The organism is Bradyrhizobium sp. cir1, assembly GCF_014198245.1.
GTDB lineage: Bacteria > Pseudomonadota > Alphaproteobacteria > Rhizobiales > Xanthobacteraceae > Bradyrhizobium.
Genome location: NZ_JACIHE010000004.1, coordinates 284,753 through 395,994, shown reverse-complemented (window position 1 = coordinate 395,994; position 111,242 = coordinate 284,753). Strand labels below are relative to the sequence as shown.

Genomic DNA, 111,242 nt, shown 5'->3' with positions numbered 1-111,242 from the left:
CGGGTCCGACAGCGGAACGTTCCGCTCTGCGTAATATCGGGCGACGCTGAAGCGAAGCTCGTAGCGGCCGATCGGCAGTGGGCGGCCGCCGATCAACGGCTGGTCGGTGCGACCATCTGCGTTCGTCGCGGTCCGCGCAATGACGCGGTTTTCGCCGAGCGCGGAGAGCTCGACGAGCTCCACCGGGATACCGGGTGCGGGCTTGCCGGCGTGGTTGTCCAGCACATGCGTCGAGAGCCGCCCGTGCACCTTCAGCCTGTCGTCGGCGACGACGAGCTGATCGAGCCGCAGCGCCGAGATGCGGCCGATCTCCTCGATCGCACGCCGCGTCTCGGTCTTGGCGATGTTGAGCAGCCGCACCTCGAAGTCCCGCAGTACGGAATCCTTGGTGTGACGGCGGACGCAGACGATATAGGGGAAGCCAAATTTCTCGCGATACGCATTGTTGACGCGCTCGAACGCGGCATATTCGGCATCGGACAGCCGGTCGAGGCCGGCGCTGTTCTGCTCGTCGGTCGATTCCGCCGTGAGCCCCGCGGCGCGCTGGGTCTTGTTGGCGAGATCGGGATGCGCCCGGATCAGCGCCAGCTGCACGTCGGGCTCGGCACTCTGGATCGCCGCCATCAGCGCGGCGTGCAACTGATTGATGCCGGTGAACGGCCGCTGTGCCGCGATTTTCTCGGCGATCCACGGCGAGTATTCGACGACGTTGGCAAGCGCGGCAACGAAGTCGGCCTTGCTGGCAGCATTGAGATCGGCGAGCGAAATTTGCGACATCACGGCTTCATCCGATCTCGAACGCGTCGGCGGCAAGATGCGCGTGCTTGTCGTGCCAATGCTGCGCGATCTGCAGCCGGGTTGGCACCCAGACGCGCTCATGCTTGCCGATGTAATCGAGGAAGCGGATCAGCCCGGCGGCGCGGCCGGGCCGGCCGGCGAGGCGGCAGTGCAGGCCGACCGACATCATCTTCGGCGCAGTCTGCCCTTCCGCATAGAGCACGTCGAAGGCGTCCTTCAGATAGGTGAAGAACTGCTCGCCTTCGGCAAAGCCCTGCGGGTTGATGAACCGCATATCGTTGGCATCCAGCGTATAGGGGATGATGAGCTGCTTGCCGTTGCCGCCCTTGACCCAATAGGGCAGATCGTCGGCATAGGAGTCGCAGAGATAGAGGAAGCCACCCTCCTCCATCAACAGCCGGTTGGTATTGATCGAGGAGCGCCCGGTGTACCAGCCGAGCGGCCGCGCGCCGGTCGCCTCAAGGTGAACGCGAATGGACTCGGCGATCTCGGCGCGCTCCTGCGCCTCCGTCATGTCCTTGTGCTCGATCCATTTCAGGCTGTGGCTTGCGATATCCCAGCCCGCCTCCTTCATGGCAGCGACGATTTCCGGATTGCGCTTGAGCGCAGTAGCGACGCCGAACACGGTGGTCGGCCATTTGCGCTCGGTGAACATCCGCCACAGCCGCCAGAAGCCGGCGCGCGAGCCATATTCGAACATGGATTCGATATTGGCGTGGCGTTGGCCCGGCCAGGGTTGTGCGCCGAGCACGTCGGACAGGAACGCTTCCGAGGCACGGTCGCCGTGCAGGATGTTGTTCTCGCCGCCTTCCTCGAAATTGACGACGAACTGCACCGCGACCCGCGCGTCACCGGGCCACTGCGGATGCGGCGGGTTGCGGCCGTAACCGCGGAGATCGCGCGGGTAGCGGGCGTCAGTCACTCAGACTTCCTCGAAGCGGATCGGCAGCGCGCCCTTCCACAGCACGCTCTTGCCCAGCGTCGCCAGATTCTCCAGGCCCGAGGTCAGCGTGATGAAATGGTTGCCGGCGAGCTGACCCATCTTGCTGGCAAAGTGCACGCCGCCATAGGCCAACAGGATCTCGGTTTCGCTGATGCCACCGGGATAGAGGATGATCTGACCGGGGGCGGGATAGCTGGTGTGGTTCTCGTAGCCCACGCCGAAGTCGAGATCGCCGAGCGGCATCCACACCGCCTCACCGCTCCAGCGCACATGGATGATGTGGCTTTCGAACGGCAGAGCCTTGCGGAACGCGGCAACGGTCTTGGGCGCCGCTTGCTCCTCGAAACGGGCATCGAAGGTGAAATCGCCGGCGCGGATAACGAGTTTGCTCATCTCATCTCTCTGGATCGGGGGCGATGCGCCCCGCGGGGAACTTTCAGCAAAAAGCACTCCGTCGGGCTTCGCGCAAGGGGCGACGCCGCATCACCTGCGGTCGTAGGACCAGCCGAAAATGCCGCTCCGCCGCACCTCCGGCTCCGGCTCGGCGGCTGCCGCAGGCGGCGCCTCTTTCAGTTCCGCCTGCGGCGGCGGTGCGGGCGGTGCCGGCAGGTTCTCGCACTTCATGGAATAGACCAGCTTGCCGTCCGCGGTCCGCCCGATCGGCGCGCAGGGGTCCGGATGCGCCGCAGAACTCTTCGGGGTGGGCTTGACCTGCGCCGCCGCCGGCGCCGCGATCAGGAGAAGGACCAGCAGATATTTCGACATCGTTGTCGCCTGGAAAGCCAATTCACCCCATTGAACCGGATTGCGGCGGGCAAGTCCACCGGCGCCGTGGGCGGGCTGCCGAATATTTAGCCGAGACCAAAAAATTTGCTCGCTCCAACGTGATGGCGGCGCCGCTGATATTCGGCAGGCCACATCGCCATGTCAGCCGAGACGACGACGACAACATCTCTCATAGCCGGAGCGTCGTCACGGGAGAAACAACGATGCAAAAGACATTCGCCTTTCTCGGCGCCATGCTGATGGCCGCCGTCACCATCCAGACCGCCGCCGCAAACGACCGCCACCACGCCCGCAAGGCGCAACGCGCTCCAATCACTCAATCGGTGCGCGACTCCAATGCCGCCATGTGGCCGTCGCAGCCGACCGCGCCCGACTGGTCTCGCTATGCCAACGGCGCGATGTCGGCGCCGGCGGGACGGTGATGTTGGAAGCGTAGAGCGGTCGAAGCGCAACTGCTTCCGCACCGTCATTGCGAGGAGCCCTTGCGACGAAGCAATCCAGACTGCCGCCGCGGCAAGACTCTGGATTGCTTCCGCCTTCGCCAAGGCTTCGGCGGACACGTCGCTGCGCTCGCAATGACGGAGTATGAGGCATCGGCTGCGTCCTCCAAGTACCACTGTCATTCCCCGCGACCCGGCTACGCCAAGGCTTCGCCGGGGTTGAGGTCCAGGGGCGCCGAAGCTTTAGCGTAGGCGGCAGGCGGGGAATCCAGTACGCCGCGGCTTCTCGGCTTAACCACAACGGCCTCTGGAATACTGGATCGCCCGCCCCAGTGCGCAAATGCGCACAAGGCGGGCGATGACAGTGAGTGTGTGTCGCAGACATGCCTTCGCATCCTCGCGGCTCAATTCACCCGAGTTTTGCTTGATCTCTTCGCCCTCTTGTCCAAGAGGGCGCAGGGAAGGCCGGGTGCTGACCTCGCACCCGCGGTCCGCTGCGCGAAAAGCACACGCAAGGGAACCGCACAGCAGCATACAGGTGGTGCCAATCACTCGGCCTTCCCTGCGCGATGGTTGGACGGCTTGTGCCGTGCTCTTCCGGGAGCCGAGTTCGTTCTGGCCTCCCTCGCCCCAGCGAAATTCACCAGCGCCGCGCCGGTTGACGCGATCACCGCCTCCGCAAGAGCTTGACCGCAGCAACGACGGCCAGAACCACACGGTTTTGCCGTACGCGCGGTCCGCCATTTCGCCGCAGTTTTCCCAGCCCTGTCGACGGAGCCGGAAACTTACAGACGAGACAAACCTGACAGCGCCGTTCGTCCGCACGAAGCCTCAGGACTCACGGAGAGCAATCCGCCCTGCCCTTGGCCATCGCGCCCGACGCTGCCGCGTCCACCGCAAGCCCGGCTCGCGAAAATGACGACCTCATGATCGCCCCTCAAGGATGAGCCGGGATGGGCGACACGTACGACAAATCCGAATTTCGGTAAAGCGGAATATTTTTGCACGGGCGGATTGACAGCGGGGCGACACACCCGGGCTATCGGAGCTACAGCACACCGGCCAGTAAGAAGGGCGACGCAAAGCGCCGCCCTTCTGCAAAATCCGGAAGTGGATCTGACCAACGAACTACGGCCGCCCGAAACGACCGGTATCAGTAGCCCGGATCGTAATAAAAGGGACTGCCGCCGTAGTAGCCCTGGCCGCCATAATAGCCCGGGCCGCCGTAGTAAGGACGCGGGCCGTAATAATAGCGGTTCTCGTAATAGTCGCGGCGCCGCTGCTCAGCGATCACCCCGCCGATGATGCCCGCCGCCGCGCCCATGAAGGCGAGACCTGCGGCGTTCGGTCCGCGCCTGTAGTAGTGGCGACGATGGGCTGCGCTGAAATCAGTGACGTCGGAGGAGGCCTGACCTGCAACGGCGGCCTTCGGCGCCGGCGTGGTCGAAGTGGCAGCCGACGGCGACACGGAGGCCGCGGCCAGGGCGAGGGTTGCGAACGCAGCCAGCACCGTCTTGCGGCCGGCTGCGGAAATCATGCGTCCAGCACTCATTTTGACCTTCCTGTGTTCTCGCCCGATGTCACGCGTGCAAACGATATATAATGCGCAAACCACTGAATTGGTTTCGGGATCGCGGCAATCTGCCACGCTTTGAACGATTGTAAACCGAACGACCAGATCCAGCTTGAACCACTCAACCTGAGCGGATAATGAACAGCCGCGCCGTTTTTCGGTCGCCGTAAGCGTTTCACGTGAACCAACGCATCAACCGACGCCGTCGGAATCGATGCCAATTTCCAGGGTTCAACGTGACTGACGCGTCCTTTTCCTCAAGGGAAATCAGATGATTGCGGTTCGCAAACTGCCGGCGCGCTATGCGCCGATCGTAATGCCATTCGTGCTGTCCATCCTCATGACGGCCGTGGTGTCGGTCATTTCGACGCTGCGGAGCCTCGGCGCAACGCCGGCGTTCCTGGCCACCTGGCCCGGTGCCTGGCGGCTGTCATGGCTCGTCGCCTTCCCAACGCTGCTCGTGGTGCTGCCACTGGTCCGCCGGATCGTGGCCTGCCTCGTTGCTTCGCCGACTCAACCAGGCCGGTAGAAGGCGCGGACGGCGGCGCATGCACGCCGTCCCGCCTCAACGCTTTACGACAACGCCCCCAGCACGCCGCGCGTGGCCTTGTCGATCTCCTCGACATAGCGGCGGCGGGCGAAGTTCTCGGTGAGGAAGCCGACCACCTTGCGGCTGTCGGTGGAATCGACCACCGCCAGCATCTCCGCTTCGGCCTCGTCGAACACCGCCATCGCCGACTTCACGTTCATTTCCGGGATCAGCACGATGTCGATCAGGCGGGCGAGCTCGATCACCTGGATGTCGTCTGCGATGGTGTCGAGATCGCTGGAGTACAGGTCGGGCAGCAGGACGAGGCCGACATATTCGTCCGCGTTGTTGACGATGACTATACCGGGCCGCGACCCCAGCGCGAATTCGCGGCGCACAGCCGCGATCGTCGTGGTCGACGGCACCTTGCCGACGTCGGAGCGCATCAGCCGCTCGACGGTGAGATTGCGCAGCCAGCCGACGTCGTTGGCGCTGCGGATGGTCTCGCCGCGCAGATGCAGGCGCCAGGTCGAGAAGGAGTGGCCGAACATGAAGCGCACGCAGATCGAGGTGACGATGCAGCCGGCCAGCACCACGGCGGTGACGTCGACATTGCGGGTCATCTCGAGCACGAGGAACGACATCGTCAGGGGGCCGCCGACGATGGCGACGCCGAGCGTCGCCATGCCCGTCAGCATCGCCACCAGAGGATCGATCACGAAGTTCGGACTGATCAGTTCCAACAGCTCGGCGAAGAACTTCCCGATCAGGCTGCCGACGAACAGCGAGGCGAAGAACAGGCCACCGCGGAAGCCCGAGGCGAGCGAGATCAGGCAGGCCGTCACTTTCAGGGCGATGACCAGCGCGATCAGGCCGATCGTCATGTCGTGAAACAGATCGAGCACCATGGCGCCGTGGCCGGCCGCCAGCACCTGCGGCGTGACAATTGCAAAGGCGCCGACGATGAGGCCGCCAAACACGGGACGAAGCCAGACCGGCAGCCAGGCGAACAGGCGCTCGAACATCGGCGAGGAACGCATCACGGCGATACCGACGCCGCTGGTGATGAGGGCGAGTCCGATCAGCGCCAGATATTGCTCGACGCCGACGGAGCTGACCTTGGGTATCTCCAATGAATACGGTGCGCCGCCGAGCCATTGCGCCGTCAGCGCGCCGGCGAGTGAGGCGGCCAGGATCGGCGCGGCGCTGCCGACCGAATAGACGCCGACGATCAGCTCGCAGGCGTAGAAGGCGCCGGTGATCGGTGCACCGAACGCCGCCGCAATCGCGGCGGCCGCGCCGCAGCCGACCATCAGACGCAGATCGTTGCGGCGCAGATTGAAGAACTTCCCGAGCAGCGAGGCGATGCCGGAGCCGATCTGGGTATAGCCGGCCTCGAGGCCGACCGAGGCGCCGCAGCCGTTGGAGATCAGGGTCTGGCTCGACACCACCACGCTGTCGCGCATCGAGAGATTGCCGCCGCGCAGCGCGTTGGCCTCGATCGGATCGACGGCGCTCGAGATCTTCATCCGCCGCCGCGACCATTCCATGATGCCGAGCGCCAGTCCGCCGAGCGCAGGCGCGAGCAGCGCGGCCCACGGGCTCACGCGCGCATTGGCCGACAGGCGAACGTCGACGGGAATGCCGTAGATCACCACATGGGCGATCTGCGCGATCTCGGCCATCAGCGTCACGATCGCGCCGGCAAGCGTGCCGATCACGAGCGCCAGCGGGATCAGGTAGAACTCGTTGCTGCGCAAGAGCGCGCGCAGCCGAACCATGGTGCGGTTGGTTCCCTTGCGATCGACGAGGCGCCTGATCCGTACGAACACCTTTTGCTCGCCCTACCCTTCCGACAGGCCGTAGCCGGCCATGCGCTGGCGGACCCGTTCGATCTCGTCACTGGACAGCAGCGGCGGTTCTCCGATCTGAAGGCAGCCGTGATATTGCCGCGCCAGCGTCTCGACCTCGACGGCGAGCCACATCGCCTTGTCCAGCGTCTTGCCGATCGCGATCATGCCGTGATGGTCGAGCAAACAGGCGAGTCGTCCCTCCAGCGCCCGGACCGCGTGCTCGGACAGTTCCTCCGTTCCGAAGGTGGCATAGGGCGCGCAGCGGATGCTGTCGCCGCCCGCAGCCGCGATCATGTAGTGCACGGGCGGGATCTCCATGCCCATGATCGCGAGGATGGTGCAATAGGTCGGATGGGCGTGGACCACGGCGTTGACGTCGGGCCGCGACTTCAGGATGTCGCGATGGAAGCGCCATTCGCTGGACGGCTTTTGATGGCGCGCATGCGAGCCGTCCATCGCCATGAACACGATCTGGTCCGGCGTCATGGCGTCGTAGGGCACGCTGGTCGGCGTGACCAGCAGCCCGTCCGCATGCCGGACGCTGATATTCCCTGATGTGCCCTGGTTGATGCCGAGCGCGTTCATGCGGCGGCAGGCGTCGATGATGGCCTGTCTCTTGGCGAGTTCGTCCGCTGTCATCGACATCCCGATTTCCTGGCGCTGGTGAAAGGGGAAGTACGTCAAAGCAACATGGCAGTGCAAGCGAAAGCGACCGGCGCGGCCGCGATCTGGACGGCGCGCGCGACCCTTCTCGAAATAGACCGTAAAATCAATGAATTAACAGATTGTCGCAGGCCTACGCCAGACTCGCCCGGACGGCCGCAACGCCATTGATCACGAACTGCACCGAATAGGCCGCGAGCAACATGCCGAGCACGCGCGAGAGCACCGCATTTCCGGTGCGCCCGAGGGTGCGGGCGATCAGGCTTGCGGAGACAAAGCAGAGCATGCAGAGCAGGCACACCGCGAGCACGATCGCGATGATGATCGCGAGCCGCGGTCCATAGCCGGCGTCGCCCGACAGGAGCAGCGTGGTCGCGATCGCGCCGGGGCCGGCCATCATGGGGATGGCCAGGGGAAATACCGCGACGTCTGACGCATGCTCCGAGGTCGCCTTGTCGGCCTCGCGCGCCTCGCGATGCGGGCGGTCGCCGAAGATCATCTGGTAGGAGACGCCGAACAGCAGCAGCCCGCCGGCGATCTGGAAGGCGGGGATGCCGATCCCGAGTTGGCGCAGCAGCCAGTTTCCGGCCAGCGCGATCACGACCAGGATCGAGGCCGCGATCAGCGGTGCGCGCAGCGCGATCGTCCGCTTGACCTTGTCGGGCATGCCGGGGGTCGCGGCCAGGAAGGCCGGCGCAAGGCCGACCGGATCGACCACCAGCAGCAGCGTCACGAAGGCGGACAGGGCGAAGTCGAGCATCGGAAGGCGTCTCGGGCAGGCTTTTCTCAAGAGAGCTTGGCTCAGACGGCAAGCCATAGCGGCTCGCGGTCCGCTTCGCGAGGAACATTTGCTCATCCCGATTCTTGATCGCGTGACGATCGAGGAAGGGCATGCCTTCCCGTGTCATCTCGAGAGGAGGACCAATGGCCAAACGAGCGAAGAAACGCACAACCAGGAAGACGGTGGCGCGCCGGACGCGTCAGGCGCCGAAGATGCTCAGCGACCTGTTCCTGGCAACGCTGAAGGACATCTATTTCGCCGAGAACAAGATCATCAAGACCCTGCCCAAGATGGCAAAGGCCGCGCAGTCGAAGGACCTCGCGGCTGCCTTCAACAAGCATCTGCGCGAGACCCAGGGTCAGGTCAGGCGTCTCGACCAGATCTTCAAGATGCTGGGCAAGCCCGCACGCGGCAAGCCTTGCGAGGCCATCAACGGCATCGCGGACGAGGGCGCGGAGATCATGAAGGAGTTCAAGGGTGCCCCCGCCCTCGACGCCGGACTGCTCGCGGCGGCGCAATCGGTCGAGCATTACGAGATCTCCCGCTACGGCACGCTGCGCACCTGGGCCGAGGAGCTCGGCATGCAGGACGCAGCAAGGCTACTCCAGGAGACCTTGGACGAGGAAGCGGCGACCGATCGCACGCTGACCGAGCTCGCCACCTCCGTCATCAATCTCGAAGCGGAAGACGAGTATCGCGCCGCGGCCTGATGCCCGCCGCGCTATCAAGACAGAACGCCGCGGCCGAGCCGCGGCGTTTGCTTTTTGGATCGCACGATGGCGCATGGCACGTCAGCGCCACAGCACTGGAATTCCCGGGAACCAGCCCCATATGCAGGCTTTCCCAGCCCCCGAGTCCGCATCATGCAACCCAAAAATCCCCTCGACTGGATGCTGTCCGAAGCCCTGGACTCGCTGACCCGCGCCGAACGGCTGCGGCACCAGTTCGGCCGCCAGGACGCCTGCTGGGAGCCGCCGATCGACGTGCTCGAGACCGAGCATGAGCTTTTGATCCTGGTCGCGCTTCCCGGCGTCAATCCGGACAATGTCGAGACTGTCATCCATGACGGCGTGCTCGTGATCTCCGGCCAGCGCACGCTGCCGCCGGAGCTTCGCAACGCCCGCATCCACCGGCTCGAGCTGCCGCAGGGGCGTTTTGAGCGCCGCATTGCATTGCCCCTTGGCCGCTATGCCATCAGCCGCTTCGTGATGGACGGCTGCGTCGCACTGCGCCTCGCCAAATCCTGAGGTCGATCATGGCCACCGAACAGATGAACAACGCACAGACCAATTCCCAAAACGGCTCCGACGTGAAGATCCCCGAAGACGCACTGATCATCATCCCCGTGCGCGAGATGGTGCTGTTCCCCGGCGCCATCGCGCCGATTGCGATCGGCCGGGCGAAGTCCATCGCCGCCGCACAGCAGGCGCTGCGCGAGCAGCGGCCGGTCGGCATCGTCCTGCAGCGCAGCCCCGAGATCGAGGAGCCCGGGCCGGACGATCTCTTCCGGGTCGCGACCATCGCCAACATCGTGCGCTACATCACCGCGCCGGACGGCACGCATCATATCGTCTGCCAGGGCGTGCAGCGCGCCCGCATCCTCGACTTCCTGCCGGGCACGCCGTTCCCGGCCGCGCGCATTCAGCAGATTCCGGAGCCGGCCACCAGCTCACCCGAGATCGAGGCGCGCGCGCTGAACCTGCAGCGCCAGGCCATCGAGGCGATCGAGCTGCTGCCGCAGGCGCCGCCCGAGCTGACCGCGATGTTCCAGGGCACCACCGCGCCCGGCGCGCTGGCCGATCTGGCGACCTCGTTCATGGACATCAAGCCGCAGGACAAGCAGGAGGTGCTGGAGACCATCGACCTCGCCCTGCGCGTCGAGAAGGTGTCGAAGCATCTGGCCGAGCGGCTGGAGGTGCTGCGCATCAGCAACGAGATCGGCCAGAAGACCAAGGCCTCGTTCGACGAGCGCCAGCGCGAGGCGATCCTGCGCGAGCAGATGGCGACGATCCAGCGCCAGCTGGGCGAAGGCGACGGCAAGGCTGCCGAGGTCGCCGAGCTGACGGCTGCGATCGCCAAGGCCAACATGCCGCCGGAAGCCGAGGCCCACGCCAAGAAGGAGCTGCGCCGTTACGAGCGCATGCCGGAGGCGGCCGGCGAAGCCGGCATGGTCCGCACCTATCTCGACTGGCTGATCGAGCTGCCCTGGGCCTTGCCCGCGGAGAAGCCGATCGACATCAAGGAAGCGCGGCGCATCCTCGATGCCGATCATTTTGGCCTGGAGAAGATCAAGAGCCGGATCATCGAATATCTGGCGGTGCGCAAGCTGGCGCCGCAGGGCAAGGCCCCGATCCTGTGCTTCGTCGGCCCGCCCGGCGTCGGCAAGACCTCGCTCGGCCAGTCCATCGCACGCGCGATGGATCGCCCCTTCGTGCGCGTCAGCTTGGGCGGCGTGCATGACGAGGCCGAGATCCGCGGCCACCGGCGGACCTATATCGGCGCGCTGCCCGGCAACATCATCCAGGGCATCAAGAAGGCGGGCGCACGCAACTGCGTCATGATGCTGGACGAGATCGACAAGATGGGCCGCGGCGTGCAGGGCGATCCCTCCGCAGCGATGCTGGAGGTGCTCGACCCCGAGCAGAACGGGACGTTCCGGGACAATTACCTGGGCGTGCCCTTCGACCTCTCGCGCGTGGTGTTCATCGCGACCGCCAACATGCTGGACCAGATTCCGGGTCCGCTGCTGGACCGCATGGAGCTGATCAGCCTCGCCGGCTACACCGAGGACGAGAAGCTGGAGATCGCGCGGCGCTATCTGGTGCGGCGGCAGCTGGAGGCCAATGGCCTCTCGGCCGAGCAGGCCGAGATCGAGCCGGAGGCGCTGAAGCTGATCGTCAAGGGCTACACCCGCGAGGCCGGCGTGCGTAACCTCGAGCGCGAGATCGGCAAGGTGTTCCGCCATGCCGCAGTGCAGGTCGCCGAAGGTACGGCTGCGAAGGTCGTGGTGTCGCCGAAGGACATCGCCACCGTGCTCGGCCAGCCGCGCTTCGAGGGCGAGATCGCGCAGCGCACCAGCATTCCGGGCGTGGCCACGGGCCTTGCCTGGACGCCGGTCGGCGGCGACATCCTGTTCATCGAGGCCTCGCGCGTGGCCGGCCGCGGCGGCATGATCCTGACCGGCCAGCTCGGCGAGGTCATGCGCGAGAGCGTGCAGGCTGCGCTGACGCTGGTGAAGAGCCGGGCCTCGCAGCTCGGCATCGATCCCCAGCTGTTCGAGAAGAGCGACATCCACGTTCACGTCCCGGCGGGCGCAACCCCGAAGGACGGGCCGAGCGCGGGCGTCGCCATGTTCACGGCGCTGACGTCCCTGCTCACCAATCGCACGGTGCGCAGCGACACCGCGATGACCGGCGAGATCTCGCTGCGCGGCCTGGTGCTGCCGGTCGGCGGCATCAAGGAGAAGGTGGTGGCTGCGGCTGCCGCCGGCCTGAAGCGGGTGATGCTGCCGGCGCGCAACAAGCGGGACTATGACGATATCCCGAAGAGCGCGCGGGACAACCTCGAATTCATCTGGCTGGAGCGCGTCGACGAGGCCATCGCCGCGGCGCTCGAGCCGGCGGAAGCCCAACCTGAAGCCCAAGCCGATGCGAAGGTCGAAGCGGCGGAGTGATGCGATGAAGAAACTGCTGGAAAAAGCGAAGAGATCGCGCAAGACGCAGCGGCTGCGCCAATTACTCGATCGCGCCATCGACCGGGTTCGCGATGCGCTCGCAGGCCCCGGGCCGCGGCTTCAGCCGGTCCCGGTCCGGGTGAAGCGCCGCAAGGGTTGAGCCCTCCGTCTCAAGCCCTCGCGGCTGCCCCATCAAAAGGCCCCCTCCTATCCGAGGGGGCCTTTGCGTTATCAGGCCACGGCGTCCTTGGCAGCCTTGACCGGGCGGGCGCGGACGATCTTCCGGGCCGGCTTGGCCTTGAACATCATCTCTTCACCCGTGAACGGGTTGGTGCCCTTGCGCGCCTTGGTCGCGGGCTTCTTGATGACCACGAACTTGGCGAAGCCCGGCACCAGGAACAGGCCGTTCTTCTTGAGCTCCTTGTGGCCGACGTCGGTCAGCGTCTCCATGACGCTCTTGACGTCGCGCTTGGAAAGCTCTGTGGCGGTCGCAATCTTTTCGATCAACTGCGATTTGGACATTTGGGTTGCCATCGTGTCTCCTCTGATTCGTGACGGCTGCATATTAGACCAACCGGCGAAGGCCTATAGCCTTCTGCACAGTTTTGTCGCGATTTTACGGGCTTTTTGCCCCGCTGTGGCAAAAAACCCTGCATTTTAGCCACTTCCAGTGCGGAAGGAGCCTTGAGCAGCGGATTTTGCCTTGTTTCAAAGGCCCGCACGCAACCTTGCTAAAGCTGATTCGCGGCTTTCGACAAGCGACGACCGGCCTCTTTGTGCAAGGAGGGGTGCGTTTCACCCTAGAAAATAAGGGGTAGATCGCACCGCAGCCGCATTTGCAAGTGCTCTCCCTCTCCCCGTTCTTACGGGGAGAGGGTTGGGGTGAGGGGCTGCTTCAGCAAAGACGGTGAGAGTTCGGCACGCCGAGAGCCCCCCTCACCCGGATTGCATCTTCGATGCAATCCGACCTCTCCCCGCAAGTGGGGCGAGGTGAACAAGCTACACGCGCTCGATGATGATGGCGGGCGCCATGCCGCCGGCGGCGCACATGGTGACGAGACCACGCCTCAGGTCGCGCCGCTCGAGCTCGTCGAGCACGGTGCCGATCAGGATCGAGCCGGTCGCACCGATGGGATGGCCGAGCGCGATCGAGCCGCCATTGACGTTGACCCTGGCGCGGTCGAGCTTGAGGTCTCGGATGTATTTTTCCGCCACCACCGCAAAGGCCTCGTTGATCTCGAACAGGTCGATGTCGTCGATGGAGAGGCCCGCCTTTGCCAGCACCTTGCGCGTCGCCGGCACCGGCGCGTTCAGCATGAGGGTCGGCGAGTCCCCCATGTTCGCCATCGCGACGACACGGGCGCGGGCTTTAAGGCCATGCGCCTTGGCATAGGCGGGCGAGGCCAGCAGGATCGCGGCGGCGCCGTCGACGACGCCGGACGAGTTGCCGGCGTGATGCACGAAGTCGATCTTCAGGTCCGGATATTTCTGCAGGATCAGGCCTCGATAGGTCGTGCCCTTGTCGTCGAGCGCGTAATCGGCGATGGCGGGGAAGGCCGGCTTCAGGCTGCTGAGCCCCTCCATCGTGGTCTGCGGCCGCGGATATTCTTCGTGGTCGAGCGCGAGGCTGCCGTCCTCGCCGTGCACGGGCACGAGACTCTTCTTGAAGTGGCCGTTCGCGATCGCATGCGCGGCGCGCTTCTGGCTTTCGAGGCCGAGCGCATCGACGTCACGCCGCGTGATGCCTTCCATGGTCGCGATCGCGTCCGCACAGACGCCCTGATGCGACTGCGGATGCCGCGCGCGCAGGCGCAGATTGCCGGCGTCCATCATCATCGGGCCACCGCCGCGCCGGCCTTCCATCGACATCATCTCGCAGCCGCCGGCGATGACGAGGTCTTCGGCGCCCGCCATGATCGAGGATGCCGCCATGTTGACGCTGGTGATGCCGCTTCCGCAGAAGCGGTCGAGCGTCACCGCGCTGGCGCGCACGTCATAGCCGGCATCGAGTGCCGACATGCGGCCGAGATCGCCGCTTTGCGTTGCAACCTGCGCACTGCAGCCCCAGACGATGTCGTCGACGTCGGCGGTATTGATGCCGGTGCGATCGGCGAGCGCACGCAGCACGGTTGCACCCAGCTGCTGCGGATGAATGCCCGACAGTGCTCCCTTGCCGGCCTTGCCGATGCCTCGCGGGGTGCGGCAGGCATCGATGATCAGCGCGTCAGCCATTGGCGTTGTCCTCTTGTTGTTGGTGTTGAAGACGTTTTGAATAAGGGGAAGAAGGGAGTCAATGTGGCGCGGCTTTCCTTCGCCTCTCCCCGCCTGCGGGGAGAGGCCGGATTTTACGCGCAGCGGAAAATTCGGGTGAGGGGGAGCTTCAGCAAGGACGGCGACAGATGGACTCGCCGAGAGTCCCCCTCACCCGGAATTTGCTATCGCAAATTCCGGCCTCTCCCCGCACGCGGGGAGAGGCGAAGACATCACACCCCCGCGGCGTTCTTCGCGATGACGTTGCGGTAGTAGCTGGCGCTGAGCTTTGCGGTGCGGACCTGGGTGTCGAAGTTGACGTGATAGAGGCCGAAGCGCTTGCTGAGCCCGAACACCCATTCGAAATTGTCCATCAGGCTCCAGAGGAAATAGCCGCGCACCGGCACGCCCTCGGCGGTGGCGCGCTGCAGCTGGGCGAGATAGTTGCGCAGGTACATGACGCGGTCGGTGTCGTGGATCTTGCCGTCGGGCGTCACCACATCGTCGCCGGAGGCGCCGTTCTCGCTGATATAGATCGCATCCGTCTTCCAGATCTTGGCCGCGAGCTTCGGCACCCAGTAGATCGTCTCCGGCGCGACGCGGAGCCAGTTCGAATTCATGTGCGGGAACGATTTCGGGATCGGCAGCGGCATGAAGCCCGCGCCCTCCTCGGACGGCACCACATAGTTCTGCGGCGCGTAGATGTTGAGACCGAGGAAATCGACCGGCGAGGAGATGATCTTCAGCTCGGCCTCGGTGTATTTCGGCGCGTCGGCGCCGGCATATTTCAGGAAGGCGTCGGTGTAGCGTCCCTCCATGATGACGTTGAGATAGCCGGCGTTCATCTCGCGTAGCGCGATCTCGGCGGCCTGGACATGCTCGGGCGTGTCGATCGCGGGAACGCAGACGTCGATGTTCTCGGCAGGTCCCACCCTGGTGCCGCGGCGACCATGGGCCCGCACCGCCTGCACCGCGAGCCCATGCGCGAGCGCGCTGTTGTGCCTGACCTGGTTGACCTCTCTCTGCGACAGCGTCACGCCGGGCGCGTCGATGCCGAGGCCATAGCCGAACTGCACGAAGCGGCCGCTCTCGTTCAGCGTGAACACGTTCTTGACGCGATCGGTCAGGTGCTCGGCGACGTAGGCCGCATAGTCGCCGAAGATCTTGCAGGTCTCGGTCGAGCGCCAGCCGCCGAAGCGGTCCTGCAGCGATTGCGGCAGGTCCCAATGATAGAGCGTCGCCCACGGCTCGATGCCGTTCTTGAGAAGCTCGTCAATGAGCCGATTGTAGAAATCGAGCCCTTTGGCGTTCGGCTTGCCGTCCCCATCCGGAAACACCCGCGGCCAGGCGATCGAGAAGCGATAGGCCTTGCAGCCGAGTTCCTTGATGAGCGCGATGTCCTCCTTGTAGCGGTGGTAATGCTCGTTGGCGCGGTCGCCGGTCGAGCCGTCCTCGATCTTGCCGGGGATGCGCACGAACTTGTCCCAGATCGAGACCCCTCGCCCGCCCTCGTTGACCGCACCCTCGACCTGATAGGACGAGGTCGCCGTACCCCAGAGGAAGCCTTGCGGGAAACCGCGCGAGCTGCCCGGCGCGGCGTCGGCCTTTGCCTCGACGGATTGCCCCGGCGCCGTCATCGCCGCTGCGGAAAGCCCCGCGATCTTCGCGAACTGGCGACGCGAGAACTTGTCCGACATTGATGCTGCTCCGGCTAGGGTTGTTCCGGGCCGCACAATGGCGAGTCTCGGCCGATTTGAGAAGCCGGGTTCCCACATTGTCTTTGCTGCAACACTGCCCTCTCCGACGGAGCGCCGCTAACGCGGTTTATCTGACCAAACCATTGTTTAGCTTGAACAGAACCGGGTTCCTAAGGTCTCATCCACGCGCTTGCCCCGAGGCGGATCGGAGTCCCGTGTGGATACCGGGACTTTTCTGTGTCCAAGGCATGAAACTCGCATGACAAGGCACCAGGAGATCCGTAGCTTTTCTTTGAACGCGCACGAGGGGACAAGGGTGATTCACGCTGGCGTAAGCCCGATGCCGTTTCGTGGTGATCGGCACGGCCAAGATGTCGGTGCCGGCCTCGCGCCAGGCGTCTCGTTCGCTCTGGTGCGACATGCGCCGCGAGAGATGCTGCGCGTTTTACGGTACGGCCCCACCGTCACCGTGGAGATGCATTGGCCGTCCGGAGAGATGGGCCTCTTCCTGCGATGCCGAATCGAGCTGAGCCCGAGAGACTCGTCACGGTTGCGGCATCGGCGGCACGCCCATCAGGCTGCGAACCATCAATCATCCCAATTGGCGATCCTTGCAATGACATTGCTGCTCGGTGTCTGCGGCTGGATCGTCGGCGGAGCCGCGGGCATGCAGCGGGCGCTGTCGGGAAGCGCGCCCCGTCCCGACGACATGATCATCTCGCGCGAGAACGTTTATCGCTGGTTCGGCGCCCACCTGCTGTCCCCTGCCGAGGCGCCGGACCTGTTCGCCATTCTGACAAAAGTTTGCAGCCGGGCCGGCCTGGTGCGATTGCCGGATCTCTATTGCCTGCCGGCACCACGCGACATGAATGCCTATGCGCTCGGCGGACCGGATCGCAGTGCCATCGTGTTGACCGAGGGCCTGCTGCGCGGCATGACGCGCGACGAGATCGCCGGGATATTGGCCCATGAAGTCGCGCATATCCGCAACAATGACGCCTGGACGATGGGCTGGGCGACAGCGTTGCGACGCGCGATCGATTGGACCTCACTCGCTGGCCTCGCACTGCTGCGAACCAGCCATCATCACGGTGGCATGACGTCAAGCCGGCCATTGACAATGCTGCTGAGCGCAGCACCGACTCTTGGCCAGCTCCTTGGACTTGCTCTGTCGCGCGTGCGCGAAATGGATGCAGACGCAACGGCACTCGAACTGACCGGCGACTCGCGAGCGCTCATCGCCGCGCTCGACAAGCTGGAGCGCCATCACACCGGCTCTGCACCAAGCCGCACCTCCGCATTCGCGCATGATCCGGCGCGTTTGCTTCGCAGCCATCCCGCCACCTCCGAGCGCGTCGGCACATTGCTCAACCTCGCCTATTAGCATTCGCTGAAGTTTTCACCGATGCACATAGGAAGGCTCGCTGACCAGGCAAAGCGTGCTGACGAAAATCCGCGCGCTTGAAATTTTTGCGGAGCTGGATCGTCGCCAAAATATCGCCGCGCTTGCGCGAAACTATTTCGCCGTGAGTACGTTTTTCGCGTCTCTGCTCATAAGAATTGGAGAGAAGTCAGCGCAATTGCAGAGCGTCTGAGCGGACGTAGGACATAGGTGAAAAATGGCTGGCCACGTCGCCAGCGAGGAAAATCCGCTCCCACATCTCTCGACGGCTGTCATTTTGCCGCTTTGAAACACCTTACCGTCGGCTTGCCACCTTGAGACGCGCCCCGCGCCTCTGGGTGACATTGCTTACGGCTAAAGCTTCTGTGCCAAGCATTTGAACTTGAAGGTCCAACGCCGTCGCACCGGCGTGAGGGACGGCTATTGCCACCGAAGGGGTCGCGCATGCGAACTGCCTTCGCAGAATTTTGGGCTGAGGGCACCAACCATCGCAAGGAGACAAGCGATGACCTACTATGACACCCTGCAACAACACCTCGCGCATGGTTCGCCATTCGGACAGTTCGGTCCGCAACAATGGGGGTCGGGAACATTCGGTTCGCAAGGCGGCCAACAGTTTGGAGGAGGCGGTCTTGGATTGGGCCAAGCGGCCTACGGACAGCAATATGGACAGTTCGGCGGTCAGCCGACCTTCGGCGCGTTTGGATATGGCCCCGGCTGGGGCGGGCAAACGGGCTGGGGTCAGCAGCACTGGGGCGGCCAACAGCGCCAGCTTTCGCCACAGGACGTGAATGAGGTCGTGCGGCAATTGGTACCGGCGCTGCCCCAAATTCTCGCGCAAGCTCAGAACCCATTCGCAGGAATGGGCTATGCGGCTTACGGCCAGGCGCCACGGCAGCTAAGTCCGCAAGACGTGAGCGAGGTCGTGCGGCAGATCCTGCCCATCGTGCCGCAGATCGTGGGAATGCTGCAGGGCCAGCCCCAAATGCAGCATTCGGCCATGCACGGCGGTCTCGGCCAGGGTCAATTCGGTCTCGGCTATCCCGCGCAGACTCAGCCAGCGCAGATGTGGGGTACGCAGTTCGGCGCGCCGCAGTTCCAGGCGGCATTCGGCGGTGCGACGGGCTTCGGCCAGCAGCGACAACTGACGCAGCAGGATGTCGCCGACATCACCCGCCAGCTGATCGGCGTCATTCCCCAGGTCATCGGTAATCTTCAGGCCTATGGCCAGCAGCGGATGATCTGACCGCGCGGTAAGGCGCGACCGGCGCCAAAAGCGGCGGTCGCGCCCGCCCTTGCGCATGCTTCTTCCGAAGGAGAACCCTCATGTCGGATTCCAATCCCTCCGCCGCATCGTCACAGCGCCACTCCTCAGACATTCAGCAGCTCGTCGGCCTGCTTGGCAATTTGATGCCGCTGCTCTTGCGCCTGCAATCGCAAGGGTTCGAGCAGCCGTTCCGAACCGCGCCCGGCAGCTTCCCAATGCCGAACCCGGCGCTCGATTATCAGGCTGCGGAAAACATGATCGGAGACATGATTGCAGAAACGCTGCGTTCGCTCTCCGCCTATCTCGAGGCCAACGCGGCACAGCATGCGGGCCTGGAAAACTGCGTCGCGATCGTCACCCAGGCGGCCAACAAGTTTACCGAGCGGGATTTTGCGCAGGCCTTCAACCTGATCTATTTCGCCTATCGCGCGATCGAAGCCGCCCGCGCAGCCGATCCCCGCATTCCATTGCCGCGACAGTCTTCGATTGATCGGACGCAATCTTCCATCCACTAGGGCCCGTTCCAATGGAATCGGAACGGGCTCCAGATTCTTGTCTTGACGCGTTTTCTTTTCGCGAACCGGTTATCCACTTCGCTCAAAAACGCTCTAAATCAACGGAGGCGACGCCATGGCAGCAAGTCCAGATGATGCGCGACCGACCTCGAACGGCAATCGAAGCAAACCCGTGCGCAACACCCAATACATGATCGCGCCAGCGGGTCCCGGCATCAGCGCACAGACACTGGCCGAACAACTGAGCCAGCTCGGCAACATCCTGTGGACCCATGACCAGCGCGGCGTCAGTGGCCCGCCCATTGCGATCGTGCGCATGCCTGACGAAGCCGCGGCCGCGTTGCGCCGCTCCACGGCCGGCAGCTTGATCATCGAGCCGGACAGCCATCTGCGAGCTGCGTCCTTTGCCGGCCCGGGCGCTGCTTTCATCCCGGCGGCCGCGACAATGACAGCACTGGGGCCGGACTTGAAGGTGACGATCCGGATCGTCAGCGAGACAGGCGCGCCTGTGGAACAGGCAAATGTGCGGCTCATCGGCGAGCAGGCGTCAACTCAAGGGCAGACGGACCGTGACGGCAACGTCGATCTGACGCTGCGGGACGAAGTGCCGGAGACAATCGCCGCCATTTTCGTCAACGCGTGCTCCGGCCATTGGGGCTTGTGGCAACAGCAGCCCAATATCGAGGCCAATGCGGTGAACACCCTCACCCTGAGACCGTTGCCGCTACCTGACCGACTGGATTGGGGCGGCGAGGCGATGCGCTTCGATCAGATTCCCGACCACTGCCGTGGAGCCGACATCAAGATCGCGCTCATCGATAGCGGCGTGGCGACCAGCCACAGGCAATTGGCAGGCATCAAGCACGGTATCGATGCCCGAAGTGGCGAGGATCGCTCATGGTCGAAGGACATCACCGGCCACGGCACGCCTTGCGCAGGCATCATCAATGCGGCTGCGCGGGCAGATCACGGCATCCGCGGCTACGCCCCGGAGAGCGAACTGCATGTTTACAAGCTTCCCCTCGATGCCCGTTGCAGCGACCTGATCGCAGCGCTCGATGATTGCCTGCAAAACGGCATCGACGTGGCCTGCGTCGGGGTCGGTTGCGAGCGCGGCTCCGCACTGGTCGAGCAGCACATGGCCATGGCCAAGCAGCAGGGCGTCAGCATCATTGCCGCCGCCGGCAACTCGGGACAGGGCGTATTGTTTCCGGCCTGCTCGCCGCATGTCATGGCCGTCGGCGCGATCGGACGGATGGGAAGCTTCCCGGACGACAGTCCGCAGGCGGCACAGGCCGCAGCCGCGACTGCGGCGGCAGGCGGGTTGTTCGTACCGCCGTTTTCCTGCCGCGGGTCCGAACTCGACCTGTGCGCGCCCGGCGTCGCGATTATGACCTGCCAGTCGCCGGACGGCTACGCCGTCTGCGACGGCACCTCGCTCGCAGCGGCTCACGTTGCCGCGCTTGCGGCGTTGATCCTCGCCGATCACGGCGACTTCAAGGGCAGCTTCATCGCCAAGGATGCCCACCGGGTCGAACGTCTCTTTCAAATTCTGAAGGATACGGCGCAACCCATCGGACATCCATGGCAGACCGGAGTCGGGTTGCCGGATGCAGCTCGCGCGCTCGGCATCTGGTCCGATCAGCGCCCCCTTGCCATGCCGCTGAATGCGGGATTGCGCCAGATGCGCAGCGCCATTCGGCAGCTCGATCGGATTCCATTCGGCGCAAGCCGGGCGATGATGTTCGAGCCGCCGCGCGGCCCGGCCAACGTGACGCGGCTTCCGCTGAATCCGGCCCCTCTCGCGTTCCGGACCGCCGGCGCGGGAACAGCGACGGTGCATGAACTCAGGGCAGCGATGGCGCTCGCAGGTCTGGCGGAAGGACCTTAGGCGATGATCGGGACTCCGCTGTCGCAGAGCGCCGCGCAAACCTGCATGACCTGATCCATTGCAGCGCAATGCGCGGCGTTGGCCACTAACCCTTTTTATCCGTGGCTTTCTCACCGCAAAGGCTCAGAGTTGTCAGCACCAAGCAAAGCCAACTCTGAACCGGCGAGGACCCATGAGTCGCTCACCCTCTATCGTGCCGCATGCACCGGTCAGCCATGATGTCTATCTTGTGCTCGAGGACTTCGGCGGCCGGCTGGGGTGCGCCTGGTGTGAGACTGCCGAAGAGGACGCAAATCGTGCCACGCTGGTGCGGCATCTGGTCGAAGGGCAATACGAACGTCCCGTCCGCATCATTGCCTTCAATCCAACAGAGGGGTGGTCGCGTGATGTCACCGCGGATATCGCCGATGAGATTCGCCGCCGCTTCGTCGAACTCGACAACGTGGCGCCATCCCTGCTGGCATTTCTGGACAGAGTGGCGGGCCACTAAATGCGGGAGTCCACGTCGCGCGCTTGCCACGCGCACGAGCTCGTCACGGTTTTGGCGAGCTTCCTCAAGAACCACGCGTCACTGATCTGATTGCAATAGGCCGCTATTCAGGCTCGATGCCGAGCCCCTGGATGATCTTGCCGGACGAGGCGAGCTGCTCGTCGAGGAAGCGCTTTGCGCCTGCCGTCGTCACGGCATCGCCGACATGGACATCGAAGCCGAGGGTGGGCGCGCGCTCGCGCACATCGGACGATTCCAGCGCGCGTGCAATCTCGGCACTCAGTTTTTCGACGATGTCGGCGGGCGTGCCAACCGGCGCCATGAACATGAACCAGCCCTGGAGATCGACGCTTTGCAGCGTCTCCGCGATCGCGGGAACGTCCGGCAGGGAGTCGATCCGCTTGGCTCCGGCAACGGCAACCGGTCGAAGCGTACCCGCCTTGATGAAGGCCTCGGCGATCGATGCCGCCTGGATCGTCACCTGGATGCGACCCGAGATGGCGTCCTGCACCGCATTCGTGGTCGTGTTGTAGGGGATGAGGACGAAGCTGGTTCCGGCGTTCTTGTTGATCGCTTGAGCGATCAGACCCGAAAGGTTGCGCGCACCGTCGACGGCGAGGCTCAACGAACCCGGCGCCGATTTTTCCAGCTTGATCAGTTCCGGCAGCGACTTGGCCTTCACCTCGGGATTGACGAGAAGGACGTGGTTGCTCTTGGCCACCATCGCGACCGGCACGAAGTCTTTCACGGGATCATAGGGGAGCTTCTTGAATGTGTAGGGGTTGGTGACGAGCGCGGCAGACGTGGCGAACAGGAACGTGTAGCCGTCCGGAGCCGCACGGGCGACCGCCTGCGTGCCGACGAGGTTTGCGGCCCCCGGACGATTCTCGACGATGAACTGCTGCCCGAACGTCCGGGAGAGTTTCTCGGTGATGAGGCGACACATCACGTCGGGGCTATTGCCCGCCGGCTGCGGCACGACGACGGTCACAGGCCTCTGCGGCCACGACTGCGCGAAGGCCGGAAGACAGAAGCAAAGCGCAGCGCCGGCGAGCAGCAGACGACGTGATAGTCCGACCATGGTGTTCCTCCAGGAAGATGCCGCTTTGCGAGCTTTTTTTGTTCGTTCGCAGCCGTCGCCGGCTGCGGCCGTCCGATCAGGTTTCGTCTGCGACGACATTCCTGAGCACGCCGAAGCGTTCGACCTCGATCTCAACGACGTCGCCGGGCTTCATCCAGAGTGGCGGCTCGCGCCGTGCACCGACGCCCCCCGGCGTCCCGCTGACGATGACGTCGCCGGGCTCGAGCCGCGTAAACGTGGAGCAGTATTCGATCTGGCGCGGGATATCGAAGATCATCTGCTTGATCCGCGCTTCCTGCATGACCTGCCCGTTGAGGCGGGTCTGGAGCTTGAGCTCGCCGAGCGGACCGAGCTCGTCAGGCGTCATCATCCAGGGCCCGAATGCGCCGGTGTCCGGAAAATTCTTTCCCGGCGTGAACTGATGCGTGTGACGCTGGAAATCGCGGATGCTGCCGTCATTGTAGCAGGAATAGCCCACGACATGGTCCATGGCATCCGCGCGGGAGATGTAGCGGCCGGCCTTGCCGATGATGACCGCAAGTTCGCCTTCGAAATCGAGATCGGTCGAGACGCGCGGCCGCACGATCGGCTGCAAGTGTCCGGTCTGGCTGTTGGCATAGCGCGAGAAGATGGTGGGGTGATCGACCTCGGCGCGGCCGGTTTCCTTGCGGTGGGTCTCGTAATTCAGGCCCACGCACAGGATCTTGTCCGGGTTCGGGATGACCGGCAGCCAGACGACTTTCGAGATCGGAACCGCAGCGGCGGCAGCTCTTGCCTCCGCAACACCTGATAGCCCAGAGCCTATGGCCGCTTTCAGATCGGCATAGCGCGACGCCAGCACGGCGCCGACATCGAAGAAGGTCTCGCCTTCGATAATGCCCCAGGTGGTGCGGCCGTCGATTGCTACGGTGCTCAGTTTCACGGCGTTCTCTCCATTTTCAGATCGGGAATATTGTCTGGCCCGGACGGGACGTCTCGAAGACGCATGTCGATCTCGGCTAAGAGATCGCCGAGCTCGGTGGCATTGCGCGCGGTGCCGAAGACGTAATGATCGGGCCGCACGATCGCGGCGACGACACCGTGGCGATCGAACCAGCTCGCCAGCACGCCCTCGGTCTCTTCGAGCACATTCGGACGACCAGCGCCGGCAGGCGCGATTGCGGTGACAGATATGTCGGCGCACGCGGCGCAGAGGGAAAGCATGGAAACAGCGTCATTGCTGCGGCCGTCGATGAACAGCCGCCAGCCGGGACCGGTCACTTCGTCCAGCAGGCCCGTCGTTGCGCCGCGTGGAATGCGCGGCTGCGGAAACAGAGTGCCGCGCGCCGGCGTCTCGTGATGCGCCAGACATCCGGCGCGGAGCGGCGGGATGATTTCCTGCCGCGTCAGGAGCAGCGGCTTGCCGCCGCCATCCGCCAGGATCTGCGCATCGCGCCGCCGGGCGGCTGCCGGATCGCGCTCGCAGATCGACTCGCCGATCGTCTTGATCTTGCCGGTCAGCTCGATGACGTGCTGCTTGCGTTCAATTGTGTAGCTATCGAGCAGACTGTCGGAGGAAACGCCCTTGAGCACACGATCCAGCTTCCAGACGAGGTTCGTGGCGTCACGCAGGCCCTGGCACATGCCCTGGCCGATGAAGGGAGGCTGCTGATGCGCGGCATCGCCGGCGATCAGGATCCTGCCGTTGCGCCAATCGGCGGCAACGAGGGCGTGGAAGCGATAGGAGGCCGCCCGCCACAATTCCCCGTCATTTGGCGTGAGCCAGGGCGCGAGCAGCTTCCAGACATTGTCGGGCCGCTCCATCTGCCGCGCGTCTTCACCCGGCAGCAGCATGATCTCCCAGCGGCGATGGTTCTTCGGGCCGATGAGGAAGCTCACGGGACGCGACGGATTGCAGAATTGCGCGGAGCATTGCGGCACGCGCGCAAGCGCGTCTTCGTTCACGCGGACGTCGACCACCAGCCAGGGTTCATCGAAGATGAGGTCCTCGAGCGCAATACCTGCGATCTGACGCACGGTGCTCGATGCGCCATCGCAGCCGAGCACATAGCGCGCCGTCACGGAACGGTGCCGTCCATCCCTGTCCTTCAGACGTGCCTCGACGCGATCGGGCGCTTGAACGAGATCGAGCAGCTCGACGCCGAGCTCTGCCCGCACAGTGGAGAATCCGGTCGCGTGGCGGCGCAGCTCGGCCTCGACCGCGGGCTGGCTGAACACCATGCTCGGCGTGTAGCCGAGCGGATAAGGTTTTGCGACCATGTCGATGCGCCGGATCAACTGGCCGTCGACGCCAAAATGCTCCGATGCGGTGAAGGGCTCGATATAGGGCGAGATCGCATCGGCGAGGCCCATATTGTCGAAGTGACGGAAAATCTCGTGATCGAGCGCGATTGCACGCGGCTTGTCGTAGACATCAGTGAGCCGGTCGATGACCAGCGTGCGATGACCGAGGCGGCCGAGCTGGCCTGCGGCAACGGCGCCGGTCGGCCCGAAGCCAACGACGAGCACGTCATAGTCGATGGCGCCAGCCGTACCCGTCATGCGCGCGCCGTCGTAAAGGGAATGGCGAGCTGCGCCGTCTTACAGGCCTCCGACTTTGGCGGGGCGATGCCCCACTGATCGGTTCGTCCCGGAGGCCAGACCCAATCGCTCGGCCCCTTCGCGACGTAGCTGTCGTCGATCTGCAAGACCTCGGCTGTGTATTCGATCACGCTACCGGCCGGATCGACGAAATAGGCGAACACGTTGTCGCCCGGTCCGTGACGGCCGACGCCCCATCCGATCGGATAACCGTGGTCCACCATGCGGCCGGAGCCGCGCATGACGGACTCGAGATCAGGCATGAGGAAGGCCACGTGGTTAAGGCCGTTGCGAGAAGCCTCCGCAAGCACGATCGCGTGGTGATCGCTGTTGCAGCACAGGAACGCCATCAGCTTGGACCGATCCGACAGCCGGAATCCCAAGGTGTCCTGGTAGAATGCGGAGAGCTTTTCGATGTCGGCGCTGTTGATGTTGACATGCGCCAGCCGCTCGGGGCGATCGGCGATCACGCGCGCCGGCTTGGTGCGATCGCCATGAACGAACTCGATGACGCATCCCTGCGCTTCGCGAACCACGAAACTTGTCCCGCCTGACGGCGCAGGCGACGGTGCCGGTGAGCTGATCACCTCACAGCCGGCTTGCCGCGCACGCGCGAACAGGCGGTGCAGATCCTCCTGCGAGCGGGCGCGGAAGCTGATCTTGCGGAGTGATGTCGCCTCCCCCGGCGTGAGCTCGAGGACGTGGAAGTCGCTGCCCGTCGCGGCAAGGTACACCGTGCCGCCCGCTTCCGCCGCGACGTCGAGGCCCCAGACCTTGCTGTAGAACTCGACCGAGCCGGCAAGCTGCGGCGTCGTGATCTCGACGCTGCGCAGGGCCATCACCGGAAAGTCGGACATCGGGTCTCCTTATCGGGGGATGCGAACGCCACCCTATTAATATGTACAAAATTACACGTAAAGCAAAAATTTATAAATAATATGCGGAAGCCCTGCTAATGTACATAAATGCTGGAGATTCTGATGGATGCCCATGAGCACTGACATGAGCACTGACCTGCCAAGCCCGAGGATCGACCAACCGGCAACGCTGGCGACCACGATCTACGCGCGCCTCAAGGCCGACATCCTGACGACGCGGCTCGAGCCCGGTCGCAAGCTCCAGTCGCGCTTCCTGATGGAGCAGTACAATGTCGGACAGACCCCGTTGCGCGAGGCGCTCAATCGCCTGACCACCGAAGGGTTCGTCGTCGGCATGGAGCAGCGCGGCTTCTATGTGAAGGAGGTCAGCAAGGAGGAGCTCCAGGAGCTGACCAAGACGCGGTGCTGGGTCGAGGGTCTGGCGCTTCGCGAGTCCATGCAGAAAGCGACCCAGACCTGGGAAGAGGCGCTGCTGGTTGCGCATCACCGGCTCGATCGTACGCCGCGCTCGCTCAAGCCCGACACATTCGTGGACAATCCGGATTGGGAGAAGGTGCACCGCGCCTTCCACGCGACGCTGATCGGTCTTTGCGGCTCACGGCCGCTGCTCGGCTTCTGCGAGCAGCTCGCCGACCGGCTCTATCGGTATCGCATGATGTCGATTGCGAAGGCCTATCCGGCGCGCAAGGTCGGTGCGGAGCACAGCGACATCCTTCAGGCGGTTCTCGCCAGGGACAGCGAGCAGGCCGTGCGTCTGCTTCAGCAGCACTATCAGCGCACGGCCGACGTCATCTATTCCGATCTCGACGGATTGCTGGCGTAGCTTCGCCTCGGAGACATGGAGCACTGCGGTCAGCGCGGGCGCTTCGGCAGCTTTGGAAGCTTGCCGGGATTGAACGCCGGTAGCCCGGTTTGTTCAGGTGCCGGCGGTGGCTGTTCCGTCAAGATAAGCGTCCCCTGGAGGACGATTCCCGGCGCCTGTCCCGCCGTCGCCGTGTAAGTCGCGATCTTGCCGGGGCACGTCCCCTCGATCTCCAGCGTGAGCTCATCCTCCACGCCGAACACCGTCGCGCGTCCATCGGTATGGCGCCTGGTCAACACGGTTGCGGTGAAGCGATCTCCGTCCACCTTGCAGGAGCCGTGATAGGTCATCAGGCTGTCGCGGCCCCAGATCCGGCCGTCTGCAACATGGACGATCCCGGTGCCCTGATCGATTGGCGTCTTGTACCACGCCGCGTAGGTACCGTCCTTCAGCATGGGAGCAGTCTCCCCTGGTAGTTCCCCGCGGATAATCCGCATGATCGGCGCTAAGAAAGCGTTAATCACGCGGCCCGTGACAATCCGGGGCGTCCCTGCGCAGCTCCGCTTCAAGCTCCTCGATGATGCTGTGAAGCAGACCCGCCGCAAGCGGATCGGTGACTTCCCGCTCCAGGCGCCGGTAACGCGCGATCTGGAATTGCCGCTCTCTCAACTGGTGCTCTGTCATCGGACGACCCCTCCGCCGAACTGACGCAGAGACCGCCGAGTAGTTTCGTTAAAGTTTTCGGATCATTTGACATGGTTTCCGATCGGTAAAGACCGATGGCACGCCAAATGATACGGGCCCGCGCGTCGCATTCCGCGACGCCGGTTCGCCACCTCAGGAGCGGTTCTTACCGCCGCACGCCGACGCGATTGACGCCGCCGTTCCAATTGGTTGAGCTCGCCGTGCCGGCGCGGACTGCAGCGCGAGCGACGGGACGCGGCCGGAGCACGACGCCGGCCCTGGCGACGCAGCTCGGCGGATAATCGATGTACTGACAATAGACCACCGCCCCAGCCGGGGTCGGACTAAGCGTGAGGCTTGCCAATCCCAACAAAGCGCTGGCGGCGAAGCCTGCAACTGCCGGGGACTTGATCGAACGGTTCTTGCTGCGATGCATGATGGTCCTCCCCATGGCACGTGCGAACCGATGAGTGACGGGAGCCACCTCGAGCACGCCCAAGCATGGGGCCGGCATCAATGAACTGATGGCCTTGACATAGATCAACGGTGACACGGCGTCGGGCCAATGCACCGACAGCAATTCGCCGAACGGGGGAGTTAGGTGCCGCCCCCACTCGACTTCACGGCACCTCGCCGCTCCTGCGACTCTCGCCGATGCTGTGCGGCTTGTTGAGGAAGAACTCCCGATTGCCGAGAGCTGCTTCCGCATATTGATCGATCGCGACCTGGATGGCCTCGACATGCATGCGGCACCAGCCTTCGAGGCAGGACAGGCGCCGCGCGTGCTCGAGAGCCTTCAAGAACTCAGGTGGCTCCCGCATGTCGGAGAAGTAGGTCGGCCTCTCTCCCTTCATGCCCGCGCCACCTCTCCTGGCGGTACAAGGCTTGGCGGAACGAGGCGGCGCTTCTCGACGCCGATGCGCGGTGCCGTCGGCCGTCGGCGGGGAACGAAGAGGCTGGCGACGACGATCGGGTCGGTGTCCCCGAGAGCAGCCCGCTCCTGGACGAGCCCGCTCATCACGGTGCGCATCTTCATGACCTCCTCGGCCACGAAGGTGCAGTCTTCGTCCCGGTTGATTTGCTCATGCATGATGGCCTCGGCCTCACGCATGCTGATACGTAACGCCCTGATGATCTTACGGATTTCATTGATGCGGTTGTCCATGGCTCGCTCCTTGGCTGGACTTGCAGCATAAGAACAAATCATGAACATTGAGTCAATCGGCCTGAAGTAGAACGTGGCTGGGCTCACATCCCATCGCGGGAGGCGCCGCCGCAGCGAAGAGTGAGTGGTCGCCGCCTCTCTAAGACGACAGGCGAAGCCAGACGTCCTTGCTCACCAGCGTACCGCTCGGCGTGGCGATCTCCATGTCCACGACATGCAAAGAGCCGGGCTCATCGGCATAGATGTACCTGAGGTGCCACATGCGGCCGAGGTCCGGCGAAATGACGAAGTCGTCCAATCCGTCGGTGATGGCCCTGATCGCTTCGCGGTGCGTCAAGGGTGAGGAAAACATCGCATCGATCAGGTTGGCGAGGCTCATGCCCTCGACGAGCATGAGGCGCGCAACCTCGTCACCGTAAACGTGTCGGAGCGCCGCAACGATAGCGGCGACGGCGTCCGGGTTTTTCAATGACACGACAAAAGCAAGCCTCCGGGCCCATGATGCCGGAGGCAGGATATTTTACGCAAGCTGTCTGCGCATGACGGTGCGGAGCAATGTCTGCTCTACCCCCCTCTCCGCCCATGACGCAGACAGCCGGACCTCGACGTACCTAGAACGTCACCCGCATTCCCGCATAGAACGCGCGCGGCCGTGCCGGGCTGAGCGAGCGCGGGTCGGTGAATTCGGCGCCGCCATTGGTGAAATTCGGCACGGCTTCGCGGTCGAAGAACTGTCCGTAGGTGGCGTAGCGCCTGTCGAAGATGTTGTCGACGCGGCCGTAGAGCTGGACGTTCTTCGTCACCTGATAGGAGGTGTGGAGATTGAACACGGTGTAGGACGGCAACTTCGAATACTGGTTGGACTCGTCGCCGACGAAATACTGGCTCGAGACGAACAGTGCATTGCCGCCGACTTTCCAGACGTCGGTGACGTTGTAGTCGATACCGACCTTGACCCGGTGGCGGGGAATCGCGGGAATCTGGTCGCCGGGCAGGACCTGGATCGTCTCGGTCACGGGATCCCTGAACGGGCTTTCGGAGCCGAGCTCGAAAGCATCGAGATAGCGTGCGTCGACGAACGCATAGCTCGCCTGGAACTGAAGCGTTGATGATTTGATGTTGACTTCGGCCTCGAGCCCCTGACGCCGCGTTCTGCCGACATTGGTGAAATAGCCGAAACCGGTGCGCCCCACTGCGGGAACGGCGACGATGTCGTCATAGTTGGTGGCGCGGAACGCACCGACCTTCCATCCAAGGGAGCCGATGTTCAGCTCCCTGGTGCCGCGGAAGCCGGCCTCCACGGTCTTGGACACCACCTGCTTCAGCGGCGGGTCCGAAACCAGAAACGCCGCGAGCAGGCAGGGCCTGGTCGGGTCAGCGCAGCCGAGCTCGAGCGGCGTCGGCACGCGGTTGGCCTCGGAATAACCGGCATAGGCCGTCAGCTCCGGCGTGATCTTGTAGGTGCCGCCGATCACCGGATTGAAGCGCGTGAAGGTGTGATCGCCGTTGAGACTGGTGCCGAGCTGATCCTCCAGCGTGATGCGCGCCACGTTGAAGCGGCCACCACCGGTGATGGCGAAGGCATCCGTGACGTTGAACGTGTCCATCGCGTAGAGGCCGTTATATTGATTGACGGTCCGCAGCGAGACGGGACCTGCGACGGGGGCGGGTACGCCGGTCGGCCCAAGGAAGATGCCGCTGCCGGTGACGACGTAATTTTCTCCGATCGTGCCGATCTCAGCGGTCGCGGTGTAGCGCGTGACACTGGCGTCGTAGCTGGTGCCCATGACGAAGCGGTTGTCGTGCCCGAACAGCTGATCGGTGTTGGTGGCCTGCCCTGACACGCCGAAGCTGGTCGAGCCTATCGAGCTGCGATCGATCTCGCCGAGAATGGTCCCCGTTGGAAAAGGATTGGCAAGCTGGACGCCGTTGATGCCGTTCGCCGGCGTCGTATCGTTGCCGAAGCACAACAGCCCGGCAACGGCGCATTCCTGCACGTCGGTCGGATTGCCGTCGACCAGCTTCTGCTCGTATCTGCGCAGATGCGCGGTACCCTCCAGCGTCCACGTCGGCGTCGCATCGACCTTTCCGGTGAAATTGAGATAGCCGACGCGGTTGCTCGTGGTCTGCGGCGTCGTGTAGGTCGCGCCCCAATATTTGTCGAGCAGCTCGGCCGGAACGGTGGCGCTGGCGCCGAAATCGTTCTTGGCGAGGCCCATGTTGACGTGGAATTCGCTGTCGCCTTCCTTGTAGCCGACATCGCCGTAGAAGCGCCGCACGGTCGATTGGGAGAAATTGCGGAAACCATCGTCACGCAGGCCTTCGAGCGCGGCATAGACGCCGTAGTTCTTGTCGACGGTCTTGCCCCATTGCGCCGAGCCCTGGACGCGGCCGAACGAGCCGCCCATCAGATCGAGCTCGGCGCCCTGATAGGTGAAGCCGTCCTTCATCTGCAGATTGATCGCGCCGCCGAGCGCATTGAGGCCGAAGGCGGGGTTGTTGGTGACGAGTGTCACCGACCTGATCGCGGCGGTCGGGATCAGGTCCCAGTTGACGGCGTCCGAGAAGGCTTCGTTGATGCGGACGCCGTTCTGGTACACGGCAAGACTCTGCGGCGTGCCCGTGACGGGCGAGGCGACGAAGCCGCGGAATTCGACATTCGGCTGAAACGGATTGCCGGTGACTTCAGCGATGTTGACGCCGGCGATGTTGTCGCGCAGCGCGTCGGTGACGTTGAGCGAGCCGGTCCGCCTGATCTGATTGGCATCGACCGCGTTGATGGCCGAGGCGACCTTGTCGACGTCGAGACCCCGGCCGGTGCCAGGCGAGGTCGGGTAGACGTAGATGCGCGGCTTGGGGCGGTTCGACGACGAGGCCCCCGCGCGCGCGACCGGCCGCGTTGGCGTCGTGCGCCTCGCAGTCGATTGCGACGGTGCCGTCACCTCGACCGGCGGCAGGTTCTGGACGTTGGTTTCCTCGTTCTGCGCGGCCCGGGCAGGGCTCGCAAAGACCAGCCCTGACAGCAGCCCCGTCGAGACCGAAGCCATCAACACACGACGCTTGCTCCAAAGACGCTTGCCCATCCCAGCCTTCCCACCCGTAACCCCCGGCTGTTCCGATCTTCGCCGTTTGGTGCAGACGAGTGTAATCAGCAGCAGCTCACGCGCCAGCCACAAAAGGTCGGGCAATATCCGCACCCGTCTTCCCGACCAAATCGGGAATTTTTCCCGATCGTCCTGTTTGAGCATGATCTTTTCGGAAAACCGCTTCACACTTTTCGGGATCATGCTCCAGACGCCATCAGGCCGCCGCCGTCGGCACCAGCGCCTCGACGGTCAGGCCGCCGTCGCCGGACACGACGTTGAGCGTGCCGCCCAGCGCCAGGATCCGCTCGCGCATGCCGACGAGGCCGAAGCCGAGCTTCTGGCCCGGCTCCATGCCGCGGCCATTGTCGCTGACGCGCACCCGGGCGCAGAGGCGGCCGTCGCGCGTCGGCTGGTCCGCGGGCTCGATGACGACATTGACTGCGGTCGCACCGGCGTGGCGAAACACGTTGGTCAGCGCCTCCTGCACCACGCGGTAGATGGTGAGGTCCGCGGTCTCGCCGGTCGCCCCCAGCCGGGGAGAGATCGTGGTTTCGATGGTGACGTCGGGATGCGACTCCCGCCACAGCCGCGACAGCGATTCCAGCGCCTGGCCGAGGCCGAACTCGGCGAGCCCCACGGGTCTTAAGCGCTCCAGCACGCGGCGCGTGAATTGCTGGAGTGCGTTGATCTGCTCCAGCAGGGCGCTGCCGTGCTTGCGCACCGCCTCTGCGCTCGGCGCCTTCCCGTCCGCGAGCTTTGCCAGCGCGCTGGCATGGGCGCGCAGCGAGAACAGATACGGCCCGAACTCGTCGTGCAATTCGCGCGCGATCTCCTTGCGCTCCACGTCCTGCAGCGACACCGCGCGCTCGGCGAGGCGCCGCTTGTCCTCGACCGCCTCGCTGAGCGTCGCCGCAAGATGATTGAGCCTGGTGCAGATGGCGGCAAGCTCGGGCGCGCCGCCCGGCGCGACGCGCGCCTCATAATGTCCGCCCTCGAGCTTCCCCATCACCTCCGCCAGCGACTGCAACGGCGTCAGCGCCCGGCCGACCACATTCATCATCAAGAAAAACAGCGCGAGCGCGATCACCGAGCCGACCTCGAGCTGGGTCACGATGCCGTCCCAGATCTCGGCGATCTCGTCATCGGGATGCGAGGTGATTCGGAGCGAGCCCGGCCTGCCATGGATCGACACCGGCACGCTCACCGCGGTCTGCTCGGGATGCACCAGGCTGACGAACCAGGCCGGCGGGGCGCGCGTGTCGTCGTCGGCATCGGGCCGCGGCGGCGTCAGCGGGTTCCCGCCGGAACCGTGAAGCGCGATGCTGACATGGCGCAGCCGGCTGAGATCGCGGGCGATCTGGTTCAGCCGCGCATCCGGATCGGGCGCCTCGTTGAGATCGGCAACGATCATCTCGATGAATTCGCGCGCAAGGCGGATCACGCTCTGGTCCTCGGCCTGCACGCGCGGGCCGGCCTCGGCGACCTGGCGGCCGATATTGACCGCGAGCCCCAGCGCCAGCAGCAGCGCCAGCAACAGGTTGATGCGCGCGCGCAAGGATAGATTCTGCCACATTGGTTGTGTCCGTACCCCGCGAAGGACGCCCGCACCTGCCGATGACGTTGACAGGGGCGAAGCGCCCGATATCTAATCGAAAGCGTACAGCAATCCCGACCGGGTTGCATGAGGCGACATGAGACGCAGCGGCGCTCCTGTTCGGTATCATGCGGCGCGATAACAGGCCGGCGCTGTTACGGGGAAACGCCTATGCGCATTCTGATCGTCGACGATCATCCCATTGTCGCCTCCGGCTGCCGTGCCGTGCTGGCCGACGAGGGCGAGATCGAGATTCTGGAGGCCGCCGACGCCGAGGACGGCGAATGCGTCTTCATCGTCGAGCGCCCCGACCTCTGCATCATCGACATCAACCTGCCGACCGTCTCCGGCTTCGAGCTCGCCCGCCGCATCCTCGAGCGCGCGCCCGAGGCCCGCATCATCATGTTCAGCATGAACGACGACCCGGCCTTCGCCGCGCGCGCGATCGAATGCGGCGCCAAGGGCTACGTCTCCAAGACCGGCGACCCCGACGACCTCGTCGAGGCGATCCGCGCCGTCGGCGGCGGAGGCACTTACCTTCCGACCGCGATTGCGCGCAGCATCGCCTTCGCGGGGCCGGCGCTGGCGCAAAGCCCGCTGTCGAAGCTGAACGCGCGCGAGATGGAAATCTTGCGGCTGCTGAGCGCCGGCAAGAGCCTGTCGGAGATCGCCTGGCTGGTGCAGTCGTCGTACAAGACGGTGGCTAACACCTCCTCGATCATGCGACAGAAGCTCGGCGTGAAGACCTCGGTCGAGCTGGTCCGGCTGGCGATCGACAGCGGCGTCGCCTGACGACACGCGCCGCCGCAAATTCGGTCACACAAGCGTTGCAATCTTGATGTGGTGAGATGCCACGGAGTTTTCAGGCATGACGATCCAGACTGTCTCGACCAATAAATCCTATGGCGGCGTGCAGGGCGTGTATCGCCATGCCAGCCAGGCGACCGGAACCGACATGGTGTTCTCGGTCTATGTTCCGCCGCATGCCGACGGCGCCAGGCTGCCCGTGGTCTGGTACCTCTCTGGCCTCACCTGCACGCATGCCAACGTCACCGAGAAGGGCGAATTCCGCAAGGCCTGCGCCGAGCTCGGCCTGATCTTCGTCGCGCCCGACACTTCACCACGCGGGCCCGACGTGCCCGGCGATGCCAACAACGCCTATGATTTCGGTCTCGGCGCCGGCTTCTATGTCGACGCAACGCAGGAGCCGTTCGCGCGCAACTACCGCATGTGGAGCTACGTCACCGACGAGCTGCCCAAGCTGGTGGCGGAGAATTTTCCGGTCGATGCCAAGCGGCAATCGGTGATGGGGCACTCGATGGGCGGCCACGGCGCGCTGACGGTGGCGCTGCGCAACCCGCACCGCTATCGCGCGGCCAGCGCCTTCTCGCCGATCGTCGCGCCCTCGCAGGTGCCCTGGGGCATCAAGGCCCTGACCGGCTATCTCGGACCGAACAAGGATGCCTGGCGCAACCACGACACCGTGGCGTTGATCGAGGACGGCGCGAAATTTTCCGGTTTCCTGGTCGACTATGGCGATGCCGACAATTTCCTGAAGGAGCAGCTCAAGCCGGAGCTGCTGGACGCAGCCTGCAGCCAGGCCAACATCCCGCTGACGCTGCGGCGCCAGGCGGGATATGACCACAGCTATTATTTCATCTCGACGTTCATGAGCGATCATCTGCACTGGCATGCGGCGAGATTGACGGCGTGATCGCACTCTCTCTTCCCCCTCTCCCCGTTCTTACGGGGAGAGGGTTGGGGTGAGGGGCTGCTTCCGCAAAGGCGCTGAGAGTTGAACTCGCGGAGACTCCCCCTCACCCGGAATTTGCTCTCGCAAATTCCGGCCTCTCCCCGCAGGCGGGGAGAGGCGAAGAACTCACGGCTTGCCGTAATTCGGCGCCAGCAGGCGGTTGCGAATGAGGTAGCTCATCGTGCGCGTCCAGGATTCATCCGTGTTGCCGCGCATGTCGGCGCTGGCGGCGGTGATCATGTTGCCGGTCTTCACGTCGCGCAGATAGATGTTGAGATTGATGATCAGGTTCGAGACCTTCTGCACCATGCCGGTAATCTCGAGCTCGGCGCCAAGCTGGCTGGCGAGCTTGAGATCGCAGCCGCCGCAGGCCTGCAAATTGGCGTGACGGGCGGCGTCCCTGACCGGCGCGATGTCGAGCACCTGGAACCGGCCCGACTCTGCCAATTCCTTGCGCAACTGTTCGCTGATGCGCTCCAGCCGCGCCAGCTCGGGCCTGGAGCCGTAGAACTCGCCGGGAAGGCTGGTGTCGATCAGCTCGAAATCGAACACGGCGAGCTTCGGCGGGTCGGCGAACGCGGCCGAGCCCGTCACCAGCAAAGCTGCGATCGCCAACAATGCTCGCATGATCGTGATTCCTGCCCTCGCGTGCGCAAGGACGAAATGCGGGGTTGCATGCCCTGACAAATCGGTCATGCTTGAAGCAGAAACAATTCTCCACCGGTGGTCAAGCCGGGGAGAACGCCTGGAGGAAATATGATCCGATGGTTGGTCGGCCTGATCGCTTGGAGTCTTGCCGCGACGAGCGCGCTCGCGGCCGACCCCGTCACGATCGGCGTCGGCTATCTCGGAATCGCCGGCACCAGATCGACGCTGTCGCTGGTCGAGCAGCCCACCGAGAATGACGGTGTTGCCGGTGCCCGCCTCGCCATCGAGGACAACAACACCACCGGAAAATTCACGGGCCAGCGGTTTACGCTGGAGGAGCGCCGCATCAGGGAAGGCGAGGACGCGGCGCAGGCCGCAACCGCGCTCGCCGAGAAAAACGGCTTCATCATCGCCGACCTGCCGGCTGATGCGCTCTTGAAGGTCGCCGACGCCCTGCGCGACCGCGGCACGCTGCTGTTCAACGCCGGCGCAATCGACGAGCGGCTGCGCGAGGCCGATTGTCGCGCCAATGTCATCCACACCGCCCCGACGCGCGCGATGCTGGCGGATGCGCTCGGCCAATATCTGGTGTGGAAGAAGTGGTCGCGCTGGCTGCTGGTGGTCGGCTCGCATGACGAGGACAAGCTGTTCGCCGATGCGCTCCGGCGCACCGCGGCGCGGTTCGGTGCCAAGATCGTGCAGGAGCGCACATTTGAAGACAAGGGCGGCGCGCGGCGCACCGACTCGGGCGTCACGCAGATCCAGCGGCAGATGCCGGTGTTCACGCAGCAGGCGCCCGCCTACGACGTGCTGGTCGCCGCCGACGAGAGCGAGGTGTTCGGCGCGTACCTGCCCTATCGCACCTGGGATCCGCGGCCGGTCGCGGGCTCAGCCGGCCTCGTGCCGCGCAGCTGGGACGCATCGCAGGACCAGTGGGGCGCGATCCAGATGCAGAACCGCTTCATCAAGCTGAATTCGCGGCGCATGACCGCGCTCGACATGCAGGCCTGGACCGCGGTGCGCATGATCGGGGAAGCCACCTCGCGCACCAATTCCGGCGACGTCAGGAAGGTCACCGACTTCATCGAGGGCCCGGACTTCTCGGTCGCCGCCTTCAAGGGCACGCGGCTGACCTTGCGCGACTGGAATCTGCAGCTGCGCCAGCCGATCCTGCTGGTCGACGGCCGCATGGTGGTGTCGGTGTCGCCGCAGGAAGGATTCCTGCACCAGGTCTCCGAGCTCGACACGCTCGGCTACGATCGCCCGGAGAGCAAATGCAAGCTGAAATGAGGACGCAGATGTTGCGCATGTGGCGTGTGGGGCTTCTCTCCGGACTGGCGCTCGTCGCGGTGCCTGCGCATGCGTTCATCGCCTATGTCTCGAACGAGAAAGGCAACACGGTCTCGGTGATCGATACCGACAGCTGGACCGTGACCAAGACCATCAAGGTCGGTCAGCGCCCGCGCGGCATCGACTTCACACGCGACGGCAAGTTCGTCATGGTCGCGGTCGGCGACGACGACACCATCCAGGTGATCGACGCCAAGACCCAAAGCGTGGTCGACAGCCTGCCCTCCGGGCCAGATCCCGAGCTGTTCGCGCAGGATGCCGCCGGCAAGATTCTCTATGTCGCCAACGAGAACGACAACACGGTGACCGTGATCGACCTCGAGAAGCGTGCCCGGCTCGGCGACATCCAGGTCGGCGTCGAGCCCGAGGGCATGACCATCAGCCCCGACGGCAAGATGCTGATCAACACGTCTGAAACCACCAACATGGCGCATTTCATCGACACCACCTCGCGCCAGATCGTCGCCAATGTGCTGGTCGACGCACGGCCGCGCTTTGCCGAATTCAAGCATGACAGTTCGGAGCTCTGGGTGTCCTCGGAGATCGGCGGCACGGTGTCGGTGATCGATCCCAGGAAACACGAGGTGATCGGCAAGGTCACGTTCGAGATTCCGGGGTTGCGGAAGGAGGCGATCCAGCCGGTCGGCATCGGCATGACCAAGGACGACAAGACCGCCTTCGTCGCGCTCGGGCCCGCCAATCGCGTCGCCGTGGTCGATGTCGCCTCGCGCAAGGTGACGAAATATTTGCTGGTCGGGCAGCGCGTCTGGCACATGGCATTCACGCCTGACGAAAAATACCTGCTCACCACCAACGGCGTGTCGAATGACGTGTCCGTCATCGACGTTGCCGCGCAAAAGGTGATCAAGACCATTCAGGTGGGTGAACTGCCCTGGGGTATCACGATCGCGCCATGACCAGCCCTGCCCCCATCACCGAACCACGCGAGACGCCGAGGCCTGATCCGGTCGCGGCGCCGGCGCTGTCGATCGAGGGCGTCAGCCATTCTTACGGCCCGCGGCGCGCGTTGATGGACGTCTCCTTCAATGTGCAGCCCGCGAGCTTCACTGCGCTGCTCGGGCTGAACGGCGCCGGCAAGAGCACGCTGTTCTCGCTGATCACGCGGCTGTTCGGCATCCAGTCCGGCCGCGTCGGCATTTTCGGGCATGACGTCAGCAAGAGTCCCGGCGAGGCGCTGCGGCTGCTCGGCGTCGTATTCCAGCCGCGCACGCTCGATCTCGATCTGTCGCTGACGCAGAACCTGCTCTATCACGCCGCGCTGCACGGCATCGGCCGCCGTGATGCTGCCGCGCGCAGCGCCGAGCTGCTCGGCCGCATCGGGCTCGCCGATCGTGCCGGCAGCAAGGTGCGCGATCTCTCCGGCGGACAGATGCGGCGGCTGGAGATCGCCCGCGCCCTGCTGCACCGGCCGCGGCTGCTGTTGCTGGACGAGCCGACCGTCGGCCTCGACGTCAAGGCACGCGCCGACATCATCAGCCATGTCCGCCAGCTCGTGACGGAGCAAGGCATCGGTGTGCTCTGGGCCACGCATCTGTTCGACGAGATCATGGCGGGTGACGATCTCGTGGTGCTGCACCAGGGCAAGGTGCTGGCACAGGGGCCGATGAGCCAGGTCATCTCTGAAGCCGGCGCGCAGGACGTCAACACCGCCTTCATGCGCCTCACCGGCGCGCAAACCATGCCGGGAGGCGGCGCATGAGCAGCATCACCACGCGCGATGCCCCGCGCGGCTTCTCGGCCGCGGAGTACATGACCTGCCTCACCGGCATCGTCTGGCGCGAGGGCCTGCGTTTCCTGCATCAGCGCGAACGTTTCGTCTCGGCGCTGGTCCGCCCCCTGGTGTGGCTCTTCATCTTCGCCGCCGGCTTCCGCCAGGTGCTCGGCATCTCCATCATCCCGCCTTACGAGACCTACATCCTCTACGAGGTCTATATCGCGCCCGGGCTGATGGCGATGATCCAGCTCTTCAACGGCATGCAGTCCTCGCTCTCGATGGTCTACGACCGCGAGATGGGCAACATGCGCACGCTCTTGGTGAGCCCGCTGCCGCGCGGCTTCCTGCTGTTCTGCAAGCTGCTCGCGGGCACCGCGGTGTCGCTGCTCCAGGTCTATGCGTTCCTGCTGATCGCCTGGCTCTGGGACATCACGCCGCCGCCGTCAGGCTATCTCACCGTGCTGCCGGCGCTGATCCTGTCCGGGCTGATGCTGGGTTCGCTCGGCATGCTGATCTCCTCCGGCATCAAGCAGCTGGAGAATTTTGCCGGCGTCATGAACTTCGTGATCTTCCCGATGTTCTTTGCCTCATCGGCGCTCTACCCGCTCTGGCGGGTGCAGGAGGGCAGCCCCTATCTCTATTATCTCTGCGAGGCCAATCCGTTCACCCATGCGGTGGAGCTGATACGTTTTGCACTCTACGGGCAAATCAACTGGATCTCGCTGGCGGTGGTCGCAGCCTGCACAATCGTCTTCATGATCGGCGCGATTTGGGCCTATGATCCCTCGCGCGGGCTGGCGCGACGGGGGCCCGCGGGAGGCGAAGGATGAAGGTTCGGGTTCTGGCGACGGCTGCTCTGGTGCTTGCTGTTGCGAGCACGGCCGCGCACGCGGCCGATCCGCGCTATCCGGACTGGCCCTGCACACAGGCAAAAGTGCCGGAGATCTCGCTTGCCGCCGTCTGGGCCGGTCCTGCGCTCGGTGACGCCGAGACAAGGTGGAAGGACGACGCCAGGGTCAGCGCACTGGTCTCAAAACTGGCGGCGCGCAAGACGCCGCTGGATGAGGCGGAAAAGTCGGTGAAGGAGTTTCTCGCAGGTTCCTCAGCCGACAAGACCGCGAACGCCAAGCTGCTGTTTGCCGGCCTGTTCGATACGCTCAACGCCCAGCGCTCACAAGTCATGCTCGGGCTCGAGCGCGTCAGCCGCAAGCAGCGCGACGCTGCCGACAAGATCCGCGAGGAGACGCTTCAGCTCCAGGCCCTGCAGAGCGCGACGCCGCGTGACGAAGCCAGGGTCGAGGCGCTCAGCAACGAGCTGATCTGGAAGACCCGCATTTTCGAGGATCGTCACAAGGTGGTGCGCTTCGTCTGCGAGGTTCCGACCTCGATCGACCAGCGCCTGTTCGCGCTCGGGCGCGTGATCCAGCAGGAAATGGAATAGCGTCAGCCTCGCTGACGGCTCACGAAAAGTTCCCGCGATCGCCTCAGGAGCGTTAACCTTTTGCCGCGCTATCTGCCGGAACCAAATCGATTTATGATGGCTTGTCGAAGTCAACTCCAGACGTCAGGAGACCTCGATGGGAACAACAAAATTCATCTTCGCGGGCGCTGCAGCCCTCAGCATGCTCGCATCCAGCGCTCTCGCTGACGACATGACCGGAATGATCACGCGGATCGACCGGCTCAACGGCACGATTTCGATCCAGCAGACCCAGAAAGGCACGGTCGGCGCCAGTGCCGGCAGCGCCGGCGCACTCCAGGAGTACAAGGCCAAGGACGCCGCGATGCTGGAGGCGGTTCATGCCGGCGACAGGGTGACATACTCCGCTACCGACACCAACGGTACGGGCACGCTGACGAAGTTGCAGAAGCAGTAGCGTAATTTCTTCGCCTCTTCCCGCGCGCGGGGGAGAGGCCGGATTGCATCGAAGATGGAATCCGGGTGAGGGGGAGTCTCCGCCGAGTTCGTCCTGTCGATATGCGGGACGCTCCGTCCACAACGTCATTGCGAGCGCAGCGAAGCAATCCAGAGTCCCTTTGCGGAAAGATTCTGGATTGCTTCGCTGCGCTCGCAATGACGAGGAGAAAGCTGCGAGTCTCTCTGACACCACCCCCGCGGAGACTCCCGCTCACCCCAACCCCATAGCGCGAGCGAAGCTCGTCGCGCCCCCGCAAGCGAGGCGAGGGAGCGCATCTGTGGGTGACCGCTACTGCTCCGGCCGCGGCTCCGGCTGCGCGTCTTCCATCGGAAGCTTCGCGCGCTCCCAGCCGTCGGTGCCCTCAGGATACCAGGCGATGTTGGAATAGCCGTACGCCAATGCGCGCTTGGCGGCGTTCCAGGACATCCAGCAATCGGCGAGACAATAGATCACCAGCGGCGCGGCCTTGTCGCCGCGCGAGGCATGCGCGAGGCCGCGCTGGAAATAATCGTCCATCGCCGGCGGCAAACTGCCGTAGCCGGTATCGGGCAGCCACAGGCTGCCCGGAATGTTCCTGCGCGGCGCATCGCGCCACACCGTGCCTTCGGGCAAATTCTTTGGCTTTGGCGGACGCGGCATCACGTCGATGAAAGCGCCGCTCTTCGCGCGCCACATCGCCTCGGCCTCGGCCGTGGTGAGCACGCGAGCGCCGGCAAGCGTCTCGGGCACCGGCGCGCGATAATTGTCGATGCGATAGCCCTCGGGCTCGAACGGCTCCTGCTGCTGCGCGAATGCCGGCGCCGCCAGAATGGCGGCAACCAGTGCAGCGGCAACAGGCCTTGTCATGGCGTCTTCTTGGCCGTCTCCGCGCCGAGCGGCCGGTCGCTCTCGTCCAGCAGCGGCACGCCGAAGTCGAGCAGGATCTTGTTGATCTCGCCCTGGTTCTCCTGGATCAGCCGGTTGAGCTGCCGTTTCCAGTTCTGATCGGCGGGCCGCACGCCCATGCCGATGCGATAGACCAGCTTCGGCCCGGTCGCTTCCTTCACCAGCGGCGTGACATGGAGCGAAGAGCCGGCCTTCTTCGCGTAGTAGCCGGCCATCGGCCCCCACAGCACGCCGGCATCGATCTTGCCGGCGGCGAGGTCATCGATCATCGCCTGTGCCGAGTTGTCGAAGCGTGTGTCGATCATCAGCGGATAGGGCTTGGCATCGCCCATCAGGCCTGCAAGCGCCATGTTGGTCGCCGGCGGCGTGCCGGCGACGATGCCAACGTGCTTGCCCTTCAGGCGCGCGTCCTCCAGCGTGTCGACGTCGTCGAGCCCGCTGCCAGCCTTCGCGACAAGTGCATAGGTCGTGCGGTAGTAGGGATTGGTGCCCTGCACGAGGTCGTCGCCCTGCGGGAAGCCCATGATGACGTCGCAGCGATGCGCGCCCAGCGTCATCCGCACGAAGCCGGTGGCCTGCGGGAAGAACACGTAGTCGAGCTTCTTCTGCAGCTTGTCCGCCAGGAACTCGGCGAGCTTGTTCTCGAAGCCCTCGCCCTTCTCGTTGGAGAACGGCAGATTGCGCGGGTCGGCGCAGACGCGCAGCACCTTTGGATCGACCAGTTCGAACGAGAGGTCTCCGGTCTCGCTCGTCTGCGCCATGGCGATGTCGCCCAGAGCGCAGGCCGCAGCCAGACCCCACAGCAGGACCAACCAGCGACGATGTCGTCCGGCCTCCGTCATCGCGCTTCCTCCTCGTTTTGTTTGAATGTTATCCATGCAACGCATGACGTGCCATGTTTGCCAAGCTTTGTGCCGGCTTTGCTATGCTGCAGTGCAATGCGCAAAACCCTTTGAACTGAGGCGAAAAAGTGTCTCGCATTGCTCTCGTGATTGCAGGCTTGTCCCTCGGACTCGCGACGCTAGCACGCGCCGGGGCGGCCGAATTGCCTGTGAGCGAAGTCGCGCCCGGAATCTTCGTACACTCCGGGACCATTGCCCTGATGAGCCGTGAGAACGAAGGCGACATCGCCAATGTCGGGTTCATCGTCGGCGATGATGCTGTGGCCGTGATCGACACCGGCGGCAGTTTTCGCGTGGGCGAGGCGCTGCTGGCGGCGGTGAAGGCGCGCACCGCCAAGCCGATCCGCTACGTCATCAACACCCACGGTCATCCCGATCATGTCTTCGGCAATGCCGCCTTCGCGGCGGACGGAACCAGCTTCGTCGGCCACAGCAAGCTGCCGCAGGCGCTGGCGAGCCGCGGGCCGTTTTATCTCGACAATTTCAGACGCATCATGGGCAGCGATCTGATCGATCCCGTGAAGATCGTACCACCCACCCTGCTCGTGGCGGACACACTAACGCTCGATCTCGGCTCGCGCCGCCTGACCTTGCGCGCCTGGCCGGCCGGGCACAGCGACAATGATCTGACTGTGTTCGATGAGACCACCAAGACCCTGTTCGCAGGGGATCTCGTCTTTCTCCGCCACATTCCGGTGATGGACGGCAGCATCCGCGGCTGGCTCGCCACGCTGAAAGATTTGGAGGCCATCCCGGCGCTGCGCGTCGTTCCCGGTCACGGCCCTGTGAGCGCGTGGCCTGCCGCGCTGAGCGATGAACGGCGTTACCTGTCAACGGTGCTGTCTGACGTTCGCACGCTGAACAAGAAAGGCGAGCCGATCCGCGCCGCCGCGGATAAGGCTGCCGCTGAAGAGCGGCCGCGCTGGCAGCTGTTCGAGGACTACAACGCCCGCAACGCAACTGCAGCATTTTCGGAAATTGAATGGGAGTAGCGCGCGCGCTACGCTAAGCAGGAGATCAGCTTCGCTGACTCCGGGGACCATGACCATGCCGGGATGCACACGCCGCCTGCCTCTGATCGCCCTGCTCCTCGGCATCGCCTTTGCCGCGCCGGTGCAGGCTGAAGAGGCCTATGATCCCTGGCCGGGCCTCGTGCAGGACATCTTCAGCAACCGTCCGATGCACGACGGTGCCGACATCATCGGCATCGAGATGCCGTATCGTGCCGAAGACGCGGCGATCGTGCCGGTGACCCTGCGCAGCAAGCTGTCGCCGGCCGATAGCCGCCGCATCCGCTCGATCACGCTGGTAATCGACCGCAATCCCGCGCCGATGGCGGCGAAGTTCGAGCTCGGGCCGGAGGCCAACGTCACCGAGATCTCCACGCGCGTGCGCGTCAACAATTACACCGACGTCCATGCCGTCGCCGAGCTCAGCGACGGCCAGCTCTACGTCTCGAAAGTCTATGTGAAGGCTTCCGGCGGTTGCTCCGCACCGGCGGGAAAGAACATCGAGGAAGCCAGGAACCGGCTCGGCCAGATGCGCTACCGGCAATTCGCCCGTGAGGACGGTCCCGCCAGCCGCGTCCGCGAGGCACAGATCATGATCGGCCATCCCAACAATTCCGGGCTGCAGATGGACCAGGTCACGCAGCTCTACATTCCCGCCTTCTTCATCAACCAGCTGAAGCTGACCCAGGACAACAGCCCCGTGCTGTCGATGGAAGGCGGCATCTCGATCTCGGAAGATCCCAACCTGCGCTTCACCTATGTCTCAAACGGCGCCAAGCGTTTTCGCGCGGAGGCGAAGGATACGGATGGACACGTGTTCCACAACGAGTGGGAGGTGGAGAAGCCGGGGACTTAACGGCGATGCCGTCCTTCCGGCGCGATGCGAAGCATCGAACCCGGAATCTCCAGATTCCGGGTCTGGTCCTTCGGACCATCCCGGAATGACAGCGCTAATTCAGAAACACCGCACCTCGGCTTCTGCCTGCGCTCGGCGCAAATCATTCACCGCAGAATTCGCCTGCTCCGAGGTGCGAAACTGCACGCCGAGATTGCCGCGGACCTGCGACATGCTGAGCGCGGTCTCTGCGGTCACATAGCGCTCAAAGGGCACGATCGAGGCGACCACGTCGATCGAGCAGGAACATTGCTCGATCGCGGCCCGCGTCTCGCCATTGGCCTTCATGCAGCCATAGACATATTCCGCGCGCGCTGAGGTCGGATAGTCATTGGCCTCCCCGGCCCGCACCACGCATGCGGTTGCCGCCAATACCGCCAATGCGGCGACAATCGGTCGTAGCTGCCCGGCCAGTTTCATGCGTGTCCTCCCGCTGGTTGCGACCAAAGCTATGCTATGCGTATTGTCCTGAAAAGCACTCCGTCAGAGGAAGCGGCTCACAAGGTGATGAGAGTTTTGGGACGAATAGCGGCGCTCGCGGTGATGCTGGCGCTGCCGCTGGCTGCACCGGCCCGTGCTGCGGATACCATTCGCCTTGCGGTGCAGAAGACCGGAACATTCTCCTGGGAGCTGGCCGCGATCCGCAGCGCCGGCCTCGACAAGGAGGCCGGCCTGTCGCTGGAGGTCACCGAGCTCGCGAGCACTGAAGCCGGCAAGATCGCAATGCGTGCAGGTAGCGCCGACATCATCCTGTCGGACTGGCTGTGGGTGTCACGCGAGCGCGCGCTGGGCGCCAAGCTCACCTTCTATCCCTATTCCAGCGCGCTCGGCGCGGTGATGGTGCCGGCCTCCTCGCCGCTTCAGACGCTCGCCGACCTCAAGGGCCGCAAGCTCGCGGTCGCCGGCGGGGCGATCGACAAGAGCTGGCTGTTGCTCCAGGCGCGGATGAAGCAGGACGGCATCGATCTGAAGTCGGAAGCGACCATCGTCTACGGCGCCCCGCCTCTGATCGCGGCCAAGGCCCTCGACGGCGAGATGGATGCGAGCCTCAACTTCTGGAATTTCTGTGCCCAGCTCGAGGCCAAGGGCTTTCGGCGCCTCGCCGGCATCGAGGAGATCTTGCCGAAGCTCGGCGCCAAAGGCGCGGTGTCCGCGGTCGGCTATGTCTTCGACGAGAGCTGGGCCGCGAGCCACAAGGATGCAGTCGCCCGCTTCATCGCGATGACCCGCAAGGCCAAGCAATTGCTGGTCACATCGGATACCGCTTGGGAGAAGATCGCGCCGCTCACCGGCACGACCGATCCCGCCATGCTCAAGACCTACCGCGACCGCTATCGCGACGGTATTCCGCGCCGGAGCATCGACGACGAGGAGAAGGACGCGCGCGTGCTCTACCGCGTGCTGGCCGAGACCGGCGGACGCGACCTCGTCGGGCCCGCAGCCGAGCTCGACCCCGGCACTTTCTATCACGCAGTCCCCGGAGACTGAGGTGCTGCGTCTGCTCTCGTTCGCCCTGTTCCTCGCGATCTGGTGGATTGCCGCACTCCTCGTCGGCGGCGCAAAGCTGCCTTCCCCGCCGGCCGTGCTTCAGGTGATGATCGCGGAAGGCTCAACCGGCGCGCTGTTCCTGCATCTCGGGGCGACGCTGGCCCGCGTCGCGCTCGCCTTCACCCTGGCGATGTCGCTCGGCAGCGCCATCGGCTATCTCATGGGACGGGTGAAGCTTGCCGATCGGCTCGGCGATCCCTGGCTGATCCTGCTGCTCAACCTGCCGGCGCTGGTCGTGATCGTGCTCGCCTATATCTGGGCCGGGCTCACTGAAGCCGCCGCAATCGCGGCGATCGCCATCAACAAGCTGCCGACCGCCATCGTCACCTTGCGCGAGGGCACGCGCGCGCTGGACCGTTCCCTCGACGAGATGGCAAGCGTGTTCGCGATGCCGCGCTGGCGCGCGTTCCGCCACGTCGTGCTGCCGCAGCTTGCGCCCTATATCGCGGCCTCGGCCCGCTCCGGATTGTCGCTGGTGTGGAAGATCGTGCTGGTCGCCGAGCTGCTCGGACGGCCGAATGGCGTCGGCTTCGAGATCGGCGTCGCCTTCCAGTTATTCGACACGCCGCGGCTGCTGGCCTATTCGCTGACATTCGCCGCCGTCGTGCTCGTCATCGAAACCTTGCTGGTGCAGCCGTTCGAAGCCCGCGCAAACAGGTGGCGGCCCCGTGCGGCTTGAGGTCGATATCACAGGCAAGACCTTCAGGAGCGCCGCGGGCGGAACGCACGAGGTGCTGGCGCCGGTCAAATTTGCGCTTCAATCCGGCGAGGTCGGCGTGCTGATCGGACCGTCCGGCTGCGGCAAGAGCACGATGCTGCGCATCATCCTGGGATTGGACCACGACTTTGCAGGCCACATCGCGCGGCCGCCTGAGGCCCGCATCGGCATGGTGTTTCAGGAGCCGCGACTGCTGCCGTGGCGCTCGGTCGAGCAGAATGTGCGGCTGGCTGCGCCCGACGTCGCTGATGCCAAGCTCGCCGAGCTGTTCAGGATTTTGGAGCTGGAAGCGCATCGCGACCACTATCCCGGTGAGCTCTCGCTGGGCTTGGCCCGGCGCGTGGCGCTCGCCCGCGCCTTTGCGGTCGAGCCGGATATTCTGGTGCTCGACGAACCGCTGGCCTCGCTCGATGACGCTCTCGCCGGACGCCTGCGCGATGAGATTGCAACACTCGTCGCGAGCCGACCAGTGATGACGCTTTTGGTGACACACAGCCTGGACGACGCTGTGCGCCTGGGCGACCGGCTGTTCTTCCTGTCGCCGCGGCCAGCGCGGATCGAGGCCGAGGTGCCTATCGGCATCCCGCGCGACGCACGCGGCGAAGCCGAGATTGCGGCGATCAAGGCCGGCCTCGCCCAGCGAACTCAAGGCGACCGCACTGAGCGAGATGTTTCATAGCCGGTCACCTGGCGGACGTGCTAGACTAAAGCGCGATGAGATTTGGATGAATCGTCATCGCGCTTTAGGTTGTTGTTTGCGCATGATCTTTCCGGAAAACCGCTTCGCACTTTTCCGGATCATGCTTTGGGCCGGCGGCGGAGCTGATGATGACGCGGACGGTCGCCTTCGCAACGCTTGGTCTTGCAGCGCGTGGTCTTGCAGCGCTTGGCCTTGCACTCGTTGCGATGACGGCGGGCGCGCAGGACATGATGCGTGACGTCGACCTCACCTCCCCCGCGATGGTCTCAGCCGAAATGACGAGGCCAGAGGTCGAGGCCGTGTTGGCCAAAGCGAGCCCAAAGCAGCCTGCCGATTTCACCGGCAAACGCCTGTCGGGCCTCGATCTTTCGGGGCTGGACCTGTCCAACGCGGTTCTCCGCGCCGCGCGGCTCAACAAGGCAATCCTCCGAGACGCCAGGCTTGACCGTGCGATCCTCGATCAGGCGTGGCTGCTGGATGCGGATCTTACCGGCGCAAGCCTGAAGGGCGCCAATCTGTTCGCCTCGCAAATGGCCCGCGCGCGTCTCGACGGCGCGAACCTGTCGGGAGCACGCATCGCGGCCGACCTCACCGGCGCAAGCCTGGTCGGCGCCTCGATCGCGGACGCGCATCTTGGCGCCGATATGCGCAACCAGTCGATGGGGCTGATGCGCGCGGTGCTGAGATCCGCCAATCTGGAACGGCTGAACGCGCGTAACGCCGATTTGTCGCGTGTCGATCTCGAATTCGCAGTCCTCAAGGGCGCCGATCTGAGCGGCGCATCACTGAAAAACGCTCAGCTCGGCGGAGCCGATCTGACCGGCGCCATCGTCATCGACGCCGATTTCGACGGCGCCGATCTCGTCTCGGCGAAGCTGATCGCATTGAACGGCCTTGACCGCGCCAAAAATTTCGACAAGGCAAAGAACCGCGAGCGCCTGATCAGGGAATGACGGCGCGCCTTTGGGAGGACTGGCTGATGCGTGGGGTTCTTGCTTTGATCGCGTTGTTGACGCTTGCCGGCGAAGCCGCTGCGCAGACCAAGGGCAAAGGCATCCGGCTCTGGAATCTCACCACGGAGACGATCTCCGGCTTTCAGCTCTCGCCCGCCGGCAAGACCGACTGGGGCCCGAACCAGTGCCTCAACGACAAGGACAAGGAGGTCGACCACGACGAGCGGCTGCGCATCACCGGCGTCGAGCCCGGCCGCTATGACGCCAAGGTCAGCTACCCCAATGCACGGCAGTGCATCGTCCGCGACATCGAGATCAGAGCGGACGCTGTGTTCTCGATCGCCGACAAGGATCTGAAGGACTGCACGAAGTAGCGCGACCGGCTTACGCCTTGTCGTTCGGGTGCGGGTATTCGCAGCGCCACCGCACCGCCTGCCATTTCGGATGCTCGCCGACCCATTGCGCGATATAGGGCGGCGCCGCCATCACGCATTGGCGGGGCGATCCCGCATAGTTGAACACCAGATGCTGCTCCTCGCAGGTCGCAGGCGAGAGCACCGCACACACAGTCACCACAAGGTCGATCGGGTTCATGCCGGAATCCTGTCGCGGGGGCACTTGAGATTAGCACCATAGGTTACGTGTCAAGGAGCGGGAAGTTTCAATCGGACGTGAGGATTGGGAACTGCAGGCCGCACGTTCGGAATTCCTTCTCCCCTTGTGGGAGAAGGTGGCATAGGCGGCCTTCGGCCGTCGTTCTTAAGAACGCCGAAGCGAAGCTTCGGCTATGGCGCCGGATGAGGGGTTCTATCCGTGGACTCAAATGAGAGTTGGACTCGCGGAGAGAGACCCCTCACCCGTCTCGCCGCTATCGCGGCAAGCCACCCTCTCCCACAAGGGGAGAGGGAAAGAATCCCCTAAAAATTCACCCCGAACACCAATCGCGCCTGATGCCGTTCGAAATTGACGAGGTCGAGATTGCCGCCTGAGCCGGCCGGGCGACCCCAGGCCTGCATGCTCCAGCTCATGGTCAGCCGGGAGCGCTCGGAGAGCTGGAAATAGGCCGTCGGCCCGACAAACAGGGCCTGGCCCGAAAGCTCGCCGAGGCCAATGCCCTCATATTGCCGGAAGTAACGCATCTCGCCGCCGAACAGCACGTTGGGGCGCACCCGCGCCAGGGCTGCAAAGGCCGCGCCGATGGTGGAGCTCCTCTCGGACGTCCCGGCCACCTCGAAGCGTGCCCATTCCGGCTGATAGATCAGGTTGAGCGCGCCGATGACGAAGTTCGGAACGAGCTCGCGGTCGAAGGCGAGCGTGAAGTCGGTGCCGTACATCCGCCCCCTCGCGCCGGAGGTCTCATCGATGCGGTCGCCATGGAGTTCGGCGGCGATGGTGAGACCGAACGGGGCACGCTCGCGGTCGAGCAGGCGATAACGCAGGTCGAGCGAGGCACCCTGGAAGTTGAACTGGCGGCGATCGTCGATGTCGGGAACGCCGGTGATGTCGTGCAGGCTGGCGGTGGCGCCGAGCTCGATGCGAAAGTTCGGCAGCGGCACGACCTCGATCTCGAGCTCCTGCGCGAGGGCGCGATAGGTGCCGCCACCCTTGCCGAACCGGCCTGTCGTCTGGGTCTGGAATTCGCGCTCGCCGACGTTGCCGACATCGGTGCCGATCATGAAGCCGAAGATGTGCTCGGTATCAAAGCCCTCCTCGGCACTGACACATGCCGGTGCGAGCGCAACCGTGCACGCAACCGTCATCCAAATTGTGTGGGCTCCAATGCGCATCCGGCGAACACTACCACGGCTCCGATGGCATTCGCCACCGAAGCCGCGGCAGGTTCGTCAGTCCTACTTGCGCGCAGCGCAGGCGTACATGTTGATTTCCATGCCGACCGGCACTTCCACGATCTTCGGAGCTTTCCAAGCCATTCGGGGTCTCCCAAGGTATTGAGCGCGACATCGCGCGGGCAAAACCTAGGGCTGCCTCATGCACAGCGCAAGCTGGAATTGAACCGCTGATACAGCGAACTGTCGAATATTGTTTGCGAATTTCGCTCTCGTGCAAATCGCCTTCGCTCCCAGTCAAGCGCTGCCACACTCACCGCAACAAGCGCAGCAGCGCGCGGCCGGCACGCGAGTTGAGCTCCTTAGCGTCCAGCGTTCCGTCCTTGTCGGGATTGGCCGCATTGAAGCGCTGCTCCACCACGGACAAATATTCGTCGAGCGTGAGAGTCCCGTCGCGATCGGGATCGGCAGCGGCGAGTTCTTTGGCCGTCAGCCGCCCGCGCAATTCGCGCGCGTCCAGCGTACCGTCGTGATCGGGATCGAGTTTTGCGAACAGCGCACTCGCGGCCTTCTTCACCTCGGCGAGGTCGAGCGTGCCGTCATTGTCGGTATCGAACATCTTGACGGCGGAGGCCGACCAGGCCGGGCCGGACAAAACAGCAAGCGTGAGCGCAAGCGCAACAGAGCGACGCGATAGCATCATGACCTCCCAGACCAAGAGCCCCGATTCGAGCGGGATCAAACAACATTAAGTCCGCAAGGCGAGCCCGGGTTCAAGCGGAATTGCAACCTGCGCGCCGCACAATCAGAGGACCCCGATGGCCGCGTCCCCTCGGCTTTTGTCCGGCACTGCATCATCCCACGGAATTTTTGCAGCGCCTGCGCACAAGTGAGAGCAGGCTGTAAGGTCTCCGTCAGGTGACTGGCATCTGGCGTCCAATAGATCGGCGTCGCGCTTACGACTTTCGTATTGACGCGTTTTGCATTCGGGCGGAGTGTTGCCGACGCAGCGTCAAAAGGCGCGCATATTGGGAGGAACGGATGAAACGCTTTGCGATGGCCGCGAGCCTCGTCATGCTTGCATCGACGTGTGCGTACGCACAGACCACTGAGCAGCTGGTCAAGGGCGCGACCGATACATCGAACGTTCTCAATTACGGGATGGGCTACAATCTGCAGCGCTTCTCGACCCTGAACCAGATCAACAAGGACACCGTCAAGAACCTCGTCCCGGTCTGGAACTACTCCTTCAACGACGATCGCAGCGAGGAATCGCAGCCGCTGGTGTACCAGGGCGTGATCTACGTGACCTCGCACAACGCAACCATGGCGGTCGACGCCAAGACCGGCAAGCAGATCTGGAAATCCAAGGTCGAGTACCCCGCCGAGACGCCGCGCATCGTCTGCTGCGGCATCATCAACCGCGGCGCGGCGCTCTATGACGGCAAGGTGTTCCGCACCACGTTAGATGCCAATGTCATCGCGCTCGACGCCAAGGACGGCAATGAGCTGTGGCGGCAGAAGGCGGCCGACATCAAGGAAGGCTATTCGATGACGGTGGCCCCGCTGGTCGCCGACGGTGTCGTCATCACCGGCATCTCCGGCGCCGAGTTCGGCACCCGCGGCTTCATCGACGGCTGGGATCCGGCGACGGGCAAGCACCTGTGGCGCACCCATTCGATCCCCTCGCCGGACGAGCCCGGCGGCGACACCTGGAAGGGCGACACCTGGAAGCTCGGCGGTGGCTCAACCTGGATCACCGGGTCCTACGATCCCGAGCTGAACACGGTCTATTGGGGCATCGGCAATCCCGGCCCGTTCAATTCGGCGGTGCGCCCCGGCGACAATCTCTACACCTGCTCCGTGCTGGCGATGGATCCCAAGACCGGCAAGATCAAGTGGCACTACCAGTTCTCGCCGAACAATCCGTTCGACTATGACTCAGTGGCCGAGATGGTGCTCGCCGACATGAATGTCGAGGGCAAGCCGACCAAGGTGCTGATGGATGCCAACCGCAACGGCTTCTTCTACGTGCTCGACCGCGCCAACGGAAAGCTGCTCGCGGCCAACCCCTACGTGAAGGTCAACTGGGCGACCGGCATCGACATGAAGACGGGCCGGCCGGTCGAAACGGACGTCAGCAAGGACGCGCGCGAGGGCAAGAAGGTGACGGTCTATCCGTCGATCCTCGGCGGCAAGAACTGGGAGCCGATGTCGTTCAACCCGCAGACCGGCCTCGCCTACGCCAACACGCTCGCCTTCGGCGGTCGGTACAAGACCGAGCCGGTCACCTTCAAGCAGGGTGAATGGTATCTCGGCATGGACCTGACCGACCTCTGGGAATGGGGTGACGGTCCGCGCGGTCATCTGAAGGCGATCGATCCCATGACCGGCAAAGCCAAGTGGGAAGCACCCGCCGACATCCCGCGCTTCTCGGGCGTGCTGTCGACCGCGGGCGGCGTGGTGTTCACGGGCGCGCTGACCGGCGAGTTCGAGGCCTTCGACGCCGACACCGGCAAGAAGCTCTGGCAGTTCCAGACTGGCTCGGGCATCGAGGGACAACCGGTGACCTGGCAGCAGGACGGCGTGCAATACGTCGCCGTGACGTCTGGCTATGGCGGCGTCTACTCGCTGTTCTCCGGCGACGAGCGGCTTGCCAAGATACCGCCCGGCGGCTCGCTTTGGGTTTTTGCGGTCAAACAATAACCACGGCACGATGCTGAGAGAAGGACCTCACAAGACGGTGGCGATCCTCGCCACCGTCGCGGGGCTGACGGTCGCGCTTATGGCGACGGTTCGCGCCGCGGACGACGCAACCGGCAATCCGCTGGAGGCGCAGATCGACCACGGCAAGTCGACCTATGCCTCGAAATGCTCGCACTGCCACGGTCCCAACATGATGAACTCCGGCACCATCACGCCGGACCTGCGCGCCTTTCCCGACGACAAGACGCGCTTCGTCACCACCGTGAAGAACGGCAAGAACAACAAGATGCCGCCCTGGGGCGATATCCTCAGCGACGATGAGATCGGAGAACTCTGGGCCTTCATCTCGAGCCGGAGGAAACCGTGAGGGGACGGCTGGTGCTTGCCTTGATGCTTGCCGCGCTGGCGGCGCCCGCGTGCGCGGCCGATCCCCTCGGCATCTGTCTCGACGAGAACCGGCCGCCTCTCTCGGTGCATCACAAGGGCAAGCCCGACGCCGGCTTCGACGTACTGCTGGCGCAGGCAATCGCGGAGCGGATGGGACGGCCGCTGAAGGTCCAGTGGTTCGAAAGCAAACTGGACGAGGATTCCAGCCCGCAGCTCGAGGCCAATGCGCTGCTCTCCGACGGGCGTTGCTCGGTGGTCGGCGGCTACGCGCTGACGACGGACTCTCTCGTCAAGCCCGGCATGAAGACGGCGCGCTTGCCCGACTTCGCTGGGGCCACGCGCGAAGACCGGCGCCGCCGCGTCGCGCTCGGCGTGCTCGCGCCGAGCCAGCCTTACGTCTATTCGCCGATGACCGTGGTGCTCGGGCCGAAGGCGCAGGGGCGCAAGATTAACGATATCGGCGATCTCGCCGGCCTTCGCCTCGCGATCGAGAGCGGATCGCTCGGCGATGCCATCCTGATGACCTTCGACAAGGGACGCCTGATCGACAATATCACCCATCTTGTCCCCGGCCGCGACGACCTCCTCGGCGCGCTCAACCGCGGCGACCATGACGCAACGCTGATCGACCTGGCCCGCTTCGACGCCTACCGCGCCGCGCATCCTGATACGGCGATCACCGCGTCGGGCTACTACTACCCGATCGGTGCCAATCGCGGCTATGTCGGGCTCGCCAGCGAGCCCGCGCTGATCGAGGCGGTCAACAAGGCGCTGGCGGAGCTTGCTGCGGAAGGCAAGATCGCAGAGTTCGGCAAGCAGGCCGGCCTGACCTATCTGCCGCCGCGCGAGCCCGCGATCCTGGGCGACGTCTGGATGACGATCATTCAGCGGTGACGCTCCGTCATTCCGGGGCGCCCGCAGGGCGAGCCCGGAATCCATTCCTCCGCAGCGCATGCAGCGCGATGGATTCCGGGCCTGCGTGCTGCGCACGCATCCCGGAATGACGGAGGATGTGGCTAGCAGCGTCTCACTTCGTATACTGCACTGTTCATTCGGCCATTTGGTGAAGTCGTGAGTCCTTCTACCGTCGACCTGCGCGACGTGACGCGCAAATGGGCACTGCACCGCCTGACCGAATGCGCCAATCTGTCTCGCCTGCCGGCCATGCCGGCGCCAGCCTGATGCAGTACCTTCGGCAAAAATCCGGGAGAGAATCATGTCCGCCAAACTCGATCGCCGCCACTTCGTCGCCGCCGGCAGCGCCGCACTCGCGATGCCTTTCGTCGCGCGCAGCGCCGCGGCGCAGGGCGCATCGCAAGGCACCTGGCCCTCGCGGCAGATCCGCATGATCTGCAGCTACCCCGCCGGCGGACAGACCGACCTGCTCGCACGCGCCTATGGCGAATTCATCTCCAAGCAGATTGGAAAGACCGTCGTCGTCGAGAACAAGCCCGGCGCCTCCGGCGCGATCGGCACGGCCGAAGTCGCCCGCGCCGAGCCCGACGGCCACACCATCCTGTGCTCGATCTCGACCACCTACATCATGAACCGGGTGGTGATGAAGAATCCGGGCTACGACATGGACAAGGACCTGACGCTGGTCAGCGTCATTCCGGGCGCCGGCCTGTTGCTGGTGGCGAACCCCAAGACCGGTGTCAAGACGCTGGAGGATTTCGTCGCCTTTGCGCGCAAGAGCGGCAAGGTGAATTTCGGCACCTACAGTGCGGGCTCGTCGCCGCACATGACGATCAACGAGCTCAACAAGCAGTACGGCCTCAACATCGAGCCGGTGCACTACCGCGGCGAGGCGCCGATGTGGACGGGAATGCTGGAGGGCACGCTCGATGCCGCCATGGGCAGCTACACGGCCGCACAGTCGGTTCTGCAAAGCGACCGCGGCACCGTATTCGCAGTCCACTCGAAGAAGGTCGACGCGATCCCGAACGTCAAGACGCTGCCCGAACAGGGCGCGACCTCGAAGTTCTTCACGGTGAGCGGTTTCTCAGGCTGGGCTGTGCCGAAAGCGACGCCGCAGCCGGTGGTCGATCGCCTCGCCGAGCTCTGCGTCGCCGCCAACAACGATCCGAAGGTGAAAGAGGTTCTCGCGACCTTCGTGCTCGAGCCCGCGATCGGATTCAAGGAAACCAATGCGCTGTACCAGCGCGAGCTGCCGATCTGGATCGAGAGCGCGCAGTCGCTCGGCCTCGAGCCGGCCTGAATCTGGAGCCGCTCCGCCCGGCGCGCCCGTTGCTCCCTACCCGGCCCGGCCTCCGACCAAAGCCTAGTGTCGGGAACGCATTTTCCCGCTATGATTGTGCGCCGCCGGAAGCCTTGCAAAGGCGGTCAAAAAGGGCCGATCGCATGACACCGGATGCAGTCGCCGTCGCCGTTATGGTCATCCTGCTCTTTCCGATGGGCTATTTCACGCTGGCATCGCCCGCCTTCCTGCTGGTGAAGCTCGATATCCGGCCCGTCGCCCAGTTGCTGCGCGGAATGTTCAATGCCCATTTCCTGGTGATGCGCGTTGCCGGAATCATCGGAACGGTGGCTTTCCTTCTCGACGGCCGCCTGCTCGCCGCGATGGGCGTCGGCATCATCGCAGCACTGGCCATCTGGGGACGCGGATGGTTCATGCGACGGATGGACGACCAGCTCAGTGCGAGGGATGCCGGCGATGCCGAGGCCCCGCGACGGCTGCGCCGGCTACATTGGAGCGGAATGTTGGGCAATGCGGCACTGCTCGTCGCTCTCGTGGCCAGCATTCCCTATATCGCAGCGACGGCGTAAGCGCGTCGGCCACCGCGCCGGAAGTGCGCCTAATGCTCGCCAGAGGCCGCTGCGCCCTGCTGAGCCTTGTGGATCGAGGACGGCACCACGCCGAAATATTTCCGGAACACGCGGCTGAAATGCGACGAGCTGGAGAAGCCCCATGAGAACGCCACGTCGGTGATGGTCTTGCCGGCGTGGGCCTCGAGCTCCTGGCGGCAGTTCTGCAAGCGCGCCTGCCAGATGTAGTCGCTCACCGTGGTGCCGCGCTCGGAGAACAGCATGTGCAGATAGCGCTTGGAGCAGCCGAGTTCGGCGGAGATCTGGTCGATGCACAGGTCCGGATCGCGCAGGTGCTCGCGGATGAAGAACTGGGCGCGCACATACATCGCTTCGGGCCCGACACGGTCGAACATCGTGTCGGCTTCGCGCAGCGGCAGCAGCAACAGGTCGATCAGCGAATCGGCGACGCCGACCGCGCTGTTCGCCGACAGTTTTGCCGCCTCGTCGAAGGTCGCATGGACGAAATCGTGGGCGATCCGTCCCGTCCCCGTCTTCGCCGTCAGCTTGCAAGCCGGCATCCGCTGTGAGGGGAAGCCGCGATCGCGCAGCAGCGCCTTCGGCACGATCACCACGTCGTGACGGGTGAAGGCGGGGCTGATAATCGAATGCGGGCAGGAGACGTCATAGGCGATGATGTCGCCGGGGTTGATTTCGATGTGGCGGCCTTCCTGCTCGAAATAGGAGACGCCGTAGGTCTGGAAGTGGATCTTGATGTACGGGTGTTGATTGGCCCTGGCGCGCGCCAGCGTGTGCGCGATGCGATGCTGACTGACCTCGATCTGGCAGAGCTTCAGGCGCGAGACCGTGGTGTAGTCGATGCGACCTTCGAGCGAGGACGCCTCCAACGGATCGACGTCGAAATACCCGCACAGGCTCGTCAGCCCGTCGATCCAACTCTGGATCTGCCGCTTCGGCGTCATTCCGGTCGTCGAGAGCGTGTGAATTGTGTCGGACATTAATCCAGCCACTGGTTTTGATCCGGAGATTCGACGCGAATCGCGACCAGCGCTTCCGTAGCCCTCAGCCGTGATTGCGTGACGTTTACCTCGAATTTGAGCGGTCTGTTGCAACGAGCGCCATCGTTCCATTGCCACTCTTGAAACTCAATCCTCCGCCTTAGTTGCAGCGCCGTCAAGGGGAACCTGAGCGTAGAAGGCGGCTCAAAAGGCTTACCGAAGCCGCTGAATTCGCTACTGCAAAATCAAAATCTTCGCCCCCGTGCGCTGTCAAGCAAACCGCCTTCTCTCTTGGGCAAGTTTCCCGGCGGCGAAGTGGCTAGGGATTGCATCAGGAACAACAAGAACGGGCCGCTCCCGCACGTGGACCCGTGGCTCTCATCAGGAGGAGGAAACAGCACAGCATCGTTTCTGGTCCCATCGTGACCGCCCTGCACGAGCAGACGCCGGACGAGAAGCCCGGTGATTGAGCAATGCTTCGGAAACAATAAACGAGACCAACGGAGGAAATGACTATGCGCAAGGTGCTACTCGCGACCTATCTTGGCTCCGCGGCGGCTCTCGCCGTCGGCAGCGCTTCAGCCAACGATGAGCTGATCAAGATGTCGCAGAACCCGAAAGACTGGGTGATGCCGGCGGGCGACTACGCCAACACCCGCTATTCCAAGCTGAACCAGATCAACGCACAAAACGTGGGCAAGCTCCAGGTCGCCTGGACCTTCTCGACCGGCGTGCTGCGCGGCCATGAAGGCGGGCCGCTGATCATCGGCAACGTGATGTACGTCCATACGCCGTTCCCGAACAAGGTCTATGCTCTTGACCTTTCCAACGAGAACAAGATCATCTGGAAGTACGAGCCGAAGCAGGATCCGAACGTCATTCCGGTGATGTGCTGCGACACGGTCAACCGCGGCCTGTCTTACGGCGACGGCAAGATCATCCTGCATCAGGCCGACACCAACCTCGTCGCGCTCGACGCCAAGACCGGCCAGGTGGCCTGGTCGGCGACGAACGGCAATCCTGCGAAGGGCGAGACCGGCACATCGGCCGCGCTGGTCGTCAAGGACAAGGTTCTGGTCGGCATCTCCGGCGGTGAATTCGGCGTGCAGTGCCACGTCACCGCTTACGATCTCAAGAGCGGCAAGCAAGTCTGGCGCGCCTTCTCCGAGGGTCCGGATGACCAGATCAAGCTCGATCCGGCCAAGACGACGGCGCTCGGCAAGCCGGTCGGGGCCGACTCCTCGCTGAAGACCTGGCAAGGCGATCAGTGGAAGATCGGCGGCGGCTGCACCTGGGGCTGGATGTCCTTCGATCCCGCTCTGAACCTCGTCTATTACGGGTCGGGCAATCCCTCGACCTGGAATCCGAAGCAGCGTCCGGGCGACAACAAATGGTCGATGACCATCTTCGCGCGCGACGCGGATACCGGCATGGCCAAGTGGGTCTATCAGATGACGCCCCACGACGAGTGGGACTATGACGGCGTCAACGAGATGATCCTCTCGGATCAGCAGATCAACGGCCAGGCGCGCAAGCTCCTGACGCATTTCGACCGCAACGGTCTCGGCTACACCTTGGACCGTGAGAGCGGCGAGCTGCTGGTCGCCGAAAAGTACGATCCGAAGGTGAACTGGACCTCCGGCGTCGATATGGACAAGAACTCGCCGACCTATGGCCGTCCGAAGGTTCTCGACGCAGCTTCGACCGACAAGGCCGGTGAAGACCACAACGTGAAGGGCATCTGCCCGGCCGCGCTCGGCACCAAGGACGAGCAGCCGGCAGCTTACTCGCCGGACACGCAGCTGTTCTACGTTCCGACCAACCACGTCTGCATGGACTACGAGCCGTTCAAGGTGAGCTACACCGCGGGCCAGCCCTATGTGGGTGCGACGCTCTCGATGTATCCGCCGCAGGGTGAAAGCCACATGGGCAATTTCATCGCCTGGGACGGCAAGACCGGCAAGATCGTCTGGTCGAACAAGGAGCAGTTCTCGGTCTGGTCGGGTGCGCTCGCAACCGCCGGCGGCGTGGTGTTCTACGGCACGCTCGAAGGCTACCTGAAGGCGGTCGATGCCAAGTCCGGCAAGGAGCTCTACAAGTTCAAGACTCCCTCCGGCATCATCGGCAACGTCACGACCTATGAGAACGGCGGCAAGCAGTATGTCGCAGTGCTCTCCGGCGTCGGTGGCTGGGCCGGCATTGGTCTGGCCGCAGGCCTGACCGATCCGACCGCCGGTCTCGGCGCAGTCGGCGGCTACGCGGCCCTCAGCAACTACACGGCACTCGGCGGTACGCTGACCGTGTTCTCGCTGCCCAACTAGGCCCTTCAGCATCGCTCCGGCGCGTGGATCGCTCCACGCGCCGGTTCGTCTCCACCGAACGCCTTCCGAGGAAAAATCTCTTGCGTAAAATCTGCTTTGTCATTGCTGCGATGGTCTTCGTTGGGTCGGGAGGAATTGCGACCGCGGAAGGTCCGGGCGACCCGGCCGCCGTGAAGAAGGAAGACGACGGCAAATGGCTCGATAAGGAAGGAACCCCGACCTACAAGATTTCGGCCGACGGCACCGTGGACTGGTTCACCTATTCCGGCTACCGCCGCTATCACTCCGACTGCCACGTCTGCCATGGCCCCGACGGCATGGGATCCACTTACGCACCGGCGCTGAAGGATTCCGTCAAGACCATGAGCTACGGCGACTTCCTCGGCGTAGTCGCCTCCGGCCGCAAGAACATCTCGACCGCGCAGGAAAACGTCATGCCGGCCTTTGGCGACAACCCGAACGTCGCCTGCTACATGGACGATCTGTACGCCTATCTGCGCGCGCGCTCCACCGAAGCCTGGGGCCGGCAGCGTCCCTCCAAGAAGGAGGAGAAGACGGAGGCCTACACCAAGGCCGAAGACGCCTGCATGGGCAAGAAATGAACGCTACGAGGACTGCCGAGACTACTTCCTGGCGTCTTACGAGAATTTGAGGAGCTACCGATGAAAACACGTGCCGCCGTCGCTTTCGAAGCCAAGAAGCCGCTCGAGATCGTCGAAGTCGACCTGGAAGGGCCCAAGGCCGGCGAGGTCCTGGTCGAGATCAAGGCAACGGGCATCTGCCACACCGACGCCTACACGCTCGACGGCTTCGACAGCGAGGGAATCTTCCCGTCGATCCTGGGCCATGAGGGCGCCGGGATCATCCGCGAGATCGGCCCCGGCGTGACCTCGGTGAAGCCGGGCGACCACGTCATCCCGCTCTACACCCCGGAATGCCGGCAGTGCAAAAGCTGCCTGAGCCAGAAGACCAATCTCTGCACCGCGATCCGCGCGACGCAAGGCAAGGGCGTAATGCCCGACGGCACCAGCCGCTTCTCCTACAAGGGCAAGCCGATCTACCACTACATGGGCTGCTCGACCTTCTCGAACTTCACCGTTCTGCCGGAGATCGCGGTCGCCAAGATCCGTGAGGACGCGCCCTTCGACAAGAGCTGCTACATCGGCTGCGGCGTCACCACCGGCGTCGGCGCCGTCGTCAACACCGCCAAGGTCGAGCCGGGCGCCAACGTGGTCGTGTTCGGCCTCGGCGGCATTGGCCTCAATGTCATCCAGGGCGCCAAGATGGCCGGCGCCGACAAGATCATCGGCGTCGACGTCAACGACTCCAAGGAGGATTGGGGCCGCCGGTTCGGCATGACCCACTTCGTCAACCCGAAGAAGATCACCGGCGACATCGTCCAACACCTGGTCGGCCTCACCGATGGCGGCGCCGACTACACCTTCGACTGCACCGGCAACACCACCGTGATGCGCCAGGCGCTGGAAGCCTGCCATCGCGGCTGGGGCACCTCGATCATCATCGGCGTCGCCGAGGCCGGCAAGGAGATCGCCACCCGCCCGTTCCAGCTCGTCACCGGGCGCAACTGGCGCGGCACGGCGTTCGGCGGTGCGCGCGGCCGCACTGACGTGCCGAAGATCGTCGACTGGTACATGAACGGAAAGATCCAGATCGATCCGATGATCACCCACGTGCTCAAGCTCGAGGAGATCAACAAGGGCTTTGACCTCATGCACGAGGGCAAATCCATCCGTTCAGTCGTCGTGTACTAGCCTATAGACATCACACCCAGGAGGATCGACCATGACTGTTGCACTCCATCCATCGATCGACAACGGCGTCAAACAGGGTAGCGGCAGCTTTGCCGGCGGCACCCTGGTCTGCAAATGCAGCGACCATCCGGTCAAGGTCGGCATCAAGGGCGACGTCGCCCACAACCACGCCTGCGGCTGCACCAAGTGCTGGAAGCCGCAAGGAGCGACGTTCTCCGTCGTCGCAGTGGTGCCGCGCCAGAACGTCACGGTGCTCGAGAACGGCGACAAGCTCCAGATCGTCGACCCCTCGGCGGTGATCCAGCGCCACGCCTGCAAGGCATGCGGCACGCACATGTACGGCCGCATCGAGAACAAGAACCATCCGTTCTACGGCCTCGACTTCATCCATCCCGAACTGTTCCAGGAGCAGGGCTCGCAGGCGCCGCAATTCGCCGCCTTCGTCTCCTCGGTGATCGAATCCGGCGTGAAGCCGGAGCAGATGGCCGGCATCCGTGCGCGGCTGAAGGAGCTCGGGCTCGAGCCCTATGACTGCCTGTCGCCGGCGCTGATGGACGCGATCGCGACCCACGTGGCCAAAGCCAAGGCCGCCTGAACAAGGCCGCTAGAACTGAACGGGCCGCCTGAGCCGGCGGCCCACGCTCTCGCCACGCCCGTCCGATCGCTGGTTCCCCTCCCCCACTCCCAGCGAACCGGACGGGCCTGGCTCCCGAACGATTGCGGCGAAGCCGCCTCCTCGCCTGCGTTGAACTGGCGAGAACCGTCGGCTCCCTCAGTCCTGGTCTCTGAATGACTGCGCAGTGCCGCGCGCTTCCTGCTTGAGGTCCGCGGTCGCTGCGTTCTCCCTCCCTCGACTGAGGTATCCTGCTTCGTCCGCGCAGGCGGACGAAGCCTTTTTCGCTGCAAGGCGCATTTGCGGCAGCGCGATGCACGCGGCGCGATGGCGCGCCCTGCTTTTGACAAACCACCGATGCAATCTTTTCCCGGTGAGAACACTCGGCTGTGAACGCCGGGTCGGCGCGATCTCTGCTACGCTCTCGCCGTCACGATGCCGCACGAAGTTCAAAACAATTAAGAATAAACCGGGAGGTATCGAGAACATCCAGACATCGTCATCGACGTTCCTGCCTCCCTCCGGGATTTGCTCGTGCGGGACGACGGCAGGCGGCGAAGCAATGCACGGACCACCGCCCGCCGACATCGGCGGATTTGAATCGAGATGCTTATGAAGAGCGAGGGACAATCATGATCAAGGTGAAGATCAATGGCCAGGAACAGAGCTGGGACGGCGACCCGGATCTCCCGCTACTCTGGTTCTTGCGCGACGAGGCCGGGCTGACCGGCACCAAGTTCGGCTGCGGCCAGGCCCTGTGCGGCGCCTGCACCGTCATCGTCGACAAGGAAGCCGTGCGCGCCTGCATCACGTCGGTGAACGACGTCGCCGGACGCGAGGTCACGACGATCGAGGGGCTGCATCCGACCGGCGATCACCCGGTTCAAAAGGCCTGGCGCCAGGTCAATGTTCCCCAGTGCGGCTTCTGCCAAGCCGGCCAGATCATGCAGGCCGCGGCGCTTCTGATGGACAATCCAAAACCGTCGCACGACCAGATCCGCGAGTCGATGTCCGGCAACATCTGCCGCTGCGGCTGCTACCAGCGCATCGAGAACGCGGTCCATCTCGCATCGACGGGAGTGTGACATGAATTTCATCGACAATCCCCGCAAGCTTCGCGGCTTCGAAAAGAACATCAGGGTGGAGAAAGTCTCGCGCCGCAGCATCCTGAAGGGGCTCGGCGTCACCGGCGGCTTCGTGCTCGCCGCGCCCGTGATGTCGCGCCAGGCGCTCGCCTATGAGACAGGCGCCGGAAAGATGCCGCACGGCGTCGTGGTCGATCCGCGCGTGTTCGTTTCGGTCGCACCTGATGGCATCGTCACCATCGTCGGGCACCGCTCCGAAATGGGCACCGGCGTGCGCACCAGCCTGCCGCTGATCGTGGCCGAGGAAATGGAAGCCGACTGGTCCAGGGTCAAGGTGCAGCAGGCCCATGGCGACGAGGTCAAGTTCGGCAACCAGGACACCGACGGCTCGCGCAGCACGCGGCACTATCTGATCCCGATGCGCCAGATCGGCGCCTCCGCCCGCACCATGCTGGAGCAGGCCGCGGCCAAGCGCTGGGGCGTGCCGGCGACCGAGGTCAAGGCCGTCAATCACGAGATTGTCCACAGCGCCAGCGGACGCAAGCTCGGCTTCGGCGAGCTTGCTGCCGACGCCGCCAAGGAATCGGTGCCGAGCATCGAAGGCCTCAAGCTGAAGGATCCCAAGGACTTCCGCTATCTCGGCAAGGGCCAGATCGGCATCGTCGATCTCCACGACATCACCACCGGAAAGGCGCGATACGGCGCCGACGTGCGTCTGCCCGGCATGAAGTACGCCGTGATCGCGCGTCCGCCGGTGACCGGCGGCAAGCTCGTCAAGTTCGAGCCGGACGAGGCGCTGAAGGTGCCCGGCGTCGAGAAGGTGATGCAGGTGCGCGGCTGGCCGTGGCCGTCGAAATTCCAGCCGCTCGGCGGCGTCGCCGTGATCGCACGCAACACCGGCGCGGCGATCAAGGGCCGCGACGCGCTGAAGCTGACCTGGGACGACGGCCCCAACGGCAAGTACGAGTCGGTCGCCTACCGCAAGGAGATCGAGGAGGCCTCGCGCAAGCCCGGCCTGGTCCTGCGCCAGGAGGGCGATGCGGACGCCGCCCTGAAGGGCGCCGACAAGGTCATCGTCGGCGAGTACTACATCCCGCATCTGGCCCATGTCAGCATGGAGCCGCCGGTGGCGGTGGCCGACGTCAAGGGCGACAAGGCCGAGATCTGGGCGCCGGTGCAGAGCCCGGGCGGCACGCGCGAGGACGTCGCCAAGACGCTCGGCATTCCGGAAGCGAACGTCACCGTCAACGTGACGCTGCTCGGCGGCGGTTTCGGCCGCAAGTCGAAATGCGACTTTGCGCTCGAAGCCGCGCTGCTCTCGAAGGAGCTCGGCGCGCCGGTGAAGGTGCAATGGACGCGGGAGGACGACATCCACAACGGCTTCCTGCACACCGTCTCGGTCGAGCGGATCGAGGCCGGTCTCGACAAGAGCGGCAAGGTGATCGCCTGGCGCCACCGTAGCGTGGCCCCCAGCATCGCCTCGACCTTTGCGGCCGGCACGGTGCATCAGGCGCCCTTCGAAATCGGCATGGGCCTCGTCGACATGCCGTTCGAGATCGCCAACATCAGCTGCGAGAATCCGGAAGCGGCCGCGCACACCCGCATCGGCTGGTTCCGCTCGGTCTCGAACATCCCCCGCGCCTTCGCGGTGCAGTCGATGGTCGGCGAGATCGCGCAGGCCACGGGCCGCGACCAGAAGCAGATGCTGCTGGAACTGATCGGAAGTCCGCGCATCGTCAAGCCGGCGGTGAAGGACCTCTGGAACTACGGCGAGCCCTATGACAGCTACCCGATCGACACCGCGCGCCTGCGCAAAGTCGTCGAGCTGGTCGCCGAGAAGGGCGAATGGGGACGCCAGGTGCCGAAGGGCCACGGTCTCGGCATCGCCGTGCACCGCAGCTTCGTCAGCTACATCGCGACCATCGTCGAGGTGGCCGTCGATGAGAAGGGCAAACTGACAGTGCCGCGGGTCGACACCGCGATCGACTGCGGCACCTATGTCAATCCCGAGCGCATCGCCTCGCAGATCGAGGGCGCGGCGATCATGGGCCTGAGCATCGCCAAATACGGCGAGATCACGTTCAAGGACGGCAAGGTGCAGCAGAAGAACTACGACGACTTCCAGGTCATCAGGATGGACGAGTCTCCTGTCGTGACCAACGTCTACATCGTGCCGCCCGGCCCGGACACGCCGCCGAGCGGCGTCGGCGAGCCCGGCGTGCCGCCATTCGCTCCGGCGCTGATCAACGCCATCTTCGCGGCGACCGGAAAACGCATCCGAAGCTTGCCGATCGGCAAGCAATTGGAGGCGTGAGGGAACGGAACAGAAGGCGGCCTCGCGCCGTTTCCATCGATCTGACAGGAGCAGATCGATGATCAACATCTCAAAGGCGCTCGCAGTCTCGCTGTCGGGCGCCTTTCTCTTGACTGCCGCGGGTGCATTCGCCCAGAGCAACACCACGCCCCCAACCACAGCCACGCGCCCCACCGCGCCGGACCAGAACGCCCGCAGCCCATCCTTCGAGACGCCCGCCGATGGCGGGCCCTCAGGATGAGGACGGAGTGTGCGGCAACAATTTCAACGGGGCCAATGCTGCTTAGCCTCATCCTGAGGAGACCGCGAAGCGGTCGTCTCGAAGGACGAGGCGCTTGCTCTGGCCGTCACCAAGAAGCCATCTGCGCCCTGCCTTGTCGGGGAGACGGCGACGCCGGTTGCTAAGGGGAAGGAAGAAGGCCCACGCGAAAATGCGGCGGACGTTGCCGTCCGCCGCATTCGCCACCCCCCTTGCTGCTCCGCCTTCGTCGATCCGCCCGCGGAGCTATTTCTTCAGCGCGAACACCCAGACCACGCCGCCCTGCGGCACGTTGGACTCGATGCCGATATTGTTGGTGGCGAGCGCATCCTGGATGCGCTGCGCGTCCACGCCCCATCCCGACTGGATCGCGATGTACTGGGTGCCGTCGACCTCATAGGACACCGGCATGCCCATGATGCCGGAGTTGGTCTTCTGTTCCCACAACAGCTCGCCGGTCTTGGCGTTGAAGGCGCGAAAGTTGCGGTCGTTGGTGCCGCCGGCGAAGATGAGATCGCCCGCGGTTGCCGTGACCGAACCGAACAGCTGCGACTTCGGGAAGTTGTGCTGCCACACCTTCTTGCCCGTGGCGGGATCCCACGCCTGCAGCTCACCGAAATGGTCCGCACCGGGCTTCGCCTTCAAGCCGATATCCTCCGGCTTGGTGCCGAGCCAGAGCTCGCCCGGCTTCAATGGAATCTTCTCGCCGGTGAATCCGCCACAGAAATTCTCGTTGGCGGGCACGTAGACCAGCTTGGTCCTTTCGCTGTAGGCCGCCGACGGCCAGTCCTTGCCGCCCCACAGCGACGGACAGAACTCGACGCGTTTGCCGATGACAGGCTTGTGGGCGGGATCGACGATCGGCTTGCCGCTTTCCGCATCGATGCCCTTCCAGACATCGGTGGAGACGAACGGCCAGCCAGCGACGTAGTTGATCTTGGTCGGCGTGCGTTCGAGCACCCAGAAGATCGCATCGCGTCCCGGATGGACCAGGCTCTTGATGTTGCGGCCGTCGCGTTGCAGGTCGATCAGGATCGGCGCCTCGACCTCGTCCCAGTCCCAGGAATCGTTCTGGTGGTACTGGTGATAGGTCTTGATCTTGCCGTTGTTCGGATCGAGCGCGAGCACCGACGAGGTGTAGAGGTTGTCGCCGGGATGCATCTCGCCGGGCCAGGGCGCGGCGTTGCCGACGCCCCAATAGATCGTCTTGGTGTCCTTGTCGTAATTGCCGGTCATCCAGGCCGAGCCGCCACCGTTCTTCCAGTCGTCGCCCTGCCAGGTGTCGTGACCGGGCTCGCCTTCGCCGGGAATGGTGTAGGTCCGCCACAGCTCCTTGCCGTCCTTGGCGTCATAGGCGGCGACATAGCCGCGCACGCCGAACTCGCCGCCGGAGCCGCCGACGATGACCTTGCCGTCGACGATCAGCGGCATCAGGGTCATGTACTGGCCCTTCTTGTAGTCCTGCACCTTGGTGTCCCACACCACCTTGCCGGTCTTGGCATCGAGCGCAACGACGTGGTCGTCGGTGGTGGCGAGATAGAGCTTGTCCTCCCAGAGGCCGACACCGCGGCTGGTCGGATGCAGTTGGAACAGATCGTCGGGGAGCTGCCGCTTGTAGCGCCAGTATTCGTCGCCGGTCTTCGCGTTCAATGCGATCACCTGCCCCATCGGGGTCGCCACGAACATCACGCCGTTGTTGACGATCGGCGGCGCCTCGTGGCCCTCGACGACGCCGGTGGCAAAGGTCCAGGCCGGCGTGAGATTCTTCACGTTCGAGTCGTTGATCTGGTCGAGCGGGCTGTAGCCCTGCCCGTCATAGGTCCGCCGGTAGAGCATCCAGTTGCCCGGTTCCGGATTTTCCAACCGCTGCGCAGTGACCGGAGAATAACTCTCGATCGGGCCGGCAGTCGCGGCGGTCGCGGCCAGACAGGTGAAGGCGACGAAGCTGGACAGGTACCATTGCTTTCTGGTGATCGACGTTTGCCTGGATGTTTCCTTGGACGTTTCCTTGGACGTTTTCATGGACGTTCCCCTTTTTCATCCGTTTGAATTCTTGATTTGAATTCTTGTTCGTCCCGTCGTCCGCCCGTCGGCGGATGCGGCCTCTCGTGACGCGGGCATCCCCCGCAGCGTCCATCATCCAGGCTGCGCGCCACCTACCTTTCCGATGAAGTTGCCGGCGACGCTGAGCGAGCCGTCAGCGAGCGCCAGCGGCAGCGCTGCGAGCCGCCGCGGCGCCGGTCCGAACACGACCTGCGCGCCCGCGCGAGGATCGTATTCGGAGTTGTGGCACATGCATTTGAACACCTCCTTGTCGCCGACATCGCTCTTCACCCAGGCGGTGACGGGACAGCCGGCGTGCGAGCAGATCGCCGAATAGGCGAGGATGCCATCGACGGCGCGCTCGCGGGTCTTGTCGTCGAGCTCGGCAGGATCGAGGCGGATGAGCACGATCTCGTTGAGCCGAGACCCACTGCGCACCACCGATGTCTTGGGATCCTTCGGCCAGGCATGCACCGGCGGCCCGCCGGCCGGGAGATCGGCCAAGGTGACCGGCTTTCCTTCCTGATCGCCTTCGGAAAAGACGAGCGCGTCGCCCTTCTGCGGCCGCTCGTCGGAGCCGGGCGCATCCTCGCCGGCGCGCGCCTCTGTGGAACAGCCGAGGCATGCGGTGGTGGCGAGCGCACCGAGCAGCAGCGTTCGCCGCGTCTGCTCCATGCCCGCGTCGACTTCAGGTTCCGCAGCACTCTCGGAGGGTGAAGATGTGGTGTTGAACGATGTGCGAGCCATGCCCGCTAGCAGGCGCTGGAACTCTGCCGAAAACAAGGCGAAGACTTGGCGCCGCAGTGCATCAATATGGCTTTGCTCGCGTTGATTGAACGAGAGTGAACGCGAGCAAGCGCGTTTTCGCAAATTCTACATCGCATTGCGCGAACAGCATGATGATTTTGCAGATCAGACCGATGATGTTGGAATTGGTACAACGCGCTATCGCGCGATGCGAGCTGCACCTTTCTCAGGCAGGCATTCTGTGTTCACGACCTGAGCAGGTGACGCGGCGACGCGATGCCGCCTGCAACAGTCGCCGACGCCATCTCAAAACTGTCGGCGATGCGACGCGCCTTGTCGATGAAGAGCGCGGCAGCCGCAGGCGGACACACTTCGCGTGCGGTCTGTTCGAACAGATCGAGCCAGCGATCGAAATGGCCGCCGACCAGATTCAGCGGCAGATGCGCCCGCATCGGCGAGCCATGATAGCGGCCGCTCATCAGCACGACCGACGACCAGAAATCCCTGAGCTTGGCGAGATGCTCGTCCCAATTCTGCACGATCGCGAAAACCGGCCCCAGCAGCGCGTCCTCGCGCACGCGCCCATAGAAGCGAGTGACGAGTTCCCCGATCATCTCCTCGGTGATTCCGGTGCGCTCAATCGCATCCTGGGTCAGCAGGTTCCGTCGCGCGGCCGCAGCCTCGCGCTCGGCCTTCAGTCGATCCGACATGTCCTTTGTTATCCGTTCCGTTGTTCCCGCAGGCCGCCCGTTCGACATTGTCGGGCCAATCGCGCACGGCGTCTTTGTCGCAGCGCAAATTGCGGGATCCGGCGGCGGACACTCGATGCCCGCCGCCGACGCCTTGATCAGGCCTTGTAAGTGTAAAAACCCTGCCCCGTCTTGCGGCCGAGGTGGCCGGCATCGACCATCTCTTTCAGCAGCGGCGCTGGCCGATATTTAGGATCGTTGAAGCCTTTGTAAAAGACCTCCATCACCGACAGCATGGTGTCGAGCCCGACGAGATCCGCGAGCGCCAGCGGCCCGATCGGGTGGTTGCAGCCGAGTTTCATGCCGGCGTCGATCTCTTCGGCCGTCGCGATCCCTTCCTGGAGCGCGAAGATCGCCTCGTTGATCATCGGGCAGAGGATGCGGTTGACGGCGAAGCCCGGACTGTTCTTGGCGGTGATCGCCACCTTGCCGACACGCTGGGCGAAATCGAGCGCCTTGGCATGGGTGTCGTCGGAGGTCTGCAGGCCCCGGATGAGCTCCAGCAGCGCCATCACCGGCACCGGGTTGAAGAAGTGCATGCCGATGAAACGATCGGGACGGTCGGTCGCCGCGGCGAGCTTCGTGATCGAGATCGAGGAGGTGTTGGTCGCCACCAGCGTGCGCGGCGACAGGGTGGCGCAGAGGTCCTTGAGGATCTTGACCTTGAGCTCCTCGTTCTCGGTGGCGGCCTCGATGACGAGGTCGCAATCCGACAGCTTCGCCCGGTCGGTCGTGCCGGCGATGCGCTTGAGCGTCGCATCGCGGTCGGCCGCCGACATCTTCTCCTTCTTGACCAGGCGCTCGAGGCTGCCGCCAACCGTCGACAGGCCGCGGTTCACCGCCGCATCGGAAATATCGACCATCACGACCGAAAGCCCCGCCGCCGCGCAGATCTGCGCGATGCCGTTCCCCATGGTCCCTGCCCCGATGATGCCAACGCTCTGGATCATTGTCTCATATCCTTCATCCTTGCGGGCCAGCCGGCTACCGGCCGGCCCCATTGTTCCTGCATCAGGGTCTAGCACCGCCAGGGGGCGCCTGCGACCTGATCCTGCCCTTTCCTTAAAGCATCCGCAGGCGGAATAAAGCCGCCAGCCCGCGGCGAAAAGGCATGATTTGGCACCTTTGTGGCTGTTTGGCCTGGGTTCGCCGGACCGCGGCCGGCTGTGGCCGGCCCTCATCTCACCCGAGACGCAGCACCTTGCCCGGATTCATGATGTTGTCGGGGTCGAGCGCCCGCTTGATCGTGCGCATGATGTCGAGCTCGGTCCTGGAGCGATAGTGCTGGAGCTCGTCGAGCTTCTCGATGCCGATGCCGTGTTCGGCCGAGATCGAGCCGCCCATGGCGGTGACGAGGTCGTTGACGGCCCGCGTGATCGCCGGGGAATACTGGCTGAGCGTCTCGCGATCCATGCCCTTCGGACCCATGAAGGAGAAGTGCACATTGCCGTCTCCGATGTGGCCGAGCGGATAGGGACGGATCGTCGGCAGGATGTCGAGGGTAGACTTCAAACCCTTGTCGATGAATTCCGGAATCCGGGAGATCGCGACCGACACGTCGTAGCTCAGGCCCGGCCCTTCGGCGCGCGAGGCCTCGGCCACGCTCTCGCGGATGCGCCACATGTTGCGCGACTGTGTTTCGGTCTGTGCGATCACCGCATCGAGCACACGGCCCGCCTCGAGCTGATCGGCCAGGAACTGCTCCATCCTGTCCGACATGCCCGCACCGCCGTCCTGCCGCGGGCGGGCCGACGACCATTCGAGCAGGACATACCAATCGGTCCCCGCCTTGAGAGGATCCTGGGTGCCGGGAATGTGCCGCAGCACCATATCGGTGCATGCGCGGCTCATCAGCTCGCAGGAGCCGACATCGTCGTCGGACGCCGCATGCGCCTCCGACAGGAGCTCGATCGCAGCGCTGAGATCGCGGATCGCGAGCCATGCCGTGCAGACGTCCTTCGGCGCGGGCCACAGCTTCAGCACCGCCTTGGTGATGATGCCGAGCGTGCCTTCGGCGCCCATGAACAGATGCTTGAGGTCGTAGCCGGTGTTGTCCTTCTTGAGCGCACGCAGCCCGTCCCAGACATCGCCGTTGGCCAAGACGACCTCGAGGCCCAGCACCAGATTGCGCGCATTGCCATAGCGCAGCACCTGCACGCCGCCGGCATTGGTGGACAAATTGCCTCCGATCATGCACGAGCCCTGCGCACCCAGGCTGAGCGGAAAGAAGCGGTCATGGCGCGCGGCCGCGTCCTGAAGCGTCTGGAGAACGCAGCCCGCCTCGACAGTCATGGTGTAGCCGACGGGGTCGACATTCAGCACGTGGTTCATGCGGCCGAGCGAGAGCAGGATACCGCGATGCGCAGCCCAGGGCGTGGCACCGCCCATCAGGCCGGTGTTGCCGCCTTGCGGCACGATGGCAATGCCGTTGTCATGGCAGAGCTTGACGACCGAGGAGACTTCCGCGGTGCTGGCCGGTCGCACGACCGCTGCAGCCTGCCCGGCGAGCTCGCCGCGCCAGTCGGTCACGAACGGCCGTTTGTCGTGCTCGTCCAGGATCAGGCCCTTGTCGCCCACGATGGTTCGCAAGCGATCGAGAACAGCTGGCGTCACTGGCGCGGTCGGAATGGAGGGAGCGGTGACAAGGGCTGCACCCGGCATGTGTTCCTCTCTTTGCGGCTCTTCTGCGCAGCCTTGTGGCGCGCCGGCCTTCTTTGTTGTTTTCAGGTCTTGCGTTTGCATGAGGAGGCTAGCATGAAGGCCGCGCTTGGGGGAACGTCGCCGGCCATGAGGCCCGTGCGGACCTGCCAAGAATGCTGAAGGCGGATGCACTTCCGCCGATGCCCCGCATCCCCTACTGTGCCGGATCAACCCGGATTGGAGATCATGAGCCGCTTCTGGAGCCCGGTCGTCCACACGCTTTCGCCCTACGTGCCGGGCGAGCAGCCGAAGCAGGACGGCGTCGTCAAGCTCAACACCAACGAGAATTCCTATCCGCCCTCGCCGCGCGTGCTGGCAGCGATCACATCGGCTGCGGAGCGGCTGCGCCTCTATCCCGACCCGCACGCCACGCGCCTGCGCGAGGCGATCGCGGCCTACAGCGGCGTTGCGCCCGAGCAGGTGTTCGTCGGCAACGGATCGGACGAGGTTCTGGCCCACACCTTCCAGGCGCTTCTGAAGCACGATAGGCCGCTTCTGTTTCCTGATGTCACCTATAGCTTCTACCCGGTCTATTGCGGCCTCTATGGCATAGCGTACGAGGAAGTGCCGCTCGATCCCGCGATGAGAATCGACACCGCCGGCTACAGGCGACCGTCGAGCGCCATCCTGCTGCTCTGCAATCCGAATGCGCCCACCGGTATCGCGCTTCCGCGCGAGGCGATCGCCGCACTGCTCGCGGAAAATCCGGACCGGCTTGTGGTGGTGGACGAGGCCTATGTCGATTTCGGCGCCGAGAGCGCCGTGCCGCTCGTTGCGCGCCACGACAATCTGCTCGTGATCCAGACCTTCTCGAAATCGCGCTCGCTCGCGGGCCTCAGGGTCGGCTTTGCCATCGGCCAGCGGCCGCTGATCGAAGCGCTGGAGCGGGTCAAGGACAGCTTCAACTCCTATCCCGTCGACTGCCTCGCCATCGCCGGCGCCGTCGCCGCCATCGAGGACGAGGAATGGTTCATCGAGACCCGCGCCCGTATCATCGCAAGCCGCGACGTGCTGACGCGCGATCTCGGGCAACTCGGCTTCGAGGTGTTGCCGTCACTTGCAAACTTCGCGTTCGCGCGTCATCGCAGCCGCAGCGGTGCCGATCTCGCGGCCGCACTTCGCCAGCGCGGCGTGCTGGTCCGGCATTTTAGGAAGCCCCGCATCGAGGACTTCCTGCGGATTACGGTCGGAACGAATGAGCAGTGCGGCCGGCTGATTGAGGTGCTCCGCGGGTTGATCTGACCAAGATTTTCCCGGGCGCACGCCGGGCGAGTTCGCGATTGACAGCGCGCCTTTATTTCAATAATCGTTGAAATATGGAAAAGATCGATGCCGTCGCGGCTCTCGCCGCACTTGCCCAGGACAACCGCCTCGATGTGTTCCGCCTGCTGGTTCAGGCCGGACCGGACGGCATGGCGGCGGGCGCGGTCGCCGAGGCGCTGGATCTCGCGCCCAACACGCTGACGTTTCACTTCGACCGGCTGCGGATGGCGGGCCTTGCCACCGTGCGGCGCGAGGGGCGCTCGATGATCTATGCGGCGCGGTTCGAGACCATGAACGCGCTCGTCGGCTTCCTGACCGAGAACTGCTGCGGCGGAACGTCTTGTACGCCGGCCCCCGCCTGCAAGCCCGCGCGAAAGCGCAGTCGAGTGCCAGCCTGAAAGGACAGAGCATGAAGCGCCTGCACGTTCACGTGTCCGTCGAGGACCTCTCGCACTCCATCCGATTCTACTCGGCCCTGTTTGCAAGCGATCCCTCGGTCGTGAAATCCGACTATGCCAAATGGATGCTCGAAGACCCTCGCGTCAATTTTGCGATCTCGACGCGCGGACGCGAGCCCGGCCTCGATCATCTCGGCATCCAGGTCGAGACCGGCGATGAGCTTCAGGAGGTCTACGCGCGGCTGCGTCAGGCCGGCGGCAATGTCATCGAGCAGGGGCAGACGACCTGCTGCTACGCCAAGTCGGAAAAATCCTGGATCGACGATCCAGCCGGCATCGCCTGGGAAACCTTCTACACCACCGGCGAAAGCACCGATTACGGCGACGGCACCGGTGAGAACGGCGCGCGGGTTGCGCATGGCAAGCAGGCAGAAAAGCAAACGGCCTGCTGCGCGCCTCAGGCGGCACCGAAGCAGTCGTCGGCCTGTTGCTGAAGGTCCAGCCCATGGACGCGATCATCTACCACAATCCCGCTTGCGGTACCTCGCGCAACACGCTCGCGATGATCCGCCACGCCGGCATCGAGCCGCATGTGATCGAATATCTGAAGACGCCGCCGTCGCGGGTCATGTTGCAGCAGCTCGTCCTGCGCATGGGGCTTTCCGTGCGCGAGCTGCTTCGCGAAAAGGGCACCCCCTATGCCGAGCTCGGGCTCGGCAACGCAGCGCTGACCGACGACCAGCTACTCGACGCAATGATGGCGCACCCGATCCTCATCAACAGACCGATCGTGGTCACGCCGAACGGCGCAAGACTCTGTCGCCCGTCCGAGCTGGTGCTGGATCTGTTGCCGGCGCAGCAGGGCGAGTTCGTCAAGGAAGACGGCGAGCGGGTCCGGCTGGAGCGCGGCGCCTGATGCCGGGGCTTGCGCGACGCGCCATCGCCGAGTGGCTCGGGACCGCGTTCCTGCTTGCCGCGGTGGTCGGTTCGGGGATCATGGCCCAGAAGCTTTCGGGCGGAAATATCGCGCTCGCGCTCCTGTGCAACACGATCGCCACCGGCGCGATTCTGGTCGCACTGATCCTCACCTTCGCATCCGTGTCGGGCGCCCATTTCAATCCGGCGGTGACGCTGGCCTTCACCCTGCGTGGCGAAATGGCCTGGAACGAAGCGGCGATCTACGTCGTCGCACAGACCTCCGGCGCAATCATCGGCGTGTGGATCGCGCATCTGATGTTCGAGCTTCCGGTCCTGCAGCTCTCCCTGACCCAGCGTACCGGAGCCGGACAATGGCTTGCCGAAGCCGCGGCGACCTTCGGCCTGCTGCTGACGATCTTCGGCGTCGCGTCGCGAACGCAACCCGCCGTGCCTTACGCAGTCGGCCTGTACATCACCTCGGCCTACTGGTTCACGGCCTCGACGTCCTTTGCCAATCCGGCGGTCACCGTCGCCAGGTCGCTGTCCGATACCTTCGCGGGCATCGCCCCGCAGGGCGTGCCGGCCTTCATCGCTGCGCAGCTCGTCGGCGCATTTCTCGCCGTTCCGCTTGCGGGCTGGCTTTGGGGCGGCGCCCCGGTGAAACAACACGCCTCTTGACGCCGGGACGGCTGCGGCATTCGCCGCCGGATGAATCGGGTTTTCAAAACGCTCCTGCCGAGTATTCTGTGAGTGCCTTCGATGGCAGGCTGCCGCTCGCAGCTTTGCTCCAGACGACAGGGACCCGCCCGTGACGCGCTTTTGCAACCTCGACATCGATGCCCCCGAGGCGTACGGCCGAGCCCCGAAGTTCAGTCGCGAATGAACGATTTCGCGCGATCCATCGTCGCCGCCTTCGCTCTGATCGGCGATGCCGACGCCGAGCTTCTGGGCATCGTCGCGTTGTCGGTCCGCGTCAGCCTGACTGCCAGCCTTGTCGCGCTGCTGATCGGCGCACCGTTTGGCGCCCTGCTCGCGATCACCCGTTTCCGGGGACGGCAGGTCATCATCGTGCTGACCAATGCGCTGCTTGGCCTCCCGCCGGTCGTGGTCGGGCTCGCGCTCTATCTGCTGCTGTCGCGGTCCGGCCCGCTGGGCGCGGCCGGCCTGCTGTTCACACCCGCCGCGATGGTGATCGCGCAGACGCTGCTCGCGACGCCGATCGTGGTGGCGCTGGTGCACCGGCCGGCGAGCCTGCTCTGGGCAGAGTATGGCGATCTGGCGCGGATCGACGGACTGTCCGCCTACCGCAGCATGGCGCTCCTGCTTGCGCTGGGACGGACCTCGCTGCTGACGGCCTTTCTCGCGGCCTTCGGGCGCGCCATCGCCGAAGTCGGCGCCATCATCATCGTCGGCGGCAATATCCGCGGCTTCACGCGGACCATGACCACCGCGATCGCGCTGGAGACCAGCAAGGGCGACCTGCCGCTGGCACTGGGCCTCGGCCTGATCCTGCTCGCACTCAGCGTGGCGGTGTCGACCGTCGCCTTTTTGCTAGTTGGCCGCGTTGGGGAAAAATAGCTGCTCGCCGCCGACCTTGTAGCCGGCAATCGCCTGCTGCCCTTTCGGAGACACCAGCCAGTCGATGAAGGCCTGCCCGTCCTGTGCTTTCACGTTCGGATGCTTGGCCGGATCGACCAGCATGACGCCGTATTGATTGAAGAGCCGCTTGTCGCCCTCCGTGAGGACGGTGAGCTCGCCGCGATTCCTGAACGACAGCCAGGTGCCGCGATCCGACAGCAGATAGGCGTTCGAGGATGAGGCCATATTCAGCGCGGGACCCATGCCCTGGCCGATCTCGCGATACCAGCTGTCCTTGACGGCACCGGGGTCGACACCCGCCTCCTTCCACAATCTCAGCTCGGCTGCGTGGGTGCCGGACTTGTCGCCGCGCGAGATGAACGGCGCCTTTGCCGCCGCGATCCTGCGCAGCGCATCGGTCACGTCCTTGCTGCCGGCGATCTGCGCCGGATCGCTTTTCGGACCGATGATGACGAAGTCGTTGTACATCACGTCGAAGCGTTTCACGCCCTGCCCTTCCGACATGAACTTGTCTTCGGCGGGCCTGTCATGGACGAACACCACATCGGCATCACCTCGCCGCCCGATGTCCAGCGCCTGGCCGGTGCCGACGGCAACGACCTTCACGTTGATGCCCTCGGCCTTCGAGAACAGCGGCAGCAGATGGCCGAACAATCCCGATTGCTCCGTCGACGTCGTCGAGGCGACGGTGATGGTGCGATCCTGCGCGAACGCGATGGTGGACCAGAGCAGAACCGCTCCGATGGCGACTATTCTTCTCATGCGTCGTCCCTACAGCAGATGCCTGTTGCTCCACCAAGACGCCGTCTGCGATAGCCCTCCTCCCGCGGGAAGGCAAGATCGATCGGTAGTGTCGCGTCGCGCGACAGATTCGAATCGAGAGGCTGGCCAGCGACGCGCGCGATGGTGCGGGGATGTTCTGCAATTGGTCCCACCTACATTGACATCGGTGTGACGGCCGGGGCAGTTTTTCATATTGCTGACGAATCAGCGATTGCCTCACGCCGAGTACCTCTTGGACAACTCCCAGTGCTTTCGAGACTGATATCGTTGCTGCACCGCATTCCTGCGGTGAAATGGGCGTTGACCCGGCTTCGGCCCTCGCCGCACGGCGGCAGCATCGGCGCCCCGATTGCCGTAAACGACTCAACCGCCCTCATCGTCGACACCGCAGAAACTGCGCCGGCTCCGAACATCAGCATCAGCGCCGACCCACTGCCCGGCGACGCAGCCACCGCGGACGAAGCCGCGATCTCTGTCGTCGCGGAGAGCCCGTCGGCAGCGCCGACTGACGTGAGCGACACCGACGATTCATTCCGGGAGACGCCGACGGAAGTCGAGCCGGTCGTCGTGGCGGAGGCTGCAATCTCGCCGGTCGACGTCGCGCCCGAGCCGACCGACGTTCCCGAGCCCATCATCGACAACGATCCGCCGGCGGAAGATTCGGCCGATGTTGCGCGCGGCGAGGCCGAGCAGGCTGCGGTCGCATCTGTCGCGGCCGAAAGTGAATCGGCCGACGCCGAGCCGATCATCATCAGTAGCGATCCATCTCCCGAGCTTCCGGCCGGCATCGAGCCTGTCGTCGCCGAGGAGACCGAGGTCGTGTCTGTCGACGTTGCGATCGCGCCGGTTGACACCCTCGATCTCATCGTCAGCGACGATCACTCCACTGGCATTCCCGCGGATGTCGAGCCCGCAGACGCGCTCTGCGTCGCGCCTGCCGGCAGCGGCGTCCCGGTGGAGGATGTCTCCGAGAGCTGCATCGACAGCGCGCCGACCTCCAGCGTCGCAATCGAGATCGAGCCAATCCCCGCGAACGATCCTGCGCCGGTGGTCATCGCAGTCACCACTGAGAGCTCTTCGGACGACACGCCCGGCGTCGTCACGGACATCGCGCCGGAGCAGGACTTGGCGCCTCCTGCGCTGGAGGTCCGCAGCACGCCGAAAGTTCGCGCCAAGCCAGCGGAACCGGCTGATCGCGCCGCGCTGATCCGGCAGCGCTGGGCCGAGACCGGCATCAGGATGTGGAATCCGCGGCTTCATGGCACCGGCGATGCCACGCTGAACATCCAGGGCAGCATCGAGCTGCTGCCGCCCGCGCCCGGCGAGACCATGCCGCGCTACGACAAGCTGGAATTCAGAATGCTCGGCGGGCAGATCGTCTGCGAGGGCGTCATCGTCGAGGCGCCTGCGCAGGCCAGCAATCACAGCTTCACCCGGCTCGCCGAGCCAGCGAAACTCGACCGGGTCCGCGAACCCGTGCGGGAACGCCAGGCCGCTCTCGCCTGAACCCTTTCCGCTGCAAGCGCCGTCGTGCTGTGCTAGGCTGAGGTCTCCAGAACACGGGAGATCGCATGCCCGCAAAATCCTTGCCGCTGGTCGTCATCGCCGCCCTCTGCGTCTCGCAAGGAGCCATTGCCGCGTCCAGCAAGCCTCAGCACCATGCGCGTGCCGTGGTGCCTTCCACCGATCCAGCCGCGCCCTACAAGGCCGATCGGCTCTCCTCCTCGCGCGGCGAGACGATCCTCAACACGCCCGGCCAGACCACGGTGCTGACGCGGCAGGTCCTCGACGACATGCACGCGACCAGCCTCCGGGACGCCATGCGCTCCACGGCCGGCGTGACGATCGGGCGCTAGGCGTTTCGCGCGGCTTTCGACCGATGCCTGGTTATTCCCGCTTGAGACATGCACTTTCCTGACACGCAACAGTTGCGCGCAACGCCGGCCGCGAAGTAACTTGCGCGCGGTCGAGCCACCCCACATCCCCGCCCGATCAAAACGACAAGAACACTCCGGGAGGCAAACTATGAGAAGACTCACGGCCGCGCTGTGTGCGTTGGCTTTCCTCGCAACCAGCGCGCAAGCCCAGACCATCAAGGATTTCCTGGCAATAGCCATGAAGAAATGGACGGCGCCGTTCGAGCCGTTCCAGCTGATCGGCAACATCTACTATGTCGGCACCGACGGCATTGCCGTCTACGTCATCAAGACCTCGCAGGGCCTGGTCCTGATGGATACGGCGATGCCGCAGTCGACCGGCATGATCAGGGACAACATCGCCAAGCTCGGCTTCAAGGTCGCCGACATCAAGATCATCCTCAACTCGCACGCGCATCTCGACCACACCGGCGGCTTCGCCGAGATCAAGAAAGAGACCGGTGCGCAGCTCATCGCCGGCGAGCGCGACAAGCCGCTGCTCGAAGGCGGCTACTATCCGGGCGACGAGAAGAACGAGGACCTCGCCTTCCCCGCGGTGAAGGTCGACCGTACCGTCAAGGAAGGCGACAAGGTCACGCTCGGCGACACCACGCTGACCGCGCATGCCACGCCCGGCCATTCGCCGGGCTGTACGAGTTGGGAGATGACCGTCAAGGACGGCAAGGAGGACCGCGAGGTGCTGTTCTTCTGCAGCGGCACGGTGGCGCTGAACCGCCTGGTCGGCCAGCCGACCTATCCCGGCATCGTCGACGACTATCGCGCGACCTACGCCAAGGTGAAGGCGATGAAGATCGACGTGCTGCTCGGGCCGCATCCGGAAGTCTATGGCATGCAGGCCAAGCGCGCGGAGATGAAGGACGGCGCACCGAACCCGTTCGTCACGCCGGGCGAGCTCGTAACTTACGCAACCAGCCTCTCCGAGGAATTCGACAAGCAGCTCGCCAAGCAGACCGCGGCGCTGGAAAAGAAATAGCGCGGTCGGGTGCTGCCCGCCTCTCCCCGACGAGGGAGAGGTGCGGCAACACGTTGCGACGGCGCGCATGGTTAGCAGAGTGTAGCCGCAGCTCTCCTTTGCAGTCGATGCGGCTCGCTCCCCGGCCTCATATCGTTAATGCGGCCTCACCAATGCACGCGGCCGGAATTGATGCGGTCGCGTGCAACCTGCGCTGGCCTTTCCATATGGAACCCGTCTAACGCGCCCTTTACCCCCGCCGTGCAAGATCGCCTCGTTTTGAAGGGATCCGGGGCGCGTATTGCAATGCCTGTCGCCGATTTGAAGTCTCATCTTGCCGCCGCGATGCGGCTGTTTCGCGTGCCGGCCGACAACCCGGACCTGACCCGCGCGCAGTTCGACGCCTTCTCCAAGCAGATCCCGCTGCTCTACTTCATCCTCATCAGCAACACGATCGCCGTCGCCTACACCTATGTGAACGTGGCTCCGGACTGGCTGACGATGATCGTGCCGAGCGTGCTCACCGTGCTGGCGGCTCTGCGCACGTTCTGGTGGCTGCGCCAGCGTCATCTCGTGCGCAGCGATGCGGACATCCTGCGCAATCTGCGCGCCACCAACTGGTTGACGCTGCCGATCGGTGCGGGCTTCACCGTCTGGTCCTTCGCGCTCTTCCCTTACGGCGACCCCTTCGCCAAGAGCCAGGTCGCCTTCTACATGGCGGTCACCGTGATCGGCTGCATCTTCTCGCTGATGCACCTGCGCTCCGCGGCGCTGATCGTGACGCTGGTCGTCGACGTCCCCTATGTGCTGTTCTTCTGGACCACCGGCGAGCCGACGCTGAAGGCGATCGCGGTCAATAACCTGCTCGTCTCCGGCGCGATGGTGACGGTGTTGTTCATCTACTATCGCGACTTCGCCGATCTCGTCGCCAGCCGCAAATCGCTGCTGGCACAGCAGGCGGCGACGCAGGCGCTGTCGGACGAGAATTTCCGGCTCGCCAATCTCGATTCCCTCACCGAGCTACCGAACCGCCGCCGCTTCTTCGCCGAGCTGTCGAGCGCCTTCACAGATGCCGAGCGCCGGAACGTTCGCGTCGCGGTCGGCATCATCGATCTCGACGGCTTCAAGCCGATCAACGACAATTACGGCCACTCGGTCGGCGACCGCGTCCTGATCGAGGCCGGCCGGCGCATCCGCGAGGTCTGCGAGGGTTTTGGTCCGCAGCGGGTCGAATTCGCCCGGCTCGGCGGCGACGAGTTCGGTCTCGTCGTGTGCGGCGACCCCGATGATGCGGATCTGCTCCGGCTCGGCCAGCGCATCGGCGACCAGGTCAAGCTGCCCTACCAGCTCGACACCGCCCATACGGGGCTGTCCTGCTCGATCGGCTTTGCGTTGTTCCCGCAATCGGCAACGACGGCCGAGGCGCTCTACGAATGCGCCGATTATTCGCTCTATCACGCCAAGCGCCATCTGCGCGGCCGCACCGTGATCTTCTCGAGCGAGCTCGAGGCCGAGATCCGCAGCCGCGGCGTGATCGAGAACCTGCTGCGCACCGCCGATTTCGGCACCGAGATGGACCTGGTGTTCCAGCCGATCGTGGACGCCATGAGCGAGCATACTGCCGGCTTCGAGGTTCTGGCGCGCTGGCACAGCTCCCGCCTCGGCCTGGTGTCGCCGGCCGACTTCATCCCGGCCGCCGAGCGCATCGGCCTGATCCGGCCGCTGACGCAGGCGCTGCTGGTTCGCGCGCTCGCGACGGCCAAGACCTGGCCCGACCACGTCCGCCTGTCGTTCAACCTCTCCGCTCACGACGTCTGCGCGGCCGAGGGCATCCTGCCGTTGATCTCGATCATCGAGAAGAGCGGCCTGCCGCCGCACCGGATCGATTTCGAGATCACCGAGACCGCCGTCACCTTCGACTTCGTGCGCGCACAGCAGTCGATCGCGACGCTGAAGGCCATGGGCTGTGGCATTTCGCTGGACGATTTCGGCACTGGCTATTCGTCGTTGAGCCACGTGCACCGGCTGCCGCTCGACAAGATCAAGATCGACCGCAGCTTCGTCGCCGACATCAACGACAATCCGGTGAGTCACAAGATCATCAAGTCGCTCACGGGCCTGTGCGACGACATGGAGATCGCCTGCGTCGTCGAGGGTGTCGAGACGCGCGCCCAGCTCGACAGCCTGAGGCGCCTGGGATGCGACTTCATCCAGGGCTATTATTTCGCAAAGCCCATGCCGGGCCATGCAATCGACGAGTATCTGGCCCAGGAAAACCAGCGCCTTGCGGGCGCGACCAAGGTCGTGGCCTGAGGCGCCGCTACTCCGCCAGGCTCGGCAGATCCAGCCCCTTCTCACGGGCACAATCGATCGCGATGTCGTAACCCGCGTCGGCATGGCGCATGACGCCGCTGGCGGGATCGTTCCAGAGCACGCGCTCGATCCGCTTGGCCGCTTCCGGCGTGCCGTCGGCGACGATCACCATGCCGGCATGCTGCGAATAGCCGATGCCGACGCCGCCGCCATGGTGCAGCGAGACCCAGGTCGCGCCGCTGGCGCAATTGAGCAGCGCATTGAGCAGGGGCCAGTCGGACACTGCGTCCGATCCGTCCTTCATCGCCTCGGTCTCGCGGTTGGGGCTTGCCACCGAGCCGCTGTCGAGATGATCGCGGCCGATCACGATCGGCGCCTTCAATTCGCCGCGCGCCACCATCTCGTTGAACGCAAGGCCGAGGCGATGACGATCGCCGAGGCCGACCCAGCAGATTCGCGCCGGCAGGCCCTGGAACTTGATGCGCTCCTTGGCCATGTCGAGCCAGTTGTGCAGATGCTTGTCGTCAGGCATCAGCTCCTTGACCCTGGCGTCGGTCTTGAAGATGTCCTCGGGATCGCCCGACAGCGCAGCCCAGCGGAAAGGTCCTACGCCGCGGCAGAACAGGGGCCGGATATAGGCGGGCACGAAGCCGGGGAAATCGAAGGCGTTCTTCAGGCCCATGTCCTGCGCCATCTGGCGAATGTTGTTGCCGTAGTCGAGTGTCGGAATGCCCTGGGCATGGAAATCCAGCATGGCCTGGACGTGCTCGACCATCGAAATCTTCGAGGCGCGTTCCACTGCCTTCGGATCGGACGCGCGCTTGGCTTCCCATTCGGCCAGCGTCCAGCCCTTCGGCAAATAGCCGTTGATCGGATCATGCGCGCTGGTCTGGTCGGTAACGATGTCGGGCTTGACGCCGCGGCGCACCAGCTCCGGAAAAATCTCCGCGGCATTGCCGAGCAGGCCGACCGAGACCGCCTTCTTCGTCTTCGCGGCGTCCGCCATGATCGCGAGCGCTTCGTCGAGCGTTGCGGCCTGCCGATCGAGATAGCCGGTGCGCAAGCGCATCTCGATGCGGCTCGGCTGGCATTCAACCGCAAGCATTGAGGCCCCTGCCATGGTCGCCGCCAGCGGCTGCGCGCCGCCCATGCCGCCGAGGCCGGCGGTGAGAATCCATTTTCCCGCGAGGCTGCCGCCGTAGTGACGACGGCCGACCTCCACAAAGGTCTCGTAGGTGCCCTGCACGATGCCCTGGCTGCCGATATAGATCCAGGAGCCCGCCGTCATCTGGCCGTACATCATCAGGCCCTGGCGATCGAGCTCGTTGAAATGATCGAGCGTCGCCCAGTGCGGCACGATGTTGGAGTTCGCGATCAGGACGCGCGGCGCATCGGCGTGGGTGCGGAAGACGCCGACGGGCTTGCCGGACTGGACCAACAGCGTCTGGTCGCCTTCGAGCTTGCGCAAGGCGGCCGTGATCCGGTCAAAACTCTCCCAGTCGCGCGCGGCACGGCCGATACCGCCATAGACCACGAGCTCGCTCGGGCGCTCCGCCACGTCAGGATCGAGATTGTTCATCAACATGCGCAAGGGCGCTTCCGTCAGCCAGCTCTTGGCGCTGATCTCGCTGCCGCGGGGAGCACGGATGGTGCGGTCATTGTCCAGTCGGCGGTTCATGCGGAGCACCTCTTCAGTCAAGTCGCGGAAACGGATCGGTTGGAAGCGCGGTGAGCGCCACAGCCGGCAGCGCATCGGCTTCGATCAGCGCAGCGGCCCTGGCAAGATCGCCGGCCATGTAGCGGTCGGCGCCAAGCGCGGGCACCTGCTCGCGAAGCTTGGCGATAACCGCAACGAGCGGCGCGCTGGTCGCATGCGGCGCGCGCAGGGTGATGCCCTGGGCCGCGACCAAAAGCTCGATGCCGAGAATCGCGGCGAGATTGTCGGCCATGTCGGAGAGGCGTCGCGCGGCATGCGCGGCCATCGAGACGTGGTCTTCCTGGTTGGCGCTGGTCGGCGTCGAGTCGATCGAGCAGGCGAGTGCTCGCTGCTTGTTCTCGGCATAGAGCGCGGCCGCCGTCACCTCCGCGATCATGAAGCCGGAATTGATGCCGGGATCGGGAGTAAGGAACGGCGGCAGGCCGAAATTCAGCGCGGGGTCGACCAGCGTCGCGATGCGCCGCTCGCTGATCGCGCCGATCTCCGACAGCGCCAGCGCGATCGCATCGGCAGCGAAGGCCACCGGCTCGGCGTGGAAATTGCCGCCAGAGACGATCTCGCCGGTTTCGACCAGCACCAGCGGATTGTCGGTCACGGCATTGGCTTCGACGATCAGCGTGCGCGCCGCCTGCGTGATCAGATCGAGCGCGGCGCCTGCGACCTGGGGCTGGCACCGGAGGCAATAAGGATCCTGCACGCGCTCGTCGCCTTCGAGATGCGACAGACGGATGTCGCTGCCGTCGAGCAGCGCGGTCAGCGTTGCGGCCGCCGCGATCTGGCCGGCATGGCCACGCAGCACCTGAATCTCGGGACGGAACGGCGCCGTCGAGGCCATCGCCGCATCCACCGACAACGCGCCCGTCACGAGCGCGGCACGGGCGAGGCGAAATGCACGCAGCACGCCCGATATGGCGTAGGCGGTCGAGAACTGCGTGCCGTTGATCAGCGCAAGGCCTTCCTTGGGCCCGAGGGTCAGTGGCGCAAGATCGGCGGCGGCGAGCGCCTCGCTGCCGGATACGATCTTGCCATCGATGACGGCCTGCCCCTCGCCAATCATCACCGCAGTCATATGCGCGAGCGGCGCGAGATCGCCGGAGGCGCCGACCGATCCCTGCTGCGGCACCAGCGGGCAGACGCCACGCGCCAACATTCCCTGCAGCTGCTCGATCACATCGCGCCGGACACCGGAAGCACCGCGCCCGAGCGAGACGATCTTCAGCGCCATCATCAACCGCACGATCGGCTCCGGCGTTGCGGAGCCGACGCCGCAGCAATGCGAGACGATGAGATTGCGCTGCAGCAGCGCGGTCTGGTCGGATGGAATGCGCTTCGATGCGAGCTTCCCGAAGCCGGTGTTGATGCCATAGACGGGGACGTCGGCCTGCGCGGCTTGCGCGACGATCTGCGCAGCCGCCTCCACGCGCGGCCAGAACGACGGATCAAGGACGACAGGGGCGCCTTCGAGCACGCGCACGAGATCGTCGAGGCTCACTGCTCCCGGCTTGACGACGATTGCCGTGCCCTGCTCCGTCACTGGGCCCTCCACACGCGCCGATGCAGCGGATTGAAGCCGATGCGGTAGACGAGCTCGGCGGGACGCTCGATGTCCCAGATCGCAAGATCGCACCATTTCCCCGCTTCCAGCGTGCCGGTCTCATCCAGGACGCCGAGAGCGCGGGCGCCTTCACGGGTGACGCCGGCGAGGCACTCGGCCACGTTCATCCGGAACAGTGTCGCGCCCATGTTCATCGCGAGCAGCAGCGAGGTCAGCGGCGAGCTGCCGGGATTGCAGTCGGTCGCGAGCGCTATGGGAACGCCATGCTTGCGGAATGCCTCGACCGGCGGCTTCTGCGTCTCGCGAATGAAGTAGAACGCGCCGGGCAGCAGCACGGCAACAGTACCGGATTTCGCCATGGCGGCAGCGCCGGCTTCATCCGTGTGCTCGAGGTGATCAGCCGACAATGCGGAGTATTTTGCGGCAAGCGCGGCGCCGCCGAGGTTCGACAGCTGGTCGGCATGCAGCTTCACCGGCAACCCGAGCCCCCTCGCGGCCTCGAACACAAGCGCGGTCTGCTCTGCGGAGAAGGCGATCCCTTCCATGAAAGCATCGACCGCATCGGCAAGACCAGCCTTTGCCACTGCGGGCAACATCTCCTTGCAGACGAGATCGATGTAACGATCCTTGTCGCCATCGGATTCCACCGGCAGCGCATGCGCACCGAGGAAGGATGTACGGATCGCAACCGACCGCTGGCGGCCGAGGCCGCGCGCGGCCGCGAGCTGCCGCATCTCGGTTTCAACATCGAGGCCATAGCCGGATTTGATCTCGACGGTGGTTGCACCCTCGCCGATCAGCGCATCGAGCCGCGGCAGCGCGCTTGCGACGAGTTCGGCTTCGCTCGCCTTGCGCGTCGCGGCCACCGTCGAAACGATGCCACCGCCGGCGCGTGCGATCTCTTCGTAGCTTGCACCCTTCAGGCGCAGCTCGAATTCATGCGCGCGGTTGCCGCCGTAGACGAGATGGGTGTGGCAGTCCACGAGGCCCGGCGTGATCCAGCGCCCCTCGCAATCGATCCGATCGATCGCATCCGCATCAACAGGGAAATCCGCCTTCGCGCCCGCATAGACAATCTGGCCGCCGCGCGCGGCGATGACACCATGCTCGATCTCGCCGAGATCGGGACGATCGGCCCGCATGGTCGCGAGGCGGGCATTGTGCCAGATCCGGTCGAAGCGCTCTGCCATGCGGGTATCCAATCGCCGTCGGATGCTTGACTTATATGTCTAGACATATAATCGTAAGATGGTTCTGTCCAGCCGGCGTGTCATCATGTCCCGACTGCATTTCGCTTCCGCGCTCCTGCCTTCGGGCTGGGCCAATGACGTGCAGGTGGTCGTCACCGCCGGCGCGATCGCGACGGTGAGGCCGGGCGTGGCGCCGGCCGCCGGCGACGAGCGCCACGCCATTGCGCTTCCGGGACTTGCGAGCCTGCATAGCCACGCCTTCCAGCGCGGTATGGCGGGACTGGCGGAGCTGCGCGGCGAGTCCACCGATACGTTCTGGACCTGGCGCGAGACGATGTATCGCTTTGCGCTGGCGATGACGCCTGATGAGGTCGCTTCCGTTGCGACGCTGCTCTATGTCGAGATGCTGGAGCAGGGTTTTACCCGCGTCGGCGAATTCCACTATCTGCATCACGACCGCGACGGTTCGCCCTATGCCGATGTCGCCGAGATGGCCGCGCGGATCGCGCAGGCTGCCGAGGCTTCCGGCATTGCGCTGACGTTGCTGCCGAGTTTTTATGCGCATGGCTCTTTTGGAGGCGCAGCGCCGCACGAGGGGCAGCGCCGCTTCATCTGCTCGGTCGATCAATTCGACGCATTGATGGCTGCTTCCCGCAAGGTTATCGCGAACTTGCCGGGCGCCAATATCGGCATCGCGCCGCATAGCTTGCGCGCGGTGACGCCAGACGAACTTGGCGCGATCATTCCGGTCGCCGAGGGCGGGCCGGTACACATTCATGCCGCCGAGCAGGTCAAGGAGGTCGAGGATTGCCTGGCCTGGTCAGGCCGGCGGCCCGTACAATGGCTGCTGGAACACGCCCCCATCGATCAGCGCTGGTGCCTCATTCACGCGACCCACACAACGGATGAGGAAGTGGCGGCGTTCGCGAAGACCGGCGCGGTCGCCGGCCTTTGCCCGATCACGGAAGCGAGCCTTGGCGACGGCATTTTTTCGGCGCGCGCGTTTCTCGACGCTGGCGGCCTGTTCGGCGTCGGCACCGATTCCAACGTGCTGATCAGCGCCGCCGACGAATTGCGCCAGCTCGAATACGGCCAGAGGCTCAAGCACCGCCAGCGCAACGTGCTCTCCGGCGGCGCAGGTCGCTCGACCGGACGCACGCTGTTCGACGATGCGCTTGCCGGCGGCGCGCGGGCGCTGGCGCAGCCGACCGTCGGCCTCGCCCTCGGCGCGCGCGCCGACATCGTCACGCTCGACGCCGCGCATCCGTCGCTGGCGGGACGTACGCACGACGCTGTCATCGACGGCTGGATCTTTGCCGCGGGCGGCGCTGCGGTCGATTGCGTCTGGGCCGGCGGCAACAAGGTGGTCGAAGGTGGGCGGCACAGGCTGCGCCAGACGGCGCGCGAACGCTTCAACGCCGCGGTGCGGAGGCATGTCGCATGAGCCTCACCGCAGACACAGCCGACCAGCCGACGCTCTACAAGCGCATCCGCGCCGACATCGAGAAACGCATCCTGACCGGCGAATGGCCGCCCGGGCATCGCATTCCCTTCGAGCACGAACTGGTCGCACGCTACGGCTGCTCGCGCATGACCGTGAACAAGGCGCTGTCGGAGCTCGCCCAAGCCGACCTGATCGAGCGGCGGCGGCGGGCCGGCTCCTTCGTGCGCCGGCCGCAGCATCAATCGGCCGTGCTCAAGATCGCCGACATCCGCGCCGAGATCACCGCGCTCGGGCGCGCTTACGGCTACGAGCTGATCGGCCGCAAACTGCGCGCCGCGACCGCTGCCGACCGCGACCGTCTCGGCGTCAAGAAGGCCGGCAAGGTGGTCGCGATCACCTGCCGGCACAGTGCCGACAACGTACCGTTCGCGGTCGAGGACAGGCTGATCGATCTCTCATCCGTGCCGCATGCCGCGACCGCGGATTTCTCGCGCGAGCCGCCCGGCTCCTGGCTGCTTCACCATGTCCCATGGACAGAGGCCGAGCATACGATCAGCGCCATCGTTGCGGACGATCGCACGGCGGAAGCGCTCGACATCGCCGTCGGCGCGCCCTGCCTCGTGATCGACCGCTACACCTGGCGCAGCGCACGCACCATCACCGCGGTGCGCCTGCTCTATCCCGGTGACTCTCACCGCCTTGTCGCCCGATTCAAGGGAGGCTGAGAGAACGATGTCGGCACAATTCGTGCAACGCTTCGGGCAACGGTCCATGCGGGCCCATAGAGATCAACAGGACGTCAATCCATCGATCGGTAAGAGGACGACAATCATGCGTAATTCGACGATATTTGCGACAATCATTGCGCTTACGGCTTCCACTGCGGTGCTCGCCGACGACGTCAAGGTCGGCGTCGGCATCTCCGGATGGACCGGCTTCGCGCCGCTGACGCTGGCGAAGGAAGCCGGCATCTTCAAGAAGAACGGCCTCGACGTCACGATCAAGAAGATCCCGCAGAAGGACCGCCACCTCGCGATCGCCTCCGGCGACATCCAGTGCGCGGCGACCACGGTCGAGACCTGGATCTCCTGGAACGCCAATGGCGTCGCGACCAAGCAGATCTTCCAGCTCGACAAGAGCTACGGCGCCGACGGCATGGCCGTGCGCAACGATATCGCCGCGATCAAGGACCTGAAGGGCAAGACGGTTGCGGCGTCCGCGCCGGGCACGTCGCCCTATTTCGCGCTGGCCTGGATGCTCAAGAAGAACGGCCTCACCACCAAGGACGTGACCGTCGTGAACCTCGAACCCGCCGCCGCGGCGCAGGCTTTCGTCTCCGGCCAGAACGACGCCGCGATGACCTATGAGCCCTATCTGTCGACCGTGCGCGCCGCGCCCGACAAGGGCAAGATCATCGCCACCACGCTGGACTACCCGATCGTGATGGACACCTTCGGCTGCACGCCGAAATTCCTGAGCGAGAATCCGAAGGCCGCGCAGGCACTCGCCAACAGCTACTTCGAGGCGCTCGACATGATCGCCAAGGACCAGGCCAAGGCCTATGAGATCATGGGCGCGGACGTGAAGCAGACCGGCGAGCAGTTCGGCAACTCGGCAAAGTACCTGCGCTGGCAGGACAAGGCCGCCAACCAGAAGTTCTTCGCCGGCGATTTCCTCACGTTCAACAAGGACGCTGCCGAGCTCCTGCTCGAGATCGGCATCATCAAGGCGGCGCCGAAGGTCGAGGACCTCTACGACGCCAGCTTCATCAAGTAAGCTTAAACGAGCTCCGGTCCCGCCGCGAGGCGGGGCCGGCGCCTGATCGACCACCTGGATAGATAGTTGATGCGTCCCCTGGATCCCGTGACTTCGAGGCAGCGCGTGGCCTATGGCCTCGCGTTCTTCGTGCTTTTCGTTGCCCTCTGGTCCTGGGCGACCTTCGGCGGCCATGTGTCTAAGACCTTTCTCGCCAACCCGCTGACCATGGTGCAGGAAGGTTATGACCTGCTCGCCAAGCAGGGCTTCCTGCTCGACATCGGCATGACGATCTGGCGTGTCGTCGGCGGCTTTGCGCTCGCGGCGATCATCGCCGTGCCGTTCGGCGTTCTGATGGGCGCCTACAAGCCGGTCGAGGCGTTCCTCGAACCGTTCGTCTCCTTTGCGCGCTATCTGCCCGCGTCGGCCTTCATTCCGCTTCTGATCCTGTGGGCCGGCATCGGCGAGCTGCAGAAGCTGCTCGTCATCTTCATCGGCTCGGTGTTCCAGGTCATCCTGATGGTCGCGGTGACTGTCGGCGCCACACGGCGGGACCTGGTCGAGGCGGCCTATACGCTGGGCGCCAGGGACCGCGGCATCATCCGCCGTGTGCTGCTGCCCTCCTCCGCCCCCGAGATTGCAGAAATCCTGCGGCTGGTGCTGGGCTGGGCCTGGACCTACGTCATCGTCGCCGAGCTGATCGGCTCATCCTCCGGCATCGGCCACATGATCACCGACAGCCAGGCGCTGCTCAACACCGGCCAGATCATCTTCGGCATCATCGTGATCGGACTGATCGGCCTTATCTCCGACTTCCTGTTCAAGGCGTTCAACGCCTGGCTGTTTCCGTGGAAGCTCGCATGACCATTCTCAAGATCGAACAGGTCTCGCGCACATTCCCCGCACGCCACGGCAACGCGCCGACCAGAGCGCTGGAGCCGACGGACCTCACCATCGGCAACAACGACTTCGTCACCATCCTCGGCCCGTCCGGCTGCGGCAAGTCCACCCTGCTGCGCATCGTCGCCGGCCTCGACCGTCCGACCAGCGGACGCGTCACGCTCGACGGGCGCGAGGTGACCGGCCCGGGCGCCGATCGCGGCATGGTATTCCAGTCCTACACGCTGTTTCCCTGGCTGACCGTGCGCGAGAATATCGCCTTCGGCTTGCGCGAGCGCGGCGTGTCCGAGGCGGAGCGAAACAAGATCGCGGATGCCTTCATCCGTCAGGTCGGATTGTCCGGCTTCGAGAACCATTGGCCGAAGCAACTCTCCGGCGGCATGCAGCAGCGCACGGCGATTGCGCGCGCGCTCGCCAATGATCCAAAAATCCTGCTGCTCGACGAGCCCTTCGGCGCGCTGGACAACCAGACCCGCGCCCTGATGCAGGAAATGCTGCTCGGAATCTGGGAGCGCGACCAGAAGACCGTGCTGTTCGTGACCCACGACATCGAGGAGGCGATCTTCCTCGGCAGCCGCGTCATCGTCATGAGCGCACGCCCCGGCCGCATCAAGGCCGAGATTGCCGTGGACCTGCCGCATCCACGCTCGTACAAGATCAAGACCACGCCCGAATTCGTCCAGCTCAAGGAGCGGCTGGTCGAGGAGATCCGTACCGAGGCGTTGAAGGTTGCCGAACATGCCTGACACTCAGCCCCGCGCCGACGGGACTCGCGTCCTTGCCGACCTCAATGCACTGCGCGCCATCGGCGCCTACAAGACCGGCGTGCACAAGCCGACCTTTTCCGAGCCGCACAGGCAATCGCTGGACTGGCTGGTTCAGAGGCTGCCCGATGCAGGGCTCTCCGCGACGATTGACGGCATCGGCAATGTCTTTGGCACCAGCACGAAGCCCGGGCCGAAGCTGCTGACTGGCTCGCATCTGGAGAGCCAGAACTATGCCGGCTGGCTCGATGGCCCGCTCGGCGTCGTCTATGCGCTCGAAGCTGCGCGCGTGCTCAATGCCGATCCCTCCGTGAAAGGCGCGGTCGAAGTCGCGGCCTGGTGCGACGAGGAAGGACATTTTGGCAGCTTCCTCGGCTCGCGCTCCTATGTCGGGCAAGTGACTGAAGCTGAAATCGACGCTGCGCGCGACCGCACCGACGGGCGCCCCATGCGCGATGCGCTCGCCGGCATGGGGCTCTCGGGGCGCGCGCGCATCGCGGTCGAGCCGGGCCGGCACGTCGGGTATCTGGAGGCGCATATCGAGCAGGGCGACACGCTCGAGAGTAGTCATCTCGCGGTCGGTGTCGTGACATCCATCGTCGGCATCTGGCAGTACCGCATCAACTTCACCGGCGAGCAGAACCACGCCGGCACCACGCGCATGGCCGTGCGCAAGGATGCCGGCCTCGCGCTGGCGAAATTCTGCGTCGCGATCGACGAGCGTTTCCCCGCCGCCTGCGGACCGCGCACGGTCTGGACCACCGGCCGCATCACGCTCGATCCCGGTGCGCCGAGCATCATTCCGGGCGGTGCCGAAATGCTGTTCCAGATCCGCGACGACAATCCAGCCGTCATCGCGAGGCTGGAGCAGCTGCTGCGCACGATGGCGGATGAGGTAAATGCGAAGGGACCCTGCACCGTCGGCGTGACCAAGCTGCGCACCGGCGCACCCGCGATGATGAATGCGGGCTTCCAGGACGCAATCGAGGCTGCGAGCAAGGCCGTCGCCGGCGGGCGATCCATCCGCATGCCCAGCGGCGCCGGCCACGATGCGCAGATGCTCGCGACCGTCATGCCGGCCGGCATGCTGTTCGTGCCGTCGATCGGCGGCATCAGCCATCACTGGACCGAAAACACAGCCGATGCCGATATCATCACCGGCGCGCAGGTCTTCGTCGATGCCTGCCGGCGCATCCTCAGCGGCTAGGCGGCCGATGCTGGCATCATGACCGCGGGCGAAGCTTATACCGAGGCGACAACCGGCTATTGGCAGGAATTGACGCCGGACATTCCCGCGCGCTTCTCGGCAACGGCCCCCTATCGCTTCGGCTATCCTGTCACGCTGCCCTGCGGCCGCATCCTCGTCCTGCCGTTGCGCCGACTACCCGATGGCGATCATGCCGTCGCCTCGCTCATCGCCAACCAGGCCTCGCACCTCGTGGTCGCGGCGCTTGCAGACCACATGGCGACACAGGCGCGCGCATTCGACGCCGAGATCATCGTGGGACTGCCGACCCTCGGTCTTGCCTTTGCGTCGCTGGTCGCCGAACGGCTGGGACAGCCGCGCTATGTCCCGCTCGGCTATTCGCGCAAGTTCTGGTACGACGACGCGCTGTCCGAGCCCGTCACTTCAATCACCAGCCCCAAGGCCGGCAAGAGGCTGCGGCTGGATCCGAACCTGCTGCCGCTGCTCGAGGGACGCCGAGTGGTGCTCATCGACGATGCGATCTCGACTGGCACGACGGCGATCGCTGCTGCGCGCCTGCTGCAGAAGATCGGCGTCGACATTGCCGGCATGGTCGTCGCGATGAAGCAGACCAATCGTTGGCAGGCGTCGACCGCGGCGCTTTCTCCGTCCCTTGCGGTTCGCGCCGTCTACGGCTGCCCGCTCTTCCAGCGCAACGAGGCCGGCTGGATGCCGCTGCTCGAGACACAGCCCGCCATTCCCTGATTGGCCGGGCGTCGATCGTAACGCTCCCCCGATCTTGAGCAGGATTGGGCAAATCCTGACCGCTTTGGGCAAGACGCTGGATCGCACAACACCTAGCCTGCCCGCCCGACGCGAGAAGGCTCACATGTCCGACGTCCCCGCCGCAACGCCCGCATCGACCGTCGAAGCCCTGAAAGCCATCGCCGGCAACCCGCCGAAGGTCCGCGCCAGCTTTGCCAAGGGCTGGTGCGTGCGCGGCACCTACACGCCGTCGGACCGCGCGGGAGAAGTCACGCGATCGCGGAGCTTTACGAAACCATCGCGCGTGCTGGCGCGCTTTTCGATCGGCGGCGGTAACCCAGACGTGGCCGACACCAACAATCTGGTGCTGCGCGGCTTCAGCTTCAAGCTCGGCAACGACGATCACCGCTCGGACATTCTCGTGGAGAGCGCGCCGGTGCATTGTGCGCGAACGCTCGACCAGATGCTGGCCTTCCTCGAGGCGCGCATGCCGGGGCCGGACGGCAAGCCAGATATGGCCAAGGTCGAGGCATTCTCGGCGGCCAATCCTGAGACGCTCAATCAGGCGAACTACATCGCCGCGCGTCCGCTGCCCGGAAGCCTTGCCGGCACGACCTATTGGGGCGTGCATTCTTTTCCCGCGACCAACGCGGAGAATGAGACGCGCTTCATCAAGTTCAAGGTGGTCCCGGCCCGCGGCGAGATCACGCTGAGCCAGGATGAAGCCAAGATGAAGCCGGCCGATTTCCTGCGCGACGATCTGGGTGCGCGGATCGCTACGGGCCATGTCCGCTTCAACGTGATGGCGCTGCTGGACCGCCCGGGTGATCCCACCATGGACGTGACGATGCGCTGGCCGGATGAGGATCGTCGCGAGGAGGTGCGGCTCGGCACGATCGTGATCACGGGCTTCGAGCCGGACCTCGCCTGCGACGCCTCCATCTTCAATCCGGCGAATCTCGCCGAGGGCATCGGTCATCCGCCGGACGAGATCTTTGCGGCGCGGCGCGCCGCCTACGCCATCTCGCTTGCGAAACGGCGCTGAGCGCGTCACACCTCGCCGATCGAGGCGCCGAGCGTCTCGCGGCGCCACGCTGCGGGGCTGACGCCGGCGATCGAGGAGAACACGCGCGTGAAGTGGCTCTGGTTGGCAAACCCCGCCGAGATCGCGATCTCCGACAGCGGCAGGTCGCGGACGCCCATCAACTGCTTGGCCGCCTTGACGCGCTGATGCAGCAGCCATTGGTGCGGCGGCATGCCGACGGAGATTCGAAATGCGCGCGAGAAATGGCTGACCGACAGGTCGAGCTCGGCCGCGATCCTCTCGAGCGAAAGCTTGCCGCTGAGATCGGATTCGAGCCGATCGCAGGCGCGCTTCGCCTGCCATGGAGCGAGTCCCCCGCGCGCAAGTCCGGCCGTGCGCTGAAGTCCGCCATAGGTCTGGGCGACATGGGCGGTCAGCGCGAGCATCATATGATCGACGAAGAGCTGGTTGGCCTCGTCCGGCCGACGCAGGCCCTCCTGCAGCGATGCGCCGATGTGGCGGACGACTGCATCGTCATGGCCAACACCGACCTGGCAGTCGAGCTCGTCGACCCGTGGCGCATTGCACTGCCGGGCGATGCCGTCGAGCGCCGAGCGTGGAATATAGAAGAACAGCGAGTGGAACGGCTTGTCGATCACGTAGCGCGGATCGCGCTTGAGGTCATAGAGATAGGTCGTGCCGGCGCGGACGTCCGCCTTCATGATGGATTTGCCGCGCTCCCAGAGCTCGCAGTCTGGATAATCGTGAAGCTTCAGGCTGACGAGAAAGGCATCTTCAGCCGCCAGCGACCCGGACAGACCAGGCACCGGGCGGTCATTCCGCGTCTCGGTGACGGCGAGCTCGGCGCTGTGCAGCGAGCGCGCCACCAGCGCGGGCGGCGCGTTCTTCAAGCGCAGGAATTGCCCGAGCCTCTGTCCGTAGGCGCCTGCCTGTGTCATCGGTCAGTCCTTCTGTGGCAGTCCAAGTGCGGACCACAGCGTCCCGCAATTTCCGCGACGCATTATCGGGCATGCGCCAAGGTCTGTCCACACGCGCACACGCGAAGCTCGTCACGCTTTTTCACGAATGCACGACGGATGGCGCGAAGCGCTAGAACGAGGTGCCGCCTCCGAACCTGAACTCCTGGAGGCGCCCCAGTATTTGGTGCCGCCGCATCGCCTGCATCAAGCCGGGCCGTCGCCCTTCGAGGCTTGCTCCGCGGCGCGACGCGCCGCAGAGCGCGCACCGCAGGGTGACGGTGTTGGAAGGGAGTTCGCCGCTTCCACCTCGTCATTGCGAGCGCAGCGAAGCAATCCAGAATCCCTCCGCGGACCGACTCTGGATTGCTTCGTCGCAAGGGCTCCTCGCAATGACGGAGTATGAGGTATCGGCGGGCCCTCCACACACCGCTGTCATTCCCCGCGACCCGGCTACGCCAAGGCTTCGCCGGGGTTGAGGTCCAGGGGCGCCGAAGCTTTAGCGTAGGCGGCAGGCGGGGAATCCAGTACGCCGCGGCGGATGTGGGGAGCGCGAGCTTTTCAACGCGGGCCTCTGGAATACTGGATCGCTCGCCTTCGCGGGCGATGACAGTGAGTGTGTGTCGCAGACACGCCTTCGCATCCTCGCGGCGCAATTCGCCCGAGCTTTGCTTCGTCGCTCCACCCTCATAGCCAAGAGGGCGCAGGGAAGGCCGGGTGCCGGCTGGCACCCGCGGTCCGCTGCGCGAAGGTAGCGCAAAGGAGACCGCACAGCAGCATACAGGTGTAGCCAATCACTCGGCCTTCCCTGCGCAGTGGTCGGACGGCTTATGCCGCGCTCTCCCGGGAGCCGAATTCGTTCTGGCCTCCCTCACTCTCACGGAATTCACCAGCACCGCGCCGGTTGACGCGAGGGCCGCCTCCGCAAGAGCTTGACCGTAGCAACGACGGCCAGGACCACACGGTTTTGCCGTACGCGCGGTCCGCCATTTCGCCGCAGTTTTCCCAGCCCCGTCGACGGAGCCGGAAACTTACAGACGAGACGAACCTGACAGCGCCGTTCGTCCGCGCGAAGCCCCAGGGCTCACGGAGAGCAATCCGCCCCGCCCTTGGCCATCGCGCCCGACGCTGCCGCGTCCACCGCAAGCCCGGCTCGCGAAAATGACGACCTCATGATCGCCCCTCAAGGATGAGCCGGGATGTGCGACACATACGACAAATCCGAATTTCGGTAAAGTGGAATATTTTCGCAGGAAGAGGTTGACGGGCACGCGAAACAGGGTTGCGCAGGTCCGTGAGGCGGGCCAACCGGTGCCGGGATAGCCCGCAACGTCTGCGTGGCCGCGACAATTCGAGCGCTTCGCGGACATAAAGTCGCGGCAATCGTCGGGCTTGTCGGCCTCACCCTCCTTCATCCTGCTCCCCGGAGTTCCAATGTCTTCCGCCGACCGGCCGGCGACACGCCTTGCGACGCGGCTTGCCTTCCTTGTCGCGGGCTTCGGCATCGCGTGCTGGGCGCCGCTGGTGCCGTTCGCGAAGACGCGGCTCGACGTCGACGACGGCGTGCTCGGGCTGCTCCTGCTCAGCCTCGGCATCGGGTCGGTTGTCGCGATGTTGCTGACCGGGATCATGAGCGCGCGCTACGGCAGCAGGCCGATCATCATTGCCGGCGGGCTCGGTCTCGCGCTGGTGCTGCCGCTGCTGGCGATCGCAAGCACGCCGGCGACGCTGGCATTGGCGCTGCTCGCATTCGGCGCCGCGCTCGGCTCGATCGACGTCGCCATGAACATCCACGCGGTGGAGGTCGAGCGCGCGGCGAAAATTCCGCTGATGTCCGGCTTCCACGCGCTGTTCAGCATCGGCGGTTTTGCGGGATCGGCGCTGATGACCGCGCTGCTCTCCTTGCGGCCCGGCGCGCTCGCCTGCACGCTGATCTGCTCGGTCCTGATGCTGATCGCGATGATGGTGACGTCGCCGCGGCTGCTTCGCTCCGTCCAGGTGCTGGACGGGCCGCTGTTCGTGCTGCCTCACGGATCGGTGCTGCTACTCGCGCTGCTCGGCGCCATCACCTTCCTCGTCGAAGGCGCGATGCTGGACTGGGGCGCGCTGCTCGTGATCGGCGCAGGCCTCGTCTCGGAGGCGCAAGGCGGGACCGGCTACATCGTGTTCTCGATCGCGATGACGATGGGGCGGCTCGGCGGCGATGCCGTCGTCGCGCGCATCGGAGACCGCACCACGCTGGTCTGGGGAAGCCTCATTGCAATCGGAGGCTTCGTGGTGCTGCTCACGGCTCCCATTGCGGCGGTTGCGATGGCCGGCTTCCTGCTGATCGGCCTCGGCGCGTCGAACCTCGTGCCAGTGCTGTTCCGCCGCGCAGCATGGCAAACGGTGATGCCCACCGGCCTCGCCGTCGCCGCGATCACGACTGCGGGCTATGGCGGCATTCTGATCGGTCCTGCCGGCGTCGGCTTCGTCGCCCACCTTGGCGGATTGCCGATGGCGTTCGGGCTGCTGGCCGCACTGATGGGTCTGGTCACACTGTCGGCGAGCATCGTCACGCGCCCCGCGGCGTGACTAAAGCGCGATGAGATTGGGATGAATCGTCATCGCGCTTTAGGTTGTTGTTTGAGCATGATCCTTTCGGAAAACCGCTTCACACTTTGCGCTAACGCGGCCCTCCGGGTCCGGATCATGCTCTAGTCTCAAAACCTCTCCAGCCCGATCGATTTGATCATGCGCGCCAGGCTCGCGGAAGTCGCCTCGACGAGGCGCTGGAATTCGGCCGGATTCGAGTCGCTGTCTGGCTCCATGCCCTCGGCGCGATAATTGGCCTGCATCGCCTTGTCGGCCATGGCCATGCGCGTCGCCTGCGCGATCCGGTCGATGATCGCATCGTCGGTCTGCCGGGGCGCGAACAGGCCGAACCAGCCGTCATAGCGGAGGCCCGACATGCCGGATTCGATGGCGGTCGGGATATCGGGGGCCACGCTCAGCCGCTTTTCGGTGGCGACCGCGATCATCCGGATCTTGCCGGCCTCGCTCCATTGCTGCAATTGCACCGACATCACGGCAATGATGAGGGGGATCTGGCCGGCCAGGAGGTCGTTGCTGGCCTGCGCGATGCCCCGATACGGGACATGGACGATGTCCAGCCCACCCGCCTGCAGCTTGAAGGCTTCGCCGACGAGATGATTTCCGCTGCCAATACCGGGTGTACCGTAGGACAGCTTTCCCGGATTGGCTTTCGCGTAGGCAACCAGCTCACGCAGATTTGTGACGGGCACCGACGGATGGACGACGAAAACAAGCGCGCTGGTGATGAGGCGGCAGATGGCGCGGAAATCGTCCATCGCATAGGACGGATTTTGCGCTAGCAGCGGAATGGCCGCCTGCGTGCTGTCGTTTCCGAGCAGCAGCGAGTAGCCGTCGGGCTTCTCGCGCGCGACCGCCGCTGTCCCGATCGCGCCGCCCGCACCGGTGATGTTTTCGATGAAGACAGGTCCAAGCAGCGACGACATCTTCTCCGCCCAGGGACGCCCGATCTGATCGCCCGATCCGCCAGCCCCGTAGGGAATCACCAGTCGAATGGGACGGGAGGGATAGTCGGCGGCGTGTCCGCCGCACGGAAGTGCCAAAAGCGCAGCTGCGCCCGACAATGCATGGACGATCTGTCGCCGCGAGAAGGAGGGCATATTGGAATCCGGAAAGTCGATTGTCACTGTCGAGGCGGGACCGGTTCCCGAACAATCCCATCGCAGCAATCGGCGACCGAGGTCAATGCTCCGTCCGGACTATGCGGCGGCGTCACCGCCATGTCATGTGCCCTAAGCCGCTATTTTTAAAACAATATTTCGGAAGGCGACCGACCCACGCGGTGCGCGCAGGGCTGCCGGCCCGGCCCTCTGCTTTCGGCCAGTTTACTGTACGGTTCGTTCTGATAGACCACAAATAGATACCTTTTGACTCCCGTCCCGGGGGTAATGGCGCGTGCCAGATCGTAGCGAAGACCCGGCCATTTCATTTGGGCCATTTCGACTGTTTCCGAAGTCCCGGCTCCTGGAGAAGGAGGGCGCGCCGCTTCATGTCGGCGGCCGCGCGCTCGACATCCTCATTTTCCTGGCCGAGCGGCCCGGTGAAGTCGTCGACAAGAGAGAGCTGGTCAAGCGCATCTGGGCCAACGTCAATGTCGACGAGGGCAGCCTGCGCTTTCATGTCGCAGCGCTGCGCAAAGCGCTGGGCGATACCGGCAAGTCGGCGCGCTACGTCGTCAACGTGCCCGGCCGCGGCTATTGCTTCGTCGCCTCGCTCGCCTCGCCCGCCGCGCAGCCGACCATCGACATCCTGCCGCCCCGCGCCCTGCCCGCGCCGCTCTCGAAAATGGTCGGACGGGATGAGATCGTCGAAAAGATATCGAACGGACTCTCGCTCCATCACTTCATGAGCCTGGTTGGCCCGGGCGGTATCGGCAAGACGGCCGTCGCCATCGCTGTCGGGCATCGCCGCTCCCAGGATTTTCCCGGGCGTGTCTTCTTCGTCGACTTCGGCCCGCTCCGGGATGCCAGCCATGTCGCAACCACCATTGCCTCCGCGCTCGGCCTGACCATCAGCGCCGAGAATCCGACGCCGGCCCTGCTGACGTTTCTCAAGGTCGGCCCGGCGCTGCTGATCCTCGACAGTTGCGAACATGTGCTGGACAATCTGGCTCCGCTGGTCGAGCACATCGTTCGCGAGGCGCCGCAGCTTCGCGTTCTCGCAACCACCCGCGAATCGTTCCGGAGCGAAGGCGAGCGCATCTTCCGGCTGTTCCCGCTCGATTGTCCGCCCGAGCGCGAGGGGCTCGATGTCGACGAGGTCCTCGCCTATCCCGCCGCCCAGCTCTTCGTCGAGCGCATCGCGCAGAGCTCCGGCCCGTTCCAGCTCAGTGCGGACGAAGCGCCGCTTGTCGCAAGCATTTGCCGGCGGCTCGACGGCATTGCGCTGGCGATCGAGCTTGCGGCGGGGCGCGTCAATGCCTACGGCATCGCCGGCACCGCATCGCTGCTCGACAGCCGCTTCTCGCTGCAATGGCGCGGCCGGCGCACGGCCGTGCCGCGGCACCAGACCCTCGCCGCCGCGCTGGACTGGAGCTACGACCTGCTGCCTGCGGCCGAGAGCGCGACGCTGCGCCGGCTCTCGGTGTTCGCCGGGCCTTTCGCCCCGGAGGCGGCTGCCGCGGTTGCATCCGGTGACGGCCTCAGCGCATCGGAAACGTTGGAGGCCATCGACAGCCTGGTCACCAAGTCGCTGATCTCGCCATCCGGCTCGCGGACGCTGCGCTACCGCCTGCTCGATACAACGCGGGCCTACGCGCAGGGAAAGCTCAGCGCGCTCGGCGAAACCAGGCAGTTCGCACGCCGCCATGCTGAGCATTTTCGCGAACTCTTCGCGCACGCCGAGGCCGACACATCGACGCCGCAGCCCGAATGGATCGGCATCTATGGCGCGGAGCTGGACAATGTGCGCGCAGCGCTCGACTGGGCTTTCGCGCCCGACGGCGACGCCGAGCTGGGAATCGCGCTGACGGCGGCCGCCGTCACGCTGTGGGTGCGGCTTTCTCTCTTCGCCGAATGCCGAGAACGATGCAGGACGGCACTGGCGGCGCTCGGCGACAGCGGCGACGACCGCATCCGCATGCAGCTCTTGGCGGCACTCGGCTGGTCGCTGATGTACGGCGAGGGCCGTGCGCGCGAGGCGCGCCCGATCCTGGAGACAACGCTCGAGCTCGCCGACAGGCTCGACGACAAGGATTTCCGGCTGCGCGCGCTGTGGGGCCTGTGCATCGACCAGTTCAACAACGGACAGTTCGGCAAGGCCCGTACCTTCGCCGATCGTTTCGCGAACGCGGCGGCGAACTCTCCCGACAGGACCGACGTGATGCTGGGCGACCGGCTGACGGCCGTCGCGCTGCACTATCTCGGCGAGCAGAACGACGCGCGCCTGCGCATCGACCGGGTGCATGCATCGCTGCACGTGCTGGCGGACAAACCGAAGATCTTCCCGCTCGACCTCAGGATCTCGACGCAATATTTCCGCGCCCGCATCCTGTGGCTGCAGGGTCTCGCCGACCAGGCCCAGGCGCTCGCCGCCAGAAACATCGAGGAAGGCCGTGCCAACGGCCACGCCCTGACCTTCTGCAGCGTGCTGGGGCAGGCCGCCTGCCCGATCGCCTTCTGGGCCGGTGATTTCGACGCTGCGGAACGCCACGGTAACGAGCTGCTCGAGCATACCGAGCGGCACGCGATCCGGCTGTGGGGCCTGTGGGCGCGCGCCTTCAACGCGGCGGTCATCGCCAGGCGTGGCGACGTTGCGACCGGCCTGCCGCTGCTGCGCGAGGAGCTCAACCGCGCCGGCGATGCGCGCTTCCTGCCGCGCTTCCTTCCCTTGCTCGGTGAGCTCGCCGCAGGCTTTCTGGCGGCCGACCAGATCGACCCCGGCCTCGACGTCATCGAGGACGCCCTGACCCGCTGTAATGACCGGCAGGAGCTGTGGTATCTGCCGGAGCTGATCCGCATCAAAGGAGAGTTGATGCTCAGGAGCGCGCGGAACTCAGAGGGCGCCGAAGCGCACTTTCGCGACGCCATGGGCATGGCCATCCGGCAGGGCGCACGCTTCTGGGAGCTGCGCTGCGCGACCAGCCTCGCGCAGCTGATGGGCGAGGCCGGCCAGAGCGCAGAGGCTCTGGCCGTTCTCAGGAACGTCTCGGGGTCATTCACCGAAGGTGCCGACATCGCCGACATACGCTCGGCACGCGAGTTGATCGCGCAACTACGGAGCTGACCGCGCGCTGATGCGCGTTAAAGCGCGATGAGATTGGGAGGAATCGTCATCGCGCTTTGGGTCGTTGTTTGCGCATGATCTTTCCGGAAAACCGCTTCGCACTTTGCGCTACGCGGCCCTTTGGGTCCGGATCATGCTCTAGCCTCCCACCGCCGCCGCGCGGCGCGGCAGCTTCCAGTCCGGCCGGATGAAGTGGCAGGTGTAGCCGTCCGGATAGCGCTCGAGATAATCCTGATGCTCCGGTTCAGCCTCCCAGAACTCGCCTGCGGGCGCGACCTCAGTCACCACCTTGCCGGGCCAGAGCCCCGACGCCTCGACGTCGGCGATGGTGTCTTCGGCAACCCGCTTCTGCTCGTCGCTGGTGTAGAAGATAGCGGAACGATAGCTCGTGCCGAGATCATTGCCCTGACGGTTGAGCGTGGTCGGGTCGTGGATCTGGAAGAAGAACTCCAGCATGGTCCGGAAGTTCGTCTTCGCGGGATTGAAGATGATCTCGATGGCTTCGGCGTGGCCTTCATGATTGCGGTAGGTGGCGTTCTTCACATGGCCACCGGTGTAGCCGACACGCGTCGAGATCACGCCCGGCTGCTTGCGGATGAGATCCTGCATGCCCCAGAAACATCCCCCGGCCAAAACTGCACGCTCAGTCGTCATCTGTCCGCTCCCAATTGATCGCTCCGTCCGTTCTGCATCTGCCGCATCATAGGCCCTCGGACGCCCGGCCGAAAGCCACGCATTTGCACGCGTGTCCACCCGGTTCCTAGAACCGGATGGACCCAATTGAAAACGCGCCTCTAGCCCAGTTTGGCGTCGAGCGTGATCGCGGCGTTGAGCACCTTCGACACCGGGCAGTTCTTCTCGGCTTCGCCGGCGATCTTGGCGAAACCTGCTTCGTCCAGGTTCGGCACTTTCGCGCGCAAGGTCAGCGCCGATTTGCTGATCTTGAATCCCTTGCCTTCCGGTTCGAGCGTGACGGCCGCCTCGGTCGAAAGCTCGTCCGGCGTGAAACCCGCCATCTGCAGGCCGAAGGCCAGCGCCATGGTGAAACAGCCGGCATGGGCCGCGGCGATCAACTCTTCGGGATTGGTGCCCTTCTCGTTCTCGAAGCGGGTCTTGAACGAATAAGGCGTGGCGGCAAGCACGCCGGATTCGCTCGACAGATGGCCCGCGCCATCGCGACCAGTGCCCTTCCAGACTGCTGTTGCCTTGCGGATCATTTCAGTTCTCCTTGTTTGTTGTTGACAGCGGCGCTCCGTACCGGCCGAAGGCGACATCGGCCTGATCGCCTGCCGTGCTCCCAACCGGTCGAGCGCCGCAACGGTTCCGTTAAGCCCCGTTCCGACGAAGTCGGAACGGGGCTTGATTCTTGTTTTGACGCGTTTTCTTTACGCGAACCGGTATCCACTTCACTCGAAAACGCTCTAACTCCCGATCTGCCCCACGTGGAAGCCGAGCCGGCTTACGACATCGACGAGTGCTTGGTCCCGGCGATGGCTTCCTTATCGAATGAGAATGCCGTTGCTTCAGGTAGGCAGCGGCTGGCCTGCCTGCTCACGTACGATGTAGTCGGCGTACCAGTCCGCCCAGTTCTCGTCGTGACCGCCGGTACGCTTCTCGTGCTCGCCATGCGCCACCGAGGCGCGGCGCAGCGCCGCGGCGAGATCAGTATGCGATGCGAACGTCGTGTCGTCTGCATCGATGCGTCCGGGCAATCGTGTCGTGACCTCCTGGAACAGCCAGCCATTGCCGTCGGGATCGCTGAACGCGGCGAATGAGCTGTAGCTGCCGCGCTTCGGGTCAGCGCCGGTGACCCGAAGACTGCCGAACAGATATGGCTCATCGGGACCCGCGTGAACATCGTCGGCACCGTGGAAGGGTTCGCTGACGGCAATGCCGCGGTCGAGCAGATCTTTCCGCGCAGCCTCGAGATCAGAGACGATCAGGTACAGACCTCGCGCGGAGCCAGGCGCGGCCGCGGTGACGTTCCTGCCGAAGATCACCGAGCAGGCCGAGCCCGGCGGCGTGAACTGGATCACGCGCCACTCGTCGTCCGAGGCGAAATCGGCGTCCAGTCGCCAGCCGAGGCGCGCGTAGAAGGCCTTGGCGCGGTCGACATCGGACACCGGGATGACGACGACTTCGAGCTTCAGATCAACGTGATGCAATTTCGAAGGCTTAGCCGCGGCGTCGCGGTCGATTTCGAGTGTGGCCATGTCGAACTCCCCTGGTGTGTGAGTTGATGAATTCTTCACGCGGCGGCTGGCATCACGATGCTCACCCGCGTGCCGCCCTGCCCGGCTTCGCCATGCAGCCGAGCATGAATGCTGCGGGCGAGCCCTTCGAGGATGCGGCTGCCGGTGCCCTGGAGCGGACCGGTCGCACCAATGCCGTTGTCGGCCACCGTGCAGACCCAGGCGCCGTCGCGGCGCGCGACCTCGATGCGGATCAGGGCGCCGTTCTTGTTCGGAAAGGCGTGCTTTGCCGCATTCGTGACCAACTCCGTCAGCATCAGCGCGAGCCGATGACATTGCGAAGCCGGCAGCACGCCGCCTTCGACTGCGGCTTCGCAGCGGATGCCCGCCGGCTCAAGCACCGCCTCGGAGAGCGCCCCGCACAGATTTTCGAAGAAAGGCGCGACGGAGATCGCGGACGGATCGTCGTTGTCGGACAAGAGCTGATAGAGCCTGCCGAAGGCAACGATGCGCCGCTCGAACCGATCTACCGCCAGCGAGACGTCTCTGGTGCCGGTCCGCGTGAAGTCGCGGCGGACTGACGCACCCAGCAGCGTCAGCGTATTCTTCATGCGGTGGTGGGATTCCCGCAGCACGAGCTCCCAATCACGCGACTGATCGTCGAGGCTTGCGGCAAATTGTGATCGAACGGCACTGCCGTTCGGCATCGAGCCGAAGGCGGACATGACAGCCTCCACGTTGCAATAGGACCAAACTCGGAGGCTATACTGGATGCGTCGCGCTCGTTTTGCTCGTTAGACGTTGCAAGATTCTGTTATGATCGGCGGCGTCACAATCCGGTAGCGGAGACTGTCGCCACGACGGTCAAGCACACTGACGAATTGTCGCGGGCCGCGTCATAAGCCGCTCGCGTTTAAGCAAAATTTGCCACGGTTATTCCCCGGAGGCTGCGGCGATCGCCACGCCATTTCGCCACTTTCGACCAGTTTACTCACAATGTCGTTCTGCTAGACCAAAATTGCAGATTGCAGCCTTTTCACTGGAACCATTGGCTCGTGCCGGACACTAACGACCAGGATTCGGCAATCTCCTTCGGACCATTCCGGCTGCTTGCAAAGTCGCGCCTGCTGGAGAAGGACGGCGTCCCGCTTCATCTCGGCGGCCGCGCCCTCGACATCCTGATTTTTCTTGCCGAACGCGCCGGCGAGGTCGTGGACAAGCGGGAGTTGATCAAGCAGGTGTGGTCCGACGTGAACGTCGACGAAGGCAGCCTGCGCTTCCACATCACGACGCTGCGCAAGGTCCTGAATGACAAGGTCCTGGGCGAGGCCGGCGAAGGCTCGCGCTACGTCGTCAACGTTCCCGGACGCGGCTATTGCTTAACTGCCCCGCTGCTTCGCCCTGCTGCTTCGGACGGCCGGACCAGCCCTGTCGCTTCGCCCCACGCGCTGCCGTCACCGCTTGCCCGGATGATCGGGCGGGACGACGCCATCGAGAAGATTTCCGCCGAGCTCGTCCGGCATCGTTTCATCACCATCGTCGGCCCTGGCGGGATCGGCAAGACCTCGGTCGCACTCGCCGTCGCGCATCGCGAGCTGGAGGCGTTCGACGGCCAGGTGTGCTTCGTCGATTTCGGCGCGCTCACGGATGCCCGCCTCGTCCCCGGAACGATCGCGGCCGCACTGGGCCTGACCGTCAATTCCGACGACCCGATGCCGGGCCTGCTGACTTTCCTGCGCAGCCGGCGCACGCTGCTGGTGTTCGACAGCTGCGAGCACATCCTCGACGAGCTTGCCCCCGTGGCCGAGCGCCTCGTCCAGGAGGCAAGCGAGCTGCACGTTCTCGCCACCAGCCGCGAATCATTTCGCATCGAAGGCGAGCGCGTGCATCGACTGTTTCCGCTGGAGAGCCCGCCGGAGCGCGATGGACTCGGCATTGCCGACATCCTCGCCTATCCTGCAAGCCAGCTCTTCGTGGAACGCATTGCCGAGAGCCTCGGCGATTTCGAGCTCAGCGAGGAGGACGCGCCGCTCGTCGCCGAAATCTGCCGGCGGCTGGACGGCATCGCGCTCGCGATCGAGCTCGCGGCCGGACGCGTCAACGCCTATGGCATCGCCGGGACCGCCTCGCTGCTCGACAGCCGCTTCTCGCTGCTGTGGCGGGGACGGCGCACCGCGATTCCGCGGCATCAGACCTTAAGCGCCGCGCTCGCCTGGAGCTATGATTTGCTGCCGGAAGCCGAAAGCGCGACGCTGCGCGGATTGTCGGTGTTCGTCGGACCGTTCACGCTGGAAGCCGCGCTGGCCGTCGCCGCGTGCCAGAGCATCGGCGAATCCGAGGCGGTCGAGGCGATCTCGAACCTGCTCTCCAAATCACTGATCGCAACCTCGCCAGCGGAGCGGCGGCTGCGCTATCGTCTGCTCGATACCACCCGCACCTTCGTCGGCGACAAGCTCGTCGCGAACGGGGAAGCGCAGCGCGTCGCGCGTGCACACGCCGAATATTTCCGCGATCTCCTGCGCGACATCGCGCTCAAATCCTCTGGGCTGCAGACGGCGGGTGGTTTCCTGCCCTATGCTGACCATTTACCCAATGTCCGGGCCGCGCTGACCTGGAGCTTTTCGGACAGTGGCGACCGGGCGGTTGGCATCGATCTCGCAGCCTCGGCCGCCCAGTTCTTCCTCGAGCTGACCTTGCTGACGGAGTGTTTTCGCTGGACGCAGCAGGCGCTGGCCGCTTCCGATACCGGCGCATTGGACGCTCGCCAGGAGATGACGCTGCAGGCCGCGCTCGGCGTCTCCGTGATGTTCACGCAAGGCAATACGGAGGCGGTCCACTCCGCGTTCACGCGCAGCCTCCAGCTTGCCCGCGAGCTCGAGGATTTGCACTGGCAGCTCTGGCTGCTGCGCGGCCTGCACATCTACCTGACCAGGGTCGGAGATTTTCACGGCGCGCTCGGCACCGGCGTCGATGGCGAGAGTGTTGCGCGCAAGCTGAACGATCCCGCCGCCGCGCTGAACGTGGAATGGATGCTCGGCGTCGCGCATCATCTGATCGGCAACCAGGACAAGGCCGTGCAGTTCTGCGAGAGCGCGATGGTGCACAATCCCGGCTCGCAACGGCAAAATATCGGGCATCTCGGCTATGACGACCGCATCGTCGCGCTGGTGGCGCTGGCGCGCGGGCTCTGGCTCACCGGCCGGCCCGATCGCGCCATCGAGGCAGCCAGATACACGGTGCGCGAAGCCGAGCTGCTCGAACAGCCGCTCACGCTCGGCATTTCCCTGATCTGGACCATCTATGTGTTCCTCTGGGTCGGCGACTGGGCCAATGCCGAAATTCTGATCGAGCGGCTGATCGATCATTCGGCGCGGCACTTCCTCGGTCCCTATCACGCCGTCGGGATCGGCCAGAAGGGCGAACTGCTGCTGCGCCGCGGCGACCTTGCCGGCGGCATCGAGCATCTGCGCCGCAGCCAGGCCACGCTCTATGCGACGCGGCACCGGATCATGACGACGGTGTTTGCGACGGCGCTCGCGGAGGGTCTCGCAGCGCAGAACCAGACCGGCGAGGCCTTACGCACCATCAATGAGGCCATCGCCCAGATTCCCGATCACGGCGAATCCTTCGACATGCCGGAGATGCTCAGGGTCAAGGGCGACATCCTGGCCCGCTCGGGCAACGCCGCGGAAGCCGAGAGCTGGTTGCAGAAATCACTCGACCTGTCGCGCCGGCAATCCGCTCTCGGCTGGGAGCTTCGCGGAGCGATCAGCCTCGGCCGCATCTGGCACCAGGCCGGAAAGGCCCGCGACGCACGCGACCTGCTCGCCCCGCTCGTCGCGCGCTACCAGGAGGGTCGCCAGACGTGCGATCTGGTCGCCGCAACGGGACTGCTGGACGCGCTGAATTAACAGCGTCTTCAACGGGATACCGCCCAAATCCGCGCTCGCAACTCCTAACAACTTCTAACACGCCAAGCCGCATGCGCGCCGCCATGGTGGTGGCACATCACGGGATATGGCGGGACATGGCGCTTCTCGACGACGTAATCGATGCCAGCGGCGGTCTGGCCCGCTGGAACAGTTTGAACCGGTTCACGCTCCATTTGTCCGTCGGCGGAACGCTGTTCGCAAGCGCCGGTCACGCCAGAGAATTCAAGGATGTGACCGCGGAAGGCTCGACCCGGACGCAGTCCGTCCGTTTCACCGGCATCACTGGCGGGGAGTACTCGGGCTCCTTTCAACCGGATGCGATCACGATCGAAAGCCCCGATGGCGAGGTGCTGCGGACCTGGCCCAATCCGAGCCTGGCGTTCCCCGAGGCCGGCTCTGCTGCGCTCGCGGACGAGCTGCACCTCGTCTTCTTCTGCGGCGTCGCGATCTGGAATTGTCTGACCAATCCATTCCTGCTCGCCCATCCCGATGTCGTGCTGGAGGAGCTGCCGCCGTGGCAAGAGAACGCCGAAATCTGGCGGCGGCTGCGCGCGCAATTCCCCCCGAGCCTGATCACGCTCGCGTCCGAGCAGATCTTCTATTTCGACGAGAACGCGCTGCAGCGGCGAACGGATCACGATCTGTTTGGGAATAAAGTCGCTCACTACTCCTGGGCCCATGACAGTTTCGGCGGCATCGTGGTGCCGACGCTGCGACGTGCGCAGACGCTGCAGCCTGACGGAACCGTGCTCGCCAAGCCCGTGCTGATGGATGTCGAGATTTTTGATGCCGTGTTCGAGTAACAGCAGCGGCGCGCCAACGAGCGCGCAGGCCTCGGCAGACGATCTGCGATCGAGCCGACGCTCGATCAGCTATCACAGCATCGAGATCCAGGGCCTCAAGATCTGCTATCGCGAAGCCGGCCGGGCCGACGCGCCGACCGTGCTGCTGCTGCACGGCTTTCCCTCCTCCTCGCGGATGTGGGAGCCGCTGCTGCCGCTGCTCGCCGACAAATATCATCTCATCGCGCCGGACTATCCCGGTTTCGGCAACAGCAGCGCGCCGCCGCCATCCGACTTCAGCTACACGTTCGACAACATCGCCGGCGTAATCGCAGAGCTCACGACCAAGCTCGGTCTCGCCAAGTACGTCCTGTTCATGCAGGACTATGGCGGTCCGGTCGGCTTCCGCATGGCGCTGGCACATCCCGAACGTGTCCGCGGCATCATCATCCAGAACGCGGTCTCGCATGAGCAAGGTCTGAGCCCGCTATGGGAAGCGCGCCGCAAATACTGGGCCGATCCCGCGCATGAGCTCGAGGCGCTCAAGGCCAACTTCACGTCCCTGGAGGCGACGCGCCAGCGGCATCTCGGCTCCAGCCCGCATCCGGAGCGCTACGACCCTGACACCTGGATCGACGAATACGCGTTTCTGACGCGTCCGGGCCAGGCGGAGATCCAGACCACATTGTTCCTGGATTATCGAACCAATGTCGCGTCCTATCCGAAGTGGCAGGACTGGCTGCGCAAGACGAAACCGCCGACGCTGGTGGTCTGGGGCAAATACGACCCCTCCTTCACCGTCGCCGGCGCCACCGCCTATCGCGACGATGTGCCGGATGCCGAAGTCCACATGCTCGAAGCCGGTCATTTCGCGCTCGATGAGGCGACCGACGAGATCGCCGCGCGCGTGCGCGACTTCCTTGCGCGGCTCGACGGGCATAAGGGCTGAAAAGCGACGGCGTGGCGTCTTGCCGATGGGGACGCACCGGAACCCCATGCATCGGTGCCACGTCATCTTCCGCGCCGTCCTCGCGCCACACCGAACGGCGCAAGAAACTGAAAAGCTTGACGAAGTCAGACCGACTGCGACGAGCTGCCACACCATGTGCGCTCGCACAAAATCTAACACATCCTAATCACCATTAACGGGCTTCTTGTCGGGCCCACGCCTATCCTCCGAGCATGGATAGCCTTCTCGAAGGTCGAGTGAAGGCCTTGGGCTTGAAAGTTTGCCGGTCGCCGCCAGCGACCGCGATGCGGAGAGGACGAGCGATGTTTACCGACTTGCAGGTGGCACATGCCTGGATTGATGTTCAGGCCGGCCCGCGGGATCACCAGGTGCGTCAGGCGGCGCAGCCGATTCCCAGAGAGACTGGCTGGCGCAGGCTCGAGCGCGGCCCGAATGCGGCGATCGAGGATATCTCGATTTCGCGGTGGGAGGATTTGAGAAACAGCTCGTCGCATGCCGCGACGACTCCGGAGGATCGCTATTTCGTCGGCATCGCCCTGAAAACAACGCGCGCGAAGTTGACCCGCGAGCGCCAGATCATTTTCGACGGCACCATGCCCGCAGGCACGCTCTATGTCAGCGCGCCGTCTAAGCCTCTCAATGCACAATTCCGGGCGCCCTGCGCCTTCCTGCACTTCCACATCCCTGCCGACCAATTCCCGGCGCAATCGCCCGCGACCGATGAACTTGGCGATCTTGTCCTGCTGCGCGATCCGCTCGCCGCCGAACTCGCCAAGGCGCTGATCGAGCATGGCGATGCCGCGGACCGTCAATTCGTGCGCTGTATCGGCCAGACCCTTGCGATGCATCTGACGCGGCTGGAGCCGCCACGCGCGCGGGTCAATGCGCTGCCGAAATGGCGGCTGCGACGCGTCGAGCAGCATATCGCCGAGCATTTCGACCGCAGCATCAGCCTGTCCGAACTCGCCAGCGTCGCCGGGCTTTCCCGGATGCACTTTGCGGCGCAATTCCGTGCCGCGACCGGCTATCGTCCGCGCGAATATCTGCTCAATCACCGGATCGAACATGCCAAGACGCTGCTGGCGACGACCGGGCGGCCGCTGGCCGAGATCGCGCTTGCCGTCGGCTTCTCTACGCAGGCGCATTTTTCGACCGTCTTCAAGCGCATCAGCGGCCAGTCCCCGGCACGTTGGCGCCTCGCCAGCAAGAGCGAGCGTTGTGAGATCGAAGCGATGCCGCGGCATCGGCCTGCTGCAGACAGGGACTGGATCGCCAGCGCGGCCGCGTAGCTCGTCATTCCCTGCGTTTGGCGCAAGCGCCCTGCCACTTGCGCCGGCTCGCACCCTCTTCCTCCCGGGTCTGTGAGCCAGTTGGGGCCGTCCCTGCTCCCACACAGGACGGCCCC

At 64.7% G+C, this 111,242-nt stretch carries 109 protein-coding genes and 1 pseudogene (1 of these 110 cut by a window edge); 64 read left to right on the top strand and 46 right to left on the bottom strand.

Going from position 1 to position 111,242, the window contains the following annotated elements; translation table 11 throughout:
• The 4 genes from uraD to GGD63_RS12670 all read right to left on the bottom strand — a co-directional run.
• Window positions 1-777: the 5' portion of a 2-oxo-4-hydroxy-4-carboxy-5-ureidoimidazoline decarboxylase gene (gene uraD, locus GGD63_RS12685; protein ID WP_183242364.1), read on the bottom strand. 111 nt of this gene lie to the left of the window's left edge; 777 of the gene's 888 nt are visible here — the first part of the coding sequence; the start codon lies at window positions 775-777; the stop codon falls past the left edge of the window.
• Window positions 778-784: 7 nt separating this feature from the next.
• Window positions 785-1,720 (bottom strand): allantoinase PuuE, encoded by a 936-nt coding sequence (puuE, locus tag GGD63_RS12680; RefSeq protein ID WP_183242294.1) that lies wholly within the window; start codon window positions 1,718-1,720, stop codon window positions 785-787.
• The gene (locus tag GGD63_RS12675; RefSeq protein ID WP_025037689.1) at window positions 1,721-2,134 is read right to left on the bottom strand and encodes a DUF3830 family protein; all 414 of its coding nucleotides are present in this window, start codon (window positions 2,132-2,134) and stop codon (window positions 1,721-1,723) included.
• A gap of 90 nt (window positions 2,135-2,224) precedes the next feature.
• Entirely contained in the window at window positions 2,225-2,506 is a 282-nt protein-coding gene (locus GGD63_RS12670) for a hypothetical protein (protein WP_183242292.1), read from the bottom strand.
• 224 nt (window positions 2,507-2,730) lie between these two features.
• Here GGD63_RS12670 and GGD63_RS12665 point away from each other — a divergent pair, with 224 nt between their 5' ends.
• The gene (locus tag GGD63_RS12665) at window positions 2,731-2,949 is read left to right on the top strand and encodes a hypothetical protein (protein WP_183242290.1); all 219 of its coding nucleotides are present in this window, start codon (window positions 2,731-2,733) and stop codon (window positions 2,947-2,949) included.
• A 1,171-nt stretch (window positions 2,950-4,120) separates the two neighbouring features.
• Here the strand turns inward: GGD63_RS12665 and GGD63_RS12660 are convergent.
• Window positions 4,121-4,519 carry a hypothetical protein gene (locus GGD63_RS12660; RefSeq protein ID WP_183242288.1) on the bottom strand — a complete coding sequence of 133 codons (399 nt, stop codon included), beginning with the start codon at window positions 4,517-4,519 and terminating at the stop codon, window positions 4,121-4,123.
• Between the two features lie 292 nt (window positions 4,520-4,811).
• Between GGD63_RS12660 and GGD63_RS12655 the strand changes: the two genes are divergently transcribed.
• Window positions 4,812-5,069: a DUF2798 domain-containing protein gene (locus tag GGD63_RS12655; protein ID WP_183242286.1), complete on the top strand. Its 258-nt coding sequence runs from the start codon at window positions 4,812-4,814 to the stop codon at window positions 5,067-5,069.
• 44 nt (window positions 5,070-5,113) lie between these two features.
• Here GGD63_RS12655 and GGD63_RS12650 read toward each other — a convergent pair whose 3' ends face one another.
• The 3 genes from GGD63_RS12650 to GGD63_RS12640 all read right to left on the bottom strand — a co-directional run bounded on the left by GGD63_RS12650 (window position 5,114) and on the right by GGD63_RS12640 (window position 8,345).
• Complete coding sequence (locus GGD63_RS12650) at window positions 5,114-6,901, bottom strand: chloride channel protein (RefSeq protein WP_183242283.1); 1,788 nt, start codon at window positions 6,899-6,901, stop codon at window positions 5,114-5,116.
• Between the two features lie 12 nt (window positions 6,902-6,913).
• Window positions 6,914-7,567 (bottom strand): L-fuculose-phosphate aldolase, encoded by a 654-nt coding sequence (locus GGD63_RS12645; protein ID WP_183242281.1) that lies wholly within the window; start codon window positions 7,565-7,567, stop codon window positions 6,914-6,916.
• A gap of 151 nt (window positions 7,568-7,718) precedes the next feature.
• A complete protein-coding gene (locus GGD63_RS12640) occupies window positions 7,719-8,345 on the bottom strand; it encodes a MarC family protein (RefSeq protein WP_183242279.1) in 627 nt (208 codons plus the stop codon).
• Window positions 8,346-8,509: 164 nt separating this feature from the next.
• On the opposite strand from GGD63_RS12640, the gene GGD63_RS12635 reads away from it, so the two are divergent.
• The 4 genes from GGD63_RS12635 (at window position 8,510) to GGD63_RS12620 (ending at window position 12,199) form a co-directional block, all read left to right on the top strand.
• Entirely contained in the window at window positions 8,510-9,076 is a 567-nt protein-coding gene (locus GGD63_RS12635; RefSeq protein ID WP_183242277.1) for a ferritin-like domain-containing protein, read from the top strand.
• A gap of 153 nt (window positions 9,077-9,229) precedes the next feature.
• Window positions 9,230-9,613, top strand: coding sequence for an Hsp20/alpha crystallin family protein (locus tag GGD63_RS12630; protein ID WP_183242275.1), 384 nt, complete (start codon window positions 9,230-9,232; stop codon window positions 9,611-9,613).
• Between the two features lie 8 nt (window positions 9,614-9,621).
• A complete protein-coding gene (gene lon / locus GGD63_RS12625) occupies window positions 9,622-12,039 on the top strand; it encodes an endopeptidase La (RefSeq protein WP_183242273.1) in 2,418 nt (805 codons plus the stop codon).
• A gap of 4 nt (window positions 12,040-12,043) precedes the next feature.
• Window positions 12,044-12,199, top strand: a complete 156-nt coding sequence (locus GGD63_RS12620) for a hypothetical protein (protein WP_183242271.1) — start codon at window positions 12,044-12,046, stop codon at window positions 12,197-12,199.
• Between the two features lie 71 nt (window positions 12,200-12,270).
• On the opposite strand, the gene GGD63_RS12615 is transcribed toward GGD63_RS12620, so the two are convergent.
• The 3 genes from GGD63_RS12615 to GGD63_RS12605 all read right to left on the bottom strand — a co-directional run bounded on the left by GGD63_RS12615 (window position 12,271) and on the right by GGD63_RS12605 (window position 15,986).
• Window positions 12,271-12,573: an HU family DNA-binding protein gene (locus GGD63_RS12615; RefSeq protein WP_128964917.1), complete on the bottom strand. Its 303-nt coding sequence runs from the start codon at window positions 12,571-12,573 to the stop codon at window positions 12,271-12,273.
• Window positions 12,574-13,038: 465 nt separating this feature from the next.
• Window positions 13,039-14,271 carry an acetyl-CoA C-acetyltransferase gene (locus GGD63_RS12610; protein WP_183242269.1) on the bottom strand — a complete coding sequence of 411 codons (1,233 nt, stop codon included), beginning with the start codon at window positions 14,269-14,271 and terminating at the stop codon, window positions 13,039-13,041.
• A 251-nt stretch (window positions 14,272-14,522) separates the two neighbouring features.
• Window positions 14,523-15,986: a GH1 family beta-glucosidase gene (locus GGD63_RS12605; protein WP_183242267.1), complete on the bottom strand. Its 1,464-nt coding sequence runs from the start codon at window positions 15,984-15,986 to the stop codon at window positions 14,523-14,525.
• Window positions 15,987-16,278: 292 nt separating this feature from the next.
• On the opposite strand from GGD63_RS12605, the gene GGD63_RS12600 reads away from it, so the two are divergent.
• The 5 genes from GGD63_RS12600 (at window position 16,279) to GGD63_RS12580 (ending at window position 21,551) form a co-directional block, all read left to right on the top strand.
• Window positions 16,279-17,370: a zinc metalloprotease HtpX gene (locus tag GGD63_RS12600; protein ID WP_183242265.1), complete on the top strand. Its 1,092-nt coding sequence runs from the start codon at window positions 16,279-16,281 to the stop codon at window positions 17,368-17,370.
• A gap of 523 nt (window positions 17,371-17,893) precedes the next feature.
• On the top strand, window positions 17,894-18,634 hold the full coding sequence (locus GGD63_RS12595) for a hypothetical protein (RefSeq protein WP_183242263.1): 741 nt from the start codon (window positions 17,894-17,896) through the stop codon (window positions 18,632-18,634).
• A gap of 80 nt (window positions 18,635-18,714) precedes the next feature.
• Window positions 18,715-19,170, top strand: a complete 456-nt coding sequence (locus GGD63_RS12590) for a hypothetical protein (RefSeq protein ID WP_183242261.1) — start codon at window positions 18,715-18,717, stop codon at window positions 19,168-19,170.
• Window positions 19,171-19,285: 115 nt separating this feature from the next.
• The gene (locus GGD63_RS12585; protein ID WP_183242259.1) at window positions 19,286-21,061 is read left to right on the top strand and encodes a S8 family serine peptidase; all 1,776 of its coding nucleotides are present in this window, start codon (window positions 19,286-19,288) and stop codon (window positions 21,059-21,061) included.
• Between the two features lie 172 nt (window positions 21,062-21,233).
• Entirely contained in the window at window positions 21,234-21,551 is a 318-nt protein-coding gene (locus GGD63_RS12580; RefSeq protein WP_183242257.1) for a hypothetical protein, read from the top strand.
• A 103-nt stretch (window positions 21,552-21,654) separates the two neighbouring features.
• On the opposite strand, the gene GGD63_RS12575 is transcribed toward GGD63_RS12580, so the two are convergent.
• The 4 genes from GGD63_RS12575 to GGD63_RS12560 all read right to left on the bottom strand — a co-directional run bounded on the left by GGD63_RS12575 (window position 21,655) and on the right by GGD63_RS12560 (window position 26,069).
• Entirely contained in the window at window positions 21,655-22,632 is a 978-nt protein-coding gene (locus GGD63_RS12575) for a tripartite tricarboxylate transporter substrate binding protein (protein WP_183242255.1), read from the bottom strand.
• Window positions 22,633-22,708: 76 nt separating this feature from the next.
• Window positions 22,709-23,554: a fumarylacetoacetate hydrolase family protein gene (locus tag GGD63_RS12570; protein ID WP_183242253.1), complete on the bottom strand. Its 846-nt coding sequence runs from the start codon at window positions 23,552-23,554 to the stop codon at window positions 22,709-22,711.
• Window positions 23,551-25,173, bottom strand: a complete 1,623-nt coding sequence (locus GGD63_RS12565; RefSeq protein ID WP_183242251.1) for a bifunctional 3-(3-hydroxy-phenyl)propionate/3-hydroxycinnamic acid hydroxylase — start codon at window positions 25,171-25,173, stop codon at window positions 23,551-23,553. Before GGD63_RS12565 ends, GGD63_RS12570 begins: the two co-directional genes overlap by 4 nt.
• Entirely contained in the window at window positions 25,170-26,069 is a 900-nt protein-coding gene (locus GGD63_RS12560) for a VOC family protein (RefSeq protein ID WP_183242249.1), read from the bottom strand. The genes GGD63_RS12565 and GGD63_RS12560 overlap by 4 nt, the downstream gene beginning before the upstream one ends.
• 145 nt (window positions 26,070-26,214) lie before the next feature.
• Between GGD63_RS12560 and GGD63_RS12555 the strand changes: the two genes are divergently transcribed.
• A complete protein-coding gene (locus GGD63_RS12555) occupies window positions 26,215-26,913 on the top strand; it encodes a GntR family transcriptional regulator (RefSeq protein WP_183242247.1) in 699 nt (232 codons plus the stop codon).
• A 29-nt stretch (window positions 26,914-26,942) separates the two neighbouring features.
• Here the strand turns inward: GGD63_RS12555 and GGD63_RS12550 are convergent, their stop codons facing one another.
• Window positions 26,943-27,347 (bottom strand): hypothetical protein, encoded by a 405-nt coding sequence (locus tag GGD63_RS12550; protein ID WP_183242245.1) that lies wholly within the window; start codon window positions 27,345-27,347, stop codon window positions 26,943-26,945.
• A 40-nt stretch (window positions 27,348-27,387) separates the two neighbouring features.
• Here GGD63_RS12550 and GGD63_RS12545 point away from each other — a divergent pair, with 40 nt between their 5' ends.
• Entirely contained in the window at window positions 27,388-27,600 is a 213-nt protein-coding gene (locus tag GGD63_RS12545) for a hypothetical protein (RefSeq protein WP_183242243.1), read from the top strand.
• A gap of 142 nt (window positions 27,601-27,742) precedes the next feature.
• On the opposite strand, the gene GGD63_RS12540 is transcribed toward GGD63_RS12545, so the two are convergent.
• The 6 genes from GGD63_RS12540 to GGD63_RS12515 form a co-directional block, all read right to left on the bottom strand.
• Window positions 27,743-28,012, bottom strand: coding sequence for a hypothetical protein (locus GGD63_RS12540; protein WP_183242241.1), 270 nt, complete (start codon window positions 28,010-28,012; stop codon window positions 27,743-27,745).
• A gap of 184 nt (window positions 28,013-28,196) precedes the next feature.
• Window positions 28,197-28,430 carry a hypothetical protein gene (locus GGD63_RS12535; RefSeq protein ID WP_183242239.1) on the bottom strand — a complete coding sequence of 78 codons (234 nt, stop codon included), beginning with the start codon at window positions 28,428-28,430 and terminating at the stop codon, window positions 28,197-28,199.
• Complete coding sequence (locus GGD63_RS12530) at window positions 28,427-28,741, bottom strand: hypothetical protein (RefSeq protein ID WP_183242237.1); 315 nt, start codon at window positions 28,739-28,741, stop codon at window positions 28,427-28,429. The genes GGD63_RS12535 and GGD63_RS12530 overlap by 4 nt, the downstream gene beginning before the upstream one ends.
• A gap of 139 nt (window positions 28,742-28,880) precedes the next feature.
• Window positions 28,881-29,216, bottom strand: coding sequence for a hypothetical protein (locus GGD63_RS12525; protein WP_183242235.1), 336 nt, complete (start codon window positions 29,214-29,216; stop codon window positions 28,881-28,883).
• A 136-nt stretch (window positions 29,217-29,352) separates the two neighbouring features.
• Window positions 29,353-31,824: a TonB-dependent receptor gene (locus tag GGD63_RS12520; protein WP_183242233.1), complete on the bottom strand. Its 2,472-nt coding sequence runs from the start codon at window positions 31,822-31,824 to the stop codon at window positions 29,353-29,355.
• Window positions 31,825-32,041: 217 nt separating this feature from the next.
• Window positions 32,042-33,400 carry a histidine kinase gene (locus GGD63_RS12515; protein WP_183242231.1) on the bottom strand — a complete coding sequence of 453 codons (1,359 nt, stop codon included), beginning with the start codon at window positions 33,398-33,400 and terminating at the stop codon, window positions 32,042-32,044.
• A gap of 192 nt (window positions 33,401-33,592) precedes the next feature.
• Here GGD63_RS12515 and GGD63_RS12510 point away from each other — a divergent pair, with 192 nt between their 5' ends.
• Both GGD63_RS12510 and fghA read left to right on the top strand, forming a co-directional pair.
• Window positions 33,593-34,213 carry a response regulator transcription factor gene (locus tag GGD63_RS12510; RefSeq protein WP_008562541.1) on the top strand — a complete coding sequence of 207 codons (621 nt, stop codon included), beginning with the start codon at window positions 33,593-33,595 and terminating at the stop codon, window positions 34,211-34,213.
• A 76-nt stretch (window positions 34,214-34,289) separates the two neighbouring features.
• Complete coding sequence (gene fghA, locus GGD63_RS12505; RefSeq protein ID WP_183242229.1) at window positions 34,290-35,135, top strand: S-formylglutathione hydrolase; 846 nt, start codon at window positions 34,290-34,292, stop codon at window positions 35,133-35,135.
• Between the two features lie 165 nt (window positions 35,136-35,300).
• Here fghA and GGD63_RS12500 read toward each other — a convergent pair whose 3' ends face one another.
• Entirely contained in the window at window positions 35,301-35,870 is a 570-nt protein-coding gene (locus tag GGD63_RS12500) for a DUF3280 domain-containing protein (RefSeq protein ID WP_183242227.1), read from the bottom strand.
• Between the two features lie 60 nt (window positions 35,871-35,930).
• Here GGD63_RS12500 and GGD63_RS12495 point away from each other — a divergent pair, with 60 nt between their 5' ends.
• From GGD63_RS12495 to GGD63_RS12470, 6 genes are all read left to right on the top strand, one after another.
• Window positions 35,931-37,112, top strand: a complete 1,182-nt coding sequence (locus GGD63_RS12495; RefSeq protein ID WP_183242225.1) for an ABC transporter substrate-binding protein — start codon at window positions 35,931-35,933, stop codon at window positions 37,110-37,112.
• Window positions 37,113-37,120: 8 nt separating this feature from the next.
• On the top strand, window positions 37,121-38,089 hold the full coding sequence (locus GGD63_RS12490) for a YVTN family beta-propeller repeat protein (RefSeq protein WP_183242362.1): 969 nt from the start codon (window positions 37,121-37,123) through the stop codon (window positions 38,087-38,089).
• Window positions 38,086-38,892 (top strand): ABC transporter ATP-binding protein, encoded by an 807-nt coding sequence (locus GGD63_RS12485; protein ID WP_183242223.1) that lies wholly within the window; start codon window positions 38,086-38,088, stop codon window positions 38,890-38,892. The genes GGD63_RS12490 and GGD63_RS12485 overlap by 4 nt, the downstream gene beginning before the upstream one ends.
• Entirely contained in the window at window positions 38,889-39,737 is an 849-nt protein-coding gene (locus GGD63_RS12480) for an ABC transporter permease (protein WP_183242221.1), read from the top strand. Before GGD63_RS12485 ends, GGD63_RS12480 begins: the two co-directional genes overlap by 4 nt.
• Complete coding sequence (locus GGD63_RS12475) at window positions 39,734-40,348, top strand: hypothetical protein (protein WP_183242220.1); 615 nt, start codon at window positions 39,734-39,736, stop codon at window positions 40,346-40,348. The genes GGD63_RS12480 and GGD63_RS12475 overlap by 4 nt, the downstream gene beginning before the upstream one ends.
• 136 nt (window positions 40,349-40,484) lie before the next feature.
• Entirely contained in the window at window positions 40,485-40,784 is a 300-nt protein-coding gene (locus GGD63_RS12470) for a copper-binding protein (protein WP_183242218.1), read from the top strand.
• Window positions 40,785-41,114: 330 nt separating this feature from the next.
• Here GGD63_RS12470 and GGD63_RS12465 read toward each other — a convergent pair whose 3' ends face one another.
• Both GGD63_RS12465 and GGD63_RS12460 read right to left on the bottom strand, forming a co-directional pair.
• Window positions 41,115-41,672, bottom strand: a complete 558-nt coding sequence (locus GGD63_RS12465; RefSeq protein WP_183242216.1) for a PQQ-dependent catabolism-associated CXXCW motif protein — start codon at window positions 41,670-41,672, stop codon at window positions 41,115-41,117.
• Complete coding sequence (locus GGD63_RS12460; RefSeq protein ID WP_183242214.1) at window positions 41,669-42,553, bottom strand: substrate-binding domain-containing protein; 885 nt, start codon at window positions 42,551-42,553, stop codon at window positions 41,669-41,671. The genes GGD63_RS12465 and GGD63_RS12460 overlap by 4 nt, the downstream gene beginning before the upstream one ends.
• A gap of 128 nt (window positions 42,554-42,681) precedes the next feature.
• Here GGD63_RS12460 and GGD63_RS12455 point away from each other — a divergent pair, with 128 nt between their 5' ends.
• Together GGD63_RS12455 and GGD63_RS12450 are read left to right on the top strand one after the other, a co-directional pair.
• Window positions 42,682-43,605: a quinoprotein relay system zinc metallohydrolase 2 gene (locus GGD63_RS12455; RefSeq protein ID WP_183242211.1), complete on the top strand. Its 924-nt coding sequence runs from the start codon at window positions 42,682-42,684 to the stop codon at window positions 43,603-43,605.
• A gap of 55 nt (window positions 43,606-43,660) precedes the next feature.
• Window positions 43,661-44,479 carry a quinoprotein dehydrogenase-associated SoxYZ-like carrier gene (locus GGD63_RS12450; protein WP_183242210.1) on the top strand — a complete coding sequence of 273 codons (819 nt, stop codon included), beginning with the start codon at window positions 43,661-43,663 and terminating at the stop codon, window positions 44,477-44,479.
• A 99-nt stretch (window positions 44,480-44,578) separates the two neighbouring features.
• Here GGD63_RS12450 and GGD63_RS12445 read toward each other — a convergent pair whose 3' ends face one another.
• A complete protein-coding gene (locus GGD63_RS12445) occupies window positions 44,579-44,938 on the bottom strand; it encodes a hypothetical protein (protein WP_183242208.1) in 360 nt (119 codons plus the stop codon).
• An 87-nt stretch (window positions 44,939-45,025) separates the two neighbouring features.
• On the opposite strand from GGD63_RS12445, the gene GGD63_RS12440 reads away from it, so the two are divergent.
• The 5 genes from GGD63_RS12440 to GGD63_RS12420 all read left to right on the top strand — a co-directional run bounded on the left by GGD63_RS12440 (window position 45,026) and on the right by GGD63_RS12420 (window position 48,811).
• Window positions 45,026-46,006, top strand: a complete 981-nt coding sequence (locus GGD63_RS12440) for an ABC transporter substrate-binding protein (RefSeq protein WP_183242360.1) — start codon at window positions 45,026-45,028, stop codon at window positions 46,004-46,006.
• Between the two features lies 1 nt (window position 46,007).
• A complete protein-coding gene (locus GGD63_RS12435) occupies window positions 46,008-46,745 on the top strand; it encodes an ABC transporter permease subunit (RefSeq protein WP_183242206.1) in 738 nt (245 codons plus the stop codon).
• Window positions 46,735-47,463, top strand: coding sequence for an ATP-binding cassette domain-containing protein (locus GGD63_RS12430; protein ID WP_183242204.1), 729 nt, complete (start codon window positions 46,735-46,737; stop codon window positions 47,461-47,463). The genes GGD63_RS12435 and GGD63_RS12430 overlap by 11 nt, the downstream gene beginning before the upstream one ends.
• Window positions 47,464-47,612: 149 nt before the next feature.
• Complete coding sequence (locus GGD63_RS12425; protein WP_183242358.1) at window positions 47,613-48,437, top strand: pentapeptide repeat-containing protein; 825 nt, start codon at window positions 47,613-47,615, stop codon at window positions 48,435-48,437.
• Window positions 48,438-48,463: 26 nt separating this feature from the next.
• Window positions 48,464-48,811: a hypothetical protein gene (locus tag GGD63_RS12420; protein WP_183242202.1), complete on the top strand. Its 348-nt coding sequence runs from the start codon at window positions 48,464-48,466 to the stop codon at window positions 48,809-48,811.
• Window positions 48,812-48,821: 10 nt separating this feature from the next.
• On the opposite strand, the gene GGD63_RS12415 is transcribed toward GGD63_RS12420, so the two are convergent.
• From GGD63_RS12415 to GGD63_RS12400, 4 genes and pseudogenes are all read right to left on the bottom strand, one after another.
• Entirely contained in the window at window positions 48,822-49,031 is a 210-nt protein-coding gene (locus tag GGD63_RS12415) for a hypothetical protein (protein ID WP_063688494.1), read from the bottom strand.
• Window positions 49,032-49,354: 323 nt separating this feature from the next.
• Window positions 49,355-50,262, bottom strand: a pseudogene (locus tag GGD63_RS12410) (hypothetical protein).
• Between the two features lie 25 nt (window positions 50,263-50,287).
• A complete protein-coding gene (gene pqqA, locus GGD63_RS12405; protein ID WP_012029362.1) occupies window positions 50,288-50,368 on the bottom strand; it encodes a pyrroloquinoline quinone precursor peptide PqqA in 81 nt (26 codons plus the stop codon).
• Window positions 50,369-50,537: 169 nt separating this feature from the next.
• Window positions 50,538-50,924 carry an EF-hand domain-containing protein gene (locus GGD63_RS12400; RefSeq protein WP_183242356.1) on the bottom strand — a complete coding sequence of 129 codons (387 nt, stop codon included), beginning with the start codon at window positions 50,922-50,924 and terminating at the stop codon, window positions 50,538-50,540.
• Between the two features lie 341 nt (window positions 50,925-51,265).
• Here GGD63_RS12400 and GGD63_RS12395 point away from each other — a divergent pair, with 341 nt between their 5' ends.
• From GGD63_RS12395 to GGD63_RS12375, 5 genes are all read left to right on the top strand, one after another.
• Window positions 51,266-52,930: a methanol/ethanol family PQQ-dependent dehydrogenase gene (locus GGD63_RS12395; protein ID WP_183242198.1), complete on the top strand. Its 1,665-nt coding sequence runs from the start codon at window positions 51,266-51,268 to the stop codon at window positions 52,928-52,930.
• 10 nt (window positions 52,931-52,940) lie between these two features.
• On the top strand, window positions 52,941-53,297 hold the full coding sequence (locus GGD63_RS12390) for a cytochrome c (RefSeq protein WP_183242196.1): 357 nt from the start codon (window positions 52,941-52,943) through the stop codon (window positions 53,295-53,297).
• Window positions 53,298-53,320: 23 nt separating this feature from the next.
• Entirely contained in the window at window positions 53,321-54,211 is an 891-nt protein-coding gene (locus tag GGD63_RS12385; protein WP_183242354.1) for a transporter substrate-binding domain-containing protein, read from the top strand.
• Between the two features lie 322 nt (window positions 54,212-54,533).
• Window positions 54,534-55,535, top strand: coding sequence for a tripartite tricarboxylate transporter substrate binding protein (locus tag GGD63_RS12380; RefSeq protein ID WP_183242194.1), 1,002 nt, complete (start codon window positions 54,534-54,536; stop codon window positions 55,533-55,535).
• Window positions 55,536-55,678: 143 nt separating this feature from the next.
• A complete protein-coding gene (locus GGD63_RS12375) occupies window positions 55,679-56,104 on the top strand; it encodes a hypothetical protein (RefSeq protein ID WP_183242192.1) in 426 nt (141 codons plus the stop codon).
• Between the two features lie 29 nt (window positions 56,105-56,133).
• Here GGD63_RS12375 and GGD63_RS12370 read toward each other — a convergent pair whose 3' ends face one another.
• Complete coding sequence (locus GGD63_RS12370; protein ID WP_183242190.1) at window positions 56,134-57,102, bottom strand: helix-turn-helix domain-containing protein; 969 nt, start codon at window positions 57,100-57,102, stop codon at window positions 56,134-56,136.
• A gap of 515 nt (window positions 57,103-57,617) precedes the next feature.
• On the opposite strand from GGD63_RS12370, the gene xoxF5 reads away from it, so the two are divergent.
• The 7 genes from xoxF5 to GGD63_RS12335 all read left to right on the top strand — a co-directional run bounded on the left by xoxF5 (window position 57,618) and on the right by GGD63_RS12335 (window position 65,448).
• Window positions 57,618-59,423 (top strand): lanthanide-dependent methanol dehydrogenase XoxF5, encoded by a 1,806-nt coding sequence (xoxF5, locus tag GGD63_RS12365; RefSeq protein ID WP_183242188.1) that lies wholly within the window; start codon window positions 57,618-57,620, stop codon window positions 59,421-59,423.
• 110 nt (window positions 59,424-59,533) lie between these two features.
• On the top strand, window positions 59,534-60,025 hold the full coding sequence (locus GGD63_RS12360; protein ID WP_183242352.1) for a c-type cytochrome, methanol metabolism-related: 492 nt from the start codon (window positions 59,534-59,536) through the stop codon (window positions 60,023-60,025).
• Window positions 60,026-60,085: 60 nt separating this feature from the next.
• Window positions 60,086-61,195: an S-(hydroxymethyl)glutathione dehydrogenase/class III alcohol dehydrogenase gene (locus GGD63_RS12355; RefSeq protein ID WP_183242186.1), complete on the top strand. Its 1,110-nt coding sequence runs from the start codon at window positions 60,086-60,088 to the stop codon at window positions 61,193-61,195.
• Window positions 61,196-61,226: 31 nt separating this feature from the next.
• The gene (gene gfa / locus GGD63_RS12350; protein WP_183242184.1) at window positions 61,227-61,790 is read left to right on the top strand and encodes an S-(hydroxymethyl)glutathione synthase; all 564 of its coding nucleotides are present in this window, start codon (window positions 61,227-61,229) and stop codon (window positions 61,788-61,790) included.
• Window positions 61,791-62,440: 650 nt separating this feature from the next.
• On the top strand, window positions 62,441-62,893 hold the full coding sequence (locus GGD63_RS12345) for a (2Fe-2S)-binding protein (RefSeq protein ID WP_183242182.1): 453 nt from the start codon (window positions 62,441-62,443) through the stop codon (window positions 62,891-62,893).
• Between the two features lies 1 nt (window position 62,894).
• Complete coding sequence (locus GGD63_RS12340; protein ID WP_183242180.1) at window positions 62,895-65,207, top strand: molybdopterin cofactor-binding domain-containing protein; 2,313 nt, start codon at window positions 62,895-62,897, stop codon at window positions 65,205-65,207.
• Window positions 65,208-65,265: 58 nt separating this feature from the next.
• On the top strand, window positions 65,266-65,448 hold the full coding sequence (locus tag GGD63_RS12335) for a hypothetical protein (RefSeq protein ID WP_183242370.1): 183 nt from the start codon (window positions 65,266-65,268) through the stop codon (window positions 65,446-65,448).
• A 264-nt stretch (window positions 65,449-65,712) separates the two neighbouring features.
• Here the strand turns inward: GGD63_RS12335 and GGD63_RS12330 are convergent, their stop codons facing one another.
• From GGD63_RS12330 to GGD63_RS12310, 5 genes are all read right to left on the bottom strand, one after another.
• Window positions 65,713-67,488: a methanol/ethanol family PQQ-dependent dehydrogenase gene (locus tag GGD63_RS12330; RefSeq protein WP_210315769.1), complete on the bottom strand. Its 1,776-nt coding sequence runs from the start codon at window positions 67,486-67,488 to the stop codon at window positions 65,713-65,715.
• 114 nt (window positions 67,489-67,602) lie between these two features.
• Window positions 67,603-68,256, bottom strand: a complete 654-nt coding sequence (locus tag GGD63_RS12325; RefSeq protein WP_183242178.1) for a ubiquinol-cytochrome c reductase iron-sulfur subunit — start codon at window positions 68,254-68,256, stop codon at window positions 67,603-67,605.
• A 245-nt stretch (window positions 68,257-68,501) separates the two neighbouring features.
• Window positions 68,502-68,966, bottom strand: a complete 465-nt coding sequence (locus GGD63_RS12320) for a group III truncated hemoglobin (protein ID WP_183242176.1) — start codon at window positions 68,964-68,966, stop codon at window positions 68,502-68,504.
• A 137-nt stretch (window positions 68,967-69,103) separates the two neighbouring features.
• Window positions 69,104-69,955, bottom strand: coding sequence for a 3-hydroxybutyryl-CoA dehydrogenase (locus GGD63_RS12315; RefSeq protein WP_183242174.1), 852 nt, complete (start codon window positions 69,953-69,955; stop codon window positions 69,104-69,106).
• Between the two features lie 232 nt (window positions 69,956-70,187).
• The gene (locus GGD63_RS12310; RefSeq protein ID WP_183242172.1) at window positions 70,188-71,666 is read right to left on the bottom strand and encodes an FAD-binding oxidoreductase; all 1,479 of its coding nucleotides are present in this window, start codon (window positions 71,664-71,666) and stop codon (window positions 70,188-70,190) included.
• A gap of 225 nt (window positions 71,667-71,891) precedes the next feature.
• Here GGD63_RS12310 and hisC point away from each other — a divergent pair, with 225 nt between their 5' ends.
• The 6 genes from hisC (at window position 71,892) to GGD63_RS12280 (ending at window position 75,862) form a co-directional block, all read left to right on the top strand.
• A complete protein-coding gene (gene hisC, locus GGD63_RS12305; protein ID WP_183242170.1) occupies window positions 71,892-72,947 on the top strand; it encodes a histidinol-phosphate transaminase in 1,056 nt (351 codons plus the stop codon).
• A 74-nt stretch (window positions 72,948-73,021) separates the two neighbouring features.
• Window positions 73,022-73,366 (top strand): helix-turn-helix transcriptional regulator, encoded by a 345-nt coding sequence (locus GGD63_RS12300; RefSeq protein ID WP_183242168.1) that lies wholly within the window; start codon window positions 73,022-73,024, stop codon window positions 73,364-73,366.
• An 11-nt stretch (window positions 73,367-73,377) separates the two neighbouring features.
• On the top strand, window positions 73,378-73,860 hold the full coding sequence (locus tag GGD63_RS12295) for an ArsI/CadI family heavy metal resistance metalloenzyme (RefSeq protein WP_183242166.1): 483 nt from the start codon (window positions 73,378-73,380) through the stop codon (window positions 73,858-73,860).
• An 11-nt stretch (window positions 73,861-73,871) separates the two neighbouring features.
• A complete protein-coding gene (arsC, locus tag GGD63_RS12290; RefSeq protein WP_183242164.1) occupies window positions 73,872-74,282 on the top strand; it encodes an arsenate reductase (glutaredoxin) in 411 nt (136 codons plus the stop codon).
• Window positions 74,282-74,962 (top strand): MIP/aquaporin family protein, encoded by a 681-nt coding sequence (locus tag GGD63_RS12285; RefSeq protein WP_183242162.1) that lies wholly within the window; start codon window positions 74,282-74,284, stop codon window positions 74,960-74,962. The genes arsC and GGD63_RS12285 overlap by 1 nt, the downstream gene beginning before the upstream one ends.
• Window positions 74,963-75,163: 201 nt before the next feature.
• A complete protein-coding gene (locus GGD63_RS12280; RefSeq protein WP_183242160.1) occupies window positions 75,164-75,862 on the top strand; it encodes an ABC transporter permease in 699 nt (232 codons plus the stop codon).
• On the opposite strand, the gene GGD63_RS12275 is transcribed toward GGD63_RS12280, so the two are convergent.
• A complete protein-coding gene (locus GGD63_RS12275; RefSeq protein WP_183242158.1) occupies window positions 75,836-76,645 on the bottom strand; it encodes an extracellular solute-binding protein in 810 nt (269 codons plus the stop codon). The genes GGD63_RS12280 and GGD63_RS12275 overlap by 27 nt on opposite strands.
• Window positions 76,646-76,933: 288 nt before the next feature.
• On the opposite strand from GGD63_RS12275, the gene GGD63_RS12270 reads away from it, so the two are divergent.
• The 4 genes from GGD63_RS12270 (at window position 76,934) to GGD63_RS12255 (ending at window position 81,868) form a co-directional block, all read left to right on the top strand.
• Window positions 76,934-78,172 carry a hypothetical protein gene (locus GGD63_RS12270; RefSeq protein WP_183242348.1) on the top strand — a complete coding sequence of 413 codons (1,239 nt, stop codon included), beginning with the start codon at window positions 76,934-76,936 and terminating at the stop codon, window positions 78,170-78,172.
• Window positions 78,173-78,237: 65 nt separating this feature from the next.
• Window positions 78,238-78,522 (top strand): TonB-dependent receptor plug domain-containing protein, encoded by a 285-nt coding sequence (locus GGD63_RS12265; RefSeq protein WP_183242156.1) that lies wholly within the window; start codon window positions 78,238-78,240, stop codon window positions 78,520-78,522.
• Window positions 78,523-78,691: 169 nt separating this feature from the next.
• Window positions 78,692-79,576 carry a BJP family subclass B3 metallo-beta-lactamase gene (gene blaBJP, locus GGD63_RS12260; RefSeq protein ID WP_183242154.1) on the top strand — a complete coding sequence of 295 codons (885 nt, stop codon included), beginning with the start codon at window positions 78,692-78,694 and terminating at the stop codon, window positions 79,574-79,576.
• Window positions 79,577-79,861: 285 nt separating this feature from the next.
• Window positions 79,862-81,868 carry a bifunctional diguanylate cyclase/phosphodiesterase gene (locus GGD63_RS12255; RefSeq protein WP_183242152.1) on the top strand — a complete coding sequence of 669 codons (2,007 nt, stop codon included), beginning with the start codon at window positions 79,862-79,864 and terminating at the stop codon, window positions 81,866-81,868.
• Window positions 81,869-81,875: 7 nt separating this feature from the next.
• Here the strand turns inward: GGD63_RS12255 and hutU are convergent, their stop codons facing one another.
• The 3 genes from hutU to hutI are packed head-to-tail and all read right to left on the bottom strand — an operon-like array spanning window position 81,876 to window position 86,330.
• On the bottom strand, window positions 81,876-83,546 hold the full coding sequence (gene hutU, locus GGD63_RS12250) for a urocanate hydratase (protein WP_183242150.1): 1,671 nt from the start codon (window positions 83,544-83,546) through the stop codon (window positions 81,876-81,878).
• Window positions 83,547-83,559: 13 nt separating this feature from the next.
• Window positions 83,560-85,119 (bottom strand): histidine ammonia-lyase, encoded by a 1,560-nt coding sequence (gene hutH, locus GGD63_RS12245; RefSeq protein ID WP_183242148.1) that lies wholly within the window; start codon window positions 85,117-85,119, stop codon window positions 83,560-83,562.
• A complete protein-coding gene (hutI, locus tag GGD63_RS12240) occupies window positions 85,116-86,330 on the bottom strand; it encodes an imidazolonepropionase (protein WP_183242146.1) in 1,215 nt (404 codons plus the stop codon). Before hutI ends, hutH begins: the two co-directional genes overlap by 4 nt.
• An 85-nt stretch (window positions 86,331-86,415) precedes the next feature.
• Here hutI and GGD63_RS12235 point away from each other — a divergent pair, with 85 nt between their 5' ends.
• The 8 genes from GGD63_RS12235 to GGD63_RS12200 all read left to right on the top strand — a co-directional run bounded on the left by GGD63_RS12235 (window position 86,416) and on the right by GGD63_RS12200 (window position 94,189).
• Window positions 86,416-87,774: a formimidoylglutamate deiminase gene (locus tag GGD63_RS12235; protein WP_183242145.1), complete on the top strand. Its 1,359-nt coding sequence runs from the start codon at window positions 86,416-86,418 to the stop codon at window positions 87,772-87,774.
• A complete protein-coding gene (gene hutC, locus GGD63_RS12230; RefSeq protein WP_183242143.1) occupies window positions 87,771-88,499 on the top strand; it encodes a histidine utilization repressor in 729 nt (242 codons plus the stop codon). The genes GGD63_RS12235 and hutC overlap by 4 nt, the downstream gene beginning before the upstream one ends.
• 106 nt (window positions 88,500-88,605) lie before the next feature.
• Window positions 88,606-89,550: an ABC transporter substrate-binding protein gene (locus GGD63_RS12225; protein WP_183242142.1), complete on the top strand. Its 945-nt coding sequence runs from the start codon at window positions 88,606-88,608 to the stop codon at window positions 89,548-89,550.
• A gap of 69 nt (window positions 89,551-89,619) precedes the next feature.
• Window positions 89,620-90,393, top strand: coding sequence for an ABC transporter permease (locus GGD63_RS12220; protein WP_183242346.1), 774 nt, complete (start codon window positions 89,620-89,622; stop codon window positions 90,391-90,393).
• Window positions 90,390-91,175: an ABC transporter ATP-binding protein gene (locus tag GGD63_RS12215; protein ID WP_183242140.1), complete on the top strand. Its 786-nt coding sequence runs from the start codon at window positions 90,390-90,392 to the stop codon at window positions 91,173-91,175. The genes GGD63_RS12220 and GGD63_RS12215 overlap by 4 nt, the downstream gene beginning before the upstream one ends.
• Window positions 91,168-92,400: a Zn-dependent hydrolase gene (locus GGD63_RS12210; protein WP_183242138.1), complete on the top strand. Its 1,233-nt coding sequence runs from the start codon at window positions 91,168-91,170 to the stop codon at window positions 92,398-92,400. The genes GGD63_RS12215 and GGD63_RS12210 overlap by 8 nt, the downstream gene beginning before the upstream one ends.
• Window positions 92,401-92,418: 18 nt before the next feature.
• Window positions 92,419-93,144, top strand: a complete 726-nt coding sequence (locus GGD63_RS12205; RefSeq protein ID WP_183242136.1) for a phosphoribosyltransferase — start codon at window positions 92,419-92,421, stop codon at window positions 93,142-93,144.
• A 124-nt stretch (window positions 93,145-93,268) separates the two neighbouring features.
• Window positions 93,269-94,189: a catalase family peroxidase gene (locus tag GGD63_RS12200; RefSeq protein WP_183242134.1), complete on the top strand. Its 921-nt coding sequence runs from the start codon at window positions 93,269-93,271 to the stop codon at window positions 94,187-94,189.
• Window positions 94,190-94,194: 5 nt separating this feature from the next.
• On the opposite strand, the gene GGD63_RS12195 is transcribed toward GGD63_RS12200, so the two are convergent.
• Complete coding sequence (locus tag GGD63_RS12195; protein WP_183242132.1) at window positions 94,195-95,127, bottom strand: AraC family transcriptional regulator; 933 nt, start codon at window positions 95,125-95,127, stop codon at window positions 94,195-94,197.
• 1,452 nt (window positions 95,128-96,579) lie between these two features.
• On the opposite strand from GGD63_RS12195, the gene GGD63_RS12190 reads away from it, so the two are divergent.
• Window positions 96,580-97,719 carry an MFS transporter gene (locus GGD63_RS12190; RefSeq protein WP_183242130.1) on the top strand — a complete coding sequence of 380 codons (1,140 nt, stop codon included), beginning with the start codon at window positions 96,580-96,582 and terminating at the stop codon, window positions 97,717-97,719.
• A 128-nt stretch (window positions 97,720-97,847) separates the two neighbouring features.
• Here the strand turns inward: GGD63_RS12190 and GGD63_RS12185 are convergent, their stop codons facing one another.
• Window positions 97,848-98,837, bottom strand: a complete 990-nt coding sequence (locus GGD63_RS12185; RefSeq protein WP_183242128.1) for a tripartite tricarboxylate transporter substrate binding protein — start codon at window positions 98,835-98,837, stop codon at window positions 97,848-97,850.
• Between the two features lie 295 nt (window positions 98,838-99,132).
• On the opposite strand from GGD63_RS12185, the gene GGD63_RS12180 reads away from it, so the two are divergent.
• Entirely contained in the window at window positions 99,133-101,961 is a 2,829-nt protein-coding gene (locus GGD63_RS12180; RefSeq protein ID WP_183242126.1) for a winged helix-turn-helix domain-containing protein, read from the top strand.
• A gap of 138 nt (window positions 101,962-102,099) precedes the next feature.
• Here GGD63_RS12180 and msrA read toward each other — a convergent pair whose 3' ends face one another.
• The 4 genes from msrA to GGD63_RS12160 all read right to left on the bottom strand — a co-directional run bounded on the left by msrA (window position 102,100) and on the right by GGD63_RS12160 (window position 104,878).
• Window positions 102,100-102,615, bottom strand: coding sequence for a peptide-methionine (S)-S-oxide reductase MsrA (msrA, locus tag GGD63_RS12175; protein ID WP_183242124.1), 516 nt, complete (start codon window positions 102,613-102,615; stop codon window positions 102,100-102,102).
• Window positions 102,616-102,755: 140 nt separating this feature from the next.
• On the bottom strand, window positions 102,756-103,178 hold the full coding sequence (locus GGD63_RS12170) for an OsmC family protein (RefSeq protein WP_183242121.1): 423 nt from the start codon (window positions 103,176-103,178) through the stop codon (window positions 102,756-102,758).
• 306 nt (window positions 103,179-103,484) lie between these two features.
• Entirely contained in the window at window positions 103,485-104,174 is a 690-nt protein-coding gene (locus tag GGD63_RS12165; protein WP_183242119.1) for a VOC family protein, read from the bottom strand.
• Window positions 104,175-104,209: 35 nt separating this feature from the next.
• Window positions 104,210-104,878 carry a sensor histidine kinase gene (locus GGD63_RS12160; RefSeq protein ID WP_183242117.1) on the bottom strand — a complete coding sequence of 223 codons (669 nt, stop codon included), beginning with the start codon at window positions 104,876-104,878 and terminating at the stop codon, window positions 104,210-104,212.
• 330 nt (window positions 104,879-105,208) lie between these two features.
• Between GGD63_RS12160 and GGD63_RS12155 the strand changes: the two genes are divergently transcribed.
• The 4 genes from GGD63_RS12155 (at window position 105,209) to GGD63_RS12140 (ending at window position 111,126) form a co-directional block, all read left to right on the top strand.
• The gene (locus GGD63_RS12155; RefSeq protein ID WP_183242115.1) at window positions 105,209-108,064 is read left to right on the top strand and encodes a winged helix-turn-helix domain-containing protein; all 2,856 of its coding nucleotides are present in this window, start codon (window positions 105,209-105,211) and stop codon (window positions 108,062-108,064) included.
• Between the two features lie 116 nt (window positions 108,065-108,180).
• Window positions 108,181-108,888: a hypothetical protein gene (locus GGD63_RS12150; RefSeq protein ID WP_183242112.1), complete on the top strand. Its 708-nt coding sequence runs from the start codon at window positions 108,181-108,183 to the stop codon at window positions 108,886-108,888.
• Window positions 108,872-109,816, top strand: coding sequence for an alpha/beta fold hydrolase (locus GGD63_RS12145; protein ID WP_183242110.1), 945 nt, complete (start codon window positions 108,872-108,874; stop codon window positions 109,814-109,816). The genes GGD63_RS12150 and GGD63_RS12145 overlap by 17 nt, the downstream gene beginning before the upstream one ends.
• A gap of 323 nt (window positions 109,817-110,139) precedes the next feature.
• Window positions 110,140-111,126: a helix-turn-helix domain-containing protein gene (locus GGD63_RS12140; RefSeq protein WP_183242108.1), complete on the top strand. Its 987-nt coding sequence runs from the start codon at window positions 110,140-110,142 to the stop codon at window positions 111,124-111,126.
• Window positions 111,127-111,242: the final 116 nt, after the last annotated feature.

Excerpts from the sequence above, each read along its gene's own strand:
- GGD63_RS12360 (WP_183242352.1), top strand. The coding sequence starts at position 59,534 with ATGGTCTTCGTTGGGTCGGGAGGAATTGCGACCGCGGAAGGTCCGGGC.
- GGD63_RS12390 (WP_183242196.1), top strand. The coding sequence starts at position 52,941 with ATGCTGAGAGAAGGACCTCACAAGACGGTGGCGATCCTCGCCACCGTC.
- hisC (WP_183242170.1), top strand. The coding sequence starts at position 71,892 with ATGAGCCGCTTCTGGAGCCCGGTCGTCCACACGCTTTCGCCCTACGTG.
- GGD63_RS12485 (WP_183242223.1), top strand. The coding sequence starts at position 38,086 with ATGACCAGCCCTGCCCCCATCACCGAACCACGCGAGACGCCGAGGCCT.
- GGD63_RS12400 (WP_183242356.1), bottom strand. The coding sequence starts at position 50,924 with ATGCTATCGCGTCGCTCTGTTGCGCTTGCGCTCACGCTTGCTGTTTTG.
- GGD63_RS12355 (WP_183242186.1), top strand. The coding sequence starts at position 60,086 with ATGAAAACACGTGCCGCCGTCGCTTTCGAAGCCAAGAAGCCGCTCGAG.
- GGD63_RS12440 (WP_183242360.1), top strand. The coding sequence starts at position 45,026 with ATGAGAGTTTTGGGACGAATAGCGGCGCTCGCGGTGATGCTGGCGCTG.
- GGD63_RS12300 (WP_183242168.1), top strand. The coding sequence starts at position 73,022 with ATGGAAAAGATCGATGCCGTCGCGGCTCTCGCCGCACTTGCCCAGGAC.
- lon (WP_183242273.1), top strand. The coding sequence starts at position 9,622 with ATGGCCACCGAACAGATGAACAACGCACAGACCAATTCCCAAAACGGC.
- GGD63_RS12630 (WP_183242275.1), top strand. The coding sequence starts at position 9,230 with ATGCAACCCAAAAATCCCCTCGACTGGATGCTGTCCGAAGCCCTGGAC.
- GGD63_RS12170 (WP_183242121.1), bottom strand. The coding sequence starts at position 103,178 with ATGATCCGCAAGGCAACAGCAGTCTGGAAGGGCACTGGTCGCGATGGC.
- GGD63_RS12545 (WP_183242243.1), top strand. The coding sequence starts at position 27,388 with ATGATCGGCGCTAAGAAAGCGTTAATCACGCGGCCCGTGACAATCCGG.
- GGD63_RS12330 (WP_210315769.1), bottom strand. The coding sequence starts at position 67,488 with ATGAAAACGTCCAAGGAAACGTCCAAGGAAACATCCAGGCAAACGTCG.
- GGD63_RS12555 (WP_183242247.1), top strand. The coding sequence starts at position 26,215 with ATGAGCACTGACCTGCCAAGCCCGAGGATCGACCAACCGGCAACGCTG.
- GGD63_RS12215 (WP_183242140.1), top strand. The coding sequence starts at position 90,390 with ATGACCATTCTCAAGATCGAACAGGTCTCGCGCACATTCCCCGCACGC.
- GGD63_RS12165 (WP_183242119.1), bottom strand. The coding sequence starts at position 104,174 with ATGGCCACACTCGAAATCGACCGCGACGCCGCGGCTAAGCCTTCGAAA.
- GGD63_RS12255 (WP_183242152.1), top strand. The coding sequence starts at position 79,862 with ATGCCTGTCGCCGATTTGAAGTCTCATCTTGCCGCCGCGATGCGGCTG.
- GGD63_RS12665 (WP_183242290.1), top strand. The coding sequence starts at position 2,731 with ATGCAAAAGACATTCGCCTTTCTCGGCGCCATGCTGATGGCCGCCGTC.
- GGD63_RS12585 (WP_183242259.1), top strand. The coding sequence starts at position 19,286 with ATGGCAGCAAGTCCAGATGATGCGCGACCGACCTCGAACGGCAATCGA.
- GGD63_RS12150 (WP_183242112.1), top strand. The coding sequence starts at position 108,181 with ATGGCGCTTCTCGACGACGTAATCGATGCCAGCGGCGGTCTGGCCCGC.
- GGD63_RS12235 (WP_183242145.1), top strand. The coding sequence starts at position 86,416 with ATGTCCCGACTGCATTTCGCTTCCGCGCTCCTGCCTTCGGGCTGGGCC.
- GGD63_RS12470 (WP_183242218.1), top strand. The coding sequence starts at position 40,485 with ATGGGAACAACAAAATTCATCTTCGCGGGCGCTGCAGCCCTCAGCATG.
- hutI (WP_183242146.1), bottom strand. The coding sequence starts at position 86,330 with ATGGCAGAGCGCTTCGACCGGATCTGGCACAATGCCCGCCTCGCGACC.
- hutU (WP_183242150.1), bottom strand. The coding sequence starts at position 83,546 with ATGAACCGCCGACTGGACAATGACCGCACCATCCGTGCTCCCCGCGGC.
- GGD63_RS12190 (WP_183242130.1), top strand. The coding sequence starts at position 96,580 with ATGTCTTCCGCCGACCGGCCGGCGACACGCCTTGCGACGCGGCTTGCC.
- GGD63_RS12615 (WP_128964917.1), bottom strand. The coding sequence starts at position 12,573 with ATGGCAACCCAAATGTCCAAATCGCAGTTGATCGAAAAGATTGCGACC.
- GGD63_RS12425 (WP_183242358.1), top strand. The coding sequence starts at position 47,613 with ATGACGCGGACGGTCGCCTTCGCAACGCTTGGTCTTGCAGCGCGTGGT.
- GGD63_RS12520 (WP_183242233.1), bottom strand. The coding sequence starts at position 31,824 with ATGGGCAAGCGTCTTTGGAGCAAGCGTCGTGTGTTGATGGCTTCGGTC.
- GGD63_RS12320 (WP_183242176.1), bottom strand. The coding sequence starts at position 68,966 with ATGTCGGATCGACTGAAGGCCGAGCGCGAGGCTGCGGCCGCGCGACGG.
- gfa (WP_183242184.1), top strand. The coding sequence starts at position 61,227 with ATGACTGTTGCACTCCATCCATCGATCGACAACGGCGTCAAACAGGGT.
- GGD63_RS12475 (WP_183242220.1), top strand. The coding sequence starts at position 39,734 with ATGAAGGTTCGGGTTCTGGCGACGGCTGCTCTGGTGCTTGCTGTTGCG.
- GGD63_RS12530 (WP_183242237.1), bottom strand. The coding sequence starts at position 28,741 with ATGGACAACCGCATCAATGAAATCCGTAAGATCATCAGGGCGTTACGT.
- GGD63_RS12200 (WP_183242134.1), top strand. The coding sequence starts at position 93,269 with ATGTCCGACGTCCCCGCCGCAACGCCCGCATCGACCGTCGAAGCCCTG.
- GGD63_RS12315 (WP_183242174.1), bottom strand. The coding sequence starts at position 69,955 with ATGATCCAGAGCGTTGGCATCATCGGGGCAGGGACCATGGGGAACGGC.
- GGD63_RS12335 (WP_183242370.1), top strand. The coding sequence starts at position 65,266 with ATGATCAACATCTCAAAGGCGCTCGCAGTCTCGCTGTCGGGCGCCTTT.
- GGD63_RS12145 (WP_183242110.1), top strand. The coding sequence starts at position 108,872 with ATGCCGTGTTCGAGTAACAGCAGCGGCGCGCCAACGAGCGCGCAGGCC.
- GGD63_RS12325 (WP_183242178.1), bottom strand. The coding sequence starts at position 68,256 with ATGGCTCGCACATCGTTCAACACCACATCTTCACCCTCCGAGAGTGCT.
- GGD63_RS12540 (WP_183242241.1), bottom strand. The coding sequence starts at position 28,012 with ATGCATCGCAGCAAGAACCGTTCGATCAAGTCCCCGGCAGTTGCAGGC.
- GGD63_RS12345 (WP_183242182.1), top strand. The coding sequence starts at position 62,441 with ATGATCAAGGTGAAGATCAATGGCCAGGAACAGAGCTGGGACGGCGAC.
- GGD63_RS12275 (WP_183242158.1), bottom strand. The coding sequence starts at position 76,645 with ATGAGAAGAATAGTCGCCATCGGAGCGGTTCTGCTCTGGTCCACCATC.
- GGD63_RS12140 (WP_183242108.1), top strand. The coding sequence starts at position 110,140 with ATGTTTACCGACTTGCAGGTGGCACATGCCTGGATTGATGTTCAGGCC.
- GGD63_RS12450 (WP_183242210.1), top strand. The coding sequence starts at position 43,661 with ATGCCGGGATGCACACGCCGCCTGCCTCTGATCGCCCTGCTCCTCGGC.
- GGD63_RS12500 (WP_183242227.1), bottom strand. The coding sequence starts at position 35,870 with ATGACCGATTTGTCAGGGCATGCAACCCCGCATTTCGTCCTTGCGCAC.
- GGD63_RS12465 (WP_183242216.1), bottom strand. The coding sequence starts at position 41,672 with ATGACAAGGCCTGTTGCCGCTGCACTGGTTGCCGCCATTCTGGCGGCG.
- GGD63_RS12375 (WP_183242192.1), top strand. The coding sequence starts at position 55,679 with ATGACACCGGATGCAGTCGCCGTCGCCGTTATGGTCATCCTGCTCTTT.
- GGD63_RS12550 (WP_183242245.1), bottom strand. The coding sequence starts at position 27,347 with ATGCTGAAGGACGGTACCTACGCGGCGTGGTACAAGACGCCAATCGAT.
- GGD63_RS12225 (WP_183242142.1), top strand. The coding sequence starts at position 88,606 with ATGCGTAATTCGACGATATTTGCGACAATCATTGCGCTTACGGCTTCC.
- GGD63_RS12460 (WP_183242214.1), bottom strand. The coding sequence starts at position 42,553 with ATGACGGAGGCCGGACGACATCGTCGCTGGTTGGTCCTGCTGTGGGGT.
- arsC (WP_183242164.1), top strand. The coding sequence starts at position 73,872 with ATGGACGCGATCATCTACCACAATCCCGCTTGCGGTACCTCGCGCAAC.
- GGD63_RS12480 (WP_183242221.1), top strand. The coding sequence starts at position 38,889 with ATGAGCAGCATCACCACGCGCGATGCCCCGCGCGGCTTCTCGGCCGCG.
- GGD63_RS12535 (WP_183242239.1), bottom strand. The coding sequence starts at position 28,430 with ATGAAGGGAGAGAGGCCGACCTACTTCTCCGACATGCGGGAGCCACCT.
- msrA (WP_183242124.1), bottom strand. The coding sequence starts at position 102,615 with ATGACGACTGAGCGTGCAGTTTTGGCCGGGGGATGTTTCTGGGGCATG.
- GGD63_RS12265 (WP_183242156.1), top strand. The coding sequence starts at position 78,238 with ATGCCCGCAAAATCCTTGCCGCTGGTCGTCATCGCCGCCCTCTGCGTC.
- GGD63_RS12420 (WP_183242202.1), top strand. The coding sequence starts at position 48,464 with ATGCGTGGGGTTCTTGCTTTGATCGCGTTGTTGACGCTTGCCGGCGAA.
- GGD63_RS12610 (WP_183242269.1), bottom strand. The coding sequence starts at position 14,271 with ATGGCTGACGCGCTGATCATCGATGCCTGCCGCACCCCGCGAGGCATC.
- GGD63_RS12495 (WP_183242225.1), top strand. The coding sequence starts at position 35,931 with ATGATCCGATGGTTGGTCGGCCTGATCGCTTGGAGTCTTGCCGCGACG.
- GGD63_RS12515 (WP_183242231.1), bottom strand. The coding sequence starts at position 33,400 with ATGTGGCAGAATCTATCCTTGCGCGCGCGCATCAACCTGTTGCTGGCG.
- GGD63_RS12560 (WP_183242249.1), bottom strand. The coding sequence starts at position 26,069 with ATGTCCGACTTTCCGGTGATGGCCCTGCGCAGCGTCGAGATCACGACG.
- GGD63_RS12395 (WP_183242198.1), top strand. The coding sequence starts at position 51,266 with ATGAAACGCTTTGCGATGGCCGCGAGCCTCGTCATGCTTGCATCGACG.
- GGD63_RS12445 (WP_183242208.1), bottom strand. The coding sequence starts at position 44,938 with ATGAAACTGGCCGGGCAGCTACGACCGATTGTCGCCGCATTGGCGGTA.
- GGD63_RS12595 (WP_183242263.1), top strand. The coding sequence starts at position 17,894 with ATGACCTACTATGACACCCTGCAACAACACCTCGCGCATGGTTCGCCA.
- fghA (WP_183242229.1), top strand. The coding sequence starts at position 34,290 with ATGACGATCCAGACTGTCTCGACCAATAAATCCTATGGCGGCGTGCAG.
- GGD63_RS12295 (WP_183242166.1), top strand. The coding sequence starts at position 73,378 with ATGAAGCGCCTGCACGTTCACGTGTCCGTCGAGGACCTCTCGCACTCC.
- GGD63_RS12220 (WP_183242346.1), top strand. The coding sequence starts at position 89,620 with ATGCGTCCCCTGGATCCCGTGACTTCGAGGCAGCGCGTGGCCTATGGC.
- GGD63_RS12620 (WP_183242271.1), top strand. The coding sequence starts at position 12,044 with ATGAAGAAACTGCTGGAAAAAGCGAAGAGATCGCGCAAGACGCAGCGG.
- pqqA (WP_012029362.1), bottom strand. The coding sequence starts at position 50,368 with ATGGCTTGGAAAGCTCCGAAGATCGTGGAAGTGCCGGTCGGCATGGAA.
- blaBJP (WP_183242154.1), top strand. The coding sequence starts at position 78,692 with ATGAGAAGACTCACGGCCGCGCTGTGTGCGTTGGCTTTCCTCGCAACC.
- GGD63_RS12660 (WP_183242288.1), bottom strand. The coding sequence starts at position 4,519 with ATGAGTGCTGGACGCATGATTTCCGCAGCCGGCCGCAAGACGGTGCTG.
- GGD63_RS12490 (WP_183242362.1), top strand. The coding sequence starts at position 37,121 with ATGTTGCGCATGTGGCGTGTGGGGCTTCTCTCCGGACTGGCGCTCGTC.
- GGD63_RS12340 (WP_183242180.1), top strand. The coding sequence starts at position 62,895 with ATGAATTTCATCGACAATCCCCGCAAGCTTCGCGGCTTCGAAAAGAAC.
- GGD63_RS12605 (WP_183242267.1), bottom strand. The coding sequence starts at position 15,986 with ATGTCGGACAAGTTCTCGCGTCGCCAGTTCGCGAAGATCGCGGGGCTT.
- GGD63_RS12645 (WP_183242281.1), bottom strand. The coding sequence starts at position 7,567 with ATGTCGATGACAGCGGACGAACTCGCCAAGAGACAGGCCATCATCGAC.
- GGD63_RS12285 (WP_183242162.1), top strand. The coding sequence starts at position 74,282 with ATGCCGGGGCTTGCGCGACGCGCCATCGCCGAGTGGCTCGGGACCGCG.
- GGD63_RS12280 (WP_183242160.1), top strand. The coding sequence starts at position 75,164 with ATGAACGATTTCGCGCGATCCATCGTCGCCGCCTTCGCTCTGATCGGC.
- GGD63_RS12675 (WP_025037689.1), bottom strand. The coding sequence starts at position 2,134 with ATGAGCAAACTCGTTATCCGCGCCGGCGATTTCACCTTCGATGCCCGT.
- xoxF5 (WP_183242188.1), top strand. The coding sequence starts at position 57,618 with ATGCGCAAGGTGCTACTCGCGACCTATCTTGGCTCCGCGGCGGCTCTC.
- hutC (WP_183242143.1), top strand. The coding sequence starts at position 87,771 with ATGAGCCTCACCGCAGACACAGCCGACCAGCCGACGCTCTACAAGCGC.
- GGD63_RS12195 (WP_183242132.1), bottom strand. The coding sequence starts at position 95,127 with ATGACACAGGCAGGCGCCTACGGACAGAGGCTCGGGCAATTCCTGCGC.
- GGD63_RS12635 (WP_183242277.1), top strand. The coding sequence starts at position 8,510 with ATGGCCAAACGAGCGAAGAAACGCACAACCAGGAAGACGGTGGCGCGC.
- GGD63_RS12205 (WP_183242136.1), top strand. The coding sequence starts at position 92,419 with ATGACCGCGGGCGAAGCTTATACCGAGGCGACAACCGGCTATTGGCAG.
- GGD63_RS12640 (WP_183242279.1), bottom strand. The coding sequence starts at position 8,345 with ATGCTCGACTTCGCCCTGTCCGCCTTCGTGACGCTGCTGCTGGTGGTC.
- GGD63_RS12565 (WP_183242251.1), bottom strand. The coding sequence starts at position 25,173 with ATGACGGGTACGGCTGGCGCCATCGACTATGACGTGCTCGTCGTTGGC.
- GGD63_RS12575 (WP_183242255.1), bottom strand. The coding sequence starts at position 22,632 with ATGGTCGGACTATCACGTCGTCTGCTGCTCGCCGGCGCTGCGCTTTGC.
- GGD63_RS12510 (WP_008562541.1), top strand. The coding sequence starts at position 33,593 with ATGCGCATTCTGATCGTCGACGATCATCCCATTGTCGCCTCCGGCTGC.
- GGD63_RS12210 (WP_183242138.1), top strand. The coding sequence starts at position 91,168 with ATGCCTGACACTCAGCCCCGCGCCGACGGGACTCGCGTCCTTGCCGAC.
- GGD63_RS12590 (WP_183242261.1), top strand. The coding sequence starts at position 18,715 with ATGTCGGATTCCAATCCCTCCGCCGCATCGTCACAGCGCCACTCCTCA.
- GGD63_RS12655 (WP_183242286.1), top strand. The coding sequence starts at position 4,812 with ATGATTGCGGTTCGCAAACTGCCGGCGCGCTATGCGCCGATCGTAATG.
- GGD63_RS12415 (WP_063688494.1), bottom strand. The coding sequence starts at position 49,031 with ATGAACCCGATCGACCTTGTGGTGACTGTGTGTGCGGTGCTCTCGCCT.
- GGD63_RS12370 (WP_183242190.1), bottom strand. The coding sequence starts at position 57,102 with ATGTCCGACACAATTCACACGCTCTCGACGACCGGAATGACGCCGAAG.
- GGD63_RS12310 (WP_183242172.1), bottom strand. The coding sequence starts at position 71,666 with ATGCCGGGTGCAGCCCTTGTCACCGCTCCCTCCATTCCGACCGCGCCA.
- GGD63_RS12580 (WP_183242257.1), top strand. The coding sequence starts at position 21,234 with ATGAGTCGCTCACCCTCTATCGTGCCGCATGCACCGGTCAGCCATGAT.
- GGD63_RS12160 (WP_183242117.1), bottom strand. The coding sequence starts at position 104,878 with ATGTCCGCCTTCGGCTCGATGCCGAACGGCAGTGCCGTTCGATCACAA.
- GGD63_RS12380 (WP_183242194.1), top strand. The coding sequence starts at position 54,534 with ATGTCCGCCAAACTCGATCGCCGCCACTTCGTCGCCGCCGGCAGCGCC.
- GGD63_RS12385 (WP_183242354.1), top strand. The coding sequence starts at position 53,321 with ATGCTTGCCGCGCTGGCGGCGCCCGCGTGCGCGGCCGATCCCCTCGGC.
- GGD63_RS12185 (WP_183242128.1), bottom strand. The coding sequence starts at position 98,837 with ATGCCCTCCTTCTCGCGGCGACAGATCGTCCATGCATTGTCGGGCGCA.
- GGD63_RS12670 (WP_183242292.1), bottom strand. The coding sequence starts at position 2,506 with ATGTCGAAATATCTGCTGGTCCTTCTCCTGATCGCGGCGCCGGCGGCG.